Origin of the sequence: Paenibacillus sp. TAB_01 (assembly GCF_043945595.1) — a bacterium.
Lineage (GTDB): Bacteria > Bacillota > Bacilli > Paenibacillales > NBRC-103111 > Paenibacillus_S.
The window spans coordinates 674845-790187 of the sequence record NZ_JBIFNP010000001.1; the positions used below are offsets into that span (position 1 = coordinate 674845).

Genomic DNA, 115343 nt, shown 5'->3' on the forward strand with positions numbered 1-115343 from the left:
CAACTTCAATCTGTTCAACAATTGGTGGGGAACGAATTTTCCGCAGTGGATCGGGGGCGAGCTCCGCTACCGCTACCGGCTTGTCCCGCATGAGGGGGATTGGGTGCAGGGCGAGGTTTGGAAAACCGCGCTCGAAACGATGACCCCGCCGATCGGGATTCCGTCGGCAGCCGGGGAGCCGGCTGCGGAAGCGGCAGCTGGTGAAGCTGCTGTGGAGCTGCTTGTGCAGGAGCTGAGCGGCATGGCCGTCTCCTGCTTCAAGCCTGCCGAGGACGGGCAGGGCTTCATTTTGCGGCTGCGGGAATGCTTGGGTCAGAGCCGTGAGCTCAAGCTGATGCTTGACTCCAGAGTCAGGGAAGTCAGGTCCACTGATTTGCTGGAACGGGACATCGAGACGGTTCACCTGCAGCCGGCTCGGGAAGGGGAAGCGGGAGGCGCCATTAGCCTTAGCACCCGGCCGTTCGAGCTGCAAACGCTGCGTATATTAACCTAGCGGACATAAGTAAGGTAAGGTGACAGAACAGTCATAACAATTGATGGTTAAGAAATAGCCGCAGGTCATTCCGGCTGCATGGGCATAAGCCTCAAGCTTATTCGTTTTGGAAGGATGGATCGTGCCTGAATTCGGGCGGATAAGCTTAGGCGGCCGACGGCAGCCTTTATATCTGGGGTATTTCTGATGCCGGGGAAGGGGCCAGCAGAACGATGGGAAAGATGAACGTCAAGTATGGCATTTCCGCTATTAACTGGGTGAATGAAGATATCAAGGAGTATGGGGACCACTATACGGCGGAGCAGGTGCTGGAAGAGATGGCTTCCCTCGGCTACGAGGGAACGGAATTCAGCCGTACATTTCCGCGCGACACGGCGGCGCTGGAGAAGCTGATGGGAGCTTATGGCATGGAGCTTACCTCCCAATGGAAGTCCGTTCGCTTTGCCGATCCGTCGCTTCGTACGGAGGAGATGGCGGCTTTCCGCGCGCATGCGGATTTCCTGAAGGCGATGGGCTGCCGCTATGTGGTAACCTGCGAGGCGGGGAATACGGTTGAGCATCCGGCGGACGATACGGTCGAGGTTATCCCTCTATCCGATGCGCAATGGCAGCATCTTGTGGACGGTTTGCACGAAGCGGGCCGTTACTGCCAAGAGAACGGAATGCAGATGGTGTATCATTTTCACGGGGAGAGCGTCGTGGAGAGCAGGGAGGAGATTGCCAGGCTGATGGCATCGACGAACCGGAGCTTGTCCACATGCTGTACGATTCAGGCCACGCCTACTACGGCGGAAGCGATCCGCTGCAGCTGCTGAACGACTACTACGACCGCATCCGCTACATTCACCTGAAGGATGTCCGGGACGATGTGCTTCAGCGGAAACGGCAATCCGGTGTCCGGTTTCGCACGGCGGTCAGGGAAGGGATCTTTACCGTTCCGGGCGACGGCTGTATCGATTTCCGGCCGATCATGGAACAGCTATCACACCGGGGCTACGAAGGCTGGATTATCGTGGAGGCGGAGCAAAACCCTGACGATGCAGCCCCCATGAAATATGCACGTCAAGCCAAGGCTTATCTGGAACAGCTGGCAGCGGATTTAGCTTAAGCCGGGGCGAATCATGCGGTCAGGTTAAGCGCTTATTTTTTTATGTGAAATTCCTTCGGAGAGGCAATCATAGTTTGGACTAACCGAGCATAGGTTAAATTAAAATCCTGGATTAACCGCTTAACCGAATCGTGTTGAAGCCGGGTGAATCCATCCCGTAGAAAGGAGTGATTGCCGATGATGTGGTATTTCAAAGCGCTGGGCAAACGCAAAATCATTGAATTCATACTTCTGGTCATCTTCGCCGTTTTCTTCATGGGTCCTTTAATGAATCTTATTTTGTTAGCGTTTACAGGAAAGTGGCAGTACCCTGCGGCGCTGCCCCAATCCTGGTCGCTGGACTGGTGGAAATTCGTTCTCGCGAAGGATGAAGTCGTCAAATCGATCGGGTTGTCCTTCCTGATTGCCGCCGTCGTCACTGCGCTGTCCATCTTAATTTGTATTCCGGCTGCCTATGCGTTCGCTCGAATCCGCTTCCCGCTCAGCCGGATGTTCCTGTTCTCCTTCCTGCTTACGCACGCGTTTCCGAAGATGGGCCTATACGTATCCATCGCCGTCTTGTTTTACAAGCTGGGGCTGATGAATACTTTTGCCGGCGTCGTGCTCATTCACATTGTGAACACTTTGATGTTTATGACCTGGATTCCGTCATCCGCTTTCCGTAATGTGCATCAGGCGCAGGAGGAGTCGGCCAGGGATGTCGGCGCCAGCCCGTTTCGGGTGTTCTGGCACATCACCTTTCCGATGGCGCTTCCGGGAATTACGGTCGCTTCGATCTTTACGTTTCTTAATTCGCTGGACGAAGCGCAGGGGACGTATTTGGTCGGCATCCCGGATTTCCGTACCATGCCTGTCGTCATGTACTCGATTATTTCGGATTATCCGAGCACGGCCGGTGCCGTATTTTCCATCATATTGACCCTGCCGACGATTGTTCTTTTGCTTGCTGCGCAGCGGTTTGTGACAGCCGACGTGATGTCGAGCGGCTTTCAAATGAAATAACGCAGGAGCGTTCAACGCAAGCTGCGACATTTTCCCAAAGGAGCCTAGCCTTATGAACCAGCTATCGATTCGAAGCTTGACCAAGCGTTATAAGACGGGAGAAGGGGTTACCGACATCAGCATCGACGTGAAAAAGGGGGAGCTCGTGACGCTGCTCGGGCCGTCCGGCTGCGGCAAAACAACCGTGCTGAGAAGCATCGGAGGATTCCTCGAGCCGGATTCGGGCGACATCTTCATTGAAGGCAAAAGCGTGCTGAAGCTTCCTCCGGAGAAACGGCCGACGGGCATGGTGTTCCAGGGCTACAATCTGTGGCCGCATATGAATGTGTATAACAACCTTGCTTTCGGCCTGAAGCTTCGCAAGAAGAGCAAAAGCGAGATTGCCGCAGCCGTGAAGCGGGTGCTGGAGCTGGTTCGGCTCCCCGGCGCGGAGCAGAAATTTCCCGGCCAGCTGTCCGGCGGGCAGCAGCAGCGGATTGCCGTGGCGCGCGCTTTTCTTCTGGAGCCGGCCGTGCTGCTGCTCGATGAGCCGTTCTCTGCGCTCGATGCGAAGCTTCGCCACGAGCTGCGCGAAGAGCTGCGGGACATTCAGGCCAGCACCGGGCTGACGATGGTTTTTGTCACCCACGATCAGGAGGAGGCGCTTTCCATCTCGGATCATATCGTCGTAATGAACGGCGGGCAGATCGAACAGATGGCTACGCCGCAGGAAATTTACGATTATCCGAGCAGCCTGTTCGTAGCGCAGTTTATAGGCAAAATGAATTTCGTGAAAGGGGTGGCGGACGGCGGCAGAGTACATATGGGCGGATTGGCATTCGACAATACGAAAGGGCTTCAAGGGGAAGTGACGGTAGCGGTAAGGCCGGAGGATATTTCCGTGATAATCGGGGATCAAGCGGGAGACGGCATGGCGGGAACTATACATCAGGTGATGATCCTGGGTCACTATGCGGAAATTTCGCTGGAGACGGCCTGCGGACCGTTGAAGGCCTTTTTGCCGAGAGATCAGGTTAGGGACATGTACGCGGGACTGCATGTACAGGTGAAGTGCGCCAAGGTGTTGTGTTATCCGTCCGCTTAGGAGCGTACGGCATTTCGGTTCCCAAGGAGGGGCGTTCCATGAGTTCATCGCGCAATAAGAAAAGATTGAGTGTGGCACTGGCTTCCGTGCTGGCATTATCCGCTTTGGCAGGCTGCAGCAGCGCAAGCCAGCCGACGTCAGGCGGGGCAGGAACGGCAGGGACAGGCAAGGATGAATTTTCGTTTTACTTCACCGGTTCCTTGAACGTCAAAGAGTTGTGGGAAACATTGGTCCCGACATTCGAGAAGCAGAATCCGAACATCAAAGTGAAGCTGGTTCATATCGAGTCCGGAGCCGGCGGACAGTCTACGCTGGACCGTCTGATTGCTGCGAAGCAGGCGGGGCAGAAATCCGGCAATATCGATCTGTACGAAGCTGGACTAAGCGATGTGACCAAAGGGATCAAGGAGGATCTGTGGGGAGCGGTCGAAACCCAGAAGATTCCGAATTTGGCCAAAGTCGACGACGGCTTCCTGAAGGATTTGAAAAATATGGCCATCCCTTACCGGGCTTCGGCCGTCATTCTTGCTTACAACAGCGCTAAGGTGAAAACGCCCCCCAAAACGGCCAACGAGCTGTATGACTGGATTCGCAATAACCCGGGGCGGTTCGCGTACAATGATCCGTCCACAGGCGGCGCGGGCGATTCGTTCGTCCAGACGGCGATCTACAATTTCCTGCCGCCCGAGGCGATGCGCAATTCCGATCCGGGCATGATGAGCCAATGGGATAAGGGCTTTGCCCTGCTTAAGGAATTAAAGCCGTTTATGTACCAGAAGGGCGTGTTCCCGAAGAAAAACCAGGGGACGCTCGATCTGCTGGCCAACGGCGAAGTCGATATGATTCCGGCCTGGTCCGACATGACGCTTGAACAGCTGAACAAGAAGCTGCTGCCCGATACGGTCAAAATGACGCAGATCGATCCCGCCTTCACCGGCGGTCTCGACCTATTTGATGGTGCCTAAGCTGACCGAGCATGCCGATTCCGTCAACAAGTTCCTCGACTTCGTGCTGTCGCCGGAGGCGCAGACGGTCATTGTCAAGAAGATGTTCGGCTACCCCGGCATCAAATGGTCGGAAATGCCGCAGGAGCTGCGGGATCAATTCAAGGATGTCGCCGGAGGCTACCGCCAGTTTAACCTGGGCGATCTCGGCAAGGAGATTCAGAAACGCTGGCAGAGAGAAGTTGCGGGCGAATGACGAAAACGAAGCAAAGTCTGCTGGGGCTGCTGCTGGTCCTTCCGTCGTTTCTCGTGCTGACCTTTGTCGTCATCGTGCCGATTGTGCTTGCGATCAACGAGAGCTTCCGTAATGAGGCGGGACAGTATAGTCTGGAGCATTACATCTATCTGTTTACGGATAAAGTCAGCGTGGGCAATATTATTTTTACGATAAAAATCACGCTCATTTCGGTCATGCTGTCGCTGCTGATCTCTTACATCATGGCGGTGTATCTCCGCTTCAGCAGCGGCGTTATCGTCAAATGGATCCAGAAGCTGTACATGATTCCGATGTTCATTCCTTCCGTTATCGCGTCTTACGGGATTATCAATATGTACGGGAATCACGGATGGTTGTCGAGAATCCTGCTGCTGTTTGGAAGCGAAGCGCTGCCAAAAATTATTTTTGATTACAAAGGCTTGATTCTGGCGAATCTGTGGTTCAACATCCCGTTCACCACGATGCTGCTCAGCTCGGCGCTCGCCGGAATTCCGGATGCAGTCATTGAAAGCGCCAAGGATGTGGGCGCCAGCCGGGTTCAGCTGTTCCTGAAGTTTATCGTGCCCTTGTCGTACCGGACGATGCTTGTGGCCGTCACCTTTATTTTTATGGGCATCATCGGCGGGTTTACCGCCCCGTATCTGATCGGGCCGAATTCCCCTCAAGTGCTGGGCGTGGCGATGCAGCAAATTTTTTCCGTATACCAGGAGACGCAGCTGGCGAGCGCCAATGCGGTGTTTATGTTCGTACTCTGCTCGCTGATGGGTTACTTCTATATCCGCACGATGATCAAAGACGACAAGTCTCATTAAAGCGGTTGCCTCTTTCTCTTAACAGGGAAAGGGGCATTTACCGTATTTACCAATAAAAAAACGCTTGGCGCTGCAGCATTGCGGGCTGGGAGGCGCACAGGCCGGAGAGTCCGATTTCACCTCGCCGGAGGGAAAGTCGGAGTCATCCATCGACTTAAATGAGGAGGAAGAAAAATGAAGAAGCAGATAGCGGCATCCGGGGAGCTGCAGTGGACGGAAATTCACGCCGGGACGGATTACGAGTTTGTATTTGAGCTGGAGCAGGACGGCTTCGTGGAGCTGGAGCTGCTCGCCAAGTCGGACAGCCATTGGACGCTGCCGGGCAGCGAAGCGTCGGTGCTGCGCATGGAGCTGAACGGGGAGTATAACCAGGACTGCGTTCTGTTTTACGGCAGCCGGCCGTTAAGCTATACTCGGCTGCTCGGATACCATCCGGCGGGAGAATACAGCCTGAGGCTGTCCTTCAATGCGGAAATCTCGTCTCCGAAGGTGCAGCGCGCTTGGATTCAGGAGATCAAGCTGGGGGTTGTCACAGCAGCATCGGAGCTGTTCGAGGTGTATAAGCATACACCCGTTTTATATGGGCGCAGCTTGTATCATCCATACGACAACCGGGACACGGATACGCCGATGCTGATGTTTTATTGGACGGAGTCAGTAGGGAGCGGCAGGGCGATTGAGTACCAGATCATGTTCTCCCACGAGGATGAAGGGACGCCGACACCGTTATTAATGAGCAAGTGGGGAAGAACGACAGACATTGAATGGGTGTACAGGGTGGTGCTGGACGAAGCGGGGGAAGTACAGAGCGCGACCTTTCAGGGACCGCACCATATTACGACGTCGTTTGAGGGCGGCAGCGCATTGGGCGGGCATCCCGTGCTGCAAGTGGCAACCGCTAACGGGATGGTGGATCAGCAGATCACCTCGGCGTACCGCTTTTTGTTTCCCCCTGCTTATGAATGGAAGCCGGCAGTGGAGCCGAGAGAGCGGGTGATGGATGCGTTCCCGTTCACCTATCAGGTGACTGCATGGGAAATGCTGCGCCAGCATCCGGCGGAGCGGCCGGTGCTCGCGAACTCGTTTCGGTTGGGCGACCTTCGTCACTATTTGTATGTGCAGACGGCGAAAGTAACGGCCCGTCCCGAGGTTAAAACGTCCATCGACATTCAGGTCAAATTGACGGGCGTTAACGGATGGTTTTCGGGAAGCTTCGGCGATCTTCGTCACGGCAATTTCCGCTGCGCTTATGACGGTCCATATTTTCAATTCTCCACGACCGTGAAGCTGCCGAAGGGAACGGGACTGGCCCATATCGAAGAGATCTGCGCGGTTTGGCTGCCGGGCGGGGAAGCTTCGGTGGAGGTGCCGGAGTTTAAGGCGTTTTTCCTGGACGAGGAATACAAGCCCATGGAGCCGATTCGCAGCAGTGTTTCCGTGACAGTGACGGAAGAACAGCCTAGGCAAACGCTGTGGAGGGCAGCGCGGTCTGAGCTTCAAAAGGAAGCGGGGGCCGAAGCATGAAGATACTGTTGAATGCCGAAGGCATCGTAACGCCCGCCGCTTCCAAGAGCCACATCACCTATACCGTACATCTGCAAAGGGATTGCCAGGAGCTGCATGTGGAATTCGCCTACGAGCCTAAAAAGCTTGAGGACGAAGCGCAGTCGAAGGCGCTTATTGAAGAAGGGCTCCGGCAGTATATAGAAGCGGAGCATCTCCAGGCTTATGCAGAGAACTGGAGGTCTTATCTGCCGCTGCAAAATTTGCTGACCCTGTCGCTGGATGATGAAACCGGGTTTCGCGGCGCGGGACATCGGCACGATCCGGTACAGCGTCTGGTCGTGGATGCCGACAAGGCTTCGCCGGGATTGATCCCCGGCGTATTTCCCCGGGGACAGCTTCGCATTACGATAAGCCTGCACTGTGTCGTGACCGAGCAGTGCAGGTACAAGCTGCATGTATGGGAAGGAGAGGGTGCATGATGAACGGCGGTGATTGGCGGGGGGCGTCCCCGGACAATGGAGAAAGCAGTGCGACAGGCGCGGCAAGTGCAGCAAGAACAGCAAGGGCAGCAAATGTAGAAAGTGCGGTAAGTGCAGCGGACGCAGCAAATGCAACAGACGCAGCAAGTGCAGCAAATACAGCTAGCGCAGCATCGCCCAGCGCTGGCAAGAAACCCGGCCCGCAGGGGCAGTGGCGTCCCTATGAGCTTCACTGCCATACCTTCCACAGCGACGGCCAACAGTCGCTGGCCGAGCTCGCCGCAGCGGCAAAGTCGCTGGGGCTCATGGGAGTAGCGCTGACCGACCATAATACGATGACCGGACTTTCCGGCCGGGCAGAGGTAACGGAGCAGACCGGAATACGGATCATTCCCGGACTGGAATGGACGACCTTTTTCGGGCATATGCTTACTTTAGGCATACGGGAGTATGTGGATTGGCGCAACCTCAGTCCGTTTCATATTCACAGAGGGATTGAAGGGGTTCACCGGCAGGGAGGCGTTGTCGGGGTGGCTCATCCGTACCGACCAGGCAGCCCGATGTGTACAGGATGTTTTTGGGAATTCGAAGTGACCGATTGGAGCCAGGTTGATTATATTGAAGTATGGTCGGGACTGTTTCCGTCCATCCGCAGAAACAATAGCCGTGCCTTTGCGTTCTGGACGGAGCTATTGAACCGGGGCTGCCGGATTGCCGCTACCTCGGGAAGGGACTGGCATGAGTCCCGCAAGCCTGTAACTGAGCCGGTGGCAGCTACATTCCTTCATATAAAAGAGGATGAACTAGCGGCCCCCGATGAGATCCGGGATGCCATCCGTTCGATCCGCGAGGGCTCGCTGGCCGTATCGATGGGCCCACGGCCGGAGCTTACGGTTGCGCTGCCGCAATCGGGAACGGTTTGGGGCATCGGGGAGACGGTGCATTTTCGTCCGGACGGGCAGGAGCAGGCCATTGTAACCGCAGGAGCCGATTTCTCCGCCAGGGCGGGATATTGGGAGCTGCCGGAACAGATTTTAAAGCTGCGGATTTTCAGCAATTTGGGCGAGCTGGCCGTCATGGAGCTCACCGGCGACCAGCCGTATGCCGGCAAAGAGCTGTCTCTCGTCGGTGTGAAGTGGCTGCGGGCGGAGCTGTATGGCGTATTCTGCGGCGCTTATACGATGATCGGATTTACGAATGCGATTTTTGTGGAGGAAGTGGATGCGTGTGACGCAGGCGGCTGATCTTTGGCATATTGCGCGCGGGGATGTATTGCTTCGACTGCTGCTGGCTGTTGTATTAGGCGGCATGGTGGGCATCGAACGGGAATGGCATCATCACGCCGCAGGCTTTCGGACGCACATTCTCGTATGTCTGGGCTCCGCTATCATCATGCTGCTGTCGATGTACGGCTTTTCCGATTTCGCAAACGAGCCGAATACCCGAATGGATCCCGCACGCCTGGCCGCCCAGGTGATCAGCGGGATCGGCTTTCTCGGCGCAGGGGCCATCCTGCGCAACGGCTCGGTCATCAGCGGCCTGACTACCGCCGCATCGGTATGGGTCGTGGCTGCCATCGGCTTGTGCGTTGGAGCCGGTTTTTGGTATGCGGCTTTGGTTGCTACAGGGCTGGCGCTGATCAGCTTGCTGCTGCTGAACAAATGGGAGAAGCAGTGGATGCGGCACCGCCGTCACCATGAATTAACGATAATGACGCAGGATTATCCGGGCGTTCTCGGCAAAATTGCATCCGCTTTCGGAGACCAGGGGATTGCGATCGATCATGTCCGTATGGTTTCAGAGGAACCGGCGGTTCCCGAGGAGGACGGCCTGCCGGTGATGAAGCTCTCGCTCAGCCTGAAGGTGAACAGTCCGGAGCGGCTGCTGGCGGCAATGGAGCGGATTCACCGGTACGAGTTTGTTCTGTGGGTCCAGTCCGAGGGGACGCCGCTGCAGCCTTTGCAGCCGGGAATCGGCAAGGAGACGCAGTAAGGCTAGGTCTTTACGCAGCGCAAACGAGGGCGGAAACCGGAAGACGAGGAAGCGCAGCTGTAAACGTGACGGGGGCAAAGGTTCCATGTATACTATATTTATAGGAATAAGGAATGAAGAGCCTTGGGAGGCGCACGCCATGCCCGAAGGGTCACGGTTTACTTTAGAGAAAAAAGCGAGGGTGCAAGGATGCGTAAGTCTTTTGTCATTGAAGCGGTTATGATTGCGGTCTATGGAGAGCTGCTTGCTCCCAGCCAGCCGGTAGATTATTTGGTGCCCTATTCTACGATTCGGGAGCTGTATGAGCTGCGGGACAGCCAAGAGCCGATTATGCCCGACGCGAACGACGAGAAGCATGTCCGAACGAAAATCGCCGAGCTGATCGACCTGCTGGAGCAGCCCTTTTACCGGAAGCAGCTGGAGCGGGCATTGACGGTCCCCTGGGCAAAAGCCCCGCTGCTGCTAAGTGAAGGTGTGACCTTTACAGTCGTCTCCTCTTATGATAATGAGGAATACGGGGAAGCGTTCGATCCGATTGAAACGGAGCTTATTTTGACGGCCATCCGGGAACAAACGCCGCTGCTGACCGATCAGCCCGATTTTATCGTCAAGCTGATTGAAGGCGAAATCCCCGTTCAGGTCTACGATCTGGATGACTTCGAGTTTGCGGTGGAGGACGACACGGAATAAAAAACGAAATCACGACCTGTCAGGAAGACGGCTCGTGATTTTTTATTTGTGCCTTAAAGCAGCCGTTTCTTAAGCCAGATCCGGTAGACGGCGTACACGCCGGCAAGAAACAGGACATAGACGCTGACGGAGAGAATAAGCTTCCTCGGGTCCGACGTCAGATTGCCGCCGATAAAAGCGAACAGGAGCATGGCCGGAATTTTGCCCAATGCGGAGGCGACGGCAAACGTCAGGACAGGAATTGAGGTAACGGCCGGAACGACATTGACCACGGCCTGCGGAATGACCGGAATGAGACGGGCCAGCAGAATCGTGAGAAAAGGATGCTTTTCGAGCGCAGCCTGCAGCTTGTCGAGCCGCTCGTATTTGGCGAGATAGGCTCTGCCCTGTTCGCGGAACAAATAGCGCGCCAGCCAGAAGACGAGAACCGAAGCGACGGATGCGGCGGACCAGCTGAGAAATGCCCCGGCCAGAGGGCCGTACATGTATCCGAGCAGACCGATAATAATTTTGTATGGAAGCACGGGGATGATAATAAATCCCAGCGCCACGCCAAAAACAAGCGGCAGGGAGGCGTCGCCGGCTTGTACCCAGCTAAGGATTTCATCTTTGTATATATAGACGAGCACGATCAGAACGGCATAGAGGCCGAGAGTGTACCATTTCTTCATCGCTTTGCATAACTCCCTTGCAGGCTATCGTACGTATTTCTTTCATTGTACGCTTTTGCGCGAAAAAAAGCTCGCCCGATCCGGCATCCCTGGCAAGGGAAGCGAATCGTGCGAGCGGATTGGAGCCGAAGCGCGTTGAGGCGCTGATCGGCAGGGAATGGCAGCCAAGCGGTGCGCCGCTTGGCTGAAGATCAAGTAAGATTAAACAAAATGAAGTCCGTAGGTGTTCGGCAGCGGAATCGGCAGCAGTCCGAGAGCGTCCTTGCTGTGAGGCGAAGCCGGATCGAACAGCAGAGAGATCAGCTCGCCTGGAGCGAGCTCGAGCGTATTGCCTTCAGCCAGCTCGACACGGTACGTTCCGTCCGGCTGCGGAGCGATCGACGGCACGGAAGCCTGCCGGGCTTCCCAGTACGGAGCGGCCTGCTTGACCAGCTGCTCGGCGCTCACGAGATAGACGGTGCCGCCGTTGCCGGTGGCTTCCGGCGAAATCCCCGCCTGCTTGACCAGCTCCAGCAGGCCGTGCTCGTGCCAGCCCACGGCAGCGTCCAGCCGCGGCAGGCCGTACCGCGTCACCGCGTCGGCGAGCAGCGCGGCGACGGCTTCCGGCGCGCCGGCCCAGTCGAGGGCCAGCGCGGGCGCCTTGCCGGGATAGCGGCCGGGCGCCGCGATCACGGCAAAAGCATCGGCGCCGCCTTGCTCAGGCGCGGCGACGAGCGTTTGATGTGTCAGCTTCACGCAGCTGGCGTACGCTTCCGCACCGAGCAGCAGCTGCAGCCCGGTGAGGCTTTGCTCGTACGCGACGCTGCGCGCGGACGCGGCTTGCTGCACGGCGAAGACATCCGCCGGCGTGTAAGGGCGCCGCTGCCGCGAGTCTGCAGCAGCGTCAGCCAGGCGCGCGGCGCTGTCGGCATCCAGCGCGAACCGTTCGGCGCGGCCGAACGGATAGCAGTGCACCCGCGTATACAGCGAGCGGTCGCCCGAAATAAACAGCAGCGACGCGCCTGCGTCTTCGGCGTGCTGTTTGCACAGGTCCAGCAGGCGGCCTGCGATGCCCTGCCCTCTGTAATCCGGATGGGTACAGACCGCACCCATCGAGAATACGTTCAGCTTCGCGGGGCCAACCTGCAGCACGAAGGGAACCAGGCCCATAAAGGAGACGAGCCGCTCTCCGTCGAAAGCGCCGTACGAATGGCTGCAGCCCGGCGCGAAAATCGCGGGAAAGGCTGTCGCCATCGACGTCTGCTCCGCATCCCGGAAAATGGAGTCGGCCAAGGCTGCCGCCTGGCTTAATTCATCGGTATGTACTAATCGCAATTCCAACATCTGTGTTGCCTCCTTGAATTCATTAGGTACTTGTGGACCTCGCCGTATCCTCCGGAGCCGACCCTGACAGAACTGACAGGACCGCAAAAGAGGCCATCATTCTGCCCGGCACGGCTCGAAGCATGGAAAAGGCGTTGATCGGCAGTTCTGGAAGCGTCAGCCTTGGGCTGATGGTTTTCGACATGCCAGGCAGGAGCATAAGGATTCGTTTCACAAAAATAAGAGCACATTTTATGTCAAATGATCTATGAAGCCTGGGCATCCTTATTTTCCGAATTTTTAGGCCGTACGCTTATGCAAAGATACTAACATACAAGCAATCATTCCAAAACAAAAAATATTGTCAATAGTCTGACTATTCGAGAGGCAGCTCCAGTCGCATCGCAAAATATTTCCCCGGAAATTGACGAATCCATCTGTGATGACCAGTGCAGCTGTGAATAAAGCCTGCTTAATTTATAGCTTTATGCAGCTCCTTTCGGAGACATGCGGTCTTATGTTCGGTTCAACAGCCGGTCACTCGACCGCGTATAGGTTTTTTTCGCCATTTAAGATAAAATAAAACGTAGCGTTGAAAAAAATGCAGCAGATTGGAGTGGTTGATCTTGTCAAAATACATAACTTATTTCGGATCTTATTCGGACAAGCAGAGTCCGGGTTTACATGCTTACCTGTTTGACGAAGCAGCGGGGAAGCTGGAATTTATCGAATCGTATGCGGGGCTGAAGGATCCGACCTTCCTTACATTAAATGAAGAACGTCAGCTGCTGTATACCTATTCGCAGGCGCCGGCGGGAGAAGCAAGCGGAACCGGCTTGACCTACCGGATCGACCCGGTTTCCGGCAAGCTGGATTTGGCCGGAGAACAGGAGACCCAGGAACCGGCTGCCACCCATATTAATCTGGATCATGCCAAACGTCAGGTGATGATGGTAAGCTACGGGGGAGGCATGATTTCCCTTTTCCCTATCCTGGAGGATGGAACCATCGGTCCGCTGAGCGATAAGATTCATCATCAAGGCAGCAGTGTCGTACAGGGACGCCAGGACAGCGCTCACCCTCACTCCATCTATACCGATCCATCCGATCAGTTTGTCATCGTGCCGGATCTCGGGCTGGATAAACTGATTGTCTACCGTTTGGACAGGGATAACGGCAAGCTGGTGCCTCATGACGAAGCGGCCGTCGCGCCGGGAACAGGTCCGCGTCACTTCGCGTTTCATCCGAAGCTGCCGTATGCCTACGTCATTCAGGAACTCAGCAATACGCTGACGGCTTTTGCCTATGACCAACAGAACGGCAAGCTGAGCAAAATTCAGAGCGTGTCGACGCTTCCGGCCGGATTTGAAGGCGCAAGCTCGACGGCGGAGGTGCAGATCTCGCCGTGCGGCTCTTATTTATACGGATCGAACCGGGGGCATGACAGTATTGTCGTGTTTGCCATCGATGCCGAAACCGGGAAGCTGAGCCTGGTGCAGCATCAATCCACCTTAGGCGGGCATCCGAGACATTTCAGCTTGACGCCGAGCGGAGACTATTTGCTGGCAGCCAATAGGGATACCGATTCCGTGGTTGTTTTCCGTGTCGACCGGACAAGCGGCAAGCTCGAAGCGGCCGGAGAGCAAGTTTCGGTTTCCAAGCCGACCTGCGTCCGCTTTTTCAAACAAGCGTAGCGGCGAATGCTTTAGGGCTGCCGTCCGTTGGCTTAGGCTGTTGCTTATCCTTATTCCTCTCACGGGTCTCAACAGCGTGAAGGAGAAGGTCCCACCGGAGTATCACACTAAAACCATGGGTTTTATCTATAAGTTCGGGCCGCCGCGGGCGGCTCTTTTCTTTTGACAGGCCGGGGCGTCAGCTGGGCGGGGACTGCCGATTTGGCGGGAAACAGCAGTATGCCGCTTTTGCTTATCTGCGTGCGCGGCAGACGGAAGTTAACTCAGGATGATGGCTTGTAACCGAATTGGAGCTACAATGAATCCGGATCGATGAAAGAAAAGTTTCCGGGGGAGGCTGATTTCTTGCTGCGGTTACGTAAGCTTCAACTGCTTTATAAGGGAATTCTTCCGTTTGGTTTGGTTGCTGCGGCAACGGTTCTTATTTGGCGGGAGCAGGGAAGCTATGGTGACGGCATCCGTTCCGTTCCCTGGAGTGAATGGATTCTGCTGCTGTATGGACTACTCGCCACGCTGGCGGGGCTGAAGCTTCTTCAAGCGCGCCGCGCCTCGTCCTCTCGTGCGTTATCGCCGCAGCCTGCCGATCCGGCGGCTGTCGAGGCTCAGCATGCCGCCCGGCGGCACCACGAGCGGCTGCAGGAGGAGGTAACTAACTTATCTGACAATACACGGAAGCTGGAGGAGAAGCTGCGCTCTCAAGCGAACCGCTTGAAGCCGTATATGATTTTTCCGCTGCTCCACGAACATTTGAACTGGGGGGATATGATAGATCAACTGGAATCGACGGGCTGCCGCGTTCAGGACCGAAGATGGTACGCCGTCTTATCCCTTCAGATTGAGCCGCTCGAACAAACGCGGTTCGGTGAGAAGAACGGGGGCTGCTTTATTTTTCGATTCAAAATATGATTGAGGAGCTGATCCCGGAATCTGACCGGCTTGCGCCGATCCTGGTAGACCGGACGGTTACGCTGCTCGTGATGCATGACTGCGAGACGAAAGAGGCGTTCCGCGGCGTGATAGAGGACTGGATTACTGCCGTGCAAACCTCCGTATTTCACTATATCCGGTTAAAAACGCGCTTCGGCGTCAGTACCTTATTCGAGCATGTGAAAGAGTGTCCGGCGGCATTTCGGGAGAGTGTCCAAGCGATCAATTTTCATTCTTGGCCGGAGCGGGCGGGGGCGGTTTTTTATTTTGAAGCGATGCCGAAGGGGCAGAGCGTTCCTTTCCCGGAGGCTCATCCGCTGGAGACGGAATGGCTGGAGGCCGTGAAGACGGCTGAGGCGGAGCGGGCGGGGCAGGTGTTGAATCAAATGATTCGGGGACCTGTTTCAGCCGCCGCTTCACCCGCTTGCGCTGGAGATGTCTCTCATACGTCTGCTTCTTACGTTCCTCGATCACATCAAGCAGTGGGGTGTGTATGCTGATAAGGGACTGCCCATGCCAGCCTCGCTGTTTCAAGAGGTATTGGCACTTCGGAATGCCGGGGAGGCCGAGCGCTGGTTTCGAGAAACGCTGATGAACCCTTCCCTTCATGCGATTCAAGGGACGGTGAAATCGCATAAGCGCCATTTGCTTGAGCGGATTGTAAATATTATTCAGGAAGAATACGATACGGAGCTGTCGCTGGAATCGGTGGCCGGCCGTCTGCAATATAATGCGAACTATTTAAGCGGGCTGTTCAATAAAGAGATGAATATCACGTTCAGCGAATATTTGGCCAAGTACCGTCATGATAAGGCCAGGAAATGGCTGGTTGCATCGGACATACCGGTGAAAGAAATCGCCCAACGGCTGCAGTATAAAAATTCGCAAAATTTTATCCGTTCTTTCCGAAGAAGCCAAGACATGACTCCAGGGGAGTACAGGCTGAAATTCGGGCGAAAGCCGCTGATGACGGAAGCTGAATTCAGATTGCAGTCCTCTGAAGAGCAGGTGCAGGAGACATGAAAGTGAAAGGCTAATCATGGAGCAATGAGGCGTATCGGGAGCTGATCCGGCGCCTCTTTTCGACGTTTTCCACTATAAAGTTAAATTTGGACTATGGCTTGTAACCGCAACTTATTTCAAGATAGAGGAGAAAGATGAGCTAAGGATTAGAATAAGGGGATGAATGGAATTGACTGCACCTCCGGATCGGCGCAAGCTTACATTGAATGACTCGCCTTTGGCATGGGCCAGAAGAGCCTGTGATACGGTTATCGCACAATATACACCGGATGCTTTGCCCCCGGCTAACCGTTGGCATTACCATCAAGGCGTATTTCTGCAGGGGATGGAAAAGCTGTGGAGGGTAACCGGCGAGTCTGTCTACTTACATTATATTCAGGACTATGTCGATCTTTATATTAGTCCGGCAGGCGACATTTCCGTGAAGGCGCATCTGGACGACTTGATGCCGGGTCAGCTGCTGCTGCTTCTGGAGCAGGAAACCGGGGAGCTTAAGTACCGCAGAGCGGCAGCCCGTTTGCGGGAGCGGCTGGATAACTGGCAAACGACGCCGGACGGCGGCTTTTGGCATAAAGATATTTATCCTAATCAAATGTGGCTGGATGGGATTTACATGGCTGGCCCGTTTGCAGTAAAATACGGCTTGCTGTATAATGAACCCGGGTTATTCGACCTGGTCGTCCGGCAAGCGTTGCTGATGCATAAACATATGGCTGACGAGCGCTCGGGTCTTCTATATCACGCGTGGGACCACAGCCGCCAAGCGGCTTGGGCCGATAAGGTCACGGGGCGTTCGCCTGAATTTTGGGGCCGTTCCGTCGGATGGTATGGCTTTGCGCTGGCCGAAATTTTGGATTATCTGCCTGAAGGATATCCTCAGCGGAACGCCTTAGTCCGCATTTTGTCGCGGTGGCCAGAGGGTCCAGTGCCTATCAGGATCGCTCCACAGGCTTATGGTATCAAGTCGTTGACAAGGGAGACAGGCCGGACAATTGGCTGGAGCTTTCCTGCTCGACCCTATTCGTATTCTGCTTATCCAAAGCTTCCAGAGCAGGGATAGCGGACAGTTCGGCCGCGGAGGCTGCTCTGCGCGGTTACGAAAGCGTTTTAAAGCGAATCGAATTTACGGAAAACGGATTCATGCGTATTCCTGATATATGTGTAGGTACGAGTGCCGGAACGTATGAGTACTATGTGCAGCGCGAGCGTAAGACCAATGATCTTCACGGAATCGCTACGTTCGTCCATATGTGTATGGAGATGGAGCTTCTTGCCCGCAGTTGAACTTGACTGTATCCAAACTACGCCACGGGAGGGAATCGCCAAGTGCCGAAATATTTGTTGCGTCTTTTGAGTTTGAATTTTATTCTTGCGGCGATTCCAGTTATATCGATCGGATTGATTTCCTATTATATCGCGGCCGGTGATATTGAGAATAAAGTCAAGGAAGGCAATATGCAGGTGCTGCTTCAAACGCAGATGCGGGTGGAGCAATCGCTAAAAACGCTGGAGCTGACATCATTGCAGTACGTGAACTCCCCGCTGGTGCTCTCCTCGTTGAACGAAGCCCTGACCGCCGATGATTTCTTAAAGCTGCGCGATTTGTCCCGGGGCCTTTATAATTTGCAAACGTTTACTCCGATTCGGGAGGCCTATCTGGTCAATTTAAATATGGATTGGCTGATGAGCTTCGCTATTTTTCATAAGCTGAGCACGTCCCCGGACCGGGATTTGTTTCTATCCTATGCGAAGCACCCGAACAGCTTGTTCTGGTTAACCGAAAATCCTAAGACGGCTTCCGACGCAGGGGCGGATCCGAACGGGACTGCAGGGATGGATGGGGATTCGGCCGTAGAGGACACGAGCTCTCCCAAATCGATCCGCATGGTATACAAGATTCCTGTCGTGTCGGCCACGAACCAGCCCAAGGGTCTGCTGATTGTTGAAATATTGAACAGCCAGATCAAAACGCTGCTGTCGTCGAATACGAATCTGGGCGACGTGTACGTGTTGGACCGGAATGGGCAAAATTTCCTGTACGAAGACAGTCAAGCGGACCCGAATCAGCAGATTTACACGATGGTTTCGGAGAAGGTTCACCAAAATAATGACGAATCCGGCTTTGTCAATGCGGTGATCAACCATAAGGAGATGGGGATTTCTTACCGGCTGTCTCCCTACAATGGATGGACCTATGTGTCGGCGGTTTCGATTGAAGATATTACGAAGCAATCCAAAAAAATCGCATGGGTGACGTTCTTCGTTTGCACCATTATATTTGCGCTGGTCGCTCTGTTCGCTTTTTATGGAACCCGCCGCATGTATTCGCCGATCAAGAGGCTGTTCGAATTTACCAAAGATATCGAGGTGGAGGGTCAGCAGCATAAGGATGAGCTGGTATCCATCGAGCAGCGGTTCCGTACGCTGTTCAGCACGGAGAAGAAGCTGCAGGAGCAGGTGCAGGGACAGTTCAGCCAATTGACGGAGTTCTTCGTGCTGAAGCTGTTCACGGGTCAAATATCGGACAAAGACTTCGCCTACCGCGCGCAGCTGTACGGATTCCCTGCCGAATGGAAGCGGCTTGGCGTGCTCGCCGTACAGATCGATACCCTGCAGGAGACCCGGTACCAGGAGCATGATAAGGAGCTGCTGCTGTTTGCGATCAACAATATCGTAGGCGAGCTGGTGCCGCAGGGGGAACGCTTCAGTCCCGTGCTGCTCGACCAGTCGCAGGTGACGCTGCTCGTATGCCAGACCGATGACGAGGCGGAGCTGAAGGCGCACTTCTTCCAGACTGCGGAGCTGATTAAGCAGAAGGTACGCGAGTTTTTGCAGCTTAGAGTCAGCATCGGCATCAGCCGTCCTTTCGAGAAAGCGTCGGCCTCCGTTCATGCCTACGGCGAATGTCTTGAGGCGCTGAAATGCAGAATGAGCCTCGGCAACGATATTATCGTGCATTACGAGGATATCGACGCAGGCAAAAAAGATCTGGAAGTGACGGTGTACACCCAGCTGAAGCTGCTTGAGGATCAGCTGATCAATGCTTTGAAGCTCGGCGATATGGAGCGGGTCGATCTTGTCTTTGAGAAATATATCTCTGCGATAGTGGAAAAGGACATTCATTTCAATGAATATCCGGTGCTGATGATGCAGTTGATCTCCAAAGCGTTCCAGCTGGTGCAGGAGCAGGGCGGCGCGGTGAAGAAGGTGCTCGGAGACAAGGCGACCGTCGATTATTTCCTGAAGCTCAACACATTGGAGGACATTATCAAGTGGTTTAAAAAGACCTTATTCGAACCGATTATCGGGTTTCTGAATCATCAAGCCGAATCGCAGTACGTCAATATCGCGAATCAGATGGTGAAGCTGGTTCATGAGAAATACGACCAGGATATTTCACTGGAGGCCTGCGCGTCGACGCTGAATTTCCACCCTGTCTATTTGAGCCGCGTGTTCAAGAAGGAAATGGGCATCAATTTCAGCGAATATTTGGCGGATTACCGGATGAATATGGCCAAAACGTGGCTGGAGAATACGAATTTAAAGGTGTCCGAAATTGCGGAAAAGCTGAATTATACGAACACGACCGCATTTATCCGGACCTTCCGGAAAATTGTCGGCATGACCCCGGGCCAATACCGCGAGCAGCATAATAAAGAAGGCTAGGCTCGGTTCGAAAGACCTGAGGGAGCGAAAAGGCTCCTTCGGGTCTTTTTTTGTTTTGAAAGAAGACAAGGGTAGAAGCCGGCCGCCGTTTCGAAGAAACGGGTACAGACCGAAAAAGAACCGCAGCAGAAATCTCTAATGCAGATCAGAAGAAGGAATGGGTAGGGGGGAAAGTTTACGGGCCGTCTTTGTAGCCGTGTTCCACCCGCCTGACCTGATCAATGGAATACGACTCAACAACGGCTGGCACCCCATACCCATTCCTTCCCACGCACTACCGTATGGCCCTCTGAGGCTCTAAAGATTTCCAAGTTGTTCAAGGGCCCCCGGATTTAAGTGGCCCTCCAACGCTAAAAGCCCGCCCGGGAGCATATTGCATCGATTGTTCCAAGGTTAAATTCAGAGCATCCGCAGGTTAAAAAACGACTATTCCGCTCCCCTAATCTTCATACCTGTGCGGGAAAAGCCCTTGGTGATAACAAGTTGAATACAAGTGATAGCATGTTCCTACCAGCCGGGTGATAATGAGTTCACAAACGATCACGTTATAGGTTAGGAGGACAGCTAATGAGTACACAGAATGCCGAAGTAAGCGCAAATAACATTGACAAAAAGAGTAAAGTCCTTCAAAGAAGCGCTCTTGCCAAAGATCTCATTCGGGACAAATGGATGTACTTGATGCTATTGCCGGGGGTATTGTATTTCATTATTTTCAAGTATGTACCGATGTACGGCATCATTATGGCATTTCAGGATTACAAGCCGTTTCTGGGCATTATGAACAGCCCTTGGGTTGGAGTAAAGCATTTCGAACGCTTTTTCAGCGAACCGCAGTTTTGGGATCTGTTCCGTAATACGGTGCTGCTGGCCGTGTACAACCTGGTATTCTTTTTCCCGCTTCCGATTGTTCTGGCTTTGATGCTCAATGAAGTAAGAAGCGAGAAGTTCAAAGGCTTTGTGCAGACCCTGGTTTACATTCCCCACTTTGTTTCTTGGGTTGTTGTTGTCGGTATCTTCTATATCCTTCTGACGACGGAAGGCGGTATTTTTAACGAATTGATCTTCGCGCTGACGGGAACGAAAATTGCCTTTCTGCTCGAGCCCGAGTGGTTCCGGACAATGATTGTCTCGCAATCGATTTGGAAAGAAGTAGGCTGGGGCACGATCATTTTCCTGGCCGCGTTATCCGGTGTAGATTTGCAGCTGTATGAAGCGGCACGGATGGACGGCGCAGGACGCTGGAGACAGCTGTGGCATATTACATTGCCTGCGATCCGCGGCACGATCGTTATTCTGCTGATTCTTCGTTTGGGGAACTTCCTGGACTCCGGGTTTGAGCACATCTTCCTGATGCTGACGCCAACCAACCGCGATGTCGGCGAAGTGTTCGATACGTACGTCTATGTCAAAGGTTTGACGCAGTCGCAATTCAGCTACAGCGCGGCGGTAGGCTTATTTAAATCGGCCGTTGGCCTCTTCCTCGTACTCGGCTCCAACTGGCTCGCCAAAAAGTTCGGTCAAGAGGGTGTCTACTAAGAGCGCGGAGAGCCCGCAAAAACTCTCAGGAGGGTTAACATATGAACTACGATAAAACGATCGGCAACAAAATATTTGACGGCGTAAACTACGTGCTGCTGGCCATCATCGGTCTGGCTACCGTGCTCCCGTTCATCTATATTCTTGCGGTGTCCTTTACGAGCCCGCATGAAGTGGCCAAGGGAGGCTTCATCCTGTTCCCTAAGGAATGGTCCTTGTCCGCTTATGAATACATTTTCTCTACGGATACTTTGATTAAAAGCTTGGGAGTATCCATCTACATCACAGCTGTAGGTACGGCAATCAACCTGCTGTTTACCTCGCTGATGGCTTATCCGCTCGCCCGCCAAACGCTGCGCGGAAGACAGACGATCCTGCTCGCCGTACTGTTCACGATGCTGTTCAGCGGCGGGATGATTCCTACTTATTTCGTTGTCAAAGCGATGGGGCTGACCAACTCCCTGTGGTCGTTGATGATTCCGAATGCGATCAGCGCGTTCAATCTGATCGTCTTGAAAAACTTTTTCCAGCAGATTCCCGACGGTCTTGAAGACTCCGCGCGGATCGACGGCTGCAACGACGTGGGCGTATTGTTCCGTATCGTTCTTCCGCTTTCGATGCCTGCCTTGGCAACGTTCGGTTTGTTCTATGCGGTAAGCCACTGGAACCAATTTTTTAACGCGATCATGTACATCAACGACAATAACAAATGGCCTGTGCAGGTACTGCTGCGCGAGATCGTTATTTTGGCGCAAAGCCGGATCGGCGATACCGGATTCGAAGAGACGGAAATTCAGCCTTTGACCATTCGTATGGCGGTTATCGTATTTGCAACGATTCCGATTCTGATTGTTTACCCGTTCCTGCAAAAGCACTTTGCTAAAGGCGTTATGCTTGGCTCGGTAAAGGGGTAAGCACTCCCTTTTTCGATATGCAGCACGTTAGCGCAGCAGCCGGTGGGTGACCTGGTTGTTGCGCTTGTTTTTTCGGTGGCAGCGAGGGAATTGTTTCCGCGAACCATATAATGACACAGGACATGAAAAGGAGTGTACGAAATTATGAAAAAAAGATACGCAGTATGCGGAGTCAGTAACCGGGCGATCGGTATGTTTATCGGCCCGATGTTGAATACGTTTTCGGCCCATTGCGAGGTGGTGGGGCTGCTGGATATCGACCCGCGGCGGCATGAAGTATGCAAGACGAAATATCCGCAGCTATCTGAGGTAGCCGAGTACGGACCGAACGATTTTAGCCGGATGGTGGCGGAAACGAAGCCCGATGTCATCATCGTTACAGGCCGGGACGACACGCATGCAGGCTATATTATTCAAGCGCTTGAGCATGATCTTGACGTTTTGACGGAGAAGCCGATGGCTACGACAGGGGCTGACTGCCGCCGGATTATGGATGCCGAGGCAAACAGTAAAGGGAAGGTAACGGTTACCTTCAACTACCGCTATGCGCCGATTCATACCAAAATTAAAGAGATGGTGCTGGAGGGCAAGCTGGGCCGCATCACCTCGGTCGATTTGAACTGGTATATCGATACGTACCACGGCTCCAGTTATTTTAAAAGATGGAACCGGATTCGTGAAATTTCCGGCGGCTTGTCCATTCATAAAAGCTCTCACCATTTCGACCTGGTCAACTGGTGGATCGGGCAAAAGCCGGTCGAAGCGTTCGCTTTCGGCGCGTTAAATTATTACGGTCCGGAGGGCGAGCTGAACCCGAGGAAAGAAAACGGACGCCACTGCGGCACCTGTGACGTACGGCAGGACTGCGCTTACTACAAGCGTTGGTCGACACGAAGCCGGGATGTGCAGATCAAGGACGATCACCTGGGTACCGTGAAAGAGGAACAGGGCAAGCAGGCTTATTCCAACTATCGTCCGGATGCCTGTATCTACGACGCCGAGATTAATATCGAGGACACGTATGCCTGTACCGTGCGGTACGACCAAGGTGCATTACTGAGCTATTCGGTTAACTTCTCTCTGCCTTACGAAGGATACCGTCTTGCGATCAATGGCACCAAGGGAAGACTGGAAACGATGGAATATCATGCTCCGGCCCGTACTCCATTCCCGACAGAGGTTCAGACGATTGACTATTTCCCGTTGTTCGGTTCGAAGGAAACGATTCATGTCGTTCAGCGTGAAGGCGGTCATGGCGGCGGCGATCCTGTACTGCTGGAGGATCTGTTCCTGGGTCCGGACCCGGCAAGATCTTATGCGATCCTGTCCGGCAGCGAGGACGGCGCTTATTCCATCGGCACAGGCGAGGCCGTATGGCGCTCGGTGAAGGAGCAGCGTGCAGTGCGGATCGACGAAGTGCTGTCCGGTCATGCCAAGGTAGGAGTATAAGCTGAAGCAATAAAAGTACGACATTCATTTCCAGGGAGGCGGATCAGATGAATCAACGGTATGTGCAAGCCGTCCGTCATTATGCTGATTTCATGCTGGAGCATGCCGGCGACCGTTACGGCTCGGTATCCACGCCCCTGTTCGCCGACGGGCTGCATGCAGTGACGCATGAGCCTGTCAAGTGGCGGTCGCAGGGGGAAGCCTGGATCGTATCCAATCTGGCCAATCAGCAAAACTGGCTCCGTACGCTCGATGGACTTTCCGGGCTTACGGGGCTTTCCCGTTATCGGGAGCGTGCCGAGGATACGGTTCGTTACGCCTTGGACCGGCTTCGATACGGGAAGCTGCTGTGCTGGGGAGGGCATATGGCCTTCGATTTGCAAACGAAGCGTCAAATATTTGCTTCCGATAAAGGGCCGCAGCATGAGCTGAAATGCCATTATCCGTACTACGAGCTGATGAACCGCGTCGATCCGAATGAAACGGCAGCTTATATTGAAGCCTTGTGGGAGTCGCACGTTACGGATTGGAGCAGCCTGGAATTCAGCAGGCACGGACAGCCGGCGCCCGCCGGGAGAGCAGCCGTTTCTCATGGGGCGGAAGCTTCGGTGTGGGAGAAGGAATATGCCGGCAGCCCGGTATTTTTTACGGGTAAGGGCCTGACCTTTATTAATGCCGGCAGCGATTTATATTATGCGGCAGGAATGCTGCACCGGTTCACCGGACAGGAGCAGCCTCTCCAATGGGGGATCAGGCTGGCCGAACGCTATGCGGCGACACGTCATCCCGACACGGGGCTCGGCGGCTATCAGTTCAGCATATCCGTATTGCCGGGTGTCCGCGGTGACCGGGCGATCGATCAATTTGGCGAGCAGCTGAAGGAGCACGAGCCTATGGAAGCGACACTCTCGGTGGCGCGGCAGGTGCATACGATCATCGGCGAAGCCGCGCTCTGCCGCATGGTTTTATCCGAAACGCTTGGCGGCGCGGGAGCGCCGTTCCGCGAACTGGCGGTGCAGGACTTATTGGCTTACGGCCGATATTCGTACGATTTCGCAGATCAATCGATTCATCCGGTGCTGACGAACGGAACCCGCTTGACCAGGCTTATTATGGAGAAAAGCGGCTATTACGGCAAGCAAGGAGAAGCGCTCCAGGCGAGAAAAGCCGACCTGCTGCTGCTCTGGTCTTATGCGATGGGCTTCCGCTTGTCCGGTAACGGGCGGCTGTGGGACATTGCCCGCAGCATGGGCCAGGGGCTGGGGCTTGGAGACATCGAAAGCGGCTCGGGCGCGCCTTCCGGATTGAACCTGGCCTTCCGCTGCTCCGACCCTGTCGGCATTTTCGCCGCGCTGGAGCTGTACCGTGCGACAGGCCGCGGGAAGTTTCTGCAGCTCGCGCAGCGGATCGGGGATCAGCTGCTGGTGCACCGCTATCACCGCAGCCTGTTCATGCCGAGCCCGCGCCATGCGTATGCGAAGCTCGACGCGCTGGAGCCGCTGGCTCTTCTGCACTTGACGGCCGAGCTGCAGGGAGGGGCACCGGTGCCCCGATATTGCGGCGGCAAGTCTTTTTTTGCAGCGGCTTACGACGGCCATGGCCACGAGACGGACAATACGTTTATTTACGGGGCCGTTCGAGGCTAAGGTTGAGGGCCTGAGGCTTGGTTGTCCTTCCATACTCTTCTGATTTTCTACTGATGTTCTTACGATGCCATCTGCTGCTGCTCTGGTACTGCATATCCAGGACTCGCGCCCCTTACAGCTATCTAATGGACCCATACGGTGCGAAGAGGAGAGGTGCGTTCGCAGCGCTGTCCGAGCTTCAGCGAGCGGGCTCGTCTTTTCTAACCGGACGAAATCAGGTATCATTTAGAATAAGTACATTTATTTCACAGCTATACGCGATGAGAGGATGAGTTGGTCATGTCAGTAGGAATTTTAGCGCATAACGTCGGGACGCTTCCTTACGCCGAGCTCGCGAAGCAGGTAGGAGCGAAACAATTCAAATATGTGCAGCTCGCTCTTTCGAAAGCGATTACGGATGTGGACTGCAGCTTGGGCAAGCTGAGCCCCGGTCTCGCGAACACGATTGCCGAGGCGTTCGACAAGCATGGCGTCTCGATCCCTGTATTGGGCTGCTACGTCAGCCTGGTCGACCTGGACGATGCGAACTACCGTCACAATGTGGATCGGTTTAAGGAGCATTTGCGCCACGCCCGGCATTTCGGCACGGCAATTGTGGCGACCGAGGTCGGCGTGCCCGAAACGGATCAGCGCGACCGCCATTGGCAGCGCTTGCGCAGCGCGGTGGAGGAGCTGGTGGAGGAAGCGGAGAAATGGGGCGCCATTATCGGTCTGGAGGCTGCACAGCGCCATTTGATCGGCACGGCCGAGGAGCTGGCGCAGATTATCGACGAGGTGCCGTCCTCCAATATCGGCGTTGTGATGGATCCGTGCAACCTGCTCAATCAGGACAACTACGAGCGGCGGGAAGAAGTGATGCAGGAGGCGTTCCGTCTCCACGGACACCGCATTGTCAGCATTCACGCCAAGGACGTTCGTCTGGACGACAACGGCAAGCTGCAGACCGTCTCCTCGGGATTGGGCAATCTGAATTATCGGATGTTTATGGAGCTCGTCCAGCAGCATAAGCCGAAGGTCCATATAACGATGGAAGGCGTCGAGCATCAGAATATGGATTTTTCCCGCGATTTCGTGCTTCGCCAGCTGGCGGAGCTGTAGCAGGCCGGAGCAGGCCCTTTCCTTGACCGAGGAGGGCCTGCTCTTCTTTTTTCCGCCTCGATGCATAAGCTGTATAGTACTTCCGTACATGCCTTAGCAGATAGGGGGGACTTAAGCGTGCGAATGCTGGTGTTCAGGCGCAGGTGGAAAAGCAGCCCGACGGGAGTGCGTCGGACCAAACGGAACATCGTGCTCATACTTATCATTCTGCTCTTGTTTATGGTGCAGTCGTTTATTTATATTGAGAAAAATTTGACCCCGCCACTGACCAATCTGGCCAAAATCCGGATCAAGCAGATTGCGACGCAATCCATCAATGCCGCCATTTCCGACAAAATCGCAAGGAATACGAATTTTGACAAGCTGATCGATTGGCGAACGGACACCAACGGGAAAATTACCGGCTTCATGCTGAATTACGCCGAGCATATGAAGATTACCGCGGATACCATCTCTACGGTACAAAATCAGCTTACCGGCCTGAAGGATATCCGGGAGCATATCCCGCTGGGTCAAGCGATGAACAGCACGATTCTGGCCTCGTTCGGCCCGAATATTCCGATTCGGCTGGTACCTGCCGGGGCGGTCAAGGTCGATCTGGATACGCGTACACAGAACGCGGGCATTAACATGATTCTGGTCGAGGTGTTTATCCGCATTACGGCGGAAGTGACGGTCATCATTCCATTTGACGCGGTGCCTGAGATCGTGGAGACGGAGGTTCCGATTTCGTATGCGCTCGTTGTGGGAGATGTTCCGGCTTATTATTACGACGGCAAAGGCAATCCGGTAGGAGGCGGCAGCAACGCCCCTACGCTGCCCAATTTGGCGCTGCCGAAGGTCAGTACGCCGTCGACGAAGGAAGGCGCCATGCAGGACGCAGGAAAAGAAGGCGCAGGAGACATCGGGCACAGCGCTGCTGCACCAAAATAAAATGAAAACGGGCAGGTCCGGCAAAGGCTGGAGCTGCCCGTTCATTATGCGGGGGAAGCTGAAAAATCGTGCCGCTCCCGTTATTTCTTCGTCCCCATCCGTTCCTCGCGCTCCCACTTACGCAGGTGCGGGTAAGGATCGAACGACCAGTCCGTCAGCCCGTTGTCGCGGTACAAACCGTAATGCAGATGCGGCGGAAATTTGCCGGACGTTCCCGGCTTGCCGTAACCGGAGCTGCCGACCCATCCGATGACTTGGCCGGGTTTGACGATGTCGTTCTCTTTGATTTCCTTATTGAACCCGGACAAATGAGCGTAGTAGTGATACACGTTATTCAAATCGCGTATGCCGATTCGCCAGCCTCCATACGGGTTCCAGCCCATAACCTCGACAATTCCGTACGCGGTACTTCGGACGGGAACCCCATAACCGGCGAATAGATCGGTTCCCTCATGGATCCGGTAGCCTCCCCAGCCCCGGCTTGCCCCCCAAGTGCTGCGATAGGAATAGTCGGAGCGCAGCGGCATGACAAAAGTATGCTCGTGCAGGTCCAGCGTATCGAACGTGCTGTAGATTTTGGCGAACTGCTGGATTCGTTCCACGCTGCGCGTGTTTTGGTAATACTGCCACAGGCCGATACGCAGGTCCGTCTTCGACCGTTCCGTATTTCAACAGGAGCATGGACATGGAGTAAAGTACGTCCATATCGTTGGACCGATCAGCCTTGCCGTCACCGGAGCCGTCCCGGCCTATGCCGTTGAATAACGCGATGGTAGCCTGATTCGAATCTTCATGATCGGGATTCATCAGCCCGCACCATTGCAGCTCGGAAAAATAAATGCCGATCATCCGGTCTCCCGCGGGACGCTTGCGCGCCAGATTAATCGTCCGTTCATATTGATCGACTGCGGCCAAATAATACCAGGGAATCCCGGTTACGGCGCTGATTTTATCGAATAGGTCCTTGCGTTCGGTGAATACGGCTTTCATGCTCTTGGCTTCCGTTTTTTTGGGGTCCGCTTTCGGCGCTTTCGGCTGCGGCGCGGCGGCTGCCTGCAGCGAGGAACCGAGCAGCAGGCTTCCACCTAAAGTTAATGCAAGGACAGAACGTTTCCATGTCGCTGCCATAAGCAATTTTCCCTCCACAATAGAAATCTGTTCGGCAATATAATAGTTACCTATAGATTGTGTTGGAGAAGTTTTTTTTATCCTCCGCTGCTCCTTTTCTTCCGGGCGGAAGCCATTTATAATAGCAGCATATGTCAAATTGGCTGGAAGGAGAGAAGAGATGGGGTTTCAGCACCGAGAAGAGCATGTGGACGAAAATATGCTGCTGCTTCAAGCGAACATCGACGATATGAATCCGGAGCTGTGCTCGTTCGTTGGAGACTGTTTGTTTGATGCGGGAGCCAATGATGTGTACTGGGTACCGATTATTATGAAAAAAGGCCGTCCCGGCGTTATGCTGAATGTCCTGCTGGACGAGCGTATGCTTGCGGCCGTGGAAGAGATTATTTTCCGTGAGACGACTACCATTGGCTTGCGTTATCTTCGCGCGGCCTGCCATCGGCTGGGCCGAGAATTCCGGCAAGTGAGCACGCCGTGGGGAGACATTCATGTGAAATGCGGCTATCACCGCGGCGAGCTGGTTCAGTTTGCCCCTGAGTTTAAAGAGTGTGAACAGGCGGCGAAGGCGCATGGAGTTCCTTTAAAGCAGGTGTATGACGAAGTGCGCAGGCTTTTTCTCAATGAAAAAGCTTAGGCCGGCCAGGCCTTTCACCCTCTACCCGATCAAATAAACAAGCCGCCGGAACGAGGCATTGGCCCGTTCCGGCGGCTTGTTTATTTTTATTGCTTCAACGGTGTATGAGTCCCGCCGCTGTGCGCATTGGTCTCGGAATGATCGTGGTCGTGCCCATGATGATGATCATGGCTGTGCGAATGGTCGTGATCATGATGCTGCTCATGGCTATGCAAGTGATCGTGATCATGGCGATGATCGTGACTATGCGAATGATCGTGATTATGGTGATGATCGTGACTGTGCGAATGACCGCGATCATGGTGATGATCGTGGCTGTGCGAATGATCGTGATCATGATGATGATCGTGACTATGCGAATGATCGTGATCATGGTGATGATCATGGCTATGCGAGTGACCGTGATCATGGCTGTGTTCATGATGATGATGGGTGTGCGCTTCCGGCGCCGCTTGAATTGCAGCCGGGTACACTTGATATTTATGGATAAAAGGATCCGCTTTCCCGATTACGACCCGCAGGACGTTCGGCTGGTTCGGCAGATCGCGTGTGCCCGCGCCATACCCGATCGATTCGACGATCATCGGAGGATAGCCCTTGGCGAACTCATCCACGATTCCGGAAATAATTCCTGCGCCCGTAGGCGTCGTCATTTCCATCGCATAAGGAGTCGGGGCGATAGGCAGCCCGCGCATCATCTCCAGAGTAGCCGGTGCCGGTACCGGATAGATGCCGTGGTCGCAGCGGACGGTGCCGGAACCGAGGGGAACCGGCGAGGAGTAGATCTTCTCTACATCCAGCGAGTCCATTGCCAGCGCTACGCCGATAACGTCTACGATGGAGTCCATAGCGCCGACTTCGTGAAAATGGGCAGCTTTTCCACAGGAACATCGTGAATTTTGGCTTCCGCCACGCCGATTTTATCGAAAATAGCCAAACTTAGCTGAACCACCCGCTCTTTAAAGCCGGCGGCATGGATGAGCTTGACGATTTCCGAATAATGGCGGTGGTAGGTAGGCGGAGTATCGGGATCGAGCACGACGTCCATTTTGAGGGCGGAGATCCCTTTTTTATTCACTCGCTTCCAATCCAGGGTGAACGGTTCGATGCTGATTTTACTAAGCTCTTCCTCTATATAGCCGCGGTCTGCGCCCGCATCCACTAAGGCTGCGAGAGTCATGTCTCCGCTTATGCCGGAAAAGCAGTCCAAATAAGCTATTTTCATCTTAACCCCTCTTTGTCGTCATTTTATATATTAATGAAGCGTTGTATCCTGCGCCGAAGCCGTTATCAATATTCACGACCGATACTCCCGGCGAGCATGAATTCAGCATGGCGAGCAGCGCGGCCAATCCATTGAAGCTGGCGCCGTAGCCGATGCTTGTAGGAACGGCTATGACCGGCTTGGCTACCAGGCCGCCGATCACGCTGGTCAGAGCGCCTTCCATTCCTGCCGCAACGACGATAGCGGTTGCATTACGAATCACGTCAAGCCTTCTAAACAGCCTGTGAATACCCGCTACGCCTACATCATAGACGCGTTCGACGCGGCAGCCCATATGCTCGGCGGTAAGCGCCGCTTCTTCAGCGACAGGAAGATCGGATGTCCCGGCACAGACTACGGCGACATAATCGGAGCTTGGGGGTGTCACGGACCGGGCTTCACCCAAGTCAGGACGCGCGCTTCGGGATGGTAGGCGAGACCTGCGATGCTTTCCTGAATCCGCTCGGCCTTGTCCTTGCTTACTCGGGTCGCCAGCACACGGTCGTTATGCTCCATGAATCTTTGAAAAATGGTACAGATCTGCTCGGCCGTTTTACCTTCGCCAAAGATCACTTCGGGAAAGCCTGTACGTCTTTCGCGGTCGATGTCCAGCTGGGCGAAGCCCAAATCATCTACGCGGTCCGCCGGAGAGGCGGCGGCTTTGGCCAACTCCTCCAAATGCCTCTGGGCTTCCGAAACGTCCAAGTCACCGGAACGAACCAGCTTTAAAATAGCTTCCACATTTATCATGTAAACGTAATCCTCCGACATAGTTATGTATAATTGCGTATCCTTTCGGATTCCTTCCTAGTTTATCACAATTCAAAAGGAAAGTGGATTGTTCGAGCTTTCGTTGTTATAATAGCTTCAAGAGAATTGGACAAAGTGAACCGAGAAAGCAGGGAAAGAAGCCATGGCTACTCAACCGATCGAGCGTAAACCGGATTGGCTTAAAATTAAGCTGACCACAGGAGATAATTTTAAAGAATTAAAAAATATGATGCGCGGCAAGACATTGCATACGGTTTGTGAAGAAGCGAAATGCCCGAACATTCATGAATGCTGGGCGAACCGTACGGCAACTTTTATGATATTGGGAGACATCTGTACGCGGGCGTGCCGTTTCTGTGCGGTAAAGACCGGTTTGCCGACCGAGCTGGATTTAGGCGAGCCGGAACGCGTAGCGGAAGCGGCCGAGCAAATGGGGCTGAAGCACGTTGTCGTAACTTCGGTTGCCCGTGACGACCTGGCGGACGGTGGGGCTTCGATTTTTGCCGCAACCGTGACAGCGATCCGTAAAAGACTGCCGATGTGCAGCGTGGAGGTGCTGATTCCGGATTTCCTCGGTAATGAGCTGTCCCTGCGCACGGTGCTTGAGGCCAAGCCGGATATATTGAACCATAACGTAGAAACCGTTGAACGGTTATCCGATAAAGTCCGGGCCCGGGCCAAATACCGCAGATCGCTGGAGCTGCTGGAGCGTTCCAAGAAGATCGCTCCGTCCATCCCGACCAAATCCAGTATTATGCTGGGCGTAGGAGAGGAATGGGGAGAGATTCTGCAGACGATGGAAGATCTGAGAGCCGTTCAATGCGATATTATGACCATTGGGCAGTATTTGCAGCCTACGACGAGCCATCTGCCGGTCATCGCCTATTATACGCCGGAACAGTTCGCAGAGCTGAGAGCCGAAGGCATGAAGCGCGGCTTCAACCATGTGGAATCGGGTCCGCTGGTCGCAGCTCTTACCATGCGCATGAGCAGGTGAAATCGGCTCAGCAGGCTTAATACATTACTCACTGGCCCCAAGGAGAGACGGAGGGAAGGTGCATGCGGACGCTTCTCTTCTAATATATAAAGAAAGAATACGCTTTCGAATGATTTGTTTCGCCGGGAACTCCGGTTTCCCGCAGGCTTTTGCTTGAAGCCAATGCTTTATTAGGAGGGATGAGCCCATTGATCCATATCGCCAACCGAACATACGAAGTGGTAGTCGACCATAAAAACGGCTGGAAGCCGGAGGCGTTCCGGGACCGTTACAGCGAAGTACTGGAGCGGTACGATTATATCGTCGGCGACTGGGGATATAATCAGCTTCGCCTGCGTGGTTTCTTCAAGGAAACGCACCCGAAGGCGACCAAGGAATCGTCTATCGCCACATTACAGGATTATCTTAATGAATACTGCAATTTTGGCTGCGCTTATTTTATTATCGAGAAGGTCCCATCGAAGCAGCAAGCTAACCCGGATGCAGCGGGCGGCACGGAGGGAGAGGAAGAGGCACCGGCCTCCAGCCAAGAGGAGCAGGTCCCTTCGACCGCGATGGGAGCGGCGCAGAACGCTCCGGCAGCCGATGCACCGAAGCAGCCTGCGCAGCAGCAGGAATCCAAGCCGTCGGAGCACCAGCACCGGGAGCGGCCGCATCATCATTCCAAGGACAAGCCGCATCATCGCCGCAACCAGCACCAGCAGCGCAATCAAGGCCAGGGATCATCGCAAAATCAGAACAACAAGTCACCGAAGCAGCATGCAAAACAGCCATAAATTTCCGAATCAATCGGATTATTAAGCAGTGGAACCGGCTCTGCGAAGAGGGGCCGGTTTTGTTCTGCCCAAGCTAAAAATCCCCTGCAGGCAGCCGTTGGAATTCGAATCATCGGTCTGCATACAGGGGATTTTGTTCGGATCAGGACTTGCTTTCGCCGAGCGGCTCATAGCCGATAAAGGCTTCACGCACCCGGCTCCAGAACGGAAACGGACGGAAGCGGGCGAATTTTACTTTCTTGCCGGCAGCCACCATGCTGCGGATCGACAAAATATCGTTGCGCTGCGTGTAGACATGGTCGAGGGACAGCAGAATGTTCTGATTCGCCCGCGGATACATGTCGCAGTGGTGGTGCTTCGGTAAAATAATCGGTGATCCGAGGGTCCGGAACACCCGGTTATTGATGGAAGCAATCTCTGCAATCTGGATGGCATCCAGGGAAGGGTGGACAATAGCCCCGCCCAAGCTCTTGTTGTAAGCCGTACTGCCGGCCGGGGTGGAGATGCAGATCCCGTCGCCCCGGAACGTTTCCAGCAGCTCGTCATTAATATGTAGTTGAGCAACTAACGTGGCATCGACGCCCTTGAGGGTGAACTCATTGAGCGCCAGCTGCGTTTCGATACCCTGAGGAGTTGTAATCTGAATTTCCACAAGCGGATATTTGACGACCCGCAAATCGTTCTGCCGGGCGCTTTCTCCCATCAGCTCTGCGAGATTCTCCACCTCATCGGGCTTCCAGTCGGCGAAGAATCCGAGCCGGCCCGTATGAATGCCTACGAAAGCGATCGTTTCCAGCTGCTCCTTGTACTGGTGGAAAGCATGCAGCAGCGTGCCGTCGCCTCCGATGGACAGCACCACATCCGGATGCTCCACTTCATGTACCAGACCGTATTGGCCGATTAACTTGTGAAATGTCTGCATGAGCTGGATGGAGATGTCGTCGCCGCGGTGTATCACATTATACTTCAAAAGATTTTCCTCCTACACTGTTGGTCGGGAGCAGTATTCGTCGATTTGATGCGTCAGGCTTTCCGGCATATCGCGGAATTCGACGGCAATACGGTACGAATCGTTGCTGAAATTGGATACCCTGACAATCTCCCCGTGCACGACAAACTTGTGGGGATGGTCCAGGAAGCACGAAGCTCAGCTCCAGATACAGCGGATAAAAGATGCGCGTATTCGTAACGAATGACAGGCCGCCGGCCGAAATATCCTGAATATGTCCTGTAAAAGCGATGCCCTGATGAGTGGAGGATTTGCGGATGCCGACAATACGGCATGTCAACGGTGTCCGCGAAGGCAGATGAAGCCGCTGAAATCTCCGGTTCTGGAACACGCTTAATTCCTGCGGTGCGGACAGCTTTAAATAAATAACGTTACGCTTGTTCTCCAGCTGGAGAAGATCAACGAACGCATAATACAAAATGCCCCGTTCGCGGAAAGAAAATTCAATAAAACATACATGATGCAATTTTTCCAACGGATTCATCGTATGGAACTCCAAAGAGACGACCAGATGCTCTTCTTCCACCTTCTGAAGGGTGAACTGATCCTCATAGCAAAAAGGCGTGCCTTCCTTGGTTTCCCCGACTATAATCAGGCTGCAGCTCATTCGAGGCGCAACCATTTCAAAAGCTAACACTTGGTTCCAATTCATAGAATCACCATAGAAGAGTAGTTGTAAACATCATCCAATCCATACTCCCATCATAATCAATATTCGACAATAACACAATGGCAGGAATTTGGACCTAGTCAAAAACGCCCCCCGTAAACAACGAGGCCACTGAAGAACTTACGTTTTTTCGGTGAGTCCAGGCGTTAGGCGAAAAAAAATGCGGCACCTGTTCCGATTTTCTCGGAGGGTACCGCATTTTTCATAGGGCTTTACGCTATTTTTTAGTCAGCCAGTTTCAATATCCGCTTTAAGTTTACTGCGAATATGGCCATAGCTCCTTGTATCTGCATGCCTAACAGACCCGAGGACGTGGCTACGTCGTACCCGTGCCGGTGCTTAAGTTCGCTGTTTTTGGCCTCGATCTTGTACCGTTCTTTCGCCTTCTCTTTGAAATACTCCGTTTCCTGGAATGCCATCTGCTCGGCGTGCTCCCCGGATTTAATGCTCACCGAGTACGTTTTACTTTTAGAGCCCTCCTTGTAGCATCCTTCTTTGAAGGGGCATCGTTTGCATAGCTCCACATCGAAATAGTAAGTGTCCTTTTGGTTTTTGCTGATTCCCTTTTTTCCTGTCCGCGCTTTCCGAATCGCCATATGGCCTGCCTTGCATACATACATGCCTGCATCTTTATTGAATTCGAATTCATCTTCCTTTTTGCGCATACCCTGGGTGATTTGTGGGTTAAGCCGGGAGACGAGTTCAATCTGATTTTCCTTGCTGTATGCGATGTTTTCTTTTTCCGAATAGGCCATATCGCCAATTACCGTCTTTACATCCATGCCCGCAGCCTTGCTTTTCTCGATGAGCGATTGCAACTGCTTGCCATCGTTCTTCTCTCCGGTCGTTACAATTGCCGCCGTAATGATTCGTTCCTCACTCATGGCAATATGCGTCTTATAGCCAAAAAACGAGGAATCTGCACTCTTGTGGCCGACGCGCGCATCCTGATCTTGCGAGATGCGCAGTTGTTCTATGTCATCCTCGACGGTCTCTTTTAGCAGATTCAACGGTTCTGTAATCTTAGGCAGTTGGGCGATACCAAGCCCGGTTTCGGTAACCTCGATGAGCTTCTGGCAATAGTCGATCTCGGCCTCGAGCGTATCCACGGCGTTCTTGGCAGGTAGCTTCCCCTTCAGCGATTCGTCGATAGAGTAGATGGCTTTTCGCAATTTGCGGGAACGGTCCGTGTAAAATCTCCCTCGGTGATTTCTGGTTATAACGGGCTTTTGTATGCGTCGCGTCCACGATGATGGAGGTGCTCGTTAAAATCCCTTGCGCAGTAGCTAGTTCAACTGTCTTGCCGATGAGCAGATCCAGCAGATCCATGTTTTTTAACCGCAACTTGCGGAACTTCGTAAGGGAGCTCGGGTCGATGACGGCTTCTTCCGGAGCCATCTGAAGGAAGTATTTAAAAGACATATCGTACCGGGAGCGCTCGACCAGATCCACGTCCGACACCTCGAAAATAGCTTTCAGAAGCAGATATTTAAACATCCGCAACGGATCGATGGCGTTACGGCCGTTGTCCAAACAGTAGTTAGCTTTCAATTCGTCGTAGACGAAGGAGAAGTCAACCAGCTCATTTATCTGGCGTAGCATGTTGTCTTTCGGCACGATGAGGTCATATAGCGCTGTGTATGGGCTTAATGCAAAAGAAAGTTGAGGCTGGAACATGGTCTTCACCCTTCCGACGTATTACTTTAAAGTATACAAGAAAAAAGGCACAGCGCCCTCAAAATATTGAGAGTCTGTACCTTTTCATTAATGGACTTTTTCAGTGGCCTCGTAAACAACCGGGAGCGGCTGTCAGGGGAGCGGAGAATACAACTAAAGATCTATTGCGAAGTCAGAAGCGGGAGCTCGAAATCCGTGGCAAAATTAGCGCTGACGGGACGGACGCGAATGGAGTAGTGGGCCTGATGCTGCAGGTGCGAAGGGATACTTGCCCGGTACAGCACCACGCGGTCCTCCAGCTCGCGGTAAGGCTCCATGGGCACGACGACCGGGTGCCAGCCGTCAGGGCGTTCCTCGTAATAAACAAGCTCTACCGCCGTATCCTTATACCATACCGGTCCGAAGCGGACCGTGGCTGAAATCTCCTTGCGCATAGCGGAGGAAACGGAGGCGATTTGGGCGGTCGGGCCGGCGGACGGTTTTCCCGCGCCGTCTTTTATTTCGAGAATCCGCACATGATGCCAATTCGCCTTAATGAACCGTTTGAAATCGGCAACCTTTGTAGCCGCGTCATGGTTATTTTCAAGAAACTTCAAGGTGCGCTGAAGCGCAGGCACGTAAACGCTGTTTGTGTAGTCCATGACCATCCGGTCGGTATTGTAGACAGGGGCCAGCGTTTGAATGGACCGTTTCATGCGGGATATCCATTGCAGGGGCAGCTGTCCTTGATTGTAATACAGAGGAACAATTTCCTGCTCAAGCAGGCGGTAGATCGATTCCGTATTTTCCTGCTCCTGCTTTTGCCAGTCCGCGTCATTGGAGCCATGAATGCTCCAGCCGTTGCTGCCGTCGTAGCCTTCTTCCCACCAGCCGTCCAGCACGCTGAAATTGATGACGCCGTTCATCGCCGCCTTCTGGCCGCTGGTCCCGCTTGCTTCATAAGGTCTGCGCGGATTATTCAGCCATACGTCGACTCCCTGCACCAGATGGCGCGCCATATTGATATCGTAATTTTCAAGAAGCACGATTTTACCGCGGAAGCGGTCCATCTGGGAGATGCGGTACACCTGCTTGATCATTTCCTGCCCGGGAAGATCGGCCGGGTGCGCCTTGCCGGCAAAAATAAACTGAACGGGCCGGTGCTCGTCGTTCACGAGCCGGTGCAGGCGGTTCAGATCGCTGAAGATCAGGTTGGCGCGCTTGTAGGTCGCGAAGCGGCGGGCAAACCCGATCGTGAGCGCTTGGGGGGATAAATATCCGCGCACCTCTTCAACCTTGTCTGCCGGCATATCGTTGCGCCTGCGCTGCTCCCGCAGATTGGCTCTGGCATAGCGGACGAGCTTCTCCTTCAGCTCCATATGCGTTTCCCACAAGGACTCGGCGGAGAGGAGGCTCACGGCCTGCCATTGATCCTGATTGGATTGATGCTTCAGCCAGGTGCCGGGGAGGAAACGATTGTACAGCTGCTGAAGCTCAGGCGCCAGCCACGTGCCCATATGCACGCCGTTCGTAATATGCTGAATCGGCACCTCGCGCGCATCGATATTGCCGTGAAAGGCGCGGAACATATCGCGGGACACCTCGCCGTGCAGCTTGCTTACCCCGTTCCTTAAAGCGGAGGTATTCAAAGCCAAATGCGTCATATTAAACTGCGTGGAGCCTTCCGCAACGCCAAGCTGCAGCCAGGCCTGCTTATGCTCGTTCCAGCGCCGCAGCAAGCCTTGCAAATAATGCTCGGCCATAGGGACGTTGAACGCATCGTGTCCTGCCGGTACGGGCGTATGCGTCGTGAATACGGAACTGGCCCGGATGATTTCGACGGCGACGTGAAAAGGGGTTCCGGCCTCGAGCTGCTCGCGGATGCGCTCCAGCGCCTGGAATGCGGCATGGCCCTCGTTGCTATGGTAAACGGCGGTAGGAAGCTTCAAAGCCCGGATGGCTCTGATGCCCCCGATCCCGAGAAGAATTTCCTGTGCGATGCGGGTATCCTGGTTGCCCCCGTAAAGCTGTGCGGTCAGCTCGCGGTCCCATGGGCTGTTAACCTCCAGATCGGCATCGAGCAGGTATACGTTGTTGCGCCCGACCTGAATCATCCAGATCTGCAAAGTGACGGTGCGGTCGGCTACAGGGACAGTGATTGTCAGCCGCTCGTCTTGATCGTTCATCACCGGCAGAATAGGCAGCTTGGCGAAATCATAGGTGACCGTTTCCGCCTGCTGCTGGCCTTCGCGGTTGAATTTTTGATTGAAATAGCCCTTTTTATACAGCAGCCCCACGCCTGCCAGGGGCAGCCCAAGATCGCTTGCGGATTTGCAGTGGTCTCCTGCGAGGATGCCCAGGCCTCCGGAATAAAGGGGGAGCGATTCGTGAAACCCGAACTCCGCGGACAAGTAGGCGATGCGGGCGTTCGTATGCTGCGGATAGGTTTTCTGAAACCAGGTGGTTTCGGCGAGATAGGCATCCCATTGAGCCACTACGCGCCGGTAGTGCTCGGTGAAATCCTGATCCTGGCTTAAGGATTCCCAAACCGATCTATCCGTTTCCATCAGAAGACGGACCGGATTGTGCACGATCTGATCCCAACGCTCCCGGTCAATCCGGGCGAACAGCTCCAGGGCGTCCGGGTTCCAGCTGAACCAGACGTTGTAAGCGAGCTCGGGCAGCCGGTCGATCGCTTGGGGAAGCTTCAAGTCTATAAAGGGGAATCGGATGTCCATGCTTTTTCACCTAACCTTTGCTTCTTGAATGCACTGCCTTTATTATCTTTTTACACCAGCCGCTTCATACATCTTTTGAAAAAGGAATAAAGGACGGCCAGCGCCGCCAATCCGGCCAGGACGGCTCCCAGGACGGTAAAGCCCCAGGGCAGCGTCAGACGCCACCAGTCCGCCAGCGGGGCCGTCACATCCATCTCGGGCAGGTAAGGAGCCCAAACGCTTCGCGTGGACGCAAGCGGCTCCCAGAGCAGGAACACGGCGATGGCAGCCAGAATCCCGTGCGCGAACCGGGCGGCCAGGAACGGCCAGTAGCGGAGGCTTGTGTGCTGCAGCAGGCTGACAATCTGCGCATGCACGGACAGACCGGCCCAAGAGAGCACCCATGCGGCGATCGCCGTTTTATAGAGAAGCGGGATGTGCTCTCCGGCTCCGCCTGCGGCCTTGGAGCCCAGGGTAACCTCGAAGATCCCGTTCGTTACCGCCTGGGACAGCGACTCCGGCATCCCAAACAAGTGCAGTATTGCATTTATCCCTATGTAGCAAAAGTTCATGATATGCGCGGAAGTCATCACTTCCATCACAACGGAGAAGAAAACGACCAGGCCGCCGACCACCATATTAAGCTGCAAAGCGGATTTAATGCCCTGCAGCAGCATTTCGCCCAAGCCCCGCCCGTCCCGCATCCGCGCATCGTGCATGGTGTTGAAGGCTCTGACGAACAGATTCGCCGACGGGGTGCCAGGGGAAGCCGCTGTATTGGCTGCGGCCTGGGCATGAGAAGGCTTGGCCCCGTGGAAGCGCATGAAGAGCCCCAATACGACCGCCGAGCCGTAATGAGCGGCGGCAAGCACGACGGCGAGGCTGGCGTCATGAAAGAAGCCGACGGATACCGCGCCGATCAGAAAGATGGGGTCGGAGGTGGTCGTGAAGCTGACGAGCCGCTCTCCTTCTTCGCGGTTGACGAGTCCCTGGTTCCAAAGCTGGGATGTCAGCTTGGCCGCCACAGGATAGCCTGCCGCGAAGCCCATGGCCATTACGAACCCCCCGATGCCGGGGATACGGAAGATGGGGCGCATCAGCGGATCGAGCAGCGTGCCGAAAAAATGGACGATGCCGACGCCGAGCATCATTTCCGAAATGACGAAAAACGGGAACAGCGCCGGGAACAGCACGTCCCACCAAATGGCGAGCCCTTTCAGTGAAGCGCGCAGCGACTCGGCGGGAAAAACGACCATTAAGCCTAATAAGGCAACCAGCAAAAAGGCGATCATGTAGACCGATAGGAATGGTTTTGATTTCATGGGGGCCTCCTAAGAAACGATAACGGACTTAAGTTCTCTCATCTGTTACTTATATGAGCGGGAGGGGGGAGACATGCCTGCGCGACTTTAGCCAACCGTAATGGAAGCCATGTATTTTTGGGAAATAAGCAAAAATCCCCCACAAAGTGGGGCCTAGGCTTCGAGGCGAACGCAGGTACTTTGCGGGGACCCCGAAAATTTATAAATGCTGATATGTGAAAAAAGGACAAGCAAATATAAAAAAATAAGTCGCGCTTTTAAATTTGCTGAAATTTCACTCTACTTATGGTACAATAGTACCAATATGAGAATGGGAGATGATCCTTATGATGAGCGTAATTGCTGGAATTCTCGTATGTGCTTTCGTATACGTCATTAGGGAAACGTTAATGACCTCCGGAGAAGAGGACTTGGAGGGTTAGCGAGAATGAATAGCTTAGCGGCTTCTGCACAGGATTAAGATGCTAATCGCATGCGCATTAGCATCTTTTTTTGTTATCGGGTTTTACTGAAATGCGGCTGCACGCCCGGCAGCGATTATGAATTAGGAGGGATTCCTTTGTCCGATCCGCAGGATACGAAGCAGGCAATGACACCTTACGATGCGATGGGAGGAGCGGAGACGATCCGCAGAATAGTGGATGCCTTTTACCCTTTGGTTCAGGCTCATCCGCTTCTGGGACCTCTATTTCCGGAGGATATTCATCCGGTGATGGATAAGCAGTATATGTTTCTAACGCAGTTTTTCGGCGGGCCGCCCCTGTACTCCGAGCAGTACGGCCATCCGATGATGAGAGCCCGGCACTTGCCGTTCGAAATTACGCCGCAGCGCGCGGAAGCTTGGCTCGGCTGCATGAAGCAGGCTCTCGAGAAGACCGGGATGGAGCCGGAACTTCGCGCGTTTGTCCTCGATAGGCTGAGAGGGCCTGCGACGCACTTTATTAACACGCAAGCTTGAGAGTTCGGCTTCGAACCGAGCAGACCCGAATAAGTCGGACCGGACAAGTAAAGGCCTGTCCGGACTACATAAGCGTAAGGCAGGAGGAATGGAACCCGTGGTCGAGCCGTTATTTCAGGTAAGCGTGGATTGCGCTTACTGCCAATCCCCATTTCAAACATCCCGCGTGCGTCCGAGCTTTAAGAAAGCAACGCAGACGGATACGGATTTTTGCATTCATTATAAAGAAGTGAATCCGGATTTTTATGTTGTAAGGGTATGTCCGCAGTGCGGGTATGCAAGCACCGAGAACACCGCGTCCCAATTCACCCCTGCACAGAGGGCCGTATTCAAGGAAAAGGTTGCCGATCATTGGACCGCCAAGGATTACGGGGGAGAACGGAACTGGGACGATGCGCTGCAGACGTACAAGCTGGCGCTGCTGTGCGCCCAGATCAAAAGCGAAAAGGGCCGCGTGATGGCGGGGCTGCTGCACCATATTGCCTGGCTGTACCGGTATAAGCAGGAGGAAGAGCAGGAGAAACGCTTTCTCCGATTTGCGCTTGAGGCCTATACTTCCGTCTTTGAAACGGAAGCCGGTGAAATTAACAACGCCAGGCTGATGTACCTGCTTGGAGAGCTGAGCCGGAGGCTGCAGCAGTATGGAGATGCCATCAAATGGTTCGGGCGCGTGATCAACGACAAACGAATCATGGATGCGGGCATGATCCGCGCTTCGCGTGAGCAGTGGGCGGTAACGAGAGAAGATATGCTGGCCGCAAAGCTGGAGCTGCCGGAAGAAATGAGAACCAGCTGAGAGCGGGACAGGCTTGCCTAATAGTATGCATGCCTGTCTTTTTTTCGTTTCATGAGGCTGACGTATTAAATATTTATCAAAAACGTCCTATTTTCATGCGAAGATGCTAAGATGAACGGAGGAGTAGACTCGGGGGAGGATCCTTATGTTTGAACATGCCAGAGCAAATAACACGGCCCGAAGCGCGGCAGCCGGTCTGAACTCAGCCGACCGGCAGCAGGAGACGACGCCTGCGTCCTTTCAGGAAAGCGTTCCAAGTCTGCTCAGTCCGCTAGGACTGTCCAAGGGAAACGCCATACGTCTGCAAAGGGTTGTCGGCAACCAGGTCGTGCAGCGGATGTTGGCCCCTGCGCAATTTGCGGACAAGCCCGCCATTCAGCGTGAGCCGGAGGCCGCTGCAGCAGAAGCGGCAGCGCCCGAGGCAGCAGAGGCTGCGGTTCCGCAAAGCACCGGCGCAGGCCTTGCTGTGCCGCCGGCAGCCGGTATGGAGGCGGCAGGCTCTGCGCCGCCGCTTGCCGGGCCGGTGCTTGGCGCAGGAGGCGCCCCTGCCGGCGCGGCGCCAGCGCAAGCGTGGACGCGCAGGGAGTCGGCGCGGGATTTGAGCCATTACCATAACTATCATACGGTCTATCAATGGCTGAAGGGCCGGGCGGAAACGGAGAAGAAGAGCGGTTTGTTCAGCTACTTCGACGAGCTGTCTGCCGGTGAAAAAATGTTTGCGATAAAAGCGATGTGCAATCAAGAGCGGGTCCCGAGTATACAAAAGGTAAAAGAAACGATGCTGACCGGTATTTTCACCAAGACGCTGGATTGGGACAAGTTTTCCGAAATCAGCCGCGAAGCGAAGGCCAAGAACATCAGGAACTATAACGCCGATCAAACGCGTGACTACGCCTCCTACACCGCAATCGGTACGTCTGCGGCGGCGGGAGGCGTATCGGGAAGCGCTACAATCAGCGCCGGACTGGGCGCGGGCAAAGCGCTGGGGGTGGCCAATTCGGTCGCGCCTGCGGCAGGCGTGCTGAGCGGCGTGGCGTCGATTTCGCAGATTTATAATGCTTCGCAAAATTATGACGAGAGTCTGTCGGCCGTAGATAAGGCCCAGCTGATCGGTACGGAGGGTTCCGGCGGGCTTGCCGACCTGACCCGATTCTCGGCAGGCACGGTGAACAGCGTGAGAACGTTCGGAGGTATGGCCGCTAACGGAGCGGCTACCGCCGCAGCAGGCGCCGCCGGCATCGTCGGGGGAGCGGCTTATCTCGCAGGCGGTGTCGCAGGTTATATTGAGAACGGCCGAAATCAGAAAAAGCTTAATGCGCTGGAAGAGCAGTTTAATACCCGGGCCGCGGCGGATCAGCATCAGAGGGAGCTTGGTTTGGCTGCACACTTGGGCGGTTCCACGCAGGCGATGAATAAAAGCAAGAGCGCCGCAACCGCTGCCAAAGGGGCTCTTATGATTGCGGGAGGCGCTCTGCTGATTGCGGCAGCCGCCTCTCCGGCGGGGCCTATTCTGCTGGCGGCAGCGGCTATTATCGGCGGGATCGGCGCGCTCGTTAAATTTTACAGGAAGTCCAAGCGCAAGGAAGCTTTTGTCGACAAGGCGCTCCAGGTGAACCGGGAGATGGCCAAGCCGGAGATGGCCGGAGCCAAGAGAGAGCAGGTGCGGCAGCAGCTGCTGGAAGCCCAAGGCTTCAACAGTGTCGACCAGTGTTATGCCCAGCTTGTCACGGATCTCGCCACCATGCTGTATGAAGGCGGCGTTACCGGACAGGACGAGGAATGTCAATCCGTTATCGAGGGTCTTGGCCTGAAGATCGACAAGGCCAAGAAAAAGCCGGGCAAGGAGCTTATCGCCAAAAAGCTGCATACATAGCGTAAGTTTGGAATGGAGGTAGCGGTAGCATATGACATCTCTTATCGAGAGTCCGGATTTCTTTCTGCGTCAATTCCAGCAGTACTATACCGAGAGAGATATTAGAAATGATTGGGCAGAGCCGGCTGAAGAGTCCCCTTATGCATCCTTCATATTGCGGTTTGACGAGATAGGGGAGCGCAGTGCCGTTATGGATCTGGAGCTTTGCTTCTTACCCGGGCTTGAAGCGTTGTCGCAGGAAGGCGCTTATATTTTACAATCGTTTGCCGTTATGACAGCAAACGTTTCGCCCGCCGCTTATGAAAGCTTGTTAACGGAGATAGCCCGAATCAATATCCAGCTCCCGGTTGGAGCATTCGGTTTGTTCACGGACACGGGCGTCCTTTATTTCAAGCATAATACGATGCTGCATAGCGAATGGCTCCGCAGCCAGGTTGCGCTGGAGCATGTCGACCGGCAGAACGCCTTGATTGTTCATCAATTGTATTTGTTCTCCGATAGGCTGCTGGACTTGGCCGGCATCCCGCGCGAGTAGGCGAATCCTGAAGAACGGCTCATCTATATATTCATAACAAAAAAAGACCTGCACACCGTTGTCATGCCGGATGCAGGTCTGTTTCGTGATTGCAGGGCTTACGATCCATGCGGACACCCGGCGCAGATCAAGGGAATAAGGTCAGCGGCGGTTTCTTAAAGGCTGCTTGGCAAGCAAATAATCGCGATCGGCATCCATCAAGGTAACCCGGTTATGGCAGCATGGAAATACAAGCAGCCGCTTCACACCGCGGGACAGCTCGGGAAGATCCTTCTTCTTGATCGGCAGCAGTACATTAGATTCGCTGCAAAACGGACATTCGTTCACATAAATGTCCTGCTGTATGATCTCATAAGGCCAGGTGTTTTCAAAAGGGATCATGATCAGGACTCCTGCTTCGGGCCGCCGTCCGCTTCGGAAGCCTTGTTGTCGGATGAGGATTTGGCAAGCTCAGCCAGCTTCTGCAGAAGAATATGCTGCGGCATATGCATCAGATGCTCCAAGGGAACGTTCAGCTGCTTGGCCAGCTTCTGTGCGGTTTCGGGCGAGATCTGCAACGGTTTCATGATGCGGTTCACTCCTGTCCATAGATCTATTGTCCTCATTTAAACATAGCGGAAATGATAATTCAACCATAATATGGGTAACGATTCTTTTTTGTTCCCGTGTTTATTATGGTTTAATATGTATTGTAACTAATTTTGAAGAAAGGTGCGATGCTGAAATGAAAAAGCCATTGCAGCAAACTTGGAATCTGGAAACATTTTTCCCTGGGGGGAGCTCTTCCCCTGCGTTTCAAACCTTTCTTGAAGAAATCGGGCAGCGGGTGGGCGCGTTCGAAAAGCTGCTCGATGAGATGAGCGCTGCAAAGCCTGCGGAGGATGCCGTCTTCATGTCTGCGCTGGAGCTGCTTCAAACCATCGCCATGCAGACCCGGGAAGCGGATTCGTTCGTGTCCTGCCTTGCCGCGGAGAATCAAGCGGATAAAAAGGCCATCATTCTCGCCGGACGTATGAAAAGCTTGTCGGCTGCTTACGCCTCCGCGTTAACCCGATTCGATCAGCTGCTGGCCGAAATCGACGATAGCGCCTGGGAAGCTCTGCTGCAAAGGCAGGAGCTGAAGGACATCGCTTATCCGTTAGCGGAGCGAAGAGTGCTGGCCGCGGAGAAGCTGCCGCCGGAGCAGGAAGCATTGGTTAACGATCTGACCATCGACGGGTACCACGGCTGGGGAGAAGCTTATAACACGACGGTCAGCAAGTTTCGGATCACGCTCGAGGAACAAGGCGAGCGGGTGGAATTGTCTGCCGGCCAAGCCGCGAACCGGATGCACAGCGCGGATCGGGCCGAGAGACAACGGCTGTTTCAGCTGTGGGAGGAACAGTGGGCCGAGCATGCGGATTACTGCGCCGATGCGCTGAATCATCTGGCCGGCTTCCGCTTGAAGCTCTACGAGCGCCGCGGTTGGAAATCGATACATAAAGAGCCTCTTGCCATCAACCGGATGTCCAAGGAGACCCTGGATGCCATGTGGGGCGTTATTGAGCGGGGGAAGGACGTCTTCGTCCAATATTTGAACCGCAAAGCGAAGCTGCTTGGCGTAGAGAAGCTGAGCTGGTACGACGTAGAAGCACCGGTCGGGCAGGGAAGCAAGCATTTCAGCTACGACGAAGGGGCGGAGCTGATCGTGGAGCAATTCCGCCGCTTCAGCCCGAAAATGGCCGATTTTGCCGTGACGGCCTTCGAGGGGGCATGGATTGAAGCTGAGGATCGGCCGGGCAAAAGACCGGGCGGCTTCTGCACCTCGTTTCCGATCAAGGAGGAAACCCGGATTTTTATGACTTACGCAGGCACGGCATCGAATGTAGCGACTTTGGCGCATGAGCTCGGCCACGGCTATCATCAGCATGTCATGAACGACCTGCCGGCCTTGGCGCAGGATTATGCGATGAACGTAGCGGAAACGGCGTCGACGTTTGCGGAAATGGTTGTAGCCGATGCGGCGGTGAAAGGGGCTGCCTCCGAGGAGGAGCGGTTGACGCTGCTCGAGGATAAAATTCAGCGCTCGGTTGCTTTCTACATGAACATTCATGCCAGGTTCTTATTCGAAACCCGTTTCTATGCCGAACGGGAACAGGGGCTGGTCAGTGTGGAACGCCTCAACGAGCTGATGCTGGAAGCGCAGAAGGAAGGCTATCGGGATGCGCTGGCTGAGTATCATCCTCATTTCTGGGCCTCCAAGCTGCATTTCTACATTACCGAGGTGCCGTTCTATAATTTCCCGTATACGTTCGGTTACATGTTCAGCGCGGGGATTTATGCCGAAGCGCTGCGGCAGGGCGAAGCGTTCGAGGAGAAATATATTTCGCTGCTGCGGGATACGGGCCGGATGAGCGTCGAGGAGCTGGCGGAGAAGCATTTGGGTGTCGATCTGCGCAAGCCCGATTTCTGGCAGCGCGCGATGGATTTATCCGTCGAGGACGTGGAAGCCTTTATGCGTTTAACGGAGTAGCAGGGGCTGGAGCTTGAACCGTCGAGCTCGTGTTTGCGCCGGATGGGGCGATGCAGCGAGACGGGGCGAGGGCTGTTAAGCCGGAGGCTGTGTTTGTACAGCAGCAGACCGGCCCGGTGGTCTTTGCTGTTTTATGAAAAAAGAAGCCGGCCGATGAAGAACATCGGCCGGCTTCTTGGTTGCTACAGTTTGAATACCTGGATCGTCTGCTGCAGCTGGGTGACCAGCTTGATCATTTCCTCGGATTGCTGGACGATCGCCTGGACGGAATGAATCTGCTCATTCATCGAGGCGGAGACCTCCTGGTGCCCTGCGGCCGATTCCTCGGTGATCGCGGAGATGCTCTCCATCGTACCGGAAATCCGCTGCGCGCTGCTTAGCATCAGCTCGCTCTCGCGGGCGAATGCGGCAATCTGCTCGGAAATAAATTTGACGCTGTCCACGATTTCGCCGAACACGCTCTCCGTCTCTTCAATGAGCTCCGTCTGCTTATGGACGATCTGCTCATTTTCTGCGATATGGGTCAGTGCCTGGCGAATGCCTTCCTCAATGCTCCGCACGAGATGGAACACTTCCTTGGTGGAGGTAGTGGATTCCTCGGCAAGCTTGCGCACCTCCTGGGCGACGACGGCAAAGCCTTTACCGTGCTCACCGGCGCGGGCCGCTTCGATCGAAGCGTTCAAGGAAAGCAGGTTCGTCTGCTCGGCGATTTCGGAGATCGTGCGGGTAATCTGGGAAATGCCTCCGGCCTGCTCGGCCAGCCGGTCAATCGTTTGCGACACGTTAGCGGTGGCGGCTACGTTGCGCTTCATGCCATCGCTTTGGGTTTCTACAGCCTGCAGCCCCTTTTCAACGAGCTGAATCATTTGTCCTGAACGTAAATTCATTTCTTGAGTGGAGGAGTTGAAGGAAGTAACCTTTTCTTCGATGTCCTTGGTAGCCAAAGAAATATCGGAAATTTCCTCGGAGATCTGGTTCGCCCCTGCGGCCAATTCATTGGAAGAAACCGCTACCTGATCGAGCACCGTTTTGAGGTTTTCGTTTTTAAAATAAATATCCCGGCTCGAATCGAATACATGCTTCGACATGCTGCCGGTGTCTTTCAAAATGTCGCGAAGCTTGTCCATCATTTTATTGAAGGAGGAGCCCAGCTCGCCGAGAGCATCATCGGTTTGAACCGCTACCTTCTGGGAAAAATCCCCCTTAGAAATATTCATGGCCACGCGGGTAATATTGTTAATCGGCTCTGTAAGCGCTCTCTCAAACCAGTTTATAAAAGGAAATGTAAGTCCAAGCATAATAATGAGAAATACAATCCCCAGCACAATGTGCTCAGACGATTGCAAAATCAGGGCGAGCAGGGCGAGGGAATAAATACCTGCAAGAAGATAGCAGCCCCATTGTAATTTTTTCTTAAAAGATAAGGCTTGGAACCAGTTCATCAGCATGTCCCCTTTGGCATGAATGTTAAATTCTTACTATAAGAGATTATAACATCACGGGGTAACATGGTCTATACCTATGGTCGTAAGTTTGTCGGACTCGTACAAAAAATATCGAAATTTGACTGAAGCCTCAGGAGTTGCACAGAGGAAGCGCCTATTATATAGTGAAGCGGAAAGGCTAACATGAGTCAGCAGATGCATAAAGCAAAACATATCAGGAACAGGGGATGAGGATATGTTTACAATTGAAGGGATTCATCATGTCAGTATTGCGGTTCGGGATTTGGCGAGGGCCAAGGCATTCTACGAGCAGGTGCTGGGCCTGCAGGAGATGGAGCGGCCGCCCTTTGATTTTCAGGGAGCCTGGTATGCGGTCGGGACGGGGCAGCAGCTGCACTTGATCGTCCACGAAGGGGAAACGCTCAGGCAGGGGGAGATTGACACCCGTGACGGGCATTTCGCCATCCGTGTAGCGAGCTATAAGGAAACCAAGGCGTGGCTGGAAAAGACGGGCGTGCCCTTCGAGGCGCGGCCTCATGCCAGAGCGGGTTTTCCGCAAATTTATGTGCTGGACCCGGATCGCAATGTGATCGAATTGAATGCGGACCAGCTGGATGAATAGGTTAGGAATAAGACAATAGACGCAGATCTATTGTCTTATTTTGTCTTATCTTGATGAATAATAGGAAGTTTTCTGAAAATTGTAATTTATTGTTGATTCATAGTAAATATTTACATATAATAGTGCTACAGCCCTAGAATAACAAAAAATACCATTTTAAACAGATAGGAGGATGTTAATGTTTTTAGAAAATGTGCCTTTGGCCAGACAGCTTGATATTGTATTTCGTGAGATTAAACAAGAGCTGGTTCAGCTGACCTCAGGAACGGTTTTTGTACAAATCCGCAACAATGTGGTCGGCAAATTCGGGGTAAGGGCGTTCCCGCTCGAGAGCCGGGGGACGGAGCTTATGAAAATGGACGCAGGCTTGTCGGAGAGAGACGTTCAGTCCTTTCACCAAACGGCCGTCGAATCGCTGAAGATGAAAAGGTGGTCGCACGGAGAGATTTTATTTGAATTCGCGATGAAGAAAAATTTGCTGTGCACAAGCGTGTCTTTCGAGTCCAATTATAATATGGCCAGCATACTGGCCGATTCGGAGCAGAGAAGAAGATAGCAAGCAAGCGCATTCCTTATCCATTTTACCGCACTTATCCTTCGTTCCTTTTATTCCTAATTTTATTGCAAGCAAACCGTTCTTCCTGAGGGAGAGCGGTTTTTTCATAAAAAAAGGCGACCCCTAGGCGGAGTCACCTTTGCGTAAGTATAAGGGTAAATCATTATCTGGAGAACTTGCCAGCCAATTGTTGTTCAGCGATTTGAACCAGACGACGAGTGATGTGGCCACCGATTGCACCAGTGTCACGAGTTGCCATGAAGCCATAGTAACCGTCTTGAGGAATTTGGATACCCAATTCCTGTGCCACTTCGTACTTCAGTTGATCCAGAGCGGCATTTGCTTGAGGAACAACTAAAGAGTTGCTGCTGCGGGATTGTCCTTGTGCCATGTTTATCACCTCCGTTCATGAGGTAGTATGTGCCAAAACCGAAAATATACACATGTGCAAAACTGGAAATTTAACCCACTTGCGAATCCGGGTTAGCAGCCTGCCGTTGGCTTCGCCGCTCAAAGCCCTATATAATAATAGCAGAGACATGGATTAGCGAAATATTACATAGTGGGGAGGGGAGCGCGTGTTTTTGCTGAACTGCTCGAACTGGTCATGGGATAAAGATTTACAGATCATCCATGCGGATGTGAGGCTTGAAATCGACGGAGAAGTGCTGATCGACGAACCGCTGTGCATTGACGTCGGCCTTCCCGCGATGCTGTTAAGCATTAGCCGGGATACGGAGCCGAACCGCTGGGCGCCGGCGGACGAATGGATGAGTATGCCGTTTTTTTGCTGCGGCTGCGGCGACCCGGAATGCAGAGCGTATTCTTTTCGTGCAAGACATAGGGAAGAAGGCTATATCGAGCTGACCGAATTGGAGGAACGCGAAGGCGCTCCCGCGAGGGAACAAGGCATTTACAGCATTCCGCTGCAGGCATATAAATCGGCGGTGGAGGACGTTGCCGGACATTACCTCAAGTTCGTGGAGGAACTGGATTACCGCCCCTATTTTGCAGATTCGGTCAAGGTGGTTCGGGAGCTTCTGAAAGCTCCGGTTTGAACTATGAAGGGAGATGGAGATATGGTGCTAAGCAAAGAAGCGATCCGGCAAAAGCTTGCCGAGCAGCCGGTGCAGCTGCAGGATGGCACACGGCTTCCGAAGCTGGGGCAGGGAACCTGGTTCATCGGGAATCATCCGGATAAGCGGCAGGAGGAAATCCGGGCGCTGCGGACCGGCATCGAGCTGGGCATGCGTCTGGTCGATACGGCGGAGATGTATGGCGAAGGCCGCGCCGAATCGCTGGTCGGCGAAGCGGTGCAGGGCATCCGCGACGAGGTATTTTTGGTGTCCAAGGTGTACCCTCACCATGCCGACAGAAAGCAAATCATCCGCAGCTGCGAAAACAGCCTGAAACGGCTGCAGACGGACCGGCTGGATCTGTATCTCCTGCACTGGCGGGGGAGCGTTCCTTTGAGCGAGACGGTCGAAGGCATGGAGCGGCTGGTCGAGCAGGGGAAAATATTGCGCTGGGGCGTATCCAACCTGGATACGAAGGATATGAAAGAGCTGTTCGGCTTGCCCGAGGGGGCCCGCTGCGCGGTAAATCAAGTGCTGTATCATCTTGGCTCGCGCGGTATTGAATTTGATTTACTGCCATGGCAAAGAGAGCGGTGCGTCCCTACGATGGCGTATTGTCCTCTGGCGCAGGCTGGTTCCTTACAAAGAGGCTTGACGGAGCATAAGACGGTGAAGGAGATAGCGCGCAAATACGGGCTTGGCCCGCTGCAGCTGCTTCTGGCCTGGTGCATACGGCAGGACGATATCATAGCGATTCCTAAAGCTTCTTCCGAGGCCCACGTTCTTGAAAATGCAGCCGCCGTCTCCGTCCGTTTATCGGAGGAGGATCTGGTCCTGCTGGATCAGGCGTTCCCGCCTCCGAGCCGAAAGGTGCCTTTGGATATCGTATAAAAAAAGGATAGCGCCTCTGGTGAGGCCTCTGAAAGCTAGCGAAGTGTATGGGATCGTTCTGTAGAAGCGAAAACAACAGTTATCGGAAGCATGTTCCGTACTCGCAGCGATGACTTTTCCAGTGGCCTCCCGCTGGTCGAGATCTAGCGCGTGGAATGGGCCGGGGCCAGGCTTTCTGCAAAAGGTACCGTAACCGAGAAAAAAGAAGAGAGCGTCCGCTTGAGCCGGAACTGCAGCTCCGGCTCAAGCGGACGCTCTTTTTTTGCGTTGATTCGTGATTCAGGATGACAGGCGAAAAGCCGGCTTCCTGCAAGGCGAATCAGGATTTGTAGCTTAGCTCCAGCTTCACTTCCAGCTCGAGCGCTGCGCCTGGGGCAATCGATTGAACGCCGGTCACATCGGCAGGCAGATCGATATTCGGCGCATTCGTGACCCAAGTATACGGCTCAAGGCATACGAAGTCGCGCGCCTCGCCTTTGGTATAAATAACCCACTGCTTAAATGCCGAAGAGCCGCTGTAGCGAAGCTCCAGATCTTCGCCGGAGAGCACGGCCAGGCAGGGGTTGCCGCTGCCGATTTGGAACACGGTATCCAGATTCTGGCCTTCCAGGCGGAGTCCCTCCGTGATCGCAGACAAGGAGCCGAGAGGTGCGATATGACCAAGCGGAATGTTGTCCGCATCCAGCTCCCAGATCCCGGATACCGGGACTTGCAAAGTCCATTTGTCCGGCTCGCCGTTCAGCAGGAACCACGTATGCAAGCCGTAGCCGAACGGAGCGGGCCGGCTTCCCTTGTTGCGCACGTTTAACCGGTGGCTCAAGGCAGCGCCCTGGAGCACATAGGTGACCTCCAGCTCCAAGGCATGCGGATATTGGCGCTGGACATTGGCATCCCCGCTCAAGTCGATCGAGCTGGTGATGAACAGGGCGCCGTCTTTTTCACCGGTCTGCACGACCGACCAGGGCTGGCTTCTCAGCATGCCGTGAATGTGATGTCCTGTGGCATGGTTGATATCGAATTGATAGGTCTGTCCGTTCAGCTCGAAGCGGCCGGCGCGAATCCGGTTCGGCGGCATAAGAATCGGGGTGCCGTATTGGACGGGGGCGTCCGCCATATCGCTTGGAGAGGTCGGGACGCGCAGCAGCTCGCGCTGCAAGGTTTTGTCCCAGATGCTGTAAACGTTGTTGCCGATAGCCGGACAGACGGATACGATGAGGTGGTCGTTTTCGAGCGTGTAGGCAGGGGTGCCCTGCCAGTCGATGCGTTGAATCATGCGATAGCTCTCCTTCTCCTGCTGGATTTTAACTGCCAAAGTCGAGGTTCGGGTAAACGTACTGGGCCTTGGACGGATCAGCCTTCGCGATTTTCTCCACCTTCAGCTTCATGACGTCCATATCGTTATAGGCGGCCTTTTCGATGGTACCGGTCACAGTGACCCAAGAATCGCTTGGGAAGCTGGCGGCACGGTCATATTCCACCAGCACGCCGAACGGCGACGCATCTGCCGAGCAGCATTGAACGGAAAAGCGTCCGACTACGAATTGGTTGCTTTTCATATCGTCCTGCCGGTACACGAAGCCGGTCAGCTCCAGTTTTTTTCCCACGAACCGATCCAAATATAAATCTACCGTAGTCAGTGTCTCTATGTACAGATCTTCTTTTACGCTGATGACATCGGACTGGTACAGCTGCTTTGCGTATTTGGCGAAATGCTCCGTAAATTTATCGGACGGGAACAGGCCCTCCTGCTTGGTCTGCGCCGCTGAGCCTGAGGCCGAAGAGGCAGCTCCGGCATTTCCGGACGCCGAAGCGGGCGGGGACTTGGGCTGGGACAGCTCGGCGGATTCTTTTTTCACATTGCTTGAGCTGCTTAGATTCATTCCTTTCTTGGCGGCCAGAGCGCTCCCCATTGAAGTGTCGGGCAGCAGGAAGCCGAGCAGCAAGGGGAGTGCGAACAAACCGTAGATCACCGTATTTTTAAGGATGGAGGTGGATGGAGTATGGTCATGATCCTGATCGCAATCGCAGGCCGCAGGGTCGTTCCAGAAGCTTCGGAAAGCCAGATAAACCTGGTATACCGCGATAAAGTACAGTGCAATGGCGGACCATTTCACATAATCCACCATCCGGGGAGCGATATAGTACAGGATGTAATCGGTTTTGACGAGATAGGCGATATAGGCGGCAAAGCCGAATAGAATGGCGGATTTGATGACATGGTGCAGACTGAGTATTCGCGGACTCACTTGCGCACGCTCCTTTATGTATTATGACGTGAAAAACAGCCGTTCGAACAGCAGGGATCCGACCAGGACAACCGCTATGATCCAGGCCGACAGCGCCAGCACGAACCGGGTCCGGAACGCCGACAGCAGCATCAGCATGCTCTTGATGTCGAGCATCGGTCCAAACACCAGAAAGGTGAGCAGGGAGCCGGTGGAGAAGGTCGTGCTGAAGGAGGAAGCGACGAAGGCGTCGGAGGTGGAGCACAGCGACAGGATGAAAGCGAACGCCATCATGAACAAATGGGAGCCGAGCTGCCCCTGTCCGATCGAAATCAGGCTTTCCCGCGGCACCAGCGTCTGAATAAAAGCGGTGATCATGGCGCCGAACATTAAATATTTGCCCATATCGAAAAACTCGTCGGAGGCGTGGCCGAGTACGCCGAACAGGCGGCCCCATCTGCCGTCATAGTGTGCGTGGGAATGGTCGTGAGCGTGGGCAGGATGGTAAGAATGTCCATGCTCATGACTGTGCAGCGTTTGCGGACCGGGAGCCGCGCTGCCTGCGGCATAGGCGGCACCGTTGGAAGGCAGCGGGGCGTTATCGGCGGGCATCTGCTGCCCGGAAAGGGACGCCAGCGAGCTGCGCAGAGGATTGCCTTTGAAAAAGCGATAGACGATCAGCCCGATAATAAAGGCGACGACGAAGGCAAGCGCCATACGGGAGTAGGCGATCTCCGGGCGGCTGCGAAAAGCCATGTAGGTCGAGGCGTATACGACCGGATTAATGATCGGGCCGACCAGAATAAAGACGACGGCGATGTAAACGGGCATGCCTTTTTTCATCAAACGTCGAATGACGGGAATCATGCCGCATTCGCATAAGGGGAAAATAAGGCCGGCCACGCAGGCAAACAGAATGCCGAGCACAGGATTTTTCGGAATCAGCCGCCGGATCGTCTGCTCGGTCACGAACATTTGAAGCAGCGCGGACAGTACGACGCCAAGCAGCACGAAAGGAAAAGCCTCCAAAATAATGCTGATAAACAGCGTCTTGAAGCTTTGCATGGAATCGGTCGCCAGAAAGCCGAAATCGGGAAGCTGCTTTTGGGAAAAAATAAGAAACAGCAAAATAAGGCTGAGCAGCGCAAGCACGTTCGTACCCCATCGAAGGATCATCGTTTGCAAGATCGGTCTTCCTTTCTAATCGTAATTATTACTTTTTGTTAAAACGATTATTATATCTTATGCCGCATATTCCCGCTCTAGGACATGCAGACGCAACAAAATCGCGGGTTCGTGCAAAGGAATGGGGCGGAGGGGAGATTGACAGGACATAGTCATTTGATTATGATGAGAAAAAGCAATGACAGGAACAAGTAAACGCAAGCTGATTCTTTCAGAGAGCCGGTGGCTGCTGCGAACCGGTAGATAAGCTTCGTCGAATGGATCCTTGAGCTGATGGCTGAACTTTTGCAGACTCACCAGGCTCTGTGCGCTATACGGCAAGCAGGCTGCAGGTGGAGCGGCATTAATTTGCAAAAGGAAGCCGGTTCGGGTACTCTCCGTTACAAGAGCTTGAGGCTTGCGGTCTCGCTGCGGAACAACACCGCGCAGACCCGGCGAACTAGGGTGGCACCACGGTCCTTCGTCCCTTATGACGAAGGGCCTTTTTGTGTTGGGATGGGGTAACGAGCGGCAGGGCGTAAGGCGAAAGCGTAAGGCAAAGCTAAGGCAAAAGCATTGGCACAACTTGGCTTTCGGGTGCAGGGGGAGTCCCTCCGGCCGCTGTTGAAGCTGTGTTCTCTTTAATGGATTCAGCAGAGGGGAGAACACAGCTTCAAAGGCGGCACGTAAACTCTCCGGGACTCACCCTGACTCCCTGCCGCTCGTTATGTGAGGGGAAGAGAAAGAAAGGAGCTGAGCGGCCGCCAGCTCCGGGATGACTGTACCGGTATCGGTAAACCTCACCGGTCAAACGAAAAAAGCAAGCAACGGCAAGCACTAAAGAAGAACAATGGCAATAACAAAACACAAAAGAAAAACACAAAAGCAAAGCGCGACAAGAGAAAAAAACAAGAGCGTGATAAAAGAACAAAAGGGAGGACAAAAAAATGAAAAGAGTATTATCGGGTATCCAGCCAAGCGGTCAGCTGACCTTGGGGAATTACATCGGAGCATTGAAAAATTTCGTAGAAATGCAGCATTCGCACGAATGCTATTACATGGTTGTGGATCTGCACGCGATCACCGTGCCGCAGGAACCCGCGGCGCTGCGCGAGCAAACGGAAGCGGTATCCGCCCTATACATCGCGTCAGGGCTTGATCCGGCCAAAGCGACAATTTTCCTGCAGTCACACGTGCATCAGCACGCGGAGCTGGGATGGATGCTGACGACACTGACCTATATGGGCGAGCTGGAGCGCATGACGCAGTTCAAGGACAAGTCGGCAGGCAAGGAATCCGTAGGCGCCGGGCTGTTCACTTATCCGTCCCTGATGGCCGCGGATATCCTGCTGTATAACGCGGACCTGGTTCCGGTAGGCGACGATCAGAAGCAGCATCTGGAGCTGACACGCGATTTGGCGCACCGCTTCAATCAGCGGTTCGGCGACACGTTCACGATCCCGGAGCCGTACATCCCTAAGGTGGGCGCCCGCATTATGTCGCTGGACGATGCGTCCAAGAAAATGAGCAAGAGCAACCCGAACCAGGGCAGCTTCATCGCCATGCTGGATGATCCGGCCGTCATCCGCAAAAAAATCAGCCGCGCGGTAACGGACTCGGGCCGCGAAGTGAAGTATGACCCGCAGAACAAGCCGGAGGTCAGCAACCTGATCAGCATTTACGCGAACTGTTCGGGCAAATCCGTTGCAGAGATCGAAGCTTTATATGACGGCCAAGGCTACGGTCCGTTTAAGAAAGATTTGGCGGAGCAAGTCGTGGCGGTGCTGGAGCCGATTCAGCAGCGTTATCACGAAATCCGCAAATCCGGAGAGCTCTACGATATTTTGCGTCAAGGCGCGGAACGCGCCGCAGAGCAGGCGGAGAAGACGGTTAAAACCGTCAAGGAAAAAATGGGCTTCCTGGCCCGCTAACGCGAATCCAGAGGTTGAAAGAAATGCTTTTTATAGAGTGCTTGTCCCTATCGACGCAGATTAAGACTGCTTGCGCTGTTCCTGTTCTTCTCTGCGTCTTCTTTGTTTGGCTTTGACGACGAAGCCGAAGCCGATAAAGCCGAGAGAAGCCAGAGAGAAGAGAATTACAAGCCATAGGTTTCCCAGGCTGAGAGCCAGGCTGATGCCGGCTAACAGCAGCGTGCCTACAATGGCAAAAAAGAGAGCAAGTCCTTTGTTCATGCGGGTTCGTACCGCCTTTCTGATGAGTATTTGAAAATAAAAAAACTTTTTTCAAATTGTGCGTATACTTTTGGCCATACGTCACATAATAAGTTTGCAAGCTTGCAAATACATCAAAGATATCATTCAGATTGAAAGGAGTGCTGATCATCATGGCACAAGGACAATCCAGCAACAGTAACACTTTAGTAGTTCCACAAGCTTCTTCGGCTTTAGACCAATTGAAGTACGAGGTAGCTCAAGAGTTGGGTATTCAAATCCCACAAGACGGGTACTACGGTTACATGGCAACTCGTGACACAGGTGCAATCGGTGGTCATATCACTCGCCGTCTGGTGCAGATTGCAGAGCAATCGCTGGCAGGTCAATTCCGTTAATCTTCGAATGAATTTCACAAGCAACAAATGTATCATCATAGAAGCCCAAGGAGAAATCCTTGGGCTTTTTGATTGTAAGGAAAGCTTAAGCTGGTTAAGCGTCAGCGGCTAAGCCCTGCATGAGCCTGACCTGATAAGGCTTTAACGGCAAAAGAAGAGGGCTGCTTTATCGCGCAGCCCGTTGATTATGCAAGTCCACGGTTATGACGTTACGTATTGACACGCAGCTTCTTCTCCAGTCTGGAGTCGCTCAGCCAGCCTACATAGGAATCCAGCGGCTTCATATCATGGTCCATCAGAAGCACGGCGACGAAAGGATACTGCCTGCGGTGGCGGTAACGAACATCCGCCCAGCGAACCTCGTAACCCCAGTCATGCTGACGAAATTCGGCGCAGGCGAAGGAAGTGAAGTACAGGAAAGCGGCAATGTCTTTATGCTGCTTGGAGGCTTCTACCGCCGGATGAGAGGCGCACGAGGCTTCGTCGACCCAGGTGATCTGCTTGTTCTTGTACCCGCCCAGCGCGAACCGGCCGTCGGCCTTCCTTTTGACAATTTGCCAAACATGAAGATGAAAGGTCGGAATCAAGTAGTACCGGTCTCCCGGCTGGTAATGCGGATCCTGCTGATAGAGACGGGATTCCAAATAGTAATGATACCACGATCTCCATATATAATACACGGCTATCCCGGCATATAAAATGGGAAAAATCGCCGCAGGCTTCGCCAAATGTACGCACCAGATAAAAATGGCTACAATATGGCTTAAGAAAATAACCGGATCGAAGATGTGGATGATATTCCAGTGCACCCATTTTTCCGAAAAGGGTCTGTAGGCCTGAGTGCCGTACGTATTGAACAAATCGGTAAATACGTGGAACGCGACGGCGATAAATACCCACATAGCCACATGCCAGATCGGCAGTCCCCGGAAGGCTAACGAAGTGACCAGCGTAATGAAGATGGTCCACAGCGCCAGCGCAGGCAGGGAATGGGACAGTCCCCGGTGATTTTTGATGTAAGCGGCGTTGCTCTTCAGCCGAAGCAGGGTATCCGCATCCGGCGCTTGGGAGCCGACGACCGTTCCGATCAGCACGGCTGTGGATACGGTTGGATCTGCCGCAACGACGGGGTCGATATAGGCTAGGCCGGCCAATCCGAATCCTATCACTAGATGTGTTCCGCTATCCATGGGGGTCCCTCCTAAAAATCAGAGCTTGAGAAGTCAGTATGCGAAGGCATAAGATTAGTTTATCATTTTCTTCATTAAAATAAAGCAAAGGGAGCGAAAAATGAGTAAAATCTTTGTCGAATATCAGATATTACCCCAACACAGGCCAGCTTATTCAGAGTGGATGATGAAGGTGAGGGCGCAGAGTCCCAGTCTGGAGCTGTATGAAGGCTCGGATCAGCCCGGCTTATTCGTGGAAATATGGGAAGCGGCTTCCGTCGAAGAGTATTTGGACATGAAGACCGTGCGATTACAGACGGAGACCGAGACCGATAGGGAATCTTCGTCATCTTTTCCGTGGATTTGGGCCGCAGTGGACTGGTCGCCATTGGCGGAATGGATACAGGGAGGGAAGGCCAAAATACATATATGGCATTTTGTGAAAGTCAAATAGTCCATAATTTGAAGTAAGGATATCCATGGTATCTTTATTCCAATCGCGGTAATCTTACAATAGCCTGGCAGAGGAACAGGGCTTTTGCTTAGAAAATGGCTTCTACATAAGGGAGCACGCGGGGGTAGAGTGGATGGAAGGGAACAATATTTTCTGGGGCCATATCAAGTCGAACCGATGGTCCTACATCATTGGATTTGCATTATTGTCCATATCCAGTCTGCTTCAGTTGTTTATTCCACAGCTATTGGGACAATTTACAGACAAATTGCAAAATTCAACACTAACGTATGAAGAAACGGTAACTTTTGCATTATGGATGACTGTGGTCGGCCTGGGCATCGCATTTTTCCGTTCGACGAGCCGGATTTATTTGTTTCGGTTATCGCGAATGCTGGAGATGCGGGTCCGGGGCGACCTATTTAAGCATTGGGAGAAGCTGTCGGCGCAGTATTTCAACAACCAGCGGATCGGCGATTTGATGTCCCATGCGATCAGCGATGTAGGCGTCGTGCGCGAGGTGACGATGCAGGGGTATTTTAACATTATGGAAGCGGGACTTCTTATTGTTGTATCCGTGATCGCTATGGTGTCCTCCGTTAATCCGTGGCTGACGCTGGTGACGATGCTGCCGCTGCCGCTGCTCAGCCTGCTGGCGTACCGGTTCAATAAACGAATCATGGAGCAGTCGGCGGACATGCAGCGGGCCATATCGGATTTGACGAGCCGGGTGCAGGAATTTACCGCAGGGATCCGTGTCGTGAAAGCGTTTGTACAAGAGAAGGAAGAGCGCAAGCTGTTCACCAAGGACAATCAGCATGCGGTCGATATGAACCGACGCTTCGTCCGCTCGAACTCCTTGTTCGGATCGCTCAGCACCGGGATCGTCGGCTTCAGCTTCCTGGTATCGGTCGTATTGGGCGGGGTGATGGTGCTGAAGCACGTAATTACACTCGGGGAATTCGTCGCCTTCAATACTTATTTGTCCCTGCTGATGGGACCCATAGAAAACTTGGGCAAGGTCGTCAATCTGATGCAGCGCGGCAAAGCGTCAGAGATCCGGCTGATGGAAATATTCCGGACGCAGCCGGAGGTAGTGGACGACGTTGCGGCCAAGCAGGAAATCGATCAGATCGACGGGGATATCGAGATCCGTAATTTGACCTTCTCCTATCCGGAGGCCGTGCGACCGACGCTCCGTAATATTAATCTTAAAGTGGCCAAAGGCAGCAGCCTGGCTATCGTAGGTAGAGTCGGCAGCGGAAAAAGCACGCTGGTCGATTTGCTGGTTCGGTTGTACAACGCTCCGAAAGGAACGGTGTTCATCGACGGGCACGATATTCACGAAATTCCGCTGCGCACGCTTCGCGGGCAGATCGGTATCGTACCGCAGGATCAGTTTCTCTTCTCCTCAACGATTCGGGATAATATCGGCTTCGATCCGAAGCCGTATTCCGACGAGCAGGTCATTGAGGCTTCCAAGGTTGCCCAGGTGTACGACAACATTGTGGAGTTTCCCGAGCAATTCGAGACGGCGCTCGGCGAACGGGGCATTTCGCTGTCGGGCGGCCAACGCCAGCGGGTCAGTATTGCCCGGGCAATCATCAAAAAGCCTTCGATCCTGATCTTTGACGACAGCTTGTCGGCGGTCGACACCATTACCGAGGACTTGATTCTGGAAGGTATGAAGTCGGTTATGAACAAGCGGACCACTATCATCATCGGACACCGGATCTCCTCCGTTCAAGCGGCGGATCAGATCATCGTAATGGATGAGGGAAAAATTGTGGAGCAGGGTAATCATGAACAGCTCCTTCACCGTAACGGAATTTATGCGGATATGCATCATAAGCAGCTGCTGAACCAGGAAGCGGAGCGTCAGGACGGACAGGAGCATGATCTGAAGAAAGCGCGGTTGCTGCAAAGGGGAGCGGGAGCATGAATATCCATAGCGAACGAGAGGTTAAGAAATTTAAAGACAGCCAGCTTCTTTCCAGATTGTTGGCTTTTGCATGGCCGTATTGGAGAATGATTCTTCTCTGCATTGGTTTGGCCTTTCTGATTGTCGTCGCCGATTTGGCGCGGCCTTATTTAATGAAGATAGCCATTGACGGGCATATCAACGGATTGTATAAGCCGATGCTGTCCGCGCCAAGCCAGCAGTCGAAGGAGCTCGAGCCCTATGGAGACAAGGTGAGCTGGGACGGACGCGACTATGTCCGGCTCGATGCGGACAAGGCGGCCGGACTCGCGGTCCTTCCGGCGAATGCGGATAAGAAGCAGATCGTCAGCGTCGATGACCGGGAGTACATGATCAACGGCTGGCTTCCTTCGCAGCAGGCGGAGGTGGAGGTTACAGGGCAGGGAAACGGCGCGCAGATCGTGGCCGAAGGAAAGGTCTACTCCGCGGTGCAGCTGGATGAGCAGGCGCAGGAAACGTTCCGTCAGCAGGATTACAGCGGCTTCGTGCAGATCGGTATTTTGTTCCTGCTCACTGTAACCACCGGGGCGGTTCTCAGCTATCTGCAGAGCAACCTGCTCCAATTCACAGGCCAGAAAATTATTTTCAATATCCGGGAGAAGCTGTTTGCCCATCTGAGCCGCATGTCGATGTCTTATTTCGACCGGAATCCGGTAGGAAGACTGGTGGTCCGGGTTACGCAGGATACGGAGTCGTTGAATCAGCTGTACTCGCAGGTTGTCGTCAACCTGGTCAAGGATGTGATCGTCCTGATCGGGATTGTCTTCATCATGCTGCAGATGAGCCCGCGGCTTGCTCTATTGTCCTTCGCGGTGATGCCGTTCCTGGCTGCGCTGACGTTCTGGTACCGTTCGGTTATCCGGCATGCGCAGCGGGTGACGAGAATTATTTTGTCCCGGCTGAACGCATTTCTAGCCGAGAATTTGTCGGGCATCCGGATCACCCAGCTGTTCATTCGCGAGGAGCGCCAATGGGAGCAGTTCGACCATCATAATACGGAATATTACCGCGCAGGGATGCGGGGGACGGTGATTAACTCGATCTTCCAGCCGGCAATCGGCTTTCTGGGCAACCTGGCGATTGCGCTGCTGCTTTGGTACGGCGGGGCTAACGTCATCGACGGCAGCATTACGTTCGGTATCGTTTATGCGTTCACGCACTATGTGCGGCAGTTTTTCCAGCCTTTGATGAGCCTGGCCGAGAAATACAACCAGATTCAGACGGCAATGGTCGGTGCGGAGCGGATCTTCGATATGCTGGATGAGAAGCCGGACATTATCGATGCGAAGGTAACGCATAGTCTGCCTCAGCAGGTGAGAGGCGAAATTACGTTTGAGCACGTATGGTTTGCTTACAACCAGGAGGATTGGGTGCTGAAGGATGTCAGCTTTACGATCCAGCCTGGGCAGACGATTGCATTCGTCGGCGCGACGGGCGCGGGCAAAAGCTCGATTATCCAGCTGATCAACCGGTTTTACGATATCCAAAAGGGGACGATTCGTCTCGACGGCGTCGACATTCGCGAGATTCCGCTGGATGAGCTGCGCCGCTGCATCAGTATTGTGCAGCAGGACGTCTTTCTGTTCACCGGAGATATTGCATCGAATATCCGGTTGAACCATCACGAGATCACTGATGAGCAGGTTTATGAAGCGGCACGCATGGTGCATATGGACGAATTCGTCAGGGACCTGCCTCAGGGTTATGGCACACCGCTTGGCGAGCGCGGCGTTAACCTGTCGCTCGGACAGCGGCAGCTGCTGTCGTTCGCGAGAGCGATTGCATTCCGTCCGCAAATTCTTATTCTGGATGAAGCGACCTCGAATATCGATACCGAGACCGAAATCGTCGTGCAGGATGCGCTCTACAATATTTCGGCGGGCCGAACGACCCTAATCGTGGCGCACAGGTTGTCTACGATCCAGCACGCCGATCAAATTATCGTTATGCATAAGGGTAAGGTGCGCGAGATTGGTAACCACTACCAGCTGCTTGCGCAGAGGGGCTACTACCACCGGCTGTATGAGCTGCAGTACAAAGAACAGAAGCTGCCGGCAGCGAAGTAAACGAAGCTGGGGTGTAAACTATTTAAGTGAGAAAGGCCGTTCCGCTACGATGGAATGGCCTTCCGTTTCTGCGAAACCGAGAACTGACTTTACATGGGGAGGGAACCGACTTGCAGGAGAGTGCTAATTTGGCGCGAAGCAGCGTCTCGTCCGTAAAGAACCGGGAGGCCGGCGAAGCTGCGGCCCTGGTAGACGCTAACGACAGCAAGGCGGTGCGTCAGGTCATTTTTCGGCTGGCCGGCCCCGCTTTGGTCGAGATGGTACTGATTAATATTACGCAAATGCTGAATATGATTATGGTAGGCCGGGTGGGGGCCGAGGCGGTAGCTGCGGTAGGCTTGACCACGCAGCCTTTTTTGCTGCTGCTGTCTTTGTTTATGGCGCTCAATATCGGAACGACGGTCATTGTGGCCCGTTCGGTAGGCGCAGGACGTCTTGACGATGCGAACCGGGCAGCCGGCCAGGCCTTGCTGTTGAACGCGATTTTTGCCATCCTCGTCTCTGCTGTCAGCACGCATTATGCCGAGGGACTGCTTCTGCTGATGGGAGCGACGCCGGACGTGTTGGCGGAGGGCCTGCAGTACGCTCATATTATTTACCTCTCGACGGGCTTAACAATGATCACGACAGCGATGACCGCTATTCTGCGGGGAGCCGGGGATACAAGGACGCCGATGAAAATTAATGTGGTCGCCAACCTGCTGGTGCTGCTGATAGGCTATCCCTTGATCTACGGCTTCGCCGGTTTGCCCAAATGGGGCATTACCGGCGCTGCCACCGCGACCATTATCGCGCAGTCGGTTTCCGTTGTTTGGGTAATGCGGGTGCTGCTGAGCGGCAAATTCGCGGTACGGATTGCTCTTGCGCATGTATTTAAGTGGGACCGACCCATCATTGCGAGGATCGTGAAGATCGGCTTTCCGACTTCGCTCGAGCAGGTCATCATGCGGGTCGGAATGCTTATTTTCGTCAAGGTGGCCGCCAGCTTGGGGACGATCGCGCTGGCATCGACACAGATTGCCTTCAATATATTCGGCATGACGTTTATGCCGGGCATGGCTTTCTCGATTGCGGCTTCCACGCTGGTAGGGCAGGCGTTGGGCGCCGGCAAGCCCCAGCTGGCGGAGCAGTACGGCTGGCAGGTGCGCAAATTCGGCATGTGGGTGGCCGGAGCGATGGGGGTCGCGTTTATCGCCTGTGCGCCTTATATTATGATGTTGTACACAACAGACAGCGAAATTATCGACCGAGGGGTCGTCGCCCTGCGGATTATGGGCTTGATCCAGATTTCACAAGCGACGCAGTTTATTCTCGGCGGCGCCTTGCGCGGTGCGGGCGATACGCGGTTTCCGCTATACTCTACTCTCATCGGCGTATGGGGCTTCCGGGTGCTGCTCAGCCTGCTGTTCGTTTACGTGTTTAAATGGGACGTGGCGGGGCTGTGGGTTGCGGCAGCCGCCGATCAATGCATTCGCTCGGTGTTTATTTATTTAAGGTTCAAGAAAGGGATTTGGAAGCAGGTAAAGGTATGAGCCCATATAACGAGGGTTATCGGACGGCAGCCATGCGGCTGCCGTTTTTTGGTTCGGGGCTGTGCTGCCGGTGGGATACTCCAAGCGTCGTTGGATAAAGAAAGCCGAAGAAATGTCCAATTCATCTGGAGAGAAGGTGTATAGTACATGGAGCGGAATCGTTTATGATGGACGTGCAGGAAAAACATAACCGTCATTGGGGAGGATATACAAAATGAATAAAAGCGCCTTAACTGTCGCCTCATGCTTATTGGCGACATCTATGCTGGCTGCCTGCGGAAGCAGCCAGCCAAGCGGGGAAGCCGCTTCCGGGGAAAGCGGCTCCAAGGTAACGCTCCGGTTTGCGACGAACTCTGTCGGCAAGTCCGGCATGGCCGCTTCGGTGTCCGAGCTGTTGAAGCAGTTCAAGGAGGAGAATCCAAATGTCAATGTGGTAGTGGAGGAGGCCAACGGTACAGATCTTGCGATGAAGATTAAGGTCGATGTGGCGAGCAACAATACGCCGGATGTATTTATGTTCTGGCGTCCGGATCCGACCTACGGCATGGACAAGTTCATCCAAAGTGGGGCTATCGCCGATCTGACGGAGCTGAAAAACGACCCTCAGTATAAGGATTTGTTTGACGACAGCGCTTGGAATACGGCAACGGTCGACGGGAAGGTAAGGGCCATCCCGATGATCTCTTTCTTCACTCCTTTGTTCGTAAACAAAGAGATTTTTAACCAAGCCGGATTAAAGCTTCCTGAGACATGGGACGAGCTGCTGAATGCGACCAAAACATTAAAGCAAAAAGGATTTATCCCTTGGGGGATCAGCCTGAATCCAACGTCAGGTACCGGACTGGAACGGCCGATGGATTATGTGCTCAGCGGGTATTTGGGTAACGAGAGGGCGTTAAACCTGTTTGCAGGTAAAGAAACGTTCAATGATCCGGAAGTCGTTAAATCCTTTGAACTGCTTCGTCAGCTGACAGCCGGGTATGCGCCGGAAGACGCCGCATCGCTCGACGACAGCGCGGTTTTCTCCAAATATATCAACACCGGCAAGGCGGCGATGACGCTTTACGGCATGGGGCCGTTAATGAGCAACTTGAGTGAAGAAAGCATGAATAAATTTACCGCGATTCCATTCCCGACTATTCCCGGCGGCAAACAAACGAAACCTTATATGGAGAAGGATTTGACAATGCTGCTTTATGCAAGCTCCGACGCTTGGAAAGACCCTGTCAAGAAGGAGGCGGCGGCCAAGCTGATTAAGAAATTGTCGACGAAGGAAGCCGGGAAGCTGTATGTCGACCAAGGCAAGCAGATCGTTCCGATGCAGGGGGTTGATATCGATCCGGCTAAAATCAACCAAACCGTGGTTGACAGTATGAAGCTTGCTGCCGAAGAGCCGGGGCAATACTGGCTGGGCAAATATATGCAGCCGCAGGGGAAAGAGAAATTTTGGCCGCAGCTTGCCTCTTTCTGGTCGGGACAAGTCACTGCGGAGCAGCTGGCCCAGATGGGGAATGACGCTTTCTTTAAAAAATAAACGGCTTCTTGAAGCCGCAAGATCCAGGCAATGAGCCTGGGGTGAAACGGAAGGTGTCGCCGCAGCATGTGAAACAAACCGTTACCGCGACGCCTTCTCAATGGAAAACTGCACCTGACGGGAGGGATGTGAAAGCGTATGGGAACGTTAAAATTCAGGCCGGTGCTTTTCTTTTACATTTTGCCGGCTTTTCTAGTTTATACCGCTTTTTTTGTTATACCGTTCGGGCATACGCTGACCTACAGCTTTTTCGAATGGGATGGCTTTAATACGCCGAAATTTACCGGCTTTAACAATTATATTGAAATGTTTCATGACCAAGTATTTGTCAACGGGCTGTGGAAGGTGCTCTTGTGGGCTGTGCTGGCAGTTATATTTAAGGTCGGAACGAGTCTGGTGCTCGCCAATCTGCTCCGCGAACGCATATTCGGCTACAACCTGTTCCGCAGCTGTTTTTTTATCCCGGCGGTTATCTCCTCCTCGGCGCTGTGTCTGATGTTCACGCTGATCTACGATAAAGATATCGGGCTCGTCAATTTATTTCTGAAAACGATCGGATTAACGCCGCTGACGAGAAGCTGGCTGTCTGATCCGCATACGGCATTTCTGGCGGTTATTGCTGTACCGATATTCCAGGGGATCGGGTTCTTCTTCCTGATTATTTTGGCGGCGCTTGGCGATATTCCCGAGGATTTGTATGAAGCGGCGGAAATCGACGGGGCCGGCGCCTGGACTATATTTTGGAAAATGACTCTCCCTATGCTTTGGTCCGTATTGCAGGGCTGTATTATTCTGGCTGTTACCAGCTCGCTAAAAAGCTTCGATTACATCTTTATCATGACAGGCGGCGGGCCAGGAACGACCACGGAAGTGCCGGCTACCCAAATGTATAAAACGATTTTTTCCGGGCTTCAGTACGGATACGGTTCGAGCATGGCCGTCGTTATCTTCTTGTTCTGTCTGATCATTTCCGTGGCCACCAAAAAAATGCAGAGCGCCTAAACGAAAGGAGGAAAGGTTTTGGTCGCGCAATTCAGAAACTTGCAAGCGGGACGGCTTCCGGCCGCCACACTGAAATATCTTGTATTATGCAGCTACCTGGTTCTGACCGTCTTCCCGATCTTGTGGACATTCAGCAATTCCTTTCGCACGAATGACCAGATTTTTACGAGCATTCGTTTAATTCCGGAGCAGTTCTCATTGGAGAATTACCGGAATTTGCTCGAAAGCTCCAACCTGCTGCTTGCCTTTTATAATTCGCTTAGCGTAACGCTGCTCAGCCTGGCAGGTCTGATTGTTTGTGTCGTTCCATTGTGCTTCGTCCTGTCCCGGTACAAATTCCGCGGGTCCGTGTGGCTTTACTTCTATTTTATTCTGGCGATCTTCATTCCGAGCATTACGCTGCTGGCCAGCACATTTAAAATATTTCAAATCGTCGGGTTTCTTGGCCATCAGTATCCGATCGCTTTCGTATACATCAGCCACCAACTGCCGTTATCCATTCTGCTTATTGCCAGCTACATGCAGATGATCCCGGCCAGCTTGGACGAAGCGGCTATCATAGACGGGTGCGGTCCATGGCAGCTGTTTTCACGGATTGTTTTGCCGCTGACACAGAATGGTATCGTGACGGTGCTTATCCTATCGTTCGTGAATATTTGGAACGACTATATTTATGCCCTGCTGCTGCTTCCCAAAACGGAATTCAAGACATTGACCGTAGCGTTGGCTGCAGTCAAAACCGAATTCGCCGTCAGCTACGGGATGGTATCGGCAGCCGTTATTATTGCGGTCATTCCGATGATGCTGTTTTATTTGATCGTCAAGGAGCGTTTGATGAACGGTATGGTTTCGGGCGCAGTCAAAGGCTAGCTGTACGCTGGGGCTGGAATTGATAAATAAGCCTGCTTGCCCTATGCTTTGACTGTCGCTTGCGCATGGCAGATAAGGAGTCGATACAAGGCATGTTGAAAACATACTGGTTCAATGCAAGCCTCCAAAAAAAGCTGGTTATGACTTATCTTTGCTTGGTTATTGTGCCAATTATAATCTTCAGCTGTGTTGTGTACCGGGCTTATTCGAATTCGATTCAATCCAGCGTTAACGAATATGCGAATGAAACGCTTCGCCAAATTACTTTGAACATGGATACCCATCTCAATACGCTGGCGCAGCTCACGTTAACGCCTTATTTCCTAGAGCCGTATTCCAGGGAAGACGCCCTCTCCATATGGGGGAAGGTTGCACAAAATTTACGGGAACAGTCTGATTTGGACAAATGGACGAGTGATTTTGCCTTTAACTCGATTATGAAAGGGCATCCCGAGGTAGTAGGGGTATACTTCTTCGGGGCCAGGGGCCAGATTTACGGTCACTTGAATTTCGGCTATGTACCGGAAGGCTACGATATCAAGCAGGCGCCATGGTACGACTATGTCAACAACGCCAGCGGCAAGCCGGTTTTTTTGAACGTCGGCATGCCCTCATTTGTTGTTGACGGCTACGAGCCGATGTTTGCTACAGCACGGCAAATGTACGATGCTCAGCGTCGTCTGCTTGGGACGTTCGTTATCTTTACCAATATGTCCCGGTTAAATGATATTGCGGAGAACGCTCAGCTGAAGCATTTTGATAAGCTGTATATTTTTGATCTGCAAAATCGTCTTATTGTCGGCAAAACGGGGAATCCGGAAGAGAACCGTATCATTGCGGAGTTGTCGCAAAAGGGTAAAGAGGCGGCCGGGCAGGTGGTCACGCTGAATAAGCAGACGTACAGAGTCACCTATGGGTATTCTGAATTTTCGCAGCTTCATTCTCTCTACCTGGTCCCGTCCATTACGCTGTTCAAGCAGCAGCGGTTCGTGTTCTACCTCATTTTAGGCTTCGTAATCTTCTCGACGATGATTTCCTTTCTGATTTTCGTTTGGATTGCCCGGCGTATTACTTCGCCCTTGAAGCAGCTCCAGCTGCTGATGATCGATGTAGAAAAGGGGAATTTCGATGTCGTTTACAGCGTGCGGACGGAGGACGAAATAGGTAGGCTTGGAGCGTCGTTCAATAATATGATTTCGCAGATGCGCCGTCTTGTATATGAGGTGTATGAAGCGGAGCTGCGAAAAAAACAAGCGGATTTTACCTCGCTTCAGCACCAAATCCGGCCTCATTTCCTGTACAATGTGCTGGAAACCATTAACATGATGGCAGAGATCAAAGGGGTTCATGAAATCGGAGATATGATTTCTTCCGTGGGCGAGCTGCTGCGGCTGTCGCTTCACCGAAATGATTACGGGACGGTGGGGGACGAAATACGTTATGTCCAAAGCTACCTCAGCATTCAGCAGATTTTTCATAAGAACAGCCTGCAGGTATCCATTAAAGTACCCGATGAAGTCCTGGAGCTTCGCTGCAATAAGTTTATTTTGCAGCCTATTGTCGAAAATGCAATCCTCCACGGCCTGGATTGCGAGCTGGGTAAGCAGACCATTCGGATTGACGGTGCGCTTGAGGAGGGACGCTTTCGTCTCTATGTTACCGATGATGGCCGGGGTATATCCGAATCCCGAATGAGGGTAATATTGGAGCATCTCAGCGTGGAGCATCCTGAATCTATCGGTCTGCGGAATGTACTGGACCGAATACATTTATATCACGGGGGACGGTACGGGCTTCGGATTTGCTCCATGGAAGGGGAAGGAACGACAGTTCAAATTACACTGCCCGTTCTGCCCGCGTAACCTGCGAGCTCTGCCAAACAGCTTGAATAACCGGGGTGAAACGATGTACAAACTGGTAATCATCGATGATGAGCCGCTTATTCGCAGCGGATTGAAAAGTATTGTTGAGAGGCTGTGCGAAGGATCTAACCGTTGTCGGGATGGCGGAGAATGCGGAGAGCGGCTTGCAGTTGATTCAATCCGAGAGTCCGGATGCGGTTATCGTCGACGTATGCATGAGCGGCATGAGCGGGCTGCAGATGATTGAGCAGGTCTGCGCGGGCGGGCTGCAAACGGAGTTTATTGTGCTGAGCGGATTTAATGAATTTCATTTTGTTCAGCGTGCGCTTCGCCTGCGAGTGAACGATTATTTGCTGAAGCCGGTGAACCGTTCGGAATTGGTGAAATTGCTGAAGGGGATAGAGGACAGGAAGGAAGTCCGGACGGCCCCACGGCAGGAAGAAGAAAAAATGGAGAAGTTCAGCAGCGAATCGAGAACGTATCTGCTGGAGCAGACGATGCTGCAGTTAATGCAAGGCAGTCTTCATTTGGAGCCGCGCCAGGAAAAGATTTTGAGCTATTACGATGTGGATTTCCATAGCCAGTTTTTTCTGATGTACCGGATGGAGCTTCAGCCTGCCTCTATGACAGACCGGATCAAGACGCCGAAGGACAAAGAATTGTTCGTGCTGTTCTGCCGACAGGTTATTGCCGAGCATATTCACAAATTCGGCAGCGGCGTTACTCTGCTGGATCAAGATCATGTACCGGTTATCATCCTTCTGGGCAATTCAAGCACACAGCTGCTGACGAAGCAGGTGCTTGAATTGATTGAGAACATCCGGCAGGTGATCCGCAGCTATGGCAAAATCGAGCTGAGCATCAGCTCCAGTTCGATTTTGAAAGGAATCGAAAATGTGCAGGTAGCTTACGCGCAAACAATGGATTATAACAAGGTCAATTGGCTGGAATGTCCGATTAAACGGGCTATGGATCATATGAGCAGACATTATTCCGATAACTTGAATCTGCAGACGGTGGCCAAACTGGTGCATCTGAATTCAAGTTATCTCAGTGAACTGTTTCATAAGCGGACCGGTGTCCGATTCAGCGAATATTTGGGCTTCATCCGGTTGGAGGAGGCGGCCAAGCTGCTGCGTGAATCGAAGCTGCCTGTTCAGGAAATTATCGAGCGTGTCGGGTATCAAAACTATCGCCAGTTTAACCGTCTGTTCAATAAGCAATTTAAGGCGACGCCTACAGAATACCGCAAGCAGTATTGGAAATGAGGGAGGGGGTTGAAGATGGAAAGCTGTATCGATGCTTATGCGCATATCGGGTTGCCGCGCTTCGGCAGCCTGGCCCACATGGAAGCGTCCATGCGACTCGGAGGGATAGAGAAGTCCGTTCTGGTGCTCGGACCCAAGGTACCGGATTTGGCAACTTTGTTCGATGCCCTGCGCGTTCATTCCGGCCGCCATCGGGGGATCGGTATCCCGTTCGGAGACAATGAACAGGAACGGCTGGAACTGACCGGGCTGCAGCTGCGCGCCGGTGTATTGGGGCTTCGCATGGAGCCGTCCGAGGTGCTGGACAATCCCGCAATACTTGACCTCCTAGGGCAAGAGGGACGCTGGCTGTTTGTAACCGGAGGGAATCTGACAGAGGTTCTCGCCAGCCGCATTGTTGCCTGGCTGAATCAATATCCGGCAGCCCGGGCGGCAGCTCCTCATTTTCTTAATCGGGATGCCGGGGCCGTGGAGCGGCTTCAGCAGGGCAGCGCGAAGGAGCTTCTCAGCCATCCGAAATTTTACCCCATCCTGTCCCGACACGGCGGACTTGGCAGCCGGGAGCCTTACCCGCACAGGGACTTCCTTCCGTGGGTGAACCATCTGGCGGAGACGGTCGGCTGGGAACGAATGATGTGGGGCAGTGAGTACCCTGTCTTATTCTGGCGCGGCGAGACGCTTGCCGATGTCCGCCATTGGATCGACGCGCTGCTGCCGCAGTTGAAGCAGCCGGAGAGACATGCGTTTCTTTTGGGCAATGCCCAGAGACTCTTTTTCGATCCGTCTCCGCCTGCGCAGGAGTCTGTCGTTATTCCTGCCTGGATCGCGGAGAAGTTCGACAAAAGCCGTACGGTGCCGCTGCTTCCAAATGGTTCATTGGAGCTGCCGGGTACGGTCTACGAGATGCTGTGGGATGAGTTTAACGGATCTGCGGAATTTCAGGAGGGACAGCCGCTTCAGGCTTTTCTGGTACGTGTCTTACAGGAAAGAGGGGAGAAGAGACGATGAGAACGCTGAGGGCTGGGGTCATTGGATGCGGCAATCATATGTATAAATTTCTATGGGACCGGATGAAGGAGCTGCCCGTTACTCTTGAGGCGGCATGTGATATAGACGAAGGGCGGCTGTCCAGATTCGCCCGGTTCTACGGAGCAGTACAGACCTACACCGATTATCGCCGGCTCATTGCCGAATCGGGTGTGGATATTCTGATCTGCGCCGCTCCTGCCGATGTTCATTATGAGGCATGCAAGCTGGGGCTGTTGACCGGCAAGCACGTATTTGTCGAGAAGACGCCCTGCCTGAATGCACAGCAAGCCGAGGAGCTGAAGGAGCTTCAACACCGTACCGGGCTCTCCGTCATGGTTGGCTTCAACCGGCGCTATGCGACGGCTTACCGTATGGCGAAGGAGATTATCTCGCGTCGGGAATTTGGCGGGGTGCTGCTGTACCAGGCCAAATATCACGCGGGGGCTTACCCGTCCGAGGATTATTTTTACTTTAACCATGTCATTCATCATCTGGATTTGGCTGAATATTTGCTTGGCGGAGTTACGATTACCCATGCGGAGAAAATCAAGGTTACTGATCGTAAGGTCGGGATCAACGTGACCTTTGTCTGTGAAACGGGCACGGTAGGCAACATTCAATCCGCGTCGTTTCAGCACAGCACCTTTCCCGTGGAGAGGGTCGAGCTGATTGGCAACGAACGCAACGTAATCGTCGACAATCTCAAGCGGCTGGAGTACAACCGGCCGGGAGAACCGAGAGAACATACAGGTGAAACGGTTCTTGCAGACTCTGGAGATGCGCTAGTCTGGAACATCAATCATGGTATCCGCCCGGACTATTCGTATTATGGCTATGAGGCCGAGCTGCGTCATTTTATTGAAGCGGCAGCCGCGGGTTGGAAACCGGAGTCCGGCTTTGACAAGGCGGTGCGCGTTATGCAGTTGACCGATCAAATCCGCCATCTATTCTAAAATTTGTCAGGAGGTCACCGCTATGGAATACACAACATTGGGCAATACAGGAGAAATCGTCAGCCGTATCGGTTACGGCGGGGCTGCAGCCGGGCTGAAGAACTATCTGCACACATTTGATCCGTCGAATCCGAACGACCGCAGAAAAATAATCGAATCGATCGAAACGGCGCTCGATTCGGGCATTAACTATTACGATACCGCCCCCGGCTACGGCAGCGGCGAGAGTGAAGAGCTTCTCGGATCGGCGCTCGATGGAGTCAAGACAAGCGGTGCGCACCCGCTGTTCGTCGCGACCAAGGCGGGCTACAACGAACGCGGCCGGCTGCGGGAGTCGGTCGAGCTGAGCTTGAAGCGTCTCCGGCGCGACCGTATCGAACTGCTGCAGATCCATGGGAATTCGTACACACCCGCTCAGGCCGACGACATTCTCCGGAACCGGGGGCATGGCCGATGACATGCTGCGTCTGAAGGAGGAGGGGCTTGTTAAATATGTCGGGTTTACGAGTGAGGACAACAATGATGCGGTGTATCGTTTTATTCGGAGCGGTAAGTTCGACGTTATGCAAATTTGCTACAATTTTATATTCCAGCACGGCTATGAGCCAAGCCGCCCTTTCGGAAGCTTGCTCGAAGCGGATCGGGCCGGACTTGGCATCGCGACGATGCGTACACCGACCTCCGGCACCTTCCAGCGTTGGATTCAAAAGGTAAATCCGGCGAACACCTTCGACTATACTCCGGCTCTTATTCAATTCGTGCTGTCTAATCCATATGTCGACGTTGCCCTGATGGGTATGCGAGACGCCGATATCGTACGCAAAAATGTCGCGATCTGCGAGGATCTTGACGGACGCGTTGATCTCAATGAGATTCATGAACGCTATATTTGATATTGGCGGTGCTTGTATTTCATCATTCCATTTGAAACCGGAGGAGATTCCCTATGTCTGAGCCGAAACAATGGTACCAAAAACAGCTTCGCATCCTGCAAACTGTGCTGCGCGAGCCTGATGTCGTCGATTACGACGCAAGCTCCGTCGTGGAATACATGGAGCAGATCCATGCCAATTGCATTGTCATCAATGGGGGTGGGATCGTGGATTTCTTCCGGCATGACTTGGTGACGGCCAACCCGAATCCGTTTATGACTCAAGAGGATCTGCTCAGGGACCTGACGGACGCATGCCACGAGCGGGGCATCAAGGTAGTCGTACGCGTCGACTTTCGGGGTGTTGAAAAAAAAATATACGAACTGCGTCCTGACTGGTTCAGTGTAGACGAATACGGCGACCCTAAAATTCGCGATAACCCGCTTCACGCTGCGATTTTTCAGCCTTGCTACCAAAGCACGTACCGTAATGAACACGCGTACAAATTTATCGACTATCTGTTCGAGCATTATGATATCGACGGCATCTGGGAAAATTCATATACCCAGGAAGGCATCTGCTACTGCAAAAGCTGTGCCGACCGATACCGGCGGGATATCGGCAAAGAATTGCCGCGCGGGGGCCAGTTTTTGGACAGCCGGTACGACGAATACCGGCAGTGGAAGGTAGACTGCGTTATGGAGCATCTGCGGGACTGCCGGGCCGTTGTCAAGAAGTACGGCGCGGATAAAGCCTTTGCAGCGGAGATCTTCGGTCTTTATCATGACCGTCTGAAATCGATCGGCCACGATCTCTATACCATTAAAGACCATTTTGATTTCCTGGTTACTCCTTTGTTTACAGCGAATCACGAGCCGATGAACGGTTCTTCCACCCTGATCAAATTTTTGAAAAGCCTTGCGCCGGATAAAACCCCGGTTATGCTGTTCGGGCACATGGGAACGGATAACCAGCTGCGCTACATCTCCTCCGCCCGTCAGGAAACGCGGCTATGGATGTGGGAAGCAATCGGCGCAGGGGGCTCGTTCTGGAACTGCTTATTTAACGGACAGCATCCGGGCCGTACCTATGACCGGAGGAACGCGCTGTTATGCGCCGATATCTATGGGTTTATGGAGAAGCATGAGGAGCTGCTGACCGGCCAGGAGCCGCTGGCTGATGTGAACGTTCTATACTCGCGCGCCACCAACGCCGCGTTGGGTAACCCCGACCGGAGCCGTGATGCCTACTTGACTCATCTGATGGGTTTGGAGCAGGTCTTAACAGACCGGCACATCCAATACCGTCTGCTAACCGATGACAAACTATGTTTGGCGACGCTGCTGCAAGCCAGGGCGCTTGTGCTGGCCAATGCCGCGTGCCTGTCGGATGAAGAAGTGGAGCTGATTCGTGAGTATGTCCGCGCAGGAGGGCGAGTGCTTGCGACTCATCAAAGCTCGCTCCTCCATCCGGACGGCACGCCGCGCTCCGATTTCGCATTGGGGGACGTATTCGGCTGCAGCTTTACCGGGACGGTCAGGGATAACTCGCTGTATGGCTATCAGTACATCAAGGGTGCCCATCCGCTCACCCGCGGTTTTGAGGATACGGCGATGCTTGCCAGCTGGGTCCGCAGTACCTAGTGCGGACAACGGCAGAGACAGCTGAAGCGCCAGTGACCTACGTACCGCAAATCTACCCACAGCCGCCGGAGAAATCATGGCTGCGAAGCTACGAAACGGATTATCCGACTGTGGTGCTAAACCGGTTTGGCAAGGGGCAATCCGTATTTTTTCCATATGCAGCCGACCGCAACGTATGGCTTCACGGCCATAACGATTTCAGCGAGCTGCTTGGCAATGCGCTGGATCATCTGCTGGAAGGGAATTATACGATAAACACGAACGCGCCGGTCAGCGTGCATTTCAGCCTGAACCAAAGCAGAGAGGCGGGGAAATATGTGCTGCATGCCGTGAACACCACATCGGCGCCGCGGCGGCCGGTGCTTCAAACGATTCCGGTCTCCGGGATCGAAGCGGAGATACAGCTGCCCTTCCGCCAGCTGACGTCATTCCGGGTGCTGTACGGCAGCTCGCAGATCGAGTGTGTGAATTCCAAATCAGCGGGAGGCCAGCTCTGGCTGACGCTGCGCATCCCTAGTCTTGAAGAATATGCTGCCGTCTATCTAGAAGCTGCACTTTAAAGGAACACCGCTTTCAAATTTACCGTTGAAACCGCTTGTTGCCCGCGAGAGAAATAAAGCGGTTTCGCCGTTTATGAGGTATACTGAGAATAAGTGGCAAAACATCCCACAAACTATCCGGATGGGTTCGCAGAGGAGGCTGTTCCTTTTCATGTCATTTCCGAAAATGATTAAAGTACGTCAGCATTTTTCAGGTCCCCGCGTCGAGAATATCGAGGCGGCGGTTGCAGAGCAGCTCGGAGGGATCGGCATTGGCCGGAGCATCACGCCGGGCACGCGGGTGGCCTTGACGGCTGGCAGCAGAGGCATTGCAAACATTGCGCTGATTCTCCGTTCCGCGGTTCGCGTATTGAAGCAGATGGGGGCGGCTCCGTTTATCGTGCCGGCTATGGGCAGTCACGGGGGCGCTACCGCCGAAGGGCAGCTCGAGGTGCTGCACAGCCTGGGAGTCACCGAGGAGTACTGCGAAGCCCCAATTTTATCGTCCATGGAGGTAGTCCGCATCGGTCAAACGCCGGACGGCATGCCCGTTCATGTGGATAAGCATGCTTACGAGGCCGATGCGGTCATTCTGGTAGGGCGGATCAAGCTGCACACCGACTTCAAATCCCCGATTTCCATTGAAAGCGGATTAATGAAGATGGCTGCGATCGGGCTGGGCAAGCATAAGCAGGCGTTATTGGTTCATACCTACGGCGTTCAAGGCATACGCGATATGATGCCGGAGGTGGCGAAGATCGTCTTGCAGCAAGTCAACGTTCTCTGCGGATTGGCGATCGTCGAGAATGCTTTCGAGCAGACCGCACTGATTGAAGCGGTTCCCGCGTCCATGATTCAGCAGAGGGAAGCGGAGCTGCTGCAGTGGTCGGCGACGCTGTTTCCGAAGCTGCCGGTAGAGGATATTGATGTTCTCCTGGTAGATGAAATCGGCAAAAATTACAGCGGTACGGGAATGGATACGAACATTATCGGCCGGATCCGTATTCTTGGTATCGAGGAACCGCAGAGCCCGCGCATCAAATATATTATTGCAAGCGATCTGAGCGAAGCGTCGCACGGGAACGCGCTCGGTATCGGCTTGGCCGATCTGACGACCAAGCGGCTGTTCGACAAGATTGATCTGCAGTCGATGAACGAGAATGTGGTCACGAGCACCTTTCTTCACCGCGCTATGATTCCTATTATTATGCCTTCGGATAAAGAGGCGCTGACCGGCGCGCTTCGCGCCACTTGGGGGACGCCGGAAGAGCAGGCAAGAATCGTCCGCATTCCGAATACGCTGCAGCTCGAATATTTATATGTATCCGAGTCGCTGCTGCCGGAAATCGCCGGCCTGCCAAACGTGGAGATCATCGGTCAGGCCGAGGAAATGAGCTTTGATGCCGACGGCTATTTGGCCAAGACGGATTTTGCTCATGCAGCGGTATGAGACGACTTTCACTTTCAGCTTATTACAAAGCAATCAAGCCGCCTGAGGGATAACCCAGGCGGCTTGATTGTTTGTAACAGGCTATTTATCCGATAGGCGAGGCCAAAGCCCCTCCTTCTTATAATTACTGCTCCATAATTTTAATTTGCGGCTCCCAGCCGAGCAGCTCCTTCGCCTTCGCGTTGGAGATGAGCGATCTGCGGCCTTCCAGCGGTATGCGGATGTCCTTAACGCCGGGGAGGTACGTGTTCACCAGCTCCTGCGTTGGGAGATCGGAGGAGCTGTCATCAGCTGCGATAATGAGCGGCTGCGCGCCGAGCCCGTCCTTCTCGATAGCCAGACGGCAGGCGGTGGCGACATCGCGCGCATCGATGTAAGACCACAAGATGCGTTGGCGCTTCTCAGGCTGGCTGAAGCTTTCCTTCACGCCTGCGTACGTCTCCGGCACCAAAATATTGCCGAGACGGAAGCTGATCACCTGCATGCCGGTACGGCGATGGAATGCCTCGGCGGTCACTTCGTTGACCACCTTGGATAAGCCGTAGCTGTCTTCAGGCAGCTGCGGGTGCGCTTCGTCGACAGGCAAGTACTTCGGCTCGAAGAACTCGCTTGCAAAGCAGATGCCGTACGACGATTCGCTGGAAGCCAGCACGACCTTGCCGATATTCAGGTTGGCCGCCGCTTCCAGAATGTTGTACGTGCTCATGACGTTGTTGCGGAAGCAGATGTCGTTCGGGTGCGTATAGGCTTGCGGAATGGCGGCAAAATGTACGATGCCCACCGCTTGCTGGCGGTTTCTGGAAGAGAACGGGGCCAGTGCGTTATGCACTTGTCCCAAATCGTTCAAATCCGTAATGATAGTCTGACAAAGCGGCTCCTCGGGGGCCTTCACGTCCAGATTGATCACGTCATACCCTTGATCTAGAAAATGTTTAACGATCCAACGGCCGGCTTTGCCGCTGCCGCCGGTAATGATAATGCGCTGCTTGCTCATGCTGTTCCTCCTAAAATAAAGTAACTGGATATAAGAATACGGCTGCTGCCGCCATAACGGCCAAGCTTTGAAGCTTGAACATGAAATGAACCGGGAGAGAACCGCTGCTCTCCCGGCATTAGCCATGCCTATCATGCGGGCTTTGGTTTCCTAACAGAAAAGAACGGATTACCAGGCGTACGCTTTAGGCGCATCGCCGCCAGGTCCGGGGAAGATCTCGTCCAGACGCTGCAGCGTGTCGCCGTCGAGCTGAATGTCCACGACGCGCAGCGTATCCTGGAACTGCTCCAGCGTGCGCGGCCCGATGATCGGAGCCGTCATCGCCGGATGAACCAGCGTCCACGCCAAGGCTACATTGGCTTCGCTCTCGCCGAGCTCCTTGCACAGCTTGCTGAACGCTTCCAGCTGCCCGCGGCGCTGCTCTGCACGCGCCTGGTTGCGGACGCTGCGGGAGCCTGCTGCCGGGTTCAGCGCGTTGCCTCCGAGCAAGCCGCCGTCAAGCGGGCTCCACGCGATGACGCCGATGCCGAACTCCTCTGCCGCCGGCAGCACTTCCAGCTCAGGCCACCTGCACAGCAGGCTGTATTTGTGCTGCTCGGAGACGAGCCCGAGGAAGTGGCGGTTTTTGGCTTCATACTGCGCTTTCACCAAATCCCGGCCGGCAAAATTGCTTGCGCCGACATAGCCGATTTTGCCTTGATATATATGTACCCGGAACGCTTCCCACAGCTCTTCCCAGGCGACATTCCGGTCGACGTGGTGCATCTGGTACAGCTCGATGTGATCGGTTTGGAGGCGCTTTAAAGAAGCGTCCAGATGCCGGCGGATTTTATAAGAGGACAGCCCTCTGCCCGCGTTAGGCCCATCGTTCGCGTCCTCCATATCGCCGAATACTTTGGTAGCCAGCACGACCTTCTCGCGCCGTCCGCCGCCTTGGGCGAACCAGCGTCCGATAATTTCCTCGGTTTTGCCCCGGGCGCCCACGCCGCCGTACACATTAGCCGTATCAAAAAAGTTGACCCCGGCGTCCAGCGCGGCGTCCATAATGCGATAGGCTTCTTTTTCATCCGTATCGACACCGAAATTCATAGTTCCCAAGCAAAGCTTACTGACCTTCAAGCCGGAACGTCCCAAATAAGTGTATTCCATGATAAATACCTCCTTATTTTTGAATGATGCGGTACTGACATTTTCCATCATACCGTGCCTTGTCTTATTTTAACAGTACGCAAAAATAGGTGAGATAGGCGGGGAAGGGAAATTAAGTTACCTGTAAGTAAGGCAGGTTTCATGACAAAAGCGGACTTTATGCCTCTATATTTTCCAGTTAGATTCGTGTAAAATGGATAATGTTGTCGAAAACACGCACAAAGGAGTTCTTATGCCCCAGATAGATATGCCTTCCGTCGTCCTATTGATTTTTGCGGCACTCGGTATATTAAGCAGCAATAATTCGATTACGGTTGCGGTCGTCTTTCTGCTGCTGCTGCGTGTCATGAATTTACACCAGGCGTTTCCTTGGATCGAGAGGTACGGCTTAACTATCGGCATTATCGTATTGACCATCGGAATTATGGCACCGCTGGCCAGTGGCAAAATTACCGTTCAGACGCTGTATGAATCATTCTTTCATTGGAAGTCTCTTCTCGCGGTAGCGGTCGGTGTGCTGGTAGCTTATTTGGGCGGGCGCGGCGCTCTGTTGATGACCAATCAGCCGACGATCGTGACCGGACTTTTGCTGGGTACGATTCTGGGCGTGGCTTTTCTGAAAGGCGTTCCCGTAGGTCCGCTGATCGCCGCCGGTATTTTATCGTTGTTTCTCGGAAAATGATGGGAACATAGGATAGTCTTACCCACCGATACGCGGTAAGGGGAACGAATATATTGTAGGTGGTATACGCTTAGCACAAAAATGCCGAATCAGCACAGCACAAGTGCTTGTACGGGGGACATCTTTACTTGGGGTGAATATGCGCCTGCTTTCACAGGCTCGCGAATAAGGGAAAACCTCTTCCCTAACCCGTCAACTAACCTCGGAGGCTCATAGGAGGAATTAAGCTTTGAAGTTATTTGCCAAGACGTTTGTTTTTTCATGCGCCGTTCTTTCGTGCGCGCTCTTTTCTTCTGTTGACGCCCATGCGGCGGCAGCGAATGAAGGAGTCAAGGTTCAGGTTAATGACAAGCTTGTCCAGTTTTCCGAAGGACAGCCTGTTGTGGACCGCTCTTCCCAGCTTCAAGTACCGTTTCGTCCGCTGATGGAGGCGCTCGGTTATAGCATCAGCTGGTCGAAGGACGGCAGAGAGGTCCGTGTCTCGATGAAAAAGGGAGACCAAACCTTGGAGCTGAAAACGGGAGATTCGTTTGTATCGGTCAACGGAAAGCAGGTCGATGTAGGCTCCATGATCGGTATGGATCAAGGAAGCGTCTATGTACCGCTCCGGTTCGTCTCCGAAACGCTCGGAAGCAAAGTGCAGTGGGATGAAGAGAACCAGATCGCCATTGTCGATGCAGACGGAAAATACCATGCTCCGGCTTGGTACAAGCCCAAGAAGCAGGATACGCTGATCACTTTCGCCAAAGGTTACATCGGCGTTCCTTATTCTTGGGGAGGCACCACTCCGGCTGGATTTGATTGCTCAGGGTTCGTACGTTATGTATTTACCCAAAATCGGGGAATTGAATTACCTCGCACGTCGATGGGGATGTTTGACAGTGCAGGGGTGGCTGTAGCCTACCCGAATCCGGGAGATTTGGTCTTCTTTAAAAAAAGCGGCACGTCCCATGTCGGAATTTATATCGGAAGCGGCCAATTCATCTCGGCGACAACATCGCGGGGCGTGCAGATCGATTCTCTTTTCAGTTCTTATTGGGGCACCGGATACATAGGCGCCAGAAGCATTTAATTGAAGTGATACCACCTGAACAGGCAGACTGCTTTTGCGGTCTGTCTTTTTTGTTATCTAAGCCCGGCCGGCTTCATAATATTTTGGATATTTTCATAACTATACAGGATATTTTTCGCAGAAAGGGGGAGCTATAATGGACTGATCATGACCGGTTTTTGGCTGTCGCAGCAGTCTGAAGCCCATGGACCAAAGGAGAGAGTACAATGGCAAAAGTCGTCTATCTGCCTCTGGATGAGAGGCCGTGCAATTACTTATTCCCGCAGCAGCTGGCCCGCATAACCGACCTGCAGGTCATCGTACCGGACCGAAGCCTGCTGGGCAGCAAAAAGAAACCTGCACATACCGCTAAGGTAAGAAGCTGGCTGCTGGAAGCGGCCCGCGATGCCGATTATCTCATCGTTTCCATCGATTTGCTGGTCTATGGCGGCATCGTTCCTTCGCGGCTTCATGATTTGGCCCTGGAGGAGTGCCTGGAGCGCATTTCCGTTCTGCAAGCCGTTAAACTGTCCAATCCAAGCCTCAAAATCCATGCGTTTAATTTGATTATGCGGGTGCCGAATAACAATAAGGATGAAGAAGAGCCCGATTATTACAAGTTCCACGGCGGACAAATATTCCGGTACAGTTATTTGATCGATAAATCCGAGAGGGACCGCCTGACCGAACAGGAGCGTCAGGAGCTCTCTCAACTGAAGCAGCTGATTCCGGATAAATATTTGAACGATTTTATCTCGCGCAGGAGGATCAATCAGCAGGTCAACCATGCTGTAGTGGAATGGGCCGGGCAAGGCCTGATCGATAACTTGATTATTCCGCTCGACGACAACTCCCAGTACGGATTTTCCCCGAGAGAGCAGCAGCAGCTGATCTGCAAGGTGCAGGAGCTGAATCTTCTGGACCGGGTGATGATATATCCGGGTGCGGACGAGATCGGCTGTACGATGCTGGCGAACGTTTTTTGCGAGCTGAAGCAGTATAAGCCGGAAATTTACGTACGCTATTCCTCGACTAAAGGCCCCTCCATCAAGCCGAAATATGAAGACCGCAGCCTGAATGAGAGCATTAAGTCGCACTTGACCGCAGCAGGAGCCGTCATGGCGGATAACTCCAGCGAGACGGCGCTTGTATTAATGGTGAACTCCCCTGCCGTTGACCAATCGGATATGGCCGAGCAAATCCCATTCCGCGACCGGCACCGGACTTATTTCTCGGAAATTCATTACAGAGAATTCCTCGCTTCCATGCAGTCGTATCTGCGCAAAGGCAAACGGGTGGCCCTGGGCGATGTGGCCGTCTGTAACGGAGGCGATCTGGTGCTGATGAATCTGCTGAAGCAGCAGGGCTTAGTGGATCGGCTGACGGCTTATGCCGGCTGGAATACATCGGGCAATACGCTTGGCACCGTCATTTCGCATTTCATTATTATTTCCTATTATTTGGAGCAGCCGGACAGCGAGCGGAATTCATGGAGGATAGGGGAAAGCCGCAAATTTTACTATCACCGCATTGTCGAGGATTTCATCTATCAATCGATCGTCCGTCAGGATATGCTGGCTCACGACCTGCCGGGTCTTCAAGCAAGCTATTACAGCATCGGGCATTGCCTTAACGAAGTGCAGACGATTCTTGCAGCCAAAATGAACCGGTATACGGCGCAGTATTTAGCGGATATCCAGGAGGGCACGGTTGAGCTGCGCAGCCTTCACTTTCCGTGGACCCGGATGTTTGAAATCGGCTTCGAGCTGTCGATCGATCGGGCCTAAGGCTGCATTGAAAGAAGAAGAAGAGACCGGGATGAGCAGGTGTCGCTGGAAAAATAAAATGCCAAGGTTTAAACATTATAATGTTTGTTTACTTCAGTACGGTTGTGTGCTATCTTAAACATTATAATGTTATAATCAATCGGCTTGTACAGAAGAAGGTGAATGGACATGGAAGAACGATTAGTACTGCGCAATCTCAAGCTTATATCGGAAGAGCCTGTCGATATCGTCATTCAGAACGGCAGGATCGCCGAGGTGGCTGCCGCAGGCCAGGGAAGCGGCACCCGGGTATGGGAGGGTGCCGGAGCTTATGTCTCCAGCGGCTGGATCGATCTGCATGTGCATGCCGTTCCGGCCCTTGATCCGTACGGCGATGAGATCGACGAGATCGGTGTCAAGCAGGGCGTGACGACCATAGTGGACGCGGGCAGCTGCGGGGCCGACCGCATCGGCGAATTGGCGGCCAGCCGGGCCAAGGCGAAGACGAATGTGCTCGCCTTCCTGAATATTTCGCATATCGGCCTGCAGCGTATCGATGAGCTGTCCGATATGCAGTGGATCGACGCGCAGAAGGCCGTGCAGGCGGTCCGCGCATACCCGGACCTGATTGTCGGCCTGAAGGCCCGCATCAGCAAGAGCGTCGTCCGCGACAGCGGCATCGAGCCGCTTCGCCGGGCGCGGGCGCTTTCGCTTGAGACCGGGCTGCCGCTGATGGTTCATATCGGCTCGGGACCGCCGGATATCCGCGAGGTGATCCCGCTTTTGGAGCGGGGCGATATTATCACGCATTATCTCAACGGGAAGGCCAACAATCTGTTCGATGCCGAAGGCAAGCCGCTTGCGGTGTTGACCGACGCCGTTGCGCGGGGTGTTCATTTGGATGTAGGCCATGGGACAGCCAGCTTTTCGTTCAATGTAGCGGAAGCGGCAAAGCGGCACGGCATCCGTTTCGATACGATCAGCACGGATATTTACCGCGGTAACCGGATCAACGGTCCGGTGTTCAGTATGGCCCGGGTGCTGACGAAGTTTTTGTATTTGGGCTATCCGCTTGCCGAGGTGATCGCCGGCGTGACGACGCATGCGGCGGACTGGCTGGGCAAGCCGGAGCTGGGACGGATTCAGGCGGGAGATCCGGCGAATCTAACTTTGTTTACGCTGAGCAGCGAGCCGACGGCGCTTGTCGATTCCGAAGGCGACGAGAGAATTGCGGAATGCACAATTGAAACCAAGGGAGCGGTAGTCAATGGCGAATTCTTTGAATGCTAAATATGGATTGAAGCGTGTAATTAATGCCAGCGGACGCATGAGTATTCTTGGGGTTTCCGCCCCGACGGACACGGTGATGGAGGCTATGAAGCATGGCGGTCAGAGCTATGTCGAGATTGCGGATCTGGTCGATAAGGCCGGCGATTACATAGCCCGCATTCTGGGCTCCGAGGCGGCGCTTGTGGTCAACTCGGCCTCCAGCGGCATTGCTCTTTGCGTGGCGGGGATCGTCACCCAGGGAAGCCGCCGCAGAAGCGAGCGTCTGCACCAGGACGAAATTGCCAAGAATGAAATCATCATTCTCAAAGGGCACAACGTACAGTATGGCGCGCCGGTGGAGACGATGGTGTATCTGGGCGGAGGCAGGCTGGTGGAGGTCGGCTACGCGAACGAAGGCAAGGCGGAGCATATCAAGGACGCGATTACGGACAAAACCGCCGCGATTCTGTACGTCAAATCCCACCACACGGTGCAGAAAAACATGATCTCCGTAGAGGAAGCCTGGGAGGTTGCCCAGCGCAGCGGTGTTCCGCTTATCGTGGATGCGGCGGCCGAGGAGGATATCCAGAAGTACGTTAAATATTCGGACCTTGCCATTTACAGCGGCTCCAAGGCGATCGAAGGACCGACCTCAGGTATCGTCGGCGGCAAACGTCAATATATCGAATGGGTTAAAGTACAGCTTCACGGCATCGGACGGGCGATGAAGGTCGGCAAGGAGACGACATTCGGCCTGCTGCAGGCGTTGGATGAATACGGCGTCAAAGAAGATAAAAGCGAGCAGGAGAAGGCATCGCTGCAGGCGCTTATGCCGCTTGACGAGCTGCCGGGCGTCCGCGTGACGATCGTGCAGGATGAAGCGGGACGCGCAATTTTCCGCGCCCGGATCGCCATTGATCCGTCCGTCTCCGGAACGACCGCCAAGGAAGTCGTGAAGGGGCTGCAGGAAGGCGAAATTGCCGTATATACGCGGGATTACGGCGTGAAACAGGGATTTTTCGATATCGACCCAAGACCGCTGCAGGGCAATGATATGGAAGTTATCGCATCGAGGGTGCGTGAATTAGTGACCAATGGAGGGAACGCATAATATGTCCACTATCGCAAAACGATTGTATAAGCAGCGCGTCGCGCTAAACGTGCTGGCGAGCAGCATAGATAACGCCAAGGAGGTGTTCGAGGCGGCCGAAGGCTATGTGCTGGTCGGCGTGCTTTCGAAGGATTACGCCACCGTGGAAGCGGCGGTTGACGCTATGCGGCAGTATGGCGAAGCGATTGAAGATGCGGTATCGATCGGGCTCGGCGCAGGCGATAACCGTCAGGCGGCCGTCGTTGCCGAAATCGCCAAATACTACCCCGGCAGCCACATCAATCAGGTGTTTCCCGCTGTAGGCGCTACGCGGGCCAATCTGGGCGGCCGGGACAGCTGGATCAACAGTCTCGTGTCTCCTTCGGGACGTCCGGGCTATGTGAATATCTCCACAGGCCCATTCAGCGCCGCACAGGCGGAGGCGGCCGTCGTACCGGTGAAATCGGCGATTGCTCTGGTCCGCGATATGGGCGGAAATGCATTGAAATATTTCCCGATGAACGGCCTTAGCCGGGAAGAAGAGCTGCGGGCGGTTGCCAAGGCTTGCGCGGAGGAGGGCTTTGCCCTGGAGCCGACAGGCGGGATCGATAAGGAAAATTTCGAAGCGATTCTGCGGATTGCGCTGGAGGCGGGCGTTCCCCAAATCATTCCTCACGTGTACTCCTCGATTATCGACAAGACGACAGGCAGAACGAACGCTGCCGATGTGCGGGAGCTGCTGGCTGTCGTGAAGAAATGGGTGGACGCGGATGCCTAAGCAGGTCGCTGCCTTCGGCGAGGTGATGATGCGGCTGCAGGTGCCGGGCTATGAGCTGCTGGCCCAGGCCGGCACTCTGAATTATTCGTTCTCGGGCACCGGCGTCAACGTGGTCTCCGCATTGGCCAGGCTCGGGCATACGGGCTTCCTCATCTCCCGTCTGCCGGCCAATGCCGTTGGCGATGCCGCCGCAGCTTACCTCGGCAAGCTGGGTATTAACCCGGCGTATCTAACGCGCGGAGGGAATTACTTGGGCATGTACTTCCTGGAGAACGGCTTCGGCGCCCGGCCCAGCCGTGTGACGTATTCGAACCGCCAGGAAAGCAGCTTTAACACCGCCCCCGCAGGCTCGTACGATGCGGCAAGCATCGCCGGGGCGGTGGGGCTGGTTCATTTTTGCGGGATTACGCTCGCTATGAACGACGGCGTGAGGCAGCATATGATGGCGCTGGCGCAGGCGGTGAAAGCGAACGGGGCACGGTCGTGTTTGACTGCAATTACAGGCCTTCCCTGTGGGGGGAGAACGGCTACGAAAGAGCCAAGCCTCATTACGAAGAAATGCTCCAGCTGGCGGATATCGTCATGATGAACGAGAAGGACGCTCTGTTCACGCTCGGCATGAGCACTGCCAAGGAAGACCGGGAGGAACAGCTGAAGGAGCTTATTCCCGTTGTGGCGGCGCAATACGGTATTTCGGTCATTGCCGGTACGCACCGCTCCATACAGGGAGACAACACGCATACGCTGCGGGGATTTTTATTCAAGGAGCGCGCCTTTACCTTTGCGCCGACGCTCTCGTTCGCCGTTTATGATAGAATAGGGGCGGGCGATGCCTTTACAAGCGGCATCCTTCACGGGGAGCTGAACGGCTTTACCCCGGAGCGGACGGTCGGCTTTGCCGCCGCTGCAAGCATGCTCGCGCATACGACTGTCGGAGATACGCCGATGTCTACCGAGCAGGAGATTGTACGGGCGATGACGGAGGCCGTCGGCGATGTGGAAAGGTAGTGAACGCAGCAGTGAACTTGTCTCGAAGAAACAAGCCTCTCTATTTGCAGATTAAAAATATAATCAAAGACCGGATCCTGCACGGCGCCTATCCGCTTGGAAGCATGATTCCTTCGGAGCCGCAGCTGGAAGCGGAATTTCAGGTGAGCAAGATCACGGTCCGCAACGCGATTCAGGAGCTGTCGCTGGAAGGCTACGTGGAGAAAGGCAGCGGGAAAGGCACGAAGGTCATCCGCAATACGTCTGCCTCCAAGCTGTCCAAGTGGAAACGGTTCACCGAGATTCTGGTCGAGGAAGGCCGCAAAATCCAGAAGCAGTGGCTGTCCGCTGAAGTAATCGGCACGGAGGAAGGAACGGAGCCGCGCCGGTTGTTCGGGGATCGCTGCATCCGCATTGAGCGTGTCTATCGTCTGGATGACGTGCCGTATATTCATTACACGCACTATTTGACGGCACGGATTGGAGATGCCGAGCTGACGCTGGAGGCGAACGCCCAATCGCTGTATGAGCTGTTGGACGAGCAGGATATTTCCCTCGTCAAGTTTCGCGACGAATTTGCCGCCGCTATAGCTCCGCTTCCGGTTGCGGAAATTCTGGGCATCCCGCAGGGAACCCCGCTGTTAAAGCGTTCCCGTTACTCCTATGCGGAGAACGGCGATCTGATCGAATACAGCATCGGGTATTATCATACGGAGATGCAGCATTATGTTGTGAATTACGATGTTTAATTGCGGCAATGGCCGCTGAAAAAGCTGGCGAAGAGCGGCGGAGCGGTTTAGGCCGACCGGCTCGAAGCACTGCAGCGCGCGTTCGGGATTCGCGATCGTTGGGCCGATGAAATCGGAAGCATGAACGATCGCAAATCGAAAGAAGGAGCGGCGCTCGCAGCAATAGGCTTTTTCAGCGGCTTTGCTGTGCGTATCGGGTGTTTTTTGGGGGGGATGCCGCCAAGCTTGACAGGTAAGACGAAAGCGGGCGCTTATCCCCCCGTTTGTTTCCTGTATTCAATCGGCGTCATACCGGTTTTTTTGCGGAATATTTTATAGAAGAAGCCCGTATCCTCGAATCCTACCTCTCTCCCGACGGCTGCAGCCTTAAGAGATGTTTCCTGGAGAAGCCGGCAGGCCTGCCGGATCTGCACATTGTGTTTGAAATCCAGAAACGTCGTTCCCGCATACCCTTTGAATTTGGCTGCAAATGAGGCTACGCTCATTCCGCACATACGGCTGATTTGCTCCAGCGGCATCGGCTTATCGTAATTTTCCTTAATCAGATGGACGGCGAACTCCATCCACTGCGTTTCGCTCAGCTCCGCTTGGACTGCACTCGAACGGTTGGTGTAACAACGGTTTAAACCGACCATGCACTCGATCATCCGGGATTTTATAATGAAAGGATAACCGGGCGCCTGCCGCTTGATTTCATAGAGGAGCGTTTCCAAATGCTTTTCCAGATCGATCCGCTCTTTGCCTGAGATATATATATGGGAGATAAAGACGGACGATTTGCGCAGAAACGGCAGCAGAAATAAAAGCTCCAGCATAGGATAATCCGGTTCCATGGAGCGGATCTCACGGTAAAGCAGCTGTCGGTCGAACAGCACATTGCAAATGACAGCGCTGCCAATCTGGGGCCCCGTATATCCGTGAAGCGTCCCGGGCTCGATGAAGAAGAGGTCTCCCGCCCGTAAGGTGTAGGTGTGACCGCCAATATGGTGCTGCGCATTTCCATCCATTACATACGCCATTTCAACGAAGTCATGGGTGTGCTCGGCGATTTGTTCCCTTTCTGTCAAGGTGTAGGTTTCTATGTGGAAGGAAAGAAGGGGATCTTTGAAAAAATGGGTTCCTTTCAGCAGCTTATTCATGACGGCTTACTCCTCTTTTATCGGCTTATAGAAGGATTTGAATAAAGGCTTCATGGGCAGGAATCCCTTGAAATTACATGAATTTACTAATTTTGAAAATACTTTTGTTCTCCTTTCTCATATGCCCAAGCATTCATCCATAGCATTCATATATTACATAATGAAACTTGTAAGTTTCAAATTCAATGGTTAGAGGTGGTGTGTTTAAAATTAATTTTTATCTTCAGGGTTAGCAGGAACATCCGGAAGGCCGCTTCCCGGTTTGGTTCCCCTTTGAAGAGTAAACATACGGTCTAACTATGCCTGGAATGATTTAAAGAAGCGGAGGCAGCGGCTTTTGCCGATATCAGCTGCCGACGCGGAGAAGGGGAAGAAGACTATCAAATCTATTAATTTGGAGGTGTAGGGTAACTTGAGCAAACGGAGTCAGGTAGAAGACATACTCAATAGTATCAATATAGTAGATATTGAAAAAATTGAGGCCGAGTACTTCAATGGCAATGAGTTCGAGTTGAAGTTTAGAACGAGTCAGGGTGCGGTTGAGAGAGAAGCGGCTATTGAAAACTTTCTGAATCTCTTGGACTGGAATCAGGTAGAGGAAGTTGAAATCGAACTCTATAACGGTACGAAATATGAACTAGAGTTTGAAGATGGCGAGCCTTCCGGTGCTACAGGTGCTACAGGTGCTACGGGTGCAACCGGAGCGACAGGTCCGACCGGGGCAACGGGGCCGACTGGCGCTACAGGTGAAACCGGAGCCACCGGAGCAACAGGAGCGACAGGTCCGGCCGGGGGTGCAACTGGAGTAACCGGAGCCACCGGTGCGACAGGAGCGACGGGTGAGCCAGGAGCCACGGGAGCTACAGGGGCAACAGGTGAAATCGGAGCCACGGGAGCGACAGGGGCAACCGGTGAGCCAGGAGCCACAGGAGCCACAGGAGCCACAGGAGCCACCGGAGCAACCGGCGAGGTAGGAGCCACGGGAGCCACAGGAGCAACCGGCGAGGTAGGAGCGACGGGAGCCACAGGAGCAACCGGTGAAGTAGGAGCGACGGGAGCCACAGGAGCAACTGGCGAGGTAGGAGCGACGGGAGCGACAGGAGCAACCGGTGCAGTAGGAGCGACGGGAGCGACAGGGGCAACAGGCGAAGTAGGGGCGACGGGAGCGACAGGGGCAACCGGCGAAGTAGGAGCTACGGGAGCCACAGGAGCTACCGGCGAAGTAGGAGCGACGGGAGCGACAGGCGCTACCGGTGAAGTAGGAGCGACGGGAGCGACAGGGGCAACCGGCGAAGTAGGAGCCACGGGAGCCACAGGAGCAACTGGCGAGGTAGGAGCGACGGGAGCCACAGGCGCTACCGGCGAGGTAGGAGCGACGGGAGCCACAGGAGCAACCGGTGAAACTGGAGCGACGGGTGAGCCAGGAGCCACGGGAGCTACAGGGGCAACCGGCGAAGTAGGGGCGACGGGAGCGACAGGGGCAACCGGCGAAGTAGGAGCGACGGGAGCCACAGGAGCAACCGGCGAGGTAGGAGCGACGGGAGCCACAGGAGCAACCGGTGAAACTGGAGCGACGGGTGAGCCAGGAGCCACGGGAGCGACAGGGGCAACCGGCGAAGTAGGGGCGACGGGAGCGACAGGGGCAACCGGCGAAGTAGGAGCCACGGGAGCCACAGGAGCAACCGGCGAGGTAGGAGCGACGGGAGCGACAGGAGCAACCGGTGAAGTAGGAGCGACGGGAGCCACAGGAGCAACTGGCGAGGTAGGAGCGACGGGAGCCACAGGAGCTACCGGTGAAGTAGGAGCCACGGGAGCCACAGGAGCTACTGGCGAGGTAGGAGCGACGGGAGCCACCGGAGCAGCCGGTGAAGTAGGAGCGGCGGGAGCTACAGGAGCCACCGGAGCAACCGGTGAAGTAGGAGCGACGGGAGCCACAGGAGCAACCGGTGAAGTAGGAGCGACGGGAGCCACCGGAGCAACTGGCGAGGTAGGAGCGACGGGAGCTACAGGGGCAACCGGCGAAGTAGGAGCAACGGGAGCTACCGGAGCAACCGGTGAGGTAGGAGCGACGGGAGCCACAGGAGCTACTGGCGAGGTAGGAGCGACGGGAGCCACAGGGGCAACCGGCGAGATAGGAGCGACGGGAGTGACAGGGGCAACCGGCGAAGTAGGAGCCACGGGAGCCACAGGAGCAACTGGCGAAGTAGGAGCGACGGGAGCCACAGGAGCTACTGGCGAGGTAGGAGCGACGGGAGCCACCGGAGCAACCGGACCTACAGGTGAACCAGGGGCTGTAGGTGCAACTGGTGCGACGGGTGAACCCGGAGCTACAGGGGCAACAGGCGCTACCGGAACAATTGGATCATTCGGGTATGTTTATGAGTTGGCTACTATAGCTGACGCAACAGTAGCTGGGGGGGCGGATGTTCCTTTCAGCAACAACTGGTCGATTGCTCGGGGTAACTCATACAGCAGGAACAACTACCGTTACAGTGCCGAATGCTGGCACGTATCAAATTTCCTATGGCGTAAGTATTACTGCCGGGGTAGGAGCCGCCATAGCTATCGCTGTTAACGGGACCGTGGATGCTTCCACGACCATTCCGATTTTGATAGCAACTGGAGAAACCACGGGAAATGCTATGCTTACTCTTGCAGCAGGGGATGTCCTGACGCTTCGAAACGACTCCGCGGTTCCATTGACACTATCCTTAGCCCCTTCGGTAGGGGCGCAGCTTGACATTATTCAGCTTGCATAAATATAGAATCACCCTCTTTATTTGGATAAACCAATCTAGAGGGTGATTTTTTTATGAGTAAAACGAGAGAGGGGTTTTGTGATAAATTTACTAATTTATGTAATTATATCATTGCTCATCTCATTCGCCCAAGCAATGGTTCAAAGCAATCATATATTACATAATGAGACTTGCAAGTTTCAAATACAATAGTTAGAGATGGTGTGTTCAGATCATGTATTTCTTTTCGGTTCAGAACGAGTATCCCGATCCCTATTCCGTCTCAAAAGGGTTACAGCTTCGTTCCCCCCCTTGAAGAAATGAACCATGCATTTCTAACTATGGCTGCATTCATTCCGATTCCTTCAGGTTCGAGCTCGGGCTTAGTGAAGGAGTGAAGAATCGCCGGCATTATTTTCTGATCTAATTCATTTGGAGGTGGCAGATTACTTGAGTAAACGGGGTAGAGTAGAACGGGCACTCAACAGGTTAGATATAGAGCATATCAAAAAAATTGAAGTCGAATACTACAATAATGACGAAATCGAACTGAAGTTTAAAAGAAGCGAAGACGAGGACGAGCGTGAAGAGGCTATTGAAGCTTTTCTTGACAGCTTGAATTGGAGTCAGGTAGGGGAAGTGGAAATCGAGCTCTATAACGGTTCCAAAATTGAACTAGAATTCGAAGGTGGTGGCGGTGGTGGCGCAACAGGTGCTACAGGCGCTACAGGCGCTACAGGAGCCACAGGAGCCACCGGGGCAACCGGTGCTACAGGAGCTACAGGAGCTACAGGAGCGCCAGGAGCGCCAGGAGAAGCAGGAGGTGCTACTGGGGTAACGGGAGCGACGGGAGCCACAGGAGCAACTGGCGAACCAGGAGCCACAGGAGCAACAGGTGAACCAGGAGCTACGGGAGCTACAGGAGCAACAGGTGAACCAGGAGCTACGGGAGCGACAGGAGCAACAGGTGAACCAGGAGCTACGGGAGCCACAGGAGCAACAGGTGAACCAGGAGCTACGGGAGCGCCAGGAGCAACAGGTGAACCAGGAGCTACGGGAGCCACAGGAGCAACAGGTGAACCAGGAGCTGTGGGAGCGACAGGAGCAACAGGTGAACCAGGAGCTGTGGGAGCGACAGGAGCAACTGGCGAACCAGGAGCAGCGGGAGCCACCGGAGCAACAGGTGAACCAGGAGCTGTGGGAGCCACCGGAGCAACAGGCGAACCAGGAGCTGTGGGAGCGACAGGAGCAACAGGTGAACCAGGAGCTGTGGGAGCGACAGGAGCAACAGGTGAACCAGGAGCTGTGGGAGCCACCGGAGCAACAGGCGAACCAGGAGCTGTGGGAGCGACAGGAGCAACAGGCGAACCAGGGGCTGTGGGAGCGACAGGAGCAACAGGTGAACCAGGAGCTGTGGGAGCCACCGGAGCAACAGGCGAACCAGGAGCTGTGGGAGCGACAGGAGCAACAGGCGAACCAGGGGCTGTGGGAGCGACAGGAGCAACAGGCGAACCAGGAGCTGTGGGAGCGACAGGAGCAACAGGCGAACCAGGGGCTGTGGGAGCGACAGGAGCAACAGGCGAACCAGGAGCTGCAGGAGCCACCGGAGCAACAGGCGAACCGGGTGCCACAGGCGCAACAGGAGCGACAGGGGCTCCTGGTACCGGCGGACTCATTCCGTTCGCATCGGGTACTCCTGTTGATTTGACGACTATCGCAGGCGGATTGGTGGGTACTTCATCGTTGGTAGGCTTCGGGTCATCTGCCACAGGTGTAACTATCGTTGGAGGTACCATCGATTTGACAGGCGGACCTGGGATTTTGATCAACGAAGCCTTCTCTATGCCGCGTGATGGTGTCATTACTTCCCTCACAGCTTATTTTAGCACCACCTTGGCTTTGAGTCTGGTTGGAACTACGATTACGATTACGGCGGATTTGTACAGCTCGGTGACGCCGGATAATACCTTTACTATCATACCGGGGGCTACCGTAACCTTGGCACCGGATTTGACGGGTGTCCTGGCTCTTGGCACTATAAGCACCGGCACGGTTACCGGCCTCAGCATACCGGTAACGGCTGGAACCCGCTTACTGCTGGTTTTCTCCGCAACGGCAGCAGGTGTTACACTAATCAATACCGTTGCAGGGTATGCAAGCGCAGGCTTGGCAATCACTTAAAGCAATTGTTGCAGCAAACAGGCATACTTTCCGGATCGGCTGATTATTCAGTTGATCCGGTTTTTTTGTCTTCTTTTTTGTTTTATAGATGAACACACCATTTTTCCCTCTGAATATAATAAATGGATAATTATTGTAAATATGCAGGAGGTGAATCATTTGATCTCGGTAAGTCTGTGCATGATTGTAAAAAATGAAGAGGAAACCATCGGCAATTGTCTTTCCTCGATTGCTCAAGCTGTTGATGAAATTATAATTGTCGATACAGGCTCGACGGATCAAACGGAATCCATCGTACGGGGGTTTACGGATAAGGTATACTCGTTCCAATGGATCGACGATTTTGCGGCGGCACGTAACTATGCCTTCCGTCAAGCGACGAAGGATTATATTCTTTGGCTGGATGCGGATGATATTTTGAAAAAAGAAGACTTCGATAAATTCGTCGAACTCAAAGCCACGCTCGATCCAACGGTTGACTCCGTCACGATGTTTTACAATTATGCGTTTGATGAATATGGCAATCCGACCTCGCGATTCAGGAGAAACCGGCTTGTAAAGAGAGCCAACCAGTTCAAATGGATCGGAGCGATCCACGAATATTTAGAGGTGCGGGGCACCATTGTCAACAGCGATATTACGGTAACCCACTGCCGGATTCATCACAAGAGCGACCGGAATTTGAAAATATTCCAAAACCGGCTGCTGCGGGGAGAGGAGTTTACCCCTCGCGACCTGTATTACTACGCGAATGAATTATTTGACCATAAGAAATATGCCAAAGCCGTTCAATATTACAATAAATTTTTGGCTACAGGCCAAGGGTGGGTAGAGGATGAAATTTCATCCTGCAGCAAGCTGGCGGACTGCTATGAACGTCTTGGCGATCCCGAGAAGTCGCTGGAGTCCGTGTTCAGGTCTTTTCGTTACGACAGCCCCCGCGCTGAGTTCTGCTGCCGCCTCGGGTATTATTTTCTTAACCGGAAGCAGTACGAGACCGCTATTTTCTGGTATAAGCTGGCGGCCGGGCAGAAGACTCAGGATGAACATTGGGGCTTTACCAATCCCACCTGCTCTACCTGGCTGCCTCACCTTCAGCTTTGCGTCTGCTATGACAGGCTGGGCAAGTACGAAACGGCGTACGAGCATAATGAGATTGCACGCGGCTACCGGCCCAACGACCGCAGCATACTGCAAAATAAGAAGTATTTGGAATCCATTCTTAATAAATGAGATGCCTTCCGCGCCTATACGAAATTCGAGAGCTGCCCCAAGTCACAACGGCTTTACGGGGAGCTCTTTTCATTGCTGCTGCCAGCCCTGCGGGTCCTGTAAAATAATACGGCGGCTGTTCCCGGTAGATACCGATGAACAGCCGCCGTTGCATTCAACTATCCGCTTGTTTGTTTGCTTTGAATCACCTTTTCGTAAATGTCCAGGTACCGGTCCGTCATCAGGCTCGTAGTAAAGCGGCGATGCACGTAGCGGCGAAGCTCCGCCGGCTCCGGCAAGGCTTCGTGCAGAAGCATGTGGACCATTTGATCGACAGACGAGCAGATCAACTCGGGGAACCCGCTCATCACCTCCGGTACAGACCCGTTGGGCAGCGCGAGCACGGGGGTGCCGCATGCGAAGGCTTCGATCATGACCAGGCCGAACGGTTCTTCAACCAAGGTGGGGAACATCAAGCAGCGTGCATGCTTTATTAAATCCTGGCGCGTCTGCCCGCCAACCTCTCCGACATATTGAATATTCGGATTCAACGCTATTTTTGCAGCGATTTCCTTATGGAAATAATCCTGATCGTAGATCGGCCCGGCTATCTTTAATTTGTGCTTGGTCCGCTCGGCGGCCTCTACGGCATGGTGTACGCCCTTATAAGGCAGAATAGCGCCAATATATAATAAATAGTCGCCCTTCTCCTCGGAAAACTGATACTCGTCCGGATCCAGGCCGTTGTATACGTAATCGGTATAGCCCTGCTTTTGCCCGAACAGCTCCAGATGCCGTTTGCTTAAGTAGACGGCATGCTCGACCGGATTCGTTAGCGGATTATGGATAGTACAGACGGTCGGAACGGCGAGCCGCCTCCGCCCGACAACGGACAGCTGCGTATGATCGTGAATGATGTCTACTCCCTTAGGCAAAGTGAGCTTAACGAAGCCGGGAATCTGCCACATATCGCTCCCTTGATGCAGATAGGGCATCAGACGGGCCTTGGTCCGGCTTCCGATAGGCGCGTATAGAATCACATCGTGCCCTCTGCCGGCGAGCTCTTCCGCCAATGTAGAGACAACCCGTTCGATACCGCCGTATTTTACCGGGGGGACGGGCAGATAGTCCGGACTGATCAGTGCAATTCTCATTTAACGCCTCCCCCTGAGCGGGATATAATGTCTTTCCTTCCGAAAAGGCTTCTCCCTCTCTACAAGCTCGGACGGATGATAACCGAAATGATCGAGCTCAAACCCGGAAATGCCGAGAGACCATTTCCGCGCAAAGCGTTCCGCGTTTTTCACGGCACTGGCGGAATAATGGGTTTGATTCGTCTTGAACGTGCTTCCCCCGTAATGATGAATATAAACATCGTTGGCGACCCATAAGATACGTCCGCTGACGCGGGCGCGTAAGCAAAAGTCGTCGTCCTCATAGTTTCCGGGGAAAAATCTTTCATCCAGCCCGCCGATCGTATCGATCAGGCTCCGGTGAAACAGCATGCAGTGTCCGATGAGCTTGTGCGGAAAAAATCCTTGATCCTTATGAAGCTGGGACCAGGTGAATGCGAACTTTTCCATCTCGGATGTGTTTTTGTAGGGCACATTGTGAACGAGCTGCGCCCAGGCGACATTGTTGGAGCGCGGCCCGACGATGGCAATAGCGGGATTTTTCCGAAGCCAGGCCAGCAGGCGGGATAGCCAGCCCTCCGTAACGACCGTATCATTGTTAAGCAGGCAGATATATTCCCCGTCGGCTTCCGCCATTCCCTGGTTGTTGCCTGCGGCAAAGCCCAGATTTTCCTTGTTGCAGATGAGCTTGGCATTGGGAATGGTCTGCAGGTAGGCTATCGTACCGTCCGTTGAGCCGTTATCTACAAAAACAAATTGAATGTCAACCGAATCCTCCGAATGCCGCAGTATGCTTTCGACACACTCCCGGGTAAACGGCAACCCGTTGCGGCAAAGCATAATAATCGAGATCAGTGTGGGCATGCTGCACTCCCCTTGACTTTGAAGTTTGAAGATGAAGCTTTCCGTTATAATCCTGAAGTGTCGACAATATATTCGATGACTCTATCGATTTCCTCATCCCGGGGAAGCAGAATAGCTAATCCGTTGTTCGTATACAGACGATGAAAACGGAGGGAGAAGGACGTTGCTTTAAGGAAATCCTCCACCGCGGTCAGTACGCCGTTCTTTTCACCGTATTCGTGCAGCGCGTGATTTTGCCCCACGTTAATACCGCCTGTTTCCACAAGCTCGCTGGAATCTGCGCTGATCCCTTTCTTGGCGTAAGGCTGCCGAAATTCCGTGGGAATCCGTTCCGGAAAGCAATAGCAGTCCCTTCTGCCGTAGGGCCACTCGATATCATGCACCATGACGAGGGGGAATGTCCCGGCTTCCTTTGCCATGCGTTCCACCTGCATCAGTTCATGGTACACGGTGTACCAATTATGGTCGCCGTCGATGAGTACAAGATCGGCCTGCTTGATGTCTTTCAATGCCTCCAGGCTGTGCTGCTTATGGATAAATAATTCTTCATCGAACACGGATTCGAAAGCGTCGGTATGAAAATTCGGCTGCGGATCGATAACCGTCAGCTTGCCTCCCATAAGCTTGCAGTACTCCAGCAATTTGATGGTCGTCCGCCCATTAAGAAAGAGGCCGATCTCTACAATATGCTTGGGCTCGTATTTGATACAGACGGGCTTTATTGTTTTTTCCCAAAAACGAATCATACCGCACCTCCCGGGGTTACATCGGAATATACACTTAAAACCACATTATTCCATTGTCTCAAGAGTGTGACTCGGGATGATGATTAAGCGCGGCTGCCGCCATCCGTTTCCTCGCCCGGATACAAGCGAAAGCTTAGCGGATCGGCCACTTTTTTTAGCAGATCGACTAATGGCGCGCACGGAAGACTGTGGTACAACTAAGGCATAACCAATAGAGGAGCTGAGGGGTTATGGATTACCGTGTGTCGGATAAGCAGATTGACTTTTACAGGGAGAATGGCTTTGTTCAGCTGGAGGATGTCGTTACGCCGCAAGAGCTGGAGGAGTTAAGGGAAGCGATGGAGGAAGTGATGGCAGAGGATGGCGAGCTGGCCTTCGGCAGGGTGAAAGGGAGCGCTTACTACAACGTATTGAATCAAAAAGTGAACACCTGGCGCGATTCCGCAAGCATGGCCCGGTTTACGCTGCATTCCCGGTTTGCGAACATGGCTCTGCAGCTAACCGGAGCGGACGGGATCCGATTATTCCACGATCATGGACTTTGGAAAATGCCGCAGGACTCCAAGCCGACCCCGTGGCATCAAGACATGCCCTACTGGCCGATGAAGGAGCCGGGCGCCCTCAGCATGTGGCTGACCCTCGACGACGTGGACGAGAACAACGGCTGCATGATGTTCGTCCCGGGTGCCCACCGCCTCGGCAAGCTGCAGGGGATTAACTTCACCGAACCGCAGAATCTGTTCGACTATGTGGAAGGGCAGGCGACGAACCAGCCGGTTATGGTGCCGATGAAGGCCGGCAGCTGTACCTTTCACCACGGGCTGACGTTTCATTATGCCCATGCCAACCGGACTGGACCGCCCGCGCCGGGTGCTTGCGGTGATTTACATGCCCGACGGTACGACCTTCCTGTCGCGCAGCGGATCGAACGAGCATGTCGTGACGAAGCCGTTTCCGTTCCGGGACGGCGATCCGCTGCAGGGAAGGCTGTTTCCGGTTCTGGCGCGAAAATGAACTGTACCGGGAACAACAGGCAGAAGTATACTGGACTTGAATAAGCAAGGCTACAGGGAAGAGGGAGGCAGCAAAATGCCTATTGCCGAACCGTCGCAATATTTAAGGGAGCTGACGCAGCAGCTGCGGCTGACTTGGCCGGATAACCGGACGGTCCATCTCGTGTTCCACGGACACAGCGTGCCCGCAGGTTATTTCCATACACCGCAGGTGCAGCCCTTCCAAGCCTATCCGCACCTGCTTCACCGGAAGCTGCGGGAGAGGTTCCCGTTTGCCGTTATGAATATGATTGTAACCGCTGTCGGCGGCGAAACCTCCTTGCGCGGAGCGGAACGCTTCGAGCGGGAGGCGCTCTGTCACCGGCCCGATGTGGTGATGATCGATTATGGCTTAAACGACAGGAGGATCGGGCTGAACGAAGCCGAGACCTCCTGGCGTCAGATGATCGAGCAGGCGATGGCGGCGGGAAGCAAGGTGATTCTGCTGACCCCGACGCACGACGGACGCGATGAGCGGCCGCAAGCGGAAGGCTGGCGCAAGCTTGAAGCCTGCGCAGCGCAAATACGGACGCTGGCGGCCGAATACGGGACCGGCCTGGCGGACAGCTTCGCCGCGTACGAGGCCCATATCGAGGCCGGCGGAGATGTGAACGACCTGCTGTCCGGCGGCAACCATCCGAATGAGCGCGGGCATGAGCTGGTGGCCGAGCGGCTGTTTCGCTGGTTTGCCTGCTGGTAAACCGGCATGCCGGTTTAAGAGGAAGCCGAAGGAGTGTGCTGTTCCCGGTATTGTCCGGGGGTCACTCCTTCGTTCTTTTTAAAGGTCCGGTTAAAATAAGCCGGCTGGTAGCCTACCTGGCAAGCGATGTCGTTGATCTTCTCGTCCGTCTCCGTTAACAAAAGCTTGGCTTGGTCCAGCCGGTAGCGGGTTAAGTAATCAATAAAAGTGGAGCCGGTCACCTGCTTGAAGCCGAGACTGAGCTTCTTGGCATAGGTGCCATGCAGGTCCGCACAGTAATCCAATGAGATATCTTTCATATAGCTTTCATGAATGGTTTGCAGCACATTCTCTACCAGCTGCTTTAGCTGTACGTCCTGCGTCGCATGAAACGCTTGAAGGTAGGGCGCGATCACCTTCTGCTTGATCGTTTGCAGCACGGCCGCAGGATCCTGTATGGCCACAAGCTCCTCCCACAGCATTTCCCCGCCGCCCAATTGAAGGGGATCATAGCCAGAAAGCATGATCCCGCTCTGAATATTGCCATACAGCTGCAGCAGGCCTTGACGTATCTGCGCCTCCGTATCGCCCTGCTTCCTGAGCACCTCAAGAAAAGCGTCCAACCCCTGATACAGCTCGGGCTCCAGACCCATCCGCAGCGATTGAATAACGGATTTCTCCAGCTCGAAAGGGTACGTAATCCGATGCTGCCCCTCCGGCATCATTTCCTCCATATCCAGGATTTGCTGCGGCTCGCTCAGCTTCTTCCGGCGGAGCGCTTTGCGCGTGTCGTCGAACAGCTCCGGAATCGCCCTTAACGAGCCGGTGCTTTTGCCGATGCATACGGTCGTATGCACCTTCAGCAGATTGTGCAGCGTCGCAGCCAACTCCTCGGCCAGATGGTACCGGCCCGCCCGGTATTCCTCCTTCGGCAGCTCCAGAGGCGAGCAGAGCAGCAGCCCTACGGTAAGATCCTGGAAGTTAATTACCTCCGCCTCGAGCCCGCGGCCTTTGAGAATGTCCTCCACTATGTTGGAGGCGGCGAAGGTCAGGAGCTGTTCATCGTTCGGAGCGAATTTTCCTTCCGTATGATATAAGCCGTGAAGCTGCAAAAGGATTACGCCGTACAGCTTCCCGCGCATGCTCCAGCCGTACTGGCTCATCCGCTCAATCAGTTCGTCCTCGCTCAAGAAATATAGATGCCCCTGCACGAGCTGGAGAAGGAAGTTCTCCTGCAGAGCCGGCAGCTGGGCATCCAGCTTTTCCTGCAGCACCTTGCTTTCTCTGGATAAATGCTTCCACTCGTTCGCAATATAGTCCAGATCGTCGGTTGCGTCCGGGCCGCTGCGGCCGGATTTGAACAAGAGCACCAGCTTGCGGATCGGCTGATACAGCTTGCGGGAAGCGAACCATGAGAGGAGCAGCGCCAGCAGCAGGCCGGTCAAGCCGGTGTAGATAATGACGCGCGACAGCTGCTTTACCGGCTCCGTCATCTGCTCCAGCGGGGCTGCGGTAGCCAGCGTCCAGATATGCCCGATCCGTTTCATTGGGTAGAAGGAGACGGAATACGTCCTCCCGTACCAATCCTGAAGCAGAGCGCCCTGCTCCGCGCCCTGCTCCCGGACGATGCTTGTGACGAATTGGTCCAGCTCGCTAGGGGTGGTTAGCGGATGCCCTCCGAGCGAAATCGTTCGGCCGTCCTGCTGCATCAGCAGCGAGGAGCCGCCATCGCCCGTCTCCAGCTCCCCGATCAGCCGGTTCAGCTGCTTCGCATTGACCTCGACGACCAGGGCCGCCTCGGTTTTGGCCAAGCCGCCCGGCAGCCGGACAACCAGCATGTAAGGAGCGGCGTTGCTGTTTTGCGAGATCGTATCCGTCCAGAAAATATCCCGCTGGTACATCACAAGATTCCGGTAGGCTTGAAGCACGGCCGGCGATTGGAATTTCAGAATCCCCTTGTTCTCGTTAATGAGCACCTCCTGCTTATCCAGGTACAGGCTGACATCCTCAATCAGCGGATCGGACGATTTAATCCAGGTCAGCGATTTGAAGATCACCTGCTGTATGTTATAGAAATCTTTCTCCACGTCCAGATTGCCGTACGTGTTGCTCAGGTTCAAGTTAAAGGACCACTGCGACAGCACGGTCTCCAGATGCGACAGATTGCTGTCGATGCGTTCTGCGGCGTAGGAGACTTGATTCTGATGCGTCCGCTTGGCCTCCGCCTCAATATTCGCCGTTCCGATGAGGTAAACGAAAATGCCGATGATCGCCGCAGGCAAGCAGGCGCTGACTGCCGCTATTAGAAAAGCGTTCCTATAATGCTTGTATCTCCACATGCCTTCACCCCCGGTACGATCTATCTTAATACATGAAAGCCCTTACGCCAAGGGGCTTGGAGGGGAAGAATAAAAGTCCAATCGCAGGAAATAGGCTGGAATGAATGTTCAATTGCAGGAAATATCGGCCCATTATATATTGGCTCCAAGCACAACAAGAGGAGGGTGATGAGATGAGTGAACCGAAGCCGGATTCATTGGAGTATGCCCGGTTAGCGGTGAAGGCGCATGGGAAGGAAGCGTCGCGGATTCGTTCCGTATGGCGGGGCTTGCGAAGAGATAAGTACTTATACTTGATTGCGGCGCCGATGCTGCTGTACTTCCTGATCTTTAAATATGTGCCTATGTGGGGGATCCTGATCGCTTTCAAAAACTATACGCCTTACGTCGGTTTTTGGAGCAGTCCCTGGGTCGGGCTGGACCATTTCGAGAGGTTCTTCTCGAATTCGGATTTTGCGATCCTGCTGCGCAACACGCTGGCCATTAATGTGTTGAACCTGATTTTATTTTTTCCGCTGCCGATTCTTCTGTCGGTCATGCTGAATGAAGTCCGCATCGAATGGGTCAAACGAACGATGCAGTCGGTCATTTATTTGCCGCATTTCTTATCCTGGGTCGTCATTGCGGGGATCACCTTTTTGATGCTGTCCACATCGGACGGGGTCATCAACAAGCTGCTGTTCGCTTTCGGCTTCGATAAGGTGGACTTCCTCACGTCCCCCCGGCTGTTCTGGCTGCTGCTGACGGTCCAATCAATCTGGAAGGAAGCCGGCTGGGGAACCGTTATTTTCCTGGCGGCGATCGCTTCGGTTGACCCGGGGCTGTATGAGGCCGCCAAAATGGACGGAGCGGGGCGGCTGCGCCAAATCTGGCACGTCACGCTGCCGGCGATCCGCAATGTCATTATCATTCTGCTGATCCTGCGGATCGGCCATATGATGGACGTCGGCTTCGAGCAGGTGTATCTGATGATGAACGGCGCGGTGTCGGATGTGGCCGATGTGTTTGACACGTACGTGTACCGCAGCGGCATTCAACAGGCCCAGTTCAGCTACAGCACCGCAGTCGGTTTGTTCAAATCGGTTGTAGGGGTCGTGCTGGTGGTTGTTACGAACCGGCTGGCCAAGAAATTCGGCGAGGAAGGCATTTATTAAGAAAGGAGGAGATCTTGATGAACCGATCGGTCTCAGACAAATGGTTTAATGCCATGATTCTTCTACTGCTAACGGTTACCGGTCTGCTGATGCTGTTTCCGTTCTATTACGTATTCGTCGTATCTTTCACTTCGCCGATCGAATATTTGAAAAAGGGACTCGTCCTGTTTCCGGCGGAATGGACGCTGACCTCCTACAGGTATTTGCTTGCGAACAATGTATTCAGCAAAGCGGCGGGCGTCAGCGCCTTCCTCGCAGTTGCAGGGACGACGCTCAGCCTGCTGGTGACTTCGGCGGGAGCCTATACTTTATCTCGCAGAAGGCTGCAGGGACGGCGGGTGCTGCTCATACTGATCCTGATGACGACTTTGTTTAATCCCGGTATTATTCCGCCTTATCTGGTCGTCAGGGAGCTTGGGTTGATCAACAGTATCTGGTCCTTGATTCTGCCCGTGCTGACCAGCGGGTGGTACGTCATTCTGATGAAAGGCTTCTTCGAGAGCATTCCCGATGAGCTTGAGGAGGCGGGGAAGATTGACGGCGCTTCCGATATCGGTATTTTCGTGCGCATTATTTTGCCGTTATCGCTTCCGTCGCTGGCCGCGTTCGGATTGTTCTATGCGGTCGCGTATTGGAATACGTTTTTCTCCGCGATCCTGTATGTGAACAAAGCGGATTTAAGGCCGCTGCAGGTGGTGCTGCAGATGCTTTTGATCGATTCCTCCAGCTCATCGTCCGGAGAAATCGCGAACCAAATGTCCAGCGAGATCCAGATTCCTACGGATACGCTGAAAATGGCGGCCGTCGTGATATCCACCGTACCGATCCTGGTTGTGTATCCTTTCCTGCAAAAGCATTTTGCCAAAGGGGTCATGGTCGGCTCGATCAAAGGCTGATTTCCGTTGAAATGAGTTCAATCGTACGTTACATTTGATTTTAATCAGGGAGGTTTGACAATGAACCGAAACCAACAGTACCGAATGACCAAGAAGAAGGCGGCGCTGCTTGCCTGTGCGTCTATGCTGACGCTTCCGGCTCTATTGACGGCCTGCTCCGGCGGCAGCGCTTCGCAGGAAGCGGCTGATGACGCAGCCGGGAAGCCTACGGAAATATCGATATTTGCCAACCAGCAGGGAGCGCAGGCGGTCGACCCGTCCAACGAGCTGCTGCAGGCAATCGAGAAGAAGACGAATACGAAGCTGAATATTACGTGGGTGCCTTTTAATACGATCACGGAGAAAACGAAGGTGGCGCTGGCTTCGGGCGACTTGTCCGATCTGACCTTCGTCGGCAATGTCTACGATTCGCAGGTGGTGCAGATGGCTACCTCGGGAGCCTTCTGGGATATAACGCCTTATATTAAAGATTACAAAAACTTGAGCGCGCTGCCGCAGGAAATATGGGATAACGCCAAGATCGACGGTAAAAATTACGGTATCCCGCGTCCCCGTCCGCTGGAAGGGGCCTGGGGCGTCCATGTCCGCAAGGACTGGCTGGATAAGCTCGGGCTGAAGGTGCCGGAGACGATGGACGATATTTACGCCGCCGCCAAAGCTTTTACGGAGAAGTACCCGGACGGGAACGGGAAAGCGGACACCTACGGGCTGACGGGCAATGTTGATGCGGATGCCATGGGCGCGTTCAATTGGGTGGAGAATGTGTTTACCGGAACGAACGGCAGATGGAAGCTGAAGGACGGACAGCTGATGCCGGTCATCTTCGATCCCGGGCAGAAGCAGGCGCTGGAATGGCTTAAAAAGGCCTACGACGAAAAAGTGCTGGTGCCCGATTTCGCCGTCATGAAGTCGACGCAGGCCCGCGAGCAGTACATGGCGAACAAAGCGGGCGTGTTCGGCTCCGCCCTTAACCCGCAGTGGCTGTTTACCGATGCGCTGCGCAAAATCGATCCGAAGGCGGACTCCTATCCATTGACCTATGTGATCGGTCCGGAGGGGAAATTTGCCGGCAAGGATTCCGGCGTGTTCGGCATGTACGTCATTCCGAAGACGGTGCCTGAAGCCAAGCTCAAAAAAATATTGGCCTTCGTGAACCAGGGCAATGGCGAGGAAATCTCCAATATTACGCAGTTCGGGCTGCCGGATAAGCATTATACGGTCCAGGACGGCTTTAAGGTAGCGACGGAGCAGGCGAAGACGGATAATATTCCGGATATCACTAACAATCTGCTGCAAATTTTCCAGAAGTATGACAAGTACCAGCGGGCTTACTACAACGGCATTCCGAAGGAATATTACGAGCGCAACAAAAAAATTATCGACGACCGCTCTAGCTTCAGCAAGCCCGATCTGTCCACAGGACTGATCTCGCAGACGGCGCTGACGGTCGGACCCGATTTATATAAGAAGATTCAGGATATGAAGGTTAAAGTCATTCTAGGCAAAGAGCCGATGTCGGCCTGGGACGACTACGTTGCCAAGCTGAAAACGGACCCGCAGTTCCAGAAAATTATTCAGGAAATGAATGAAGCTTATAAAAGCAAAAACAGCAAATAAGCAATGACGCAACCAAGCAATCAAGTAACCAAGAACTAGGCTAATAAGTAAATAGCGGCTGGGGGGCCGTGTGCTCCATCCGGCCGGCGGGAGGAATTCGAAATGAGCGAAAAACCGAGAATCATTGATGCCGATGTCCACAACGCGATAGCCAGCCCGAAGGATTTGCTGCCTTTCCTGCCAAGGGTGTGGCATGAGTATTGGCTTGCGAGCGGACCGGGATACGGAGGCGGCTGGTATTCGCCGCTTGGCGTTATGCGCAAGGATGCGGTTCCTGAAGGCGGGGGCATTCCCGGCAGCGATCCGCAGTTTATGCTGAAGCACCATTTCGAGCGGTACGGCATCGATTACGGCATATTGACCGCCTCGGGCGTACTTGGCATCTCGCTGAATCCGAATCCGGATTATGCCAATGTGGTAGCCAGCGCCTATAATGACTGGCTGGTCGAAACTTGGCTCAAGGCGAGCCCTGTATTTAAAGGCTCGATCCTGATCAACCACGCCGATCCCCAGGCGGCGGCCAAGGAAATCGACCGGATGGCGAAGCATCCGGATATGGTGCAGGTCATCATGTGCAGCGGTTCCCGGATGCTCTACGGCCAACGCTTCTTCCATCCGATTTACGAGGCGGCCGAGCGCAACGGACTGCCCGTAGCGGTCCATCCGGGGACGGAGGGGCGCGGCATATCGGGAGCGCCGACCCCGTCCGGGTATCCGACTACGTATCTCGAATGGCATAACATACTGCCGACGAATTACATGGCCCATGTAAACAGTCTCGTCTGCGAAGGCGTGTTCGAGAAGTTCCCGGGGCTGAAATTCGTCGCCATCGAGGGCGGCATCGCCTGGCTGCCCCATCTCATGTGGCGGATGGACAAAAACTACAAGGGCCTGCGGGCCTTGTGCCATGGCTGAAGCGGCTGCCGTCCGAATATATCCGTGAGCATGTGCTGCTGACAACGCAGCCCATCGAGGAGCCGGAGCAGCCCGGCCACCTGAACCAGATCTTCGATATGATCCAGGGCGATCATATGGTGATGTTCTCGTCGGATTATCCCCATTGGGATTTCGATAATCCGCAGATGGCGCTGCAGCCGATCCGCAAGGAGCTGCGGCACAAGATTTTGGCCGATAACGCCATCAAGCTGTACGGATTGGAAGCCAAGCCGGCGTCTGGGACCGGTATCGGGGAGGCGGTCCGATGAGCAAGGTGAGAACGCGGTTTCCTGTAGCGACCCTCGGGCAGCTTCAGGAGAAAGGCCGAATCATTGCGGAGGTCAAAGGTATGCAGATCGGCGTGTTCTGGGTGAACGGCCAAGCATATGCCTGGCGAAACGTATGCCCGCACGCAGCTGCTCCGGTCTGTGAGGGTCCGGTCTGCGGGACGAGGCTTCCCTCGCTCGTATATGAGTACAAATACGGCAGGGACCGTGAAATTGTCAGATGCCCGTGGCATGGCTGGGAATTCGATCTAACGGACGGCAAGCACCTGGCTGACCCCGGCGTCGGCCTGCGGGGATACCCGGTGGAGATTGAGGGAGAGCAGGTGTACGTGCTGGTCTAGCAAGCCGTGCTGTCAGCAAGGAAGCGGTAGAATGTAATGTAAAAGCCTGCGGGTAAGGGACATGATTTTAAGTCCTTCCCCGCAGGCTTTTTAGTTTGAGCGGTTTTCATCTCATGCGGCGGACGCCTTTCACTGCCAAGGCAAGGCCTTCGTATTGGGGTGCACGGATGAGAGCAGACCGCATGAATTCGACTGCCGTGATGCGACACCGGCCGGGACGCACGCGGGATTCGCGCGCGTTGGAGCAGGAGCCGGCCTCTTTTTTAGCGAAACGAGCACGTGACGAGCGGGCGGCGGTTATCCGGAGCGAATGCTTTCCTGAGCTTGTGCAGGCCGGATCAGCGGCTCGAACCATATGTCCCTGAACGGCACCCAGCCCAGGTTGTTTAAAGAAACGCCGCGCAGCGAGGGATGATAGCTCGTTTTTTGCTGCCAATGGTAGAGGAAGAAGACGGCGGCATGCCGTTTGATAAGCCGTTCCAGCGAAGCCAGCTTTTCCAGACTCGGATCGCTGCTGTACAACTCCCGGATCAGCGGCTCCAGCTCGAGCAGCGATTCATCGTTCAAATGCCGTTTGACGAAGCTGTTCTCCGCAAGGAACACTTCCAGAACGGACAGAATCAGGTCGTCGTCCAGCACGATCGCATAGAGGCAAAGATGGCACCGGTTCACGGCTTCAAGACGCTGCCAATAATCATCCGAAATCTCCTCCAGCTGAATTCGGACGCCCATTTCACCGAGCAGCTTTTGCAAAGCTTCACTCTCTCTCAGGGTGGCCTGCGAAACGGCCATTCGCAGCACTTCTCCGTTATAGCCGCTTTCTTTCAGCAGCCTGGCTGCCAGCTCGGGATCATACAGCTTGTCCTCGACCGAAGGCGCATCGGCAGCCTTTGGAGGAATGAGCCAATCCGCCAGAATGGCTTCATCGGGACGGCTGAGCAGCTCGCAGCGGGTCCGGTCGATACCGTGGATAACCGCCTGGCGAAAGGCGAGCCGCTGCTGCGGGCCCGGCAGCCTTCCGTTGAAAGTAAGCAGCTTGCTGCAGCCGCCGGAGATGACATCTACCGTGCTGCCGGTCTGCTCCGGGAGCTCTTCCGTCCCAGGTGTCCGAATCCGGTGCATCGTTCGCTCGACCCGGCTTGATTTGCACTCCAGCTCCGGCGTGTACCAAATTTCAATCCGGTCCAGGTGGGCCCGTTTGTCAAAGTACCGCGAGAACGCTTCGCAGACGAGCATGTTGTTATCATGGCGGACGATTTGAAAAGGACCCGTGCCTACCGGGCTGCGCTTGAAGCGCTCGCCCATCGACCGCACGGCGTCCTCCGGTACGATAGAGGCTCTGTCGAAGCCGAGTGAGTGCAGAAACAGCGAATTGGGCCGCTTCAGGTTGATCGACAAGGTGTACCGGCTGACGGGTTCGACCTGAGCTATATCCTCGAGCATCCAGTGGTAAGGGCTGGATACGCCCTCCTGAATGATGCGCTCAAGGGTGAATTTCACATCCTGGGAGGTCATCTCGCGGCCGTGATGGAACAGCACCCCTTTACGGAGGTAAAATGTCCATTCCGTTCCGTGCTCGTTCCGGCACCAGTGATGGGCCAGATGCGGCTCGATGGTTCCCGTCTGCTGATTATATTTCACCAAAGTATCGAACAGCTGCTTGGCCAGGTGGGATTCCACGACAAAAGTGATGAACGGGGGATCCAGACAGGAAACCGGCTTGTTGTATGGGATGCGGAGCGTGTCCCCTGCTCCTTCATCGTGTCCCCCCGTACGGTAACCGAAATGGCTGTCGAGCCAGTACGCGAATTGATCTCTTAAGGCAGGCAGGTAACTATGCTTTTCGATCCAAGCAAAGGCGGCCTGCAGATCCCCTTTGTTCACATATTCCTGCGCCGGCTTGAGTGCGAGTGACTCGCTTGAGACCAGAAAAACAAGCCGGGAACGGTGCCCCCTGCCGCGGCCGGGCAGCCATCGGAGCCAACCGGCTTCTTCCATTTTGCGCAAGATCAGATTGACGTTCCGGCTGGTGAAATGAAGCCACGCCGTTAATTCAGACAGCGTCACTTCCGCTTCTTCTCCCTCTACAGCCTGGGGGAAACGGCTTCGGATCGTTAAATAGGATGATTCCAGCATGAAGTGTCCTCCTCCGAGAAAAGGTGAAGAGTTTAAGCCACATTCTACGCTTTTTATTCATCTTTATCCAGCTATAATCATAATCAACAAACGAAACCAAGGAGTGAGCGGAAATGATGAATTTATTCGAGCTTGAAGTTTTAATGGAGGAACGGCAGCGGGAGGCGGAGCGCGGAAGCTTGCAGCTGTGGGCTGCAGCCCGGCTTCCTATGATGGAGTGGCTGCTCGGCGCCGTAATTACGGGGAACCTGCTTGCGCTTCTGTAAGGCAGGCAAGCCGTCACAGACGGCGGCCGGAACAACTTCTGGGACCGGAGGAGCATCTTGTTCGTTATAAGTAACGGGCAAACCTTTTTTTACAATAAAAGGGATATTCATTGACGCTGTCCAAGCGACAAACTACAATTAATACCAATCGCAAGCTGTAATTGCCGATGACCGAAAGCCAAGAACCGAGAGGAGCAAGGTACGGGAATGGATAATCGTGGAATCGAATGGGCCAAGAAGATTCAGGCTATTGCCCAAGCCGGATTGACGTATTCTAAGGACAGCTATGATTTGGAGAGGTTCAAAGAGCTGAGAGAGCTCAGCGTGGAAATGATGTCCGCCTACTCCGGGCTGGACATTGAGCAGGTGGCGGGCTTGTTCGCCAATGAGACGGGATACTGCACGCCGAAGGTAGATGTCAGAGCCGTCGTATTTCAGGAAGGACCGGCTTCTGCTCGTCAAAGAAATCCAGGACGGCGGCTGGTCGCTGCCCGGCGGTTGGGCCGATGTAGGCTACTCGCCGAAGGAAGTGGCGGTCAAAGAGGTGAAGGAAGAGTCCGGCTACGACGTCCGGCCTATCCGGCTGCTGGCAGTGCTTGACCGCAGCAAGCATCCGCATCCGCTTTTGGCTTATCATGTGTACAAGCTGTTTATTTTGTGCGAGCTTACGGGCGGCACGGCGACGACAAGCATCGAAACAAGCGGGATCGGCTTCTTCGCGCGCGAAGAGCTGCCGCCTTTATCGACCGACCGGATTACGCAATCCCAGATCGATATGATTTTCAAAGAGGCGTTCCAGCCTTCGCCGGAAATACCGTTGGATTAACGGATTGGATTGGTTTAATCAGGATTTAACAAGACGAGTTCCGCAAGGGCGGTTTCACATTGTTCCATACCCACAAGGAGGAGAGACATATGCGCGTAGCTACTTTGACGATCAAAGGATCGAATGACTGGAATGAGGATGCTCTTGTCCTGAACGAGCCGCTGAAGCTGTACGGAGTTCTGGACGGATCGACCTCTCTGCAGCCGTACCGGGGAGCGAATGGGGAAACGGGAGGATATCTGGCTTCCCAGGTTATGAAGCAATATTTCGAGCAGCTGACGGCGGAGCAAATCGGCGATGCGGCTGACGGGAGCCTGCTGCCGATCGTGCTTGAGGCGAACCGGCTGCTTAGAGCTGCAATGCAGGAAGCGGGCATCGATACGAGCCGCAAGGAGGCGCTCTGGACAAGCGCCTTGGCGCTGATCCGGATTACGGACCGCTGCATCGATTATGCCCAGGTCGGAGACTGCATGATTATGGCTCAATATGCGGATGGCGGAGTTCGGGTGATCACCCGGGATCAGGTGGCTCATATGGACAAGAACTCCAAGAAAATCAGGGAGCAGGCGGTTCGCGAGGGAGCGGTGACGCGCGAGGAGCTGTGGGAGCGGATGAAGCCGAGCCTGCTGCACAACCGGACCCTGATGAATACGTCCGAAGGCTATTCCGTTATGAGCGGAGAGCCGGAAGTGGCCGATTTTGTGGAATACGGACGCATTATCCGTACGCGGCTCAAATCTCTCCTGCTGGTGACGGACGGTCTGTTTATTCCGGCGGAGAGCAGTACCGACGGCAGTCCGCAGGTCGGAGGAAGACATGCCGACGCTTTTGCGGAGCTGATGGTCCGGATCGGCCAATCCTCTCTCTCCGACTATGCCGAAGCGCTTGTCCGTCTTGAACAGGAGGACAAGGAATGCCGGCGCTATCCCCGGTTTAAAGTGTCCGACGATAAAACCGCCATTCTGATTCATTTCGACTGAACGGCTCGTTTTGTTATATTTCGCTATGAAGAGGAAGGAATGCAGCGGAGTTTAAATGCTCCCATGCAGGAAAGACTAGCCAATAGAACCTAAAACTTGCTAACGGAAAAGGATTGCCGCGATGATGAATCGATTAACTCTGATGCAAGATCCCCGGCAGCGCAAGCTGTTGTTCAGCGCAGGCTACAGCTGGATGTTCGATGCGATGGATGTGGGCATCATTTCGTTTATTGTGACCGCGCTGGCGGCGGAATGGAAGCTGGGCGCCCAGCAGATCGGGCTGCTGACTGCGATCAATTCGATCGGTATGGCGGTGGGCGCAGCCGTTGCGGGCACGCTTGCCGACCGGTACGGACGCCGGGCCGTGCTGCTCTGGACGCTGCTGATCTTCTGCGCCGCCAACGGCTTGTCCGCTATGGCGGGCGGTTTCTTCATCCTGTGCGTGCTGCGCTTCCTGGCGGGCTTCGGCCTCGGAGGGGAGCTGCCCGTCGCGTCCACGCTCGTATCCGAGTCGGTTGCTCCGAAGGAAAGAGGGCGGGCCGTCGTGCTGCTCGAAAGCTTCTGGGCCGTCGGCTGGATTCTGGCCGCGCTGATCGCTTACTTCGTCATTCCCGATTACGGCTGGCGGACCGCCTTCGTGATCGGGGCGCTGCCCGCTCTGTACGCGCTGTATCTGCGCAGGGCGATCCAGGATTCGCCCCGGTTTGCCGAGCAGCGGGGCCGCAGGCTGTCGCTCGGTGAACGGGTACGGGCCGTCTGGTCATCCGGCCACCGCCGGTCCACAGTGACGCTGTGGATTCTATGGTTTACGGTCGTCTTCTCGTACTACGGCATGTTTCTCTGGCTGCCTACGGTGATGGTGCTCAAGGGCTTCACGCTGGTCAAGAGCTTCCAGTATGTGCTGATTATGACGCTGGCCCAGCTGCCGGGTTACTTCACCGCCGCTTACCTGATTGAACGTTACGGGCGCAAGTTCGTGCTCGTCACGTATTTGCTGTTGACTGCAGCGAGCGCCGTCTGGTTCGGTACGGCTGTGTCGGAAGGGAGCTTGATTACGGCAGGCATCCTGCTGTCGTTCTTTAATCTCGGCGCCTGGGGAGCCATGTACGCCTACACGCCGGAGCTGTATCCGACCGGGTCCGTTCGACCGGCGTAGGGCTCGCCGCTTCGTTCGGCAGAATCGGAGGCGTGATCGGGCCGTATCTGGTCGGCATGCTGGTAGAGCGTCATACGGCGCTGTCCTCGATTTTTATCGTTTTCTTCGTTGCGATCGTGATCGGCGCGGCGGCCGTCCTGTTCTGGGGCAAAGAGACGAAGGGCACCGACCCGGACAAGGAAGCGGCCCGGGCGTGAGGCTGCGGGTTACTGGTCCCTGCATGGAAGGCAGGGCTGCAATTGAACAAGCGACCGTCCGGCAAGCTTGCGGAACGGTCCTTGTTCGATTTATATGAGTGAGGACGTGCATTCACAATCACACGACTTTATCAGCAGCTGGAACCTATACCCATCCTATAATCACGCAAATTGTACGCCCATGCGCGCAGCAAAGGACTGAAGGGCCCTGTCTCGCTTTTATAGGGGTAAATATCCGCCGCGTTGGACGTAACGAGCGGACTATTTTACATCTGAAAACGATACATCTTCAAATTGACACTTCAGTTGGGCCATGCTAATATATCAATAAACACGCGTTCACAAATATGATGTTTATAATAGAGGGATAGGATGATGAAGAAAATTGAACTGAACAGCAAGGAAATTGCTGAAATTGCCGGCGTATCGAGGAGCACCGTCAGCCGTGTGATCAATAACTATCCCAATGTACCTCCGAAGACCAGGGAAAAGGTTATGAAGGTCATCGAGCAGTATGGATATACGCCCAACATTTCCGCAAGAGCCTTGGCCGGCAAGAAAACGAAGACGCTCGGACTGTTTTTTATCGATCAATGGCAGTTCTCGAAGGACAGCTCGGCCAACATGCTGATCACGAGCGTCATCGAGAATGCTTCAACCTACGGTTATATCGTCCTTACGAGCGTAGTGAGGGACCTTAAACAACCTGAAAGCATGAAAAACGTTAAAGAAATGTTTTATCAGGGGAGTATCACCGCAGGGATCTTTATCGGAGCCGAGAATCATGAGCCTGTCATTGAAGAATTGATTGCCGAGGGCTTCATCATTGGTGTTATCGACCAGGTGCTGCCCGGCAGGAACGAGCCGAACCGAATCGTCTACAATTTGAACAACGAGCAGGCCGCCAAACAAGCGGTAGACTATCTCGCAGGCTTAAATCACACCAAAATCGGCATTATTAACGGGGATTTGAAGAAAGCTGCGGCAAATTTCAAATTCAAAGGTTTCATAAGCCAAATGGAGCATCACGGTCTGGACATTAACAAGGCCTGGATTATGTACGGCCATTACGAAGCCGGCGGATATGAAGTCATGTCCAATCTGCTGTCTAATTCGAAAGAGCTCCCGACAGCCGTTTTTGCCGCTAATGACAGCCTTGCTTTCGGTGCGATCCGGGCGATACACGATCATTCGCTCAAAGTGCCGGACGACATATCGGTCATCGGAATGAACGATCAAGTGTTAAGCGCTTATTATAAACCGGCGCTAACCACATTCAAAGTCAATTACGAGCTCCTAACGGCCGGGATCACGCAAAGTGTAATCCATACGATTGAAAACGGCGCGTTGGATCAACGAATAGCTGTATCCTTCGATTGTACCCTTATAGAGAGAGAATCGTGCAAGAGAGTGTAAGCTTAACATATTTTTTTGAACCAAAATAAACGCGCGTTTATTTTGGTGACAGGTGCCTTCTCCCGCTAGATATCATGCTAGCGTATCTATATATGCAACTTCTGGATAGCTTGGAACGCGGGTCGCGTAAGAGCAAGGAAAAGGGAATCAGATTTAGGGAGGGATTTACAGAGCTTTTTGTATCTAAGCTTTAATCTTTTTTATGCAGACGGAGTAATCACAAAAATGAGAGATGATGGAGGTCACCGCATGATCAAAGGAATGGCACATACCGCTTATACAGTACAAGATATGAATAAAGCGCTTCATTTTTACTGCGAAATTTTGGGCTTTACCGAATTATTCGAGCTGAAAAGACCAGAGACCGGCGAACCTTGGATCGTGTATTTAAAGGTGAAGGAAGGCCAATTCATCGAGCTGTTCTACGGAGGCGAGCAGAAGCTGGAGGTTACAAGCAAGACTATAGGATACAACCATCTTTGTCTGGAAGTCGACGATATTCATGAAATCGCCGAACACTTGAAGAGCAGAGGCGTAGCTCTGGATGTCGAGCCGAAGCAAGGGCTTGATTTGAATTATCAATGCTGGGCGAAGTGCCCTGACGGGAACCGAATCGAATTTATGCAAATGCACCCGGACTGCCCGCAATTAAAGCGATACGAGTAAAATGTCCGGGGGAGCGCAGGACTTCCCCTCATCGGCTGCAACGGCTTTAAGGCCGGCAAATCGAACCAAGAGGACAGAGCAAGGCTTGAGAATGGCATTGGGCATGAACGACATGCCTGATTTGAAACCGATACCAATTCAGGATGAGCGATTGTTTTAATCAGGCAGGATCCTAAGCCAATTAACCTATTAAGGAGCGAATAAAGGATGTCAAATGGAAAAAAATCATGTGCTG

99 protein-coding genes, 10 pseudogenes, 1 riboswitch and 1 other annotated feature (2 of these 111 only partly in view) are annotated in these 115343 nt (G+C 53.9%); of the genes and pseudogenes, 81 read left to right on the forward strand and 28 right to left on the reverse strand.

What is annotated here, in order from left to right; all coding sequences use genetic code 11:
• From ACHHV8_RS03325 to ACHHV8_RS03380, 12 genes and pseudogenes are all read left to right on the forward strand, one after another.
• Positions 1 to 493: the 3' portion of a DUF5054 domain-containing protein gene (locus ACHHV8_RS03325; protein WP_395156730.1), read on the forward strand. 1706 nt of this gene lie to the left of the window's left edge; the window shows 493 of its 2199 coding nt (coding positions 1707-2199); its start codon lies beyond the left edge, outside the window; it ends in the stop codon at positions 491 to 493.
• Positions 494 to 810: 317 nt separating this feature from the next.
• Positions 811 to 1601, forward strand: a pseudogene (iolE, locus tag ACHHV8_RS03330) (myo-inosose-2 dehydratase).
• A gap of 177 nt (positions 1602 to 1778) precedes the next feature.
• Positions 1779 to 2603 (forward strand): ABC transporter permease, encoded by an 825-nt coding sequence (locus tag ACHHV8_RS03335; protein ID WP_395156732.1) that lies wholly within the window; start codon positions 1779 to 1781, stop codon positions 2601 to 2603.
• 52 nt (positions 2604 to 2655) lie between these two features.
• Positions 2656 to 3687: an ABC transporter ATP-binding protein gene (locus ACHHV8_RS03340; protein WP_395156734.1), complete on the forward strand. Its 1032-nt coding sequence runs from the start codon at positions 2656 to 2658 to the stop codon at positions 3685 to 3687.
• A 38-nt stretch (positions 3688 to 3725) separates the two neighbouring features.
• Positions 3726 to 4652: an extracellular solute-binding protein gene (locus ACHHV8_RS03345; protein ID WP_395156736.1), complete on the forward strand. Its 927-nt coding sequence runs from the start codon at positions 3726 to 3728 to the stop codon at positions 4650 to 4652.
• Complete coding sequence (locus ACHHV8_RS03350; protein ID WP_395156738.1) at positions 4639 to 4887, forward strand: hypothetical protein; 249 nt, start codon at positions 4639 to 4641, stop codon at positions 4885 to 4887. Before ACHHV8_RS03345 ends, ACHHV8_RS03350 begins: the two co-directional genes overlap by 14 nt.
• Positions 4884 to 5720, forward strand: a complete 837-nt coding sequence (locus tag ACHHV8_RS03355) for an ABC transporter permease (protein ID WP_395156740.1) — start codon at positions 4884 to 4886, stop codon at positions 5718 to 5720. The genes ACHHV8_RS03350 and ACHHV8_RS03355 overlap by 4 nt, the downstream gene beginning before the upstream one ends.
• A 174-nt stretch (positions 5721 to 5894) precedes the next feature.
• Entirely contained in the window at positions 5895 to 7244 is a 1350-nt protein-coding gene (locus ACHHV8_RS03360; RefSeq protein WP_395156742.1) for a hypothetical protein, read from the forward strand.
• On the forward strand, positions 7241 to 7705 hold the full coding sequence (locus ACHHV8_RS03365) for a hypothetical protein (protein ID WP_395156744.1): 465 nt from the start codon (positions 7241 to 7243) through the stop codon (positions 7703 to 7705). The genes ACHHV8_RS03360 and ACHHV8_RS03365 overlap by 4 nt, the downstream gene beginning before the upstream one ends.
• Entirely contained in the window at positions 7702 to 8949 is a 1248-nt protein-coding gene (locus ACHHV8_RS03370) for a CehA/McbA family metallohydrolase (protein WP_395156746.1), read from the forward strand. The genes ACHHV8_RS03365 and ACHHV8_RS03370 overlap by 4 nt, the downstream gene beginning before the upstream one ends.
• Positions 8927 to 9697, forward strand: a complete 771-nt coding sequence (locus ACHHV8_RS03375) for an MgtC/SapB family protein (RefSeq protein ID WP_395156747.1) — start codon at positions 8927 to 8929, stop codon at positions 9695 to 9697. Before ACHHV8_RS03370 ends, ACHHV8_RS03375 begins: the two co-directional genes overlap by 23 nt.
• Positions 9698 to 9886: 189 nt before the next feature.
• On the forward strand, positions 9887 to 10387 hold the full coding sequence (locus ACHHV8_RS03380; RefSeq protein WP_395156749.1) for an ADP-heptose synthase: 501 nt from the start codon (positions 9887 to 9889) through the stop codon (positions 10385 to 10387).
• Positions 10388 to 10440: 53 nt separating this feature from the next.
• Here the strand turns inward: ACHHV8_RS03380 and ACHHV8_RS03385 are convergent, their stop codons facing one another.
• Positions 10441 to 11058, reverse strand: coding sequence for a TVP38/TMEM64 family protein (locus ACHHV8_RS03385; protein ID WP_395156751.1), 618 nt, complete (start codon positions 11056 to 11058; stop codon positions 10441 to 10443).
• Between the two features lie 201 nt (positions 11059 to 11259).
• Positions 11260 to 12381, reverse strand: a complete 1122-nt coding sequence (locus ACHHV8_RS03390; RefSeq protein WP_395156753.1) for a GNAT family N-acetyltransferase — start codon at positions 12379 to 12381, stop codon at positions 11260 to 11262.
• 605 nt (positions 12382 to 12986) lie between these two features.
• On the opposite strand from ACHHV8_RS03390, the gene ACHHV8_RS03395 reads away from it, so the two are divergent.
• The 12 genes and pseudogenes from ACHHV8_RS03395 to yunB all read left to right on the forward strand — a co-directional run bounded on the left by ACHHV8_RS03395 (position 12987) and on the right by yunB (position 27246).
• Positions 12987 to 14054 (forward strand): lactonase family protein, encoded by a 1068-nt coding sequence (locus tag ACHHV8_RS03395; RefSeq protein ID WP_395156755.1) that lies wholly within the window; start codon positions 12987 to 12989, stop codon positions 14052 to 14054.
• 345 nt (positions 14055 to 14399) lie between these two features.
• Positions 14400 to 14960: a hypothetical protein gene (locus ACHHV8_RS03400; protein ID WP_395156757.1), complete on the forward strand. Its 561-nt coding sequence runs from the start codon at positions 14400 to 14402 to the stop codon at positions 14958 to 14960.
• Positions 14957 to 15481, forward strand: coding sequence for a hypothetical protein (locus tag ACHHV8_RS03405; RefSeq protein WP_395156759.1), 525 nt, complete (start codon positions 14957 to 14959; stop codon positions 15479 to 15481). Before ACHHV8_RS03400 ends, ACHHV8_RS03405 begins: the two co-directional genes overlap by 4 nt.
• A gap of 13 nt (positions 15482 to 15494) precedes the next feature.
• Positions 15495 to 16004, forward strand: coding sequence for a helix-turn-helix transcriptional regulator (locus ACHHV8_RS03410; RefSeq protein WP_395156761.1), 510 nt, complete (start codon positions 15495 to 15497; stop codon positions 16002 to 16004).
• Between the two features lie 163 nt (positions 16005 to 16167).
• A pseudogene (locus ACHHV8_RS03415) lies at positions 16168 to 17288 on the forward strand (glycoside hydrolase family 88/105 protein).
• Between the two features lie 42 nt (positions 17289 to 17330).
• Positions 17331 to 19670 carry a helix-turn-helix domain-containing protein gene (locus ACHHV8_RS03420; protein WP_395156763.1) on the forward strand — a complete coding sequence of 780 codons (2340 nt, stop codon included), beginning with the start codon at positions 17331 to 17333 and terminating at the stop codon, positions 19668 to 19670.
• 567 nt (positions 19671 to 20237) lie between these two features.
• A complete protein-coding gene (locus tag ACHHV8_RS03425; RefSeq protein WP_395156765.1) occupies positions 20238 to 21206 on the forward strand; it encodes an ABC transporter permease in 969 nt (322 codons plus the stop codon).
• Positions 21207 to 21247: 41 nt separating this feature from the next.
• Entirely contained in the window at positions 21248 to 22120 is an 873-nt protein-coding gene (locus tag ACHHV8_RS03430) for a carbohydrate ABC transporter permease (protein WP_395156767.1), read from the forward strand.
• A gap of 144 nt (positions 22121 to 22264) precedes the next feature.
• Positions 22265 to 23569, forward strand: coding sequence for a Gfo/Idh/MocA family protein (locus ACHHV8_RS03435; RefSeq protein WP_395156769.1), 1305 nt, complete (start codon positions 22265 to 22267; stop codon positions 23567 to 23569).
• A 47-nt stretch (positions 23570 to 23616) separates the two neighbouring features.
• On the forward strand, positions 23617 to 25215 hold the full coding sequence (locus tag ACHHV8_RS03440) for a hypothetical protein (RefSeq protein WP_395156771.1): 1599 nt from the start codon (positions 23617 to 23619) through the stop codon (positions 25213 to 25215).
• A gap of 279 nt (positions 25216 to 25494) precedes the next feature.
• Positions 25495 to 26313 (forward strand): sugar phosphate isomerase/epimerase family protein, encoded by an 819-nt coding sequence (locus tag ACHHV8_RS03445; RefSeq protein WP_395156773.1) that lies wholly within the window; start codon positions 25495 to 25497, stop codon positions 26311 to 26313.
• Positions 26314 to 26436: 123 nt separating this feature from the next.
• Positions 26437 to 27246, forward strand: coding sequence for a sporulation protein YunB (gene yunB, locus ACHHV8_RS03450; RefSeq protein WP_395163411.1), 810 nt, complete (start codon positions 26437 to 26439; stop codon positions 27244 to 27246).
• A gap of 80 nt (positions 27247 to 27326) precedes the next feature.
• On the opposite strand, the pseudogene ACHHV8_RS03455 reads toward yunB, so the two are convergent.
• A pseudogene (locus ACHHV8_RS03455) lies at positions 27327 to 28374 on the reverse strand (M23 family metallopeptidase).
• Between the two features lie 139 nt (positions 28375 to 28513).
• Here ACHHV8_RS03455 and larC2 point away from each other — a divergent pair.
• Complete coding sequence (gene larC2 / locus ACHHV8_RS03460) at positions 28514 to 29008, forward strand: nickel pincer cofactor biosynthesis protein LarC2 (RefSeq protein ID WP_395156775.1); 495 nt, start codon at positions 28514 to 28516, stop codon at positions 29006 to 29008.
• An 86-nt stretch (positions 29009 to 29094) separates the two neighbouring features.
• Here the strand turns inward: larC2 and larC (ACHHV8_RS03465) are convergent, their stop codons facing one another.
• From larC (ACHHV8_RS03465) to larB, 3 genes and pseudogenes are all read right to left on the reverse strand, one after another.
• Positions 29095 to 29856: a nickel pincer cofactor biosynthesis protein LarC gene (larC, locus tag ACHHV8_RS03465; protein WP_395156777.1), complete on the reverse strand. Its 762-nt coding sequence runs from the start codon at positions 29854 to 29856 to the stop codon at positions 29095 to 29097.
• Positions 29841 to 30233, reverse strand: coding sequence for a nickel insertion protein (gene larC, locus ACHHV8_RS03470; RefSeq protein WP_395156779.1), 393 nt, complete (start codon positions 30231 to 30233; stop codon positions 29841 to 29843). The genes larC (ACHHV8_RS03465) and larC (ACHHV8_RS03470) overlap by 16 nt, the downstream gene beginning before the upstream one ends.
• Before the next feature lies 1 nt (position 30234).
• A pseudogene (gene larB, locus ACHHV8_RS03475) lies at positions 30235 to 31022 on the reverse strand (nickel pincer cofactor biosynthesis protein LarB).
• 163 nt (positions 31023 to 31185) lie between these two features.
• Here larB and lipA point away from each other — a divergent pair.
• A pseudogene (gene lipA / locus ACHHV8_RS03480) lies at positions 31186 to 32060 on the forward strand (lipoyl synthase).
• A 159-nt stretch (positions 32061 to 32219) separates the two neighbouring features.
• Positions 32220 to 32816, forward strand: a complete 597-nt coding sequence (locus ACHHV8_RS03485; protein ID WP_395156781.1) for a YutD family protein — start codon at positions 32220 to 32222, stop codon at positions 32814 to 32816.
• A 142-nt stretch (positions 32817 to 32958) separates the two neighbouring features.
• Here ACHHV8_RS03485 and ACHHV8_RS03490 read toward each other — a convergent pair whose 3' ends face one another.
• From ACHHV8_RS03490 to ylbJ, 5 genes and pseudogenes are all read right to left on the reverse strand, one after another.
• On the reverse strand, positions 32959 to 33786 hold the full coding sequence (locus tag ACHHV8_RS03490) for an NAD kinase (RefSeq protein ID WP_395156783.1): 828 nt from the start codon (positions 33784 to 33786) through the stop codon (positions 32959 to 32961).
• A complete protein-coding gene (locus tag ACHHV8_RS03495; protein WP_395156785.1) occupies positions 33776 to 34477 on the reverse strand; it encodes a PilZ domain-containing protein in 702 nt (233 codons plus the stop codon). Before ACHHV8_RS03495 ends, ACHHV8_RS03490 begins: the two co-directional genes overlap by 11 nt.
• Before the next feature lie 242 nt (positions 34478 to 34719).
• Positions 34720 to 36172, reverse strand: a pseudogene (locus tag ACHHV8_RS03500) (IS1182 family transposase).
• A gap of 161 nt (positions 36173 to 36333) precedes the next feature.
• Entirely contained in the window at positions 36334 to 38889 is a 2556-nt protein-coding gene (gene glgP / locus ACHHV8_RS03505; RefSeq protein ID WP_395156787.1) for an alpha-glucan family phosphorylase, read from the reverse strand.
• 50 nt (positions 38890 to 38939) lie between these two features.
• A complete protein-coding gene (ylbJ, locus tag ACHHV8_RS03510; protein WP_395156789.1) occupies positions 38940 to 40190 on the reverse strand; it encodes a sporulation integral membrane protein YlbJ in 1251 nt (416 codons plus the stop codon).
• Positions 40191 to 40779: 589 nt separating this feature from the next.
• Between ylbJ and ACHHV8_RS03515 the strand changes: the two genes are divergently transcribed.
• The 4 genes from ACHHV8_RS03515 (at position 40780) to ACHHV8_RS03530 (ending at position 44352) form a co-directional block, all read left to right on the forward strand.
• Positions 40780 to 41148, forward strand: coding sequence for a globin domain-containing protein (locus ACHHV8_RS03515; RefSeq protein ID WP_395163412.1), 369 nt, complete (start codon positions 40780 to 40782; stop codon positions 41146 to 41148).
• Between the two features lie 97 nt (positions 41149 to 41245).
• The gene (locus ACHHV8_RS03520; protein WP_395156791.1) at positions 41246 to 41944 is read left to right on the forward strand and encodes a DUF2225 domain-containing protein; all 699 of its coding nucleotides are present in this window, start codon (positions 41246 to 41248) and stop codon (positions 41942 to 41944) included.
• Between the two features lie 145 nt (positions 41945 to 42089).
• Positions 42090 to 43817, forward strand: coding sequence for a hypothetical protein (locus ACHHV8_RS03525; RefSeq protein ID WP_395156793.1), 1728 nt, complete (start codon positions 42090 to 42092; stop codon positions 43815 to 43817).
• A 31-nt stretch (positions 43818 to 43848) separates the two neighbouring features.
• Positions 43849 to 44352: a hypothetical protein gene (locus tag ACHHV8_RS03530; RefSeq protein ID WP_395156795.1), complete on the forward strand. Its 504-nt coding sequence runs from the start codon at positions 43849 to 43851 to the stop codon at positions 44350 to 44352.
• A gap of 141 nt (positions 44353 to 44493) precedes the next feature.
• Here ACHHV8_RS03530 and ACHHV8_RS03535 read toward each other — a convergent pair whose 3' ends face one another.
• Together ACHHV8_RS03535 and ACHHV8_RS03540 are read right to left on the reverse strand one after the other, a co-directional pair.
• On the reverse strand, positions 44494 to 44733 hold the full coding sequence (locus tag ACHHV8_RS03535; protein ID WP_395156797.1) for a hypothetical protein: 240 nt from the start codon (positions 44731 to 44733) through the stop codon (positions 44494 to 44496).
• Between the two features lie 2 nt (positions 44734 to 44735).
• Complete coding sequence (locus ACHHV8_RS03540; RefSeq protein WP_395156799.1) at positions 44736 to 44918, reverse strand: YycC family protein; 183 nt, start codon at positions 44916 to 44918, stop codon at positions 44736 to 44738.
• Between the two features lie 158 nt (positions 44919 to 45076).
• Between ACHHV8_RS03540 and ACHHV8_RS03545 the strand changes: the two genes are divergently transcribed.
• Complete coding sequence (locus tag ACHHV8_RS03545) at positions 45077 to 46864, forward strand: M3 family oligoendopeptidase (protein ID WP_395156801.1); 1788 nt, start codon at positions 45077 to 45079, stop codon at positions 46862 to 46864.
• 182 nt (positions 46865 to 47046) lie between these two features.
• Here the strand turns inward: ACHHV8_RS03545 and ACHHV8_RS03550 are convergent, their stop codons facing one another.
• Positions 47047 to 48306, reverse strand: a complete 1260-nt coding sequence (locus tag ACHHV8_RS03550; protein WP_395156803.1) for a methyl-accepting chemotaxis protein — start codon at positions 48304 to 48306, stop codon at positions 47047 to 47049.
• Between the two features lie 238 nt (positions 48307 to 48544).
• On the opposite strand from ACHHV8_RS03550, the gene ACHHV8_RS03555 reads away from it, so the two are divergent.
• Both ACHHV8_RS03555 and ACHHV8_RS03560 read left to right on the forward strand, forming a co-directional pair.
• The gene (locus tag ACHHV8_RS03555) at positions 48545 to 48931 is read left to right on the forward strand and encodes a VOC family protein (RefSeq protein ID WP_395156805.1); all 387 of its coding nucleotides are present in this window, start codon (positions 48545 to 48547) and stop codon (positions 48929 to 48931) included.
• Positions 48932 to 49109: 178 nt separating this feature from the next.
• On the forward strand, positions 49110 to 49487 hold the full coding sequence (locus ACHHV8_RS03560) for an O-methyltransferase (protein WP_395156807.1): 378 nt from the start codon (positions 49110 to 49112) through the stop codon (positions 49485 to 49487).
• A gap of 163 nt (positions 49488 to 49650) precedes the next feature.
• Here the strand turns inward: ACHHV8_RS03560 and ACHHV8_RS03565 are convergent, their stop codons facing one another.
• Positions 49651 to 49878: an alpha/beta-type small acid-soluble spore protein gene (locus ACHHV8_RS03565; protein ID WP_395156809.1), complete on the reverse strand. Its 228-nt coding sequence runs from the start codon at positions 49876 to 49878 to the stop codon at positions 49651 to 49653.
• Positions 49879 to 50065: 187 nt separating this feature from the next.
• On the opposite strand from ACHHV8_RS03565, the gene ACHHV8_RS03570 reads away from it, so the two are divergent.
• Positions 50066 to 50545 carry a hypothetical protein gene (locus ACHHV8_RS03570; protein ID WP_395156811.1) on the forward strand — a complete coding sequence of 160 codons (480 nt, stop codon included), beginning with the start codon at positions 50066 to 50068 and terminating at the stop codon, positions 50543 to 50545.
• Between the two features lie 21 nt (positions 50546 to 50566).
• Entirely contained in the window at positions 50567 to 51454 is an 888-nt protein-coding gene (locus ACHHV8_RS03575) for an aldo/keto reductase (protein WP_395156813.1), read from the forward strand.
• A 319-nt stretch (positions 51455 to 51773) separates the two neighbouring features.
• On the opposite strand, the gene ACHHV8_RS03580 is transcribed toward ACHHV8_RS03575, so the two are convergent.
• Genes ACHHV8_RS03580 through ACHHV8_RS03590 form a run of 3 tightly spaced genes read right to left on the reverse strand, consistent with a single transcriptional unit; the run spans position 51774 to position 54864 of the window.
• Positions 51774 to 52727 (reverse strand): aldose 1-epimerase, encoded by a 954-nt coding sequence (locus tag ACHHV8_RS03580; protein ID WP_395156815.1) that lies wholly within the window; start codon positions 52725 to 52727, stop codon positions 51774 to 51776.
• 28 nt (positions 52728 to 52755) lie between these two features.
• Positions 52756 to 53700, reverse strand: coding sequence for a TIGR03943 family putative permease subunit (locus ACHHV8_RS03585; protein WP_395156817.1), 945 nt, complete (start codon positions 53698 to 53700; stop codon positions 52756 to 52758).
• A 21-nt stretch (positions 53701 to 53721) separates the two neighbouring features.
• The gene (locus tag ACHHV8_RS03590) at positions 53722 to 54864 is read right to left on the reverse strand and encodes a permease (protein ID WP_395156819.1); all 1143 of its coding nucleotides are present in this window, start codon (positions 54862 to 54864) and stop codon (positions 53722 to 53724) included.
• A 169-nt stretch (positions 54865 to 55033) separates the two neighbouring features.
• Positions 55034 to 55335 (forward strand) — a binding site (T-box leader).
• 455 nt (positions 55336 to 55790) lie between these two features.
• Between ACHHV8_RS03590 and trpS the strand changes: the two genes are divergently transcribed.
• The gene (gene trpS, locus ACHHV8_RS03595) at positions 55791 to 56774 is read left to right on the forward strand and encodes a tryptophan--tRNA ligase (protein WP_395156821.1); all 984 of its coding nucleotides are present in this window, start codon (positions 55791 to 55793) and stop codon (positions 56772 to 56774) included.
• A gap of 60 nt (positions 56775 to 56834) precedes the next feature.
• Here trpS and ACHHV8_RS03600 read toward each other — a convergent pair whose 3' ends face one another.
• A complete protein-coding gene (locus tag ACHHV8_RS03600) occupies positions 56835 to 57035 on the reverse strand; it encodes a DUF5325 family protein (RefSeq protein WP_395156823.1) in 201 nt (66 codons plus the stop codon).
• 152 nt (positions 57036 to 57187) lie between these two features.
• On the opposite strand from ACHHV8_RS03600, the gene ACHHV8_RS03605 reads away from it, so the two are divergent.
• Positions 57188 to 57412 carry an alpha/beta-type small acid-soluble spore protein gene (locus ACHHV8_RS03605; RefSeq protein WP_094013828.1) on the forward strand — a complete coding sequence of 75 codons (225 nt, stop codon included), beginning with the start codon at positions 57188 to 57190 and terminating at the stop codon, positions 57410 to 57412.
• A gap of 209 nt (positions 57413 to 57621) precedes the next feature.
• Here ACHHV8_RS03605 and ACHHV8_RS03610 read toward each other — a convergent pair whose 3' ends face one another.
• On the reverse strand, positions 57622 to 58602 hold the full coding sequence (locus ACHHV8_RS03610; RefSeq protein WP_395156826.1) for a metal-dependent hydrolase: 981 nt from the start codon (positions 58600 to 58602) through the stop codon (positions 57622 to 57624).
• 172 nt (positions 58603 to 58774) lie between these two features.
• On the opposite strand from ACHHV8_RS03610, the gene ACHHV8_RS03615 reads away from it, so the two are divergent.
• The 16 genes from ACHHV8_RS03615 to ACHHV8_RS03690 all read left to right on the forward strand — a co-directional run bounded on the left by ACHHV8_RS03615 (position 58775) and on the right by ACHHV8_RS03690 (position 77636).
• Positions 58775 to 59035, forward strand: coding sequence for a hypothetical protein (locus tag ACHHV8_RS03615; protein ID WP_395156828.1), 261 nt, complete (start codon positions 58775 to 58777; stop codon positions 59033 to 59035).
• Positions 59036 to 59168: 133 nt separating this feature from the next.
• On the forward strand, positions 59169 to 60977 hold the full coding sequence (locus ACHHV8_RS03620; protein ID WP_395156830.1) for an ABC transporter ATP-binding protein: 1809 nt from the start codon (positions 59169 to 59171) through the stop codon (positions 60975 to 60977).
• The gene (locus tag ACHHV8_RS03625) at positions 60974 to 63082 is read left to right on the forward strand and encodes an ABC transporter ATP-binding protein (RefSeq protein WP_395156833.1); all 2109 of its coding nucleotides are present in this window, start codon (positions 60974 to 60976) and stop codon (positions 63080 to 63082) included. The genes ACHHV8_RS03620 and ACHHV8_RS03625 overlap by 4 nt, the downstream gene beginning before the upstream one ends.
• Before the next feature lie 110 nt (positions 63083 to 63192).
• Entirely contained in the window at positions 63193 to 64614 is a 1422-nt protein-coding gene (locus tag ACHHV8_RS03630; protein ID WP_395156835.1) for an MATE family efflux transporter, read from the forward strand.
• Positions 64615 to 64828: 214 nt separating this feature from the next.
• A complete protein-coding gene (locus ACHHV8_RS03635; RefSeq protein ID WP_395156837.1) occupies positions 64829 to 66148 on the forward strand; it encodes an ABC transporter substrate-binding protein in 1320 nt (439 codons plus the stop codon).
• A 138-nt stretch (positions 66149 to 66286) separates the two neighbouring features.
• Entirely contained in the window at positions 66287 to 67150 is an 864-nt protein-coding gene (locus tag ACHHV8_RS03640; protein ID WP_395156840.1) for a carbohydrate ABC transporter permease, read from the forward strand.
• Positions 67151 to 67168: 18 nt separating this feature from the next.
• Entirely contained in the window at positions 67169 to 68020 is an 852-nt protein-coding gene (locus ACHHV8_RS03645) for a carbohydrate ABC transporter permease (RefSeq protein ID WP_395156842.1), read from the forward strand.
• 92 nt (positions 68021 to 68112) lie between these two features.
• On the forward strand, positions 68113 to 69882 hold the full coding sequence (locus tag ACHHV8_RS03650) for a sensor histidine kinase (protein WP_395156844.1): 1770 nt from the start codon (positions 68113 to 68115) through the stop codon (positions 69880 to 69882).
• Between the two features lie 101 nt (positions 69883 to 69983).
• On the forward strand, positions 69984 to 71150 hold the full coding sequence (locus tag ACHHV8_RS03655) for a response regulator transcription factor (protein WP_395156846.1): 1167 nt from the start codon (positions 69984 to 69986) through the stop codon (positions 71148 to 71150).
• A 15-nt stretch (positions 71151 to 71165) separates the two neighbouring features.
• A complete protein-coding gene (locus ACHHV8_RS03660; protein ID WP_395156848.1) occupies positions 71166 to 72158 on the forward strand; it encodes an amidohydrolase family protein in 993 nt (330 codons plus the stop codon).
• Complete coding sequence (locus ACHHV8_RS03665) at positions 72155 to 73132, forward strand: Gfo/Idh/MocA family protein (RefSeq protein ID WP_395156850.1); 978 nt, start codon at positions 72155 to 72157, stop codon at positions 73130 to 73132. The genes ACHHV8_RS03660 and ACHHV8_RS03665 overlap by 4 nt, the downstream gene beginning before the upstream one ends.
• 22 nt (positions 73133 to 73154) lie before the next feature.
• Complete coding sequence (locus tag ACHHV8_RS03670; RefSeq protein ID WP_395156852.1) at positions 73155 to 73589, forward strand: aldo/keto reductase; 435 nt, start codon at positions 73155 to 73157, stop codon at positions 73587 to 73589.
• Positions 73579 to 74025 (forward strand): aldo-keto reductase family protein, encoded by a 447-nt coding sequence (locus tag ACHHV8_RS03675; RefSeq protein ID WP_395156854.1) that lies wholly within the window; start codon positions 73579 to 73581, stop codon positions 74023 to 74025. Before ACHHV8_RS03670 ends, ACHHV8_RS03675 begins: the two co-directional genes overlap by 11 nt.
• Before the next feature lie 53 nt (positions 74026 to 74078).
• A complete protein-coding gene (locus ACHHV8_RS03680; protein ID WP_395156856.1) occupies positions 74079 to 75647 on the forward strand; it encodes a hypothetical protein in 1569 nt (522 codons plus the stop codon).
• Positions 75648 to 75679: 32 nt separating this feature from the next.
• Complete coding sequence (locus tag ACHHV8_RS03685) at positions 75680 to 76207, forward strand: hypothetical protein (RefSeq protein WP_395156858.1); 528 nt, start codon at positions 75680 to 75682, stop codon at positions 76205 to 76207.
• A gap of 151 nt (positions 76208 to 76358) precedes the next feature.
• Positions 76359 to 77636 carry a nickel pincer cofactor-dependent isomerase, group 22 gene (locus ACHHV8_RS03690; RefSeq protein ID WP_395156860.1) on the forward strand — a complete coding sequence of 426 codons (1278 nt, stop codon included), beginning with the start codon at positions 76359 to 76361 and terminating at the stop codon, positions 77634 to 77636.
• A 124-nt stretch (positions 77637 to 77760) separates the two neighbouring features.
• On the opposite strand, the gene ACHHV8_RS03695 is transcribed toward ACHHV8_RS03690, so the two are convergent.
• Entirely contained in the window at positions 77761 to 78630 is an 870-nt protein-coding gene (locus ACHHV8_RS03695; RefSeq protein WP_395156862.1) for an NAD-dependent epimerase/dehydratase family protein, read from the reverse strand.
• A 168-nt stretch (positions 78631 to 78798) separates the two neighbouring features.
• The gene (locus tag ACHHV8_RS03700; protein ID WP_395156864.1) at positions 78799 to 79779 is read right to left on the reverse strand and encodes an aldo/keto reductase; all 981 of its coding nucleotides are present in this window, start codon (positions 79777 to 79779) and stop codon (positions 78799 to 78801) included.
• 232 nt (positions 79780 to 80011) lie between these two features.
• On the opposite strand from ACHHV8_RS03700, the gene ACHHV8_RS03705 reads away from it, so the two are divergent.
• The 8 genes and pseudogenes from ACHHV8_RS03705 (at position 80012) to ACHHV8_RS03740 (ending at position 88151) form a co-directional block, all read left to right on the forward strand.
• Positions 80012 to 80461, forward strand: a complete 450-nt coding sequence (locus ACHHV8_RS03705) for a DUF441 domain-containing protein (RefSeq protein WP_395156866.1) — start codon at positions 80012 to 80014, stop codon at positions 80459 to 80461.
• Between the two features lie 72 nt (positions 80462 to 80533).
• A riboswitch (cyclic di-AMP (ydaO/yuaA leader) is annotated at positions 80534 to 80687 on the forward strand.
• 3 nt (positions 80688 to 80690) lie between these two features.
• A complete protein-coding gene (locus tag ACHHV8_RS03710; RefSeq protein ID WP_395156868.1) occupies positions 80691 to 81533 on the forward strand; it encodes a C40 family peptidase in 843 nt (280 codons plus the stop codon).
• 206 nt (positions 81534 to 81739) lie between these two features.
• Entirely contained in the window at positions 81740 to 83299 is a 1560-nt protein-coding gene (locus tag ACHHV8_RS03715; RefSeq protein ID WP_395156870.1) for a DUF4127 family protein, read from the forward strand.
• A gap of 168 nt (positions 83300 to 83467) precedes the next feature.
• Positions 83468 to 84568, forward strand: coding sequence for an amidohydrolase/deacetylase family metallohydrolase (locus ACHHV8_RS03720; RefSeq protein WP_395156872.1), 1101 nt, complete (start codon positions 83468 to 83470; stop codon positions 84566 to 84568).
• A complete protein-coding gene (locus ACHHV8_RS03725) occupies positions 84546 to 85658 on the forward strand; it encodes a DgaE family pyridoxal phosphate-dependent ammonia lyase (RefSeq protein ID WP_395156875.1) in 1113 nt (370 codons plus the stop codon). The genes ACHHV8_RS03720 and ACHHV8_RS03725 overlap by 23 nt, the downstream gene beginning before the upstream one ends.
• A gap of 1 nt (position 85659) precedes the next feature.
• Positions 85660 to 86415, forward strand: coding sequence for a 2-dehydro-3-deoxy-phosphogluconate aldolase (dagF, locus tag ACHHV8_RS03730; protein ID WP_395156877.1), 756 nt, complete (start codon positions 85660 to 85662; stop codon positions 86413 to 86415).
• A pseudogene (locus ACHHV8_RS03735) lies at positions 86408 to 87423 on the forward strand (sugar kinase). The gene dagF and the pseudogene ACHHV8_RS03735 overlap by 8 nt, the downstream one beginning before the upstream one ends.
• Positions 87423 to 88151, forward strand: coding sequence for a GntR family transcriptional regulator (locus ACHHV8_RS03740; RefSeq protein WP_395156879.1), 729 nt, complete (start codon positions 87423 to 87425; stop codon positions 88149 to 88151). The pseudogene ACHHV8_RS03735 and the gene ACHHV8_RS03740 overlap by 1 nt, the downstream one beginning before the upstream one ends.
• A 251-nt stretch (positions 88152 to 88402) precedes the next feature.
• Here ACHHV8_RS03740 and ACHHV8_RS03745 read toward each other — a convergent pair whose 3' ends face one another.
• The gene (locus ACHHV8_RS03745) at positions 88403 to 89290 is read right to left on the reverse strand and encodes an AraC family transcriptional regulator (protein ID WP_395156881.1); all 888 of its coding nucleotides are present in this window, start codon (positions 89288 to 89290) and stop codon (positions 88403 to 88405) included.
• A 412-nt stretch (positions 89291 to 89702) separates the two neighbouring features.
• Between ACHHV8_RS03745 and ACHHV8_RS03750 the strand changes: the two genes are divergently transcribed.
• From ACHHV8_RS03750 to ACHHV8_RS03770, 5 genes are all read left to right on the forward strand, one after another.
• A complete protein-coding gene (locus tag ACHHV8_RS03750; RefSeq protein WP_395156883.1) occupies positions 89703 to 91865 on the forward strand; it encodes a hypothetical protein in 2163 nt (720 codons plus the stop codon).
• Positions 91783 to 92049, forward strand: coding sequence for a BclA C-terminal domain-containing protein (locus ACHHV8_RS03755; RefSeq protein ID WP_395156885.1), 267 nt, complete (start codon positions 91783 to 91785; stop codon positions 92047 to 92049). Before ACHHV8_RS03750 ends, ACHHV8_RS03755 begins: the two co-directional genes overlap by 83 nt.
• Positions 92050 to 92959: 910 nt before the next feature.
• Positions 92960 to 93736 carry a coiled-coil domain-containing protein gene (locus tag ACHHV8_RS03760; RefSeq protein ID WP_395156887.1) on the forward strand — a complete coding sequence of 259 codons (777 nt, stop codon included), beginning with the start codon at positions 92960 to 92962 and terminating at the stop codon, positions 93734 to 93736.
• Complete coding sequence (locus ACHHV8_RS03765) at positions 93733 to 94209, forward strand: exosporium glycoprotein BclB-related protein (RefSeq protein ID WP_395156889.1); 477 nt, start codon at positions 93733 to 93735, stop codon at positions 94207 to 94209. The genes ACHHV8_RS03760 and ACHHV8_RS03765 overlap by 4 nt, the downstream gene beginning before the upstream one ends.
• Positions 94210 to 94368: 159 nt before the next feature.
• Positions 94369 to 95442, forward strand: a complete 1074-nt coding sequence (locus ACHHV8_RS03770) for a tetratricopeptide repeat-containing glycosyltransferase family 2 protein (protein WP_395156891.1) — start codon at positions 94369 to 94371, stop codon at positions 95440 to 95442.
• Between the two features lie 158 nt (positions 95443 to 95600).
• Here ACHHV8_RS03770 and ACHHV8_RS03775 read toward each other — a convergent pair whose 3' ends face one another.
• Genes ACHHV8_RS03775 through ACHHV8_RS03785 form a run of 3 tightly spaced genes read right to left on the reverse strand, consistent with a single transcriptional unit; the run spans position 95601 to position 98164 of the window.
• A complete protein-coding gene (locus ACHHV8_RS03775) occupies positions 95601 to 96575 on the reverse strand; it encodes a glycosyltransferase family 4 protein (RefSeq protein ID WP_395156893.1) in 975 nt (324 codons plus the stop codon).
• On the reverse strand, positions 96576 to 97418 hold the full coding sequence (locus tag ACHHV8_RS03780) for a glycosyltransferase family 2 protein (RefSeq protein ID WP_395156895.1): 843 nt from the start codon (positions 97416 to 97418) through the stop codon (positions 96576 to 96578).
• A gap of 44 nt (positions 97419 to 97462) precedes the next feature.
• Positions 97463 to 98164, reverse strand: coding sequence for a class I SAM-dependent methyltransferase (locus ACHHV8_RS03785; protein WP_395156897.1), 702 nt, complete (start codon positions 98162 to 98164; stop codon positions 97463 to 97465).
• 230 nt (positions 98165 to 98394) lie between these two features.
• On the opposite strand from ACHHV8_RS03785, the gene ACHHV8_RS03790 reads away from it, so the two are divergent.
• Positions 98395 to 99222 (forward strand): phytanoyl-CoA dioxygenase family protein, encoded by an 828-nt coding sequence (locus ACHHV8_RS03790; protein WP_395156899.1) that lies wholly within the window; start codon positions 98395 to 98397, stop codon positions 99220 to 99222.
• A 31-nt stretch (positions 99223 to 99253) separates the two neighbouring features.
• Complete coding sequence (locus ACHHV8_RS03795) at positions 99254 to 99916, forward strand: SGNH/GDSL hydrolase family protein (protein WP_395156901.1); 663 nt, start codon at positions 99254 to 99256, stop codon at positions 99914 to 99916.
• Between the two features lie 14 nt (positions 99917 to 99930).
• On the opposite strand, the gene ACHHV8_RS03800 is transcribed toward ACHHV8_RS03795, so the two are convergent.
• The gene (locus ACHHV8_RS03800) at positions 99931 to 102234 is read right to left on the reverse strand and encodes a helix-turn-helix domain-containing protein (RefSeq protein ID WP_395156903.1); all 2304 of its coding nucleotides are present in this window, start codon (positions 102232 to 102234) and stop codon (positions 99931 to 99933) included.
• A gap of 173 nt (positions 102235 to 102407) precedes the next feature.
• Between ACHHV8_RS03800 and ACHHV8_RS03805 the strand changes: the two genes are divergently transcribed.
• The 5 genes and pseudogenes from ACHHV8_RS03805 (at position 102408) to ACHHV8_RS03825 (ending at position 107465) form a co-directional block, all read left to right on the forward strand.
• Positions 102408 to 103388 carry an ABC transporter permease gene (locus ACHHV8_RS03805; RefSeq protein ID WP_395156905.1) on the forward strand — a complete coding sequence of 327 codons (981 nt, stop codon included), beginning with the start codon at positions 102408 to 102410 and terminating at the stop codon, positions 103386 to 103388.
• A 17-nt stretch (positions 103389 to 103405) separates the two neighbouring features.
• On the forward strand, positions 103406 to 104284 hold the full coding sequence (locus ACHHV8_RS03810; RefSeq protein ID WP_395156907.1) for a carbohydrate ABC transporter permease: 879 nt from the start codon (positions 103406 to 103408) through the stop codon (positions 104282 to 104284).
• A 60-nt stretch (positions 104285 to 104344) separates the two neighbouring features.
• Positions 104345 to 105901 (forward strand): extracellular solute-binding protein, encoded by a 1557-nt coding sequence (locus ACHHV8_RS03815; RefSeq protein ID WP_395156909.1) that lies wholly within the window; start codon positions 104345 to 104347, stop codon positions 105899 to 105901.
• Positions 105902 to 106156: 255 nt separating this feature from the next.
• Positions 106157 to 107106: pseudogene (locus ACHHV8_RS03820) on the forward strand (amidohydrolase family protein).
• A complete protein-coding gene (locus ACHHV8_RS03825) occupies positions 107103 to 107465 on the forward strand; it encodes a Rieske (2Fe-2S) protein (protein ID WP_395156911.1) in 363 nt (120 codons plus the stop codon). The pseudogene ACHHV8_RS03820 and the gene ACHHV8_RS03825 overlap by 4 nt, the downstream one beginning before the upstream one ends.
• Before the next feature lie 297 nt (positions 107466 to 107762).
• On the opposite strand, the gene ACHHV8_RS03830 is transcribed toward ACHHV8_RS03825, so the two are convergent.
• Entirely contained in the window at positions 107763 to 109601 is a 1839-nt protein-coding gene (locus ACHHV8_RS03830; RefSeq protein ID WP_395156913.1) for an ABC transporter substrate-binding protein, read from the reverse strand.
• A gap of 113 nt (positions 109602 to 109714) precedes the next feature.
• Here ACHHV8_RS03830 and ACHHV8_RS03835 point away from each other — a divergent pair, with 113 nt between their 5' ends.
• The 7 genes and pseudogenes from ACHHV8_RS03835 to ACHHV8_RS03865 all read left to right on the forward strand — a co-directional run.
• Positions 109715 to 109867, forward strand: coding sequence for a hypothetical protein (locus ACHHV8_RS03835; protein ID WP_395156915.1), 153 nt, complete (start codon positions 109715 to 109717; stop codon positions 109865 to 109867).
• A gap of 207 nt (positions 109868 to 110074) precedes the next feature.
• Positions 110075 to 110693, forward strand: a pseudogene (locus ACHHV8_RS03840) (NUDIX hydrolase).
• 89 nt (positions 110694 to 110782) lie between these two features.
• Positions 110783 to 111673, forward strand: coding sequence for a protein phosphatase 2C domain-containing protein (locus tag ACHHV8_RS03845; protein WP_395156917.1), 891 nt, complete (start codon positions 110783 to 110785; stop codon positions 111671 to 111673).
• Positions 111674 to 111797: 124 nt separating this feature from the next.
• Positions 111798 to 113026, forward strand: a pseudogene (locus ACHHV8_RS03850) (MFS transporter).
• A gap of 372 nt (positions 113027 to 113398) precedes the next feature.
• Positions 113399 to 114442 (forward strand): LacI family DNA-binding transcriptional regulator, encoded by a 1044-nt coding sequence (locus tag ACHHV8_RS03855; RefSeq protein ID WP_395156919.1) that lies wholly within the window; start codon positions 113399 to 113401, stop codon positions 114440 to 114442.
• Between the two features lie 249 nt (positions 114443 to 114691).
• Positions 114692 to 115108, forward strand: coding sequence for a VOC family protein (locus ACHHV8_RS03860; RefSeq protein WP_395156921.1), 417 nt, complete (start codon positions 114692 to 114694; stop codon positions 115106 to 115108).
• Positions 115109 to 115315: 207 nt separating this feature from the next.
• A protein-coding gene (locus ACHHV8_RS03865) for an ABC transporter substrate-binding protein (RefSeq protein ID WP_395156923.1) crosses the window boundary here: on the forward strand, positions 115316 to 115343 show its 5' end (the start). Its footprint extends 1241 nt past the window's final position; only the first 28 of its 1269 coding nucleotides appear in the window; its start codon is at positions 115316 to 115318; the stop codon falls past the right edge of the window.

What these genes read in the sequence shown, in the direction of transcription:
- ACHHV8_RS03335 (WP_395156732.1), top strand. Translation starts at nt 1,779, where the DNA reads ATGATGTGGTATTTCAAAGCGCTGGGCAAACGCAAAATCATTGAATTC.
- ACHHV8_RS03340 (WP_395156734.1), top strand. Translation starts at nt 2,656, where the DNA reads ATGAACCAGCTATCGATTCGAAGCTTGACCAAGCGTTATAAGACGGGA.
- ACHHV8_RS03345 (WP_395156736.1), top strand. Translation starts at nt 3,726, where the DNA reads ATGAGTTCATCGCGCAATAAGAAAAGATTGAGTGTGGCACTGGCTTCC.
- ACHHV8_RS03355 (WP_395156740.1), top strand. Translation starts at nt 4,884, where the DNA reads ATGACGAAAACGAAGCAAAGTCTGCTGGGGCTGCTGCTGGTCCTTCCG.
- ACHHV8_RS03360 (WP_395156742.1), top strand. Translation starts at nt 5,895, where the DNA reads ATGAAGAAGCAGATAGCGGCATCCGGGGAGCTGCAGTGGACGGAAATT.
- ACHHV8_RS03365 (WP_395156744.1), top strand. Translation starts at nt 7,241, where the DNA reads ATGAAGATACTGTTGAATGCCGAAGGCATCGTAACGCCCGCCGCTTCC.
- ACHHV8_RS03370 (WP_395156746.1), top strand. Translation starts at nt 7,702, where the DNA reads ATGATGAACGGCGGTGATTGGCGGGGGGCGTCCCCGGACAATGGAGAA.
- ACHHV8_RS03375 (WP_395156747.1), top strand. Translation starts at nt 8,927, where the DNA reads ATGCGTGTGACGCAGGCGGCTGATCTTTGGCATATTGCGCGCGGGGAT.
- ACHHV8_RS03380 (WP_395156749.1), top strand. Translation starts at nt 9,887, where the DNA reads ATGCGTAAGTCTTTTGTCATTGAAGCGGTTATGATTGCGGTCTATGGA.
- ACHHV8_RS03385 (WP_395156751.1), bottom strand. Translation starts at nt 11,058, where the DNA reads ATGAAGAAATGGTACACTCTCGGCCTCTATGCCGTTCTGATCGTGCTC.
- ACHHV8_RS03390 (WP_395156753.1), bottom strand. Translation starts at nt 12,381, where the DNA reads ATGTTGGAATTGCGATTAGTACATACCGATGAATTAAGCCAGGCGGCA.
- ACHHV8_RS03405 (WP_395156759.1), top strand. Translation starts at nt 14,957, where the DNA reads ATGATTGAGGAGCTGATCCCGGAATCTGACCGGCTTGCGCCGATCCTG.
- ACHHV8_RS03410 (WP_395156761.1), top strand. Translation starts at nt 15,495, where the DNA reads ATGCCAGCCTCGCTGTTTCAAGAGGTATTGGCACTTCGGAATGCCGGG.
- ACHHV8_RS03425 (WP_395156765.1), top strand. Translation starts at nt 20,238, where the DNA reads ATGAGTACACAGAATGCCGAAGTAAGCGCAAATAACATTGACAAAAAG.
- ACHHV8_RS03430 (WP_395156767.1), top strand. Translation starts at nt 21,248, where the DNA reads ATGAACTACGATAAAACGATCGGCAACAAAATATTTGACGGCGTAAAC.
- ACHHV8_RS03435 (WP_395156769.1), top strand. Translation starts at nt 22,265, where the DNA reads ATGAAAAAAAGATACGCAGTATGCGGAGTCAGTAACCGGGCGATCGGT.
- ACHHV8_RS03440 (WP_395156771.1), top strand. Translation starts at nt 23,617, where the DNA reads ATGAATCAACGGTATGTGCAAGCCGTCCGTCATTATGCTGATTTCATG.
- ACHHV8_RS03445 (WP_395156773.1), top strand. Translation starts at nt 25,495, where the DNA reads ATGTCAGTAGGAATTTTAGCGCATAACGTCGGGACGCTTCCTTACGCC.
- yunB (WP_395163411.1), top strand. Translation starts at nt 26,437, where the DNA reads ATGCTGGTGTTCAGGCGCAGGTGGAAAAGCAGCCCGACGGGAGTGCGT.
- larC (WP_395156777.1), bottom strand. Translation starts at nt 29,856, where the DNA reads ATGGACTCCATCGTAGACGTTATCGGCGTAGCGCTGGCAATGGACTCG.
- larC (WP_395156779.1), bottom strand. Translation starts at nt 30,233, where the DNA reads ATGAAAATAGCTTATTTGGACTGCTTTTCCGGCATAAGCGGAGACATG.
- ACHHV8_RS03485 (WP_395156781.1), top strand. Translation starts at nt 32,220, where the DNA reads ATGAGCCCATTGATCCATATCGCCAACCGAACATACGAAGTGGTAGTC.
- ACHHV8_RS03495 (WP_395156785.1), bottom strand. Translation starts at nt 34,477, where the DNA reads ATGAATTGGAACCAAGTGTTAGCTTTTGAAATGGTTGCGCCTCGAATG.
- glgP (WP_395156787.1), bottom strand. Translation starts at nt 38,889, where the DNA reads ATGGACATCCGATTCCCCTTTATAGACTTGAAGCTTCCCCAAGCGATC.
- ylbJ (WP_395156789.1), bottom strand. Translation starts at nt 40,190, where the DNA reads ATGAAATCAAAACCATTCCTATCGGTCTACATGATCGCCTTTTTGCTG.
- ACHHV8_RS03515 (WP_395163412.1), top strand. Translation starts at nt 40,780, where the DNA reads ATGACACCTTACGATGCGATGGGAGGAGCGGAGACGATCCGCAGAATA.
- ACHHV8_RS03525 (WP_395156793.1), top strand. Translation starts at nt 42,090, where the DNA reads ATGTTTGAACATGCCAGAGCAAATAACACGGCCCGAAGCGCGGCAGCC.
- ACHHV8_RS03530 (WP_395156795.1), top strand. Translation starts at nt 43,849, where the DNA reads ATGACATCTCTTATCGAGAGTCCGGATTTCTTTCTGCGTCAATTCCAG.
- ACHHV8_RS03535 (WP_395156797.1), bottom strand. Translation starts at nt 44,733, where the DNA reads ATGATCCCTTTTGAAAACACCTGGCCTTATGAGATCATACAGCAGGAC.
- ACHHV8_RS03540 (WP_395156799.1), bottom strand. Translation starts at nt 44,918, where the DNA reads ATGAAACCGTTGCAGATCTCGCCCGAAACCGCACAGAAGCTGGCCAAG.
- ACHHV8_RS03545 (WP_395156801.1), top strand. Translation starts at nt 45,077, where the DNA reads ATGAAAAAGCCATTGCAGCAAACTTGGAATCTGGAAACATTTTTCCCT.
- ACHHV8_RS03550 (WP_395156803.1), bottom strand. Translation starts at nt 48,306, where the DNA reads ATGAACTGGTTCCAAGCCTTATCTTTTAAGAAAAAATTACAATGGGGC.
- ACHHV8_RS03555 (WP_395156805.1), top strand. Translation starts at nt 48,545, where the DNA reads ATGTTTACAATTGAAGGGATTCATCATGTCAGTATTGCGGTTCGGGAT.
- ACHHV8_RS03560 (WP_395156807.1), top strand. Translation starts at nt 49,110, where the DNA reads ATGTTTTTAGAAAATGTGCCTTTGGCCAGACAGCTTGATATTGTATTT.
- ACHHV8_RS03565 (WP_395156809.1), bottom strand. Translation starts at nt 49,878, where the DNA reads ATGGCACAAGGACAATCCCGCAGCAGCAACTCTTTAGTTGTTCCTCAA.
- ACHHV8_RS03575 (WP_395156813.1), top strand. Translation starts at nt 50,567, where the DNA reads ATGGTGCTAAGCAAAGAAGCGATCCGGCAAAAGCTTGCCGAGCAGCCG.
- ACHHV8_RS03580 (WP_395156815.1), bottom strand. Translation starts at nt 52,727, where the DNA reads ATGATTCAACGCATCGACTGGCAGGGCACCCCTGCCTACACGCTCGAA.
- trpS (WP_395156821.1), top strand. Translation starts at nt 55,791, where the DNA reads ATGAAAAGAGTATTATCGGGTATCCAGCCAAGCGGTCAGCTGACCTTG.
- ACHHV8_RS03600 (WP_395156823.1), bottom strand. Translation starts at nt 57,035, where the DNA reads ATGAACAAAGGACTTGCTCTCTTTTTTGCCATTGTAGGCACGCTGCTG.
- ACHHV8_RS03605 (WP_094013828.1), top strand. Translation starts at nt 57,188, where the DNA reads ATGGCACAAGGACAATCCAGCAACAGTAACACTTTAGTAGTTCCACAA.
- ACHHV8_RS03610 (WP_395156826.1), bottom strand. Translation starts at nt 58,602, where the DNA reads ATGGATAGCGGAACACATCTAGTGATAGGATTCGGATTGGCCGGCCTA.
- ACHHV8_RS03620 (WP_395156830.1), top strand. Translation starts at nt 59,169, where the DNA reads ATGGAAGGGAACAATATTTTCTGGGGCCATATCAAGTCGAACCGATGG.
- ACHHV8_RS03625 (WP_395156833.1), top strand. Translation starts at nt 60,974, where the DNA reads ATGAATATCCATAGCGAACGAGAGGTTAAGAAATTTAAAGACAGCCAG.
- ACHHV8_RS03635 (WP_395156837.1), top strand. Translation starts at nt 64,829, where the DNA reads ATGAATAAAAGCGCCTTAACTGTCGCCTCATGCTTATTGGCGACATCT.
- ACHHV8_RS03640 (WP_395156840.1), top strand. Translation starts at nt 66,287, where the DNA reads ATGGGAACGTTAAAATTCAGGCCGGTGCTTTTCTTTTACATTTTGCCG.
- ACHHV8_RS03650 (WP_395156844.1), top strand. Translation starts at nt 68,113, where the DNA reads ATGTTGAAAACATACTGGTTCAATGCAAGCCTCCAAAAAAAGCTGGTT.
- ACHHV8_RS03660 (WP_395156848.1), top strand. Translation starts at nt 71,166, where the DNA reads ATGGAAAGCTGTATCGATGCTTATGCGCATATCGGGTTGCCGCGCTTC.
- ACHHV8_RS03665 (WP_395156850.1), top strand. Translation starts at nt 72,155, where the DNA reads ATGAGAACGCTGAGGGCTGGGGTCATTGGATGCGGCAATCATATGTAT.
- ACHHV8_RS03670 (WP_395156852.1), top strand. Translation starts at nt 73,155, where the DNA reads ATGGAATACACAACATTGGGCAATACAGGAGAAATCGTCAGCCGTATC.
- ACHHV8_RS03675 (WP_395156854.1), top strand. Translation starts at nt 73,579, where the DNA reads ATGGCCGATGACATGCTGCGTCTGAAGGAGGAGGGGCTTGTTAAATAT.
- ACHHV8_RS03680 (WP_395156856.1), top strand. Translation starts at nt 74,079, where the DNA reads ATGTCTGAGCCGAAACAATGGTACCAAAAACAGCTTCGCATCCTGCAA.
- ACHHV8_RS03690 (WP_395156860.1), top strand. Translation starts at nt 76,359, where the DNA reads ATGTCATTTCCGAAAATGATTAAAGTACGTCAGCATTTTTCAGGTCCC.
- ACHHV8_RS03695 (WP_395156862.1), bottom strand. Translation starts at nt 78,630, where the DNA reads ATGAGCAAGCAGCGCATTATCATTACCGGCGGCAGCGGCAAAGCCGGC.
- ACHHV8_RS03700 (WP_395156864.1), bottom strand. Translation starts at nt 79,779, where the DNA reads ATGGAATACACTTATTTGGGACGTTCCGGCTTGAAGGTCAGTAAGCTT.
- ACHHV8_RS03705 (WP_395156866.1), top strand. Translation starts at nt 80,012, where the DNA reads ATGCCCCAGATAGATATGCCTTCCGTCGTCCTATTGATTTTTGCGGCA.
- ACHHV8_RS03715 (WP_395156870.1), top strand. Translation starts at nt 81,740, where the DNA reads ATGGCAAAAGTCGTCTATCTGCCTCTGGATGAGAGGCCGTGCAATTAC.
- ACHHV8_RS03720 (WP_395156872.1), top strand. Translation starts at nt 83,468, where the DNA reads ATGGAAGAACGATTAGTACTGCGCAATCTCAAGCTTATATCGGAAGAG.
- ACHHV8_RS03725 (WP_395156875.1), top strand. Translation starts at nt 84,546, where the DNA reads ATGGCGAATTCTTTGAATGCTAAATATGGATTGAAGCGTGTAATTAAT.
- dagF (WP_395156877.1), top strand. Translation starts at nt 85,660, where the DNA reads ATGTCCACTATCGCAAAACGATTGTATAAGCAGCGCGTCGCGCTAAAC.
- ACHHV8_RS03745 (WP_395156881.1), bottom strand. Translation starts at nt 89,290, where the DNA reads ATGAATAAGCTGCTGAAAGGAACCCATTTTTTCAAAGATCCCCTTCTT.
- ACHHV8_RS03775 (WP_395156893.1), bottom strand. Translation starts at nt 96,575, where the DNA reads ATGAGAATTGCACTGATCAGTCCGGACTATCTGCCCGTCCCCCCGGTA.
- ACHHV8_RS03780 (WP_395156895.1), bottom strand. Translation starts at nt 97,418, where the DNA reads ATGCCCACACTGATCTCGATTATTATGCTTTGCCGCAACGGGTTGCCG.
- ACHHV8_RS03785 (WP_395156897.1), bottom strand. Translation starts at nt 98,164, where the DNA reads ATGATTCGTTTTTGGGAAAAAACAATAAAGCCCGTCTGTATCAAATAC.
- ACHHV8_RS03790 (WP_395156899.1), top strand. Translation starts at nt 98,395, where the DNA reads ATGGATTACCGTGTGTCGGATAAGCAGATTGACTTTTACAGGGAGAAT.
- ACHHV8_RS03795 (WP_395156901.1), top strand. Translation starts at nt 99,254, where the DNA reads ATGCCTATTGCCGAACCGTCGCAATATTTAAGGGAGCTGACGCAGCAG.
- ACHHV8_RS03800 (WP_395156903.1), bottom strand. Translation starts at nt 102,234, where the DNA reads ATGTGGAGATACAAGCATTATAGGAACGCTTTTCTAATAGCGGCAGTC.
- ACHHV8_RS03805 (WP_395156905.1), top strand. Translation starts at nt 102,408, where the DNA reads ATGAGTGAACCGAAGCCGGATTCATTGGAGTATGCCCGGTTAGCGGTG.
- ACHHV8_RS03810 (WP_395156907.1), top strand. Translation starts at nt 103,406, where the DNA reads ATGAACCGATCGGTCTCAGACAAATGGTTTAATGCCATGATTCTTCTA.
- ACHHV8_RS03815 (WP_395156909.1), top strand. Translation starts at nt 104,345, where the DNA reads ATGAACCGAAACCAACAGTACCGAATGACCAAGAAGAAGGCGGCGCTG.
- ACHHV8_RS03825 (WP_395156911.1), top strand. Translation starts at nt 107,103, where the DNA reads ATGAGCAAGGTGAGAACGCGGTTTCCTGTAGCGACCCTCGGGCAGCTT.
- ACHHV8_RS03830 (WP_395156913.1), bottom strand. Translation starts at nt 109,601, where the DNA reads ATGCTGGAATCATCCTATTTAACGATCCGAAGCCGTTTCCCCCAGGCT.
- ACHHV8_RS03835 (WP_395156915.1), top strand. Translation starts at nt 109,715, where the DNA reads ATGATGAATTTATTCGAGCTTGAAGTTTTAATGGAGGAACGGCAGCGG.
- ACHHV8_RS03845 (WP_395156917.1), top strand. Translation starts at nt 110,783, where the DNA reads ATGCGCGTAGCTACTTTGACGATCAAAGGATCGAATGACTGGAATGAG.
- ACHHV8_RS03855 (WP_395156919.1), top strand. Translation starts at nt 113,399, where the DNA reads ATGATGAAGAAAATTGAACTGAACAGCAAGGAAATTGCTGAAATTGCC.
- ACHHV8_RS03860 (WP_395156921.1), top strand. Translation starts at nt 114,692, where the DNA reads ATGATCAAAGGAATGGCACATACCGCTTATACAGTACAAGATATGAAT.